This is a genomic window from Pseudomonas sp. SDO52101_S400 (assembly GCF_054071635.1).
This window is the reverse complement of sequence record NZ_JBSVWF010000005.1, coordinates 57,672-173,014: the sequence shown is the minus strand read 5'-3', so window position 1 is coordinate 173,014 and position 115,343 is coordinate 57,672. Positions and strand designations below refer to the sequence as shown.

At 59.6% G+C, this 115,343-nt stretch carries 101 protein-coding genes, 1 tRNA gene and 2 pseudogenes (2 of these 104 cut by a window edge); 47 read left to right on the top strand and 57 right to left on the bottom strand.

From position 1 onward, the window contains the following. Positions 1-746: the 5' portion of a Nif3-like dinuclear metal center hexameric protein gene (locus ACW9HX_RS04050; protein WP_248738300.1), read on the bottom strand. It extends 13 nt beyond the left edge of the window; only the first 746 of its 759 coding nucleotides appear in the window; its start codon is at positions 744-746; the stop codon falls past the left edge of the window. A gap of 103 nt (positions 747-849) precedes the next feature. On the opposite strand from ACW9HX_RS04050, the gene algW reads away from it, so the two are divergent. Continuing rightward, entirely contained in the window at positions 850-2,004 is a 1,155-nt protein-coding gene (algW, locus tag ACW9HX_RS04045; RefSeq protein ID WP_457379580.1) for a Do family serine endopeptidase AlgW, read from the top strand. A gap of 54 nt (positions 2,005-2,058) precedes the next feature. On the opposite strand, the pseudogene ACW9HX_RS04040 reads toward algW, so the two are convergent. Continuing rightward, positions 2,059-2,269: pseudogene (locus ACW9HX_RS04040) on the bottom strand (histidinol-phosphate transaminase); the annotation flags it as partial. A gap of 163 nt (positions 2,270-2,432) precedes the next feature. Here ACW9HX_RS04040 and ACW9HX_RS04035 point away from each other — a divergent pair. Beyond that, positions 2,433-2,846: a hypothetical protein gene (locus ACW9HX_RS04035; RefSeq protein WP_457379579.1), complete on the top strand. Its 414-nt coding sequence runs from the start codon at positions 2,433-2,435 to the stop codon at positions 2,844-2,846. 149 nt (positions 2,847-2,995) lie between these two features. Here ACW9HX_RS04035 and hisC read toward each other — a convergent pair whose 3' ends face one another. The 10 genes from hisC to ACW9HX_RS03985 all read right to left on the bottom strand — a co-directional run bounded on the left by hisC (position 2,996) and on the right by ACW9HX_RS03985 (position 10,945). Further along, on the bottom strand, positions 2,996-4,048 hold the full coding sequence (gene hisC, locus ACW9HX_RS04030) for a histidinol-phosphate transaminase (RefSeq protein ID WP_457379578.1): 1,053 nt from the start codon (positions 4,046-4,048) through the stop codon (positions 2,996-2,998). Between the two features lie 2 nt (positions 4,049-4,050). Further along, positions 4,051-5,376, bottom strand: a complete 1,326-nt coding sequence (gene hisD / locus ACW9HX_RS04025; RefSeq protein WP_457379577.1) for a histidinol dehydrogenase — start codon at positions 5,374-5,376, stop codon at positions 4,051-4,053. Between the two features lie 125 nt (positions 5,377-5,501). Continuing rightward, on the bottom strand, positions 5,502-6,137 hold the full coding sequence (gene hisG / locus ACW9HX_RS04020; RefSeq protein ID WP_457379576.1) for an ATP phosphoribosyltransferase: 636 nt from the start codon (positions 6,135-6,137) through the stop codon (positions 5,502-5,504). Between the two features lie 127 nt (positions 6,138-6,264). Then, a complete protein-coding gene (gene murA, locus ACW9HX_RS04015; RefSeq protein ID WP_457379575.1) occupies positions 6,265-7,530 on the bottom strand; it encodes a UDP-N-acetylglucosamine 1-carboxyvinyltransferase in 1,266 nt (421 codons plus the stop codon). A 22-nt stretch (positions 7,531-7,552) separates the two neighbouring features. Beyond that, positions 7,553-7,792, bottom strand: a complete 240-nt coding sequence (locus ACW9HX_RS04010) for a BolA family protein (RefSeq protein ID WP_096818978.1) — start codon at positions 7,790-7,792, stop codon at positions 7,553-7,555. Between the two features lie 115 nt (positions 7,793-7,907). Continuing rightward, positions 7,908-8,213, bottom strand: a complete 306-nt coding sequence (locus ACW9HX_RS04005) for an STAS domain-containing protein (RefSeq protein WP_457379574.1) — start codon at positions 8,211-8,213, stop codon at positions 7,908-7,910. After that, the gene (locus tag ACW9HX_RS04000) at positions 8,210-8,860 is read right to left on the bottom strand and encodes an MlaC/ttg2D family ABC transporter substrate-binding protein (protein WP_457379573.1); all 651 of its coding nucleotides are present in this window, start codon (positions 8,858-8,860) and stop codon (positions 8,210-8,212) included. The genes ACW9HX_RS04005 and ACW9HX_RS04000 overlap by 4 nt, the downstream gene beginning before the upstream one ends. A gap of 11 nt (positions 8,861-8,871) precedes the next feature. Beyond that, entirely contained in the window at positions 8,872-9,339 is a 468-nt protein-coding gene (gene mlaD, locus ACW9HX_RS03995) for an outer membrane lipid asymmetry maintenance protein MlaD (protein ID WP_096818971.1), read from the bottom strand. Beyond that, positions 9,339-10,136 (bottom strand): lipid asymmetry maintenance ABC transporter permease subunit MlaE, encoded by a 798-nt coding sequence (gene mlaE, locus ACW9HX_RS03990; RefSeq protein WP_197869702.1) that lies wholly within the window; start codon positions 10,134-10,136, stop codon positions 9,339-9,341. Before mlaE ends, mlaD begins: the two co-directional genes overlap by 1 nt. Next, positions 10,136-10,945 (bottom strand): ATP-binding cassette domain-containing protein, encoded by an 810-nt coding sequence (locus tag ACW9HX_RS03985; protein ID WP_457379572.1) that lies wholly within the window; start codon positions 10,943-10,945, stop codon positions 10,136-10,138. The genes mlaE and ACW9HX_RS03985 overlap by 1 nt, the downstream gene beginning before the upstream one ends. 276 nt (positions 10,946-11,221) lie before the next feature. On the opposite strand from ACW9HX_RS03985, the gene ACW9HX_RS03980 reads away from it, so the two are divergent. The 10 genes from ACW9HX_RS03980 (at position 11,222) to ACW9HX_RS03935 (ending at position 18,248) form a co-directional block, all read left to right on the top strand. Next, the gene (locus ACW9HX_RS03980; RefSeq protein WP_085729618.1) at positions 11,222-12,196 is read left to right on the top strand and encodes a KpsF/GutQ family sugar-phosphate isomerase; all 975 of its coding nucleotides are present in this window, start codon (positions 11,222-11,224) and stop codon (positions 12,194-12,196) included. Next, positions 12,197-12,721 (top strand): KdsC family phosphatase, encoded by a 525-nt coding sequence (locus ACW9HX_RS03975; RefSeq protein WP_085729617.1) that lies wholly within the window; start codon positions 12,197-12,199, stop codon positions 12,719-12,721. A gap of 8 nt (positions 12,722-12,729) precedes the next feature. Next, the gene (gene lptC, locus ACW9HX_RS03970; RefSeq protein ID WP_085711782.1) at positions 12,730-13,302 is read left to right on the top strand and encodes an LPS export ABC transporter periplasmic protein LptC; all 573 of its coding nucleotides are present in this window, start codon (positions 12,730-12,732) and stop codon (positions 13,300-13,302) included. Beyond that, positions 13,289-13,834: a lipopolysaccharide transport periplasmic protein LptA gene (gene lptA / locus ACW9HX_RS03965; RefSeq protein WP_197869699.1), complete on the top strand. Its 546-nt coding sequence runs from the start codon at positions 13,289-13,291 to the stop codon at positions 13,832-13,834. Before lptC ends, lptA begins: the two co-directional genes overlap by 14 nt. Further along, entirely contained in the window at positions 13,834-14,559 is a 726-nt protein-coding gene (gene lptB, locus ACW9HX_RS03960) for an LPS export ABC transporter ATP-binding protein (RefSeq protein WP_007953572.1), read from the top strand. Before lptA ends, lptB begins: the two co-directional genes overlap by 1 nt. Positions 14,560-14,745: 186 nt before the next feature. Then, positions 14,746-16,239, top strand: coding sequence for an RNA polymerase factor sigma-54 (locus ACW9HX_RS03955; RefSeq protein WP_457379571.1), 1,494 nt, complete (start codon positions 14,746-14,748; stop codon positions 16,237-16,239). Between the two features lie 73 nt (positions 16,240-16,312). Beyond that, positions 16,313-16,621: a ribosome hibernation-promoting factor, HPF/YfiA family gene (hpf, locus tag ACW9HX_RS03950; protein WP_007953578.1), complete on the top strand. Its 309-nt coding sequence runs from the start codon at positions 16,313-16,315 to the stop codon at positions 16,619-16,621. Positions 16,622-16,632: 11 nt separating this feature from the next. Beyond that, positions 16,633-17,097 (top strand): PTS IIA-like nitrogen regulatory protein PtsN, encoded by a 465-nt coding sequence (gene ptsN, locus ACW9HX_RS03945; protein WP_457379570.1) that lies wholly within the window; start codon positions 16,633-16,635, stop codon positions 17,095-17,097. Positions 17,098-17,099: 2 nt separating this feature from the next. Continuing rightward, a complete protein-coding gene (gene rapZ, locus ACW9HX_RS03940) occupies positions 17,100-17,957 on the top strand; it encodes an RNase adapter RapZ (RefSeq protein WP_457379569.1) in 858 nt (285 codons plus the stop codon). 15 nt (positions 17,958-17,972) lie between these two features. Next, positions 17,973-18,248 (top strand): HPr family phosphocarrier protein, encoded by a 276-nt coding sequence (locus ACW9HX_RS03935; RefSeq protein WP_096818959.1) that lies wholly within the window; start codon positions 17,973-17,975, stop codon positions 18,246-18,248. A gap of 36 nt (positions 18,249-18,284) precedes the next feature. Here the strand turns inward: ACW9HX_RS03935 and ACW9HX_RS03930 are convergent, their stop codons facing one another. From ACW9HX_RS03930 to pmbA, 6 genes are all read right to left on the bottom strand, one after another. Continuing rightward, complete coding sequence (locus ACW9HX_RS03930) at positions 18,285-19,178, bottom strand: ZIP family metal transporter (protein WP_457379568.1); 894 nt, start codon at positions 19,176-19,178, stop codon at positions 18,285-18,287. Between the two features lie 30 nt (positions 19,179-19,208). After that, positions 19,209-19,820, bottom strand: a complete 612-nt coding sequence (locus ACW9HX_RS03925; protein ID WP_457379589.1) for a superoxide dismutase — start codon at positions 19,818-19,820, stop codon at positions 19,209-19,211. Position 19,821: 1 nt separating this feature from the next. Next, complete coding sequence (locus ACW9HX_RS03920) at positions 19,822-20,262, bottom strand: hypothetical protein (RefSeq protein WP_457379567.1); 441 nt, start codon at positions 20,260-20,262, stop codon at positions 19,822-19,824. Positions 20,263-20,289: 27 nt separating this feature from the next. After that, positions 20,290-21,666 carry a class II fumarate hydratase gene (locus tag ACW9HX_RS03915; protein ID WP_457379566.1) on the bottom strand — a complete coding sequence of 459 codons (1,377 nt, stop codon included), beginning with the start codon at positions 21,664-21,666 and terminating at the stop codon, positions 20,290-20,292. Continuing rightward, positions 21,647-22,054 carry a FagA protein gene (locus ACW9HX_RS03910; RefSeq protein WP_457379565.1) on the bottom strand — a complete coding sequence of 136 codons (408 nt, stop codon included), beginning with the start codon at positions 22,052-22,054 and terminating at the stop codon, positions 21,647-21,649. Before ACW9HX_RS03910 ends, ACW9HX_RS03915 begins: the two co-directional genes overlap by 20 nt. Positions 22,055-22,215: 161 nt before the next feature. After that, complete coding sequence (pmbA, locus tag ACW9HX_RS03905) at positions 22,216-23,562, bottom strand: metalloprotease PmbA (RefSeq protein WP_457379564.1); 1,347 nt, start codon at positions 23,560-23,562, stop codon at positions 22,216-22,218. Positions 23,563-23,670: 108 nt separating this feature from the next. Between pmbA and yjgA the strand changes: the two genes are divergently transcribed. Beyond that, entirely contained in the window at positions 23,671-24,195 is a 525-nt protein-coding gene (gene yjgA / locus ACW9HX_RS03900) for a ribosome biogenesis factor YjgA (protein ID WP_096818946.1), read from the top strand. 51 nt (positions 24,196-24,246) lie between these two features. Here the strand turns inward: yjgA and tldD are convergent, their stop codons facing one another. From tldD to mreB, 8 genes are all read right to left on the bottom strand, one after another. After that, complete coding sequence (tldD, locus tag ACW9HX_RS03895) at positions 24,247-25,689, bottom strand: metalloprotease TldD (RefSeq protein ID WP_085711794.1); 1,443 nt, start codon at positions 25,687-25,689, stop codon at positions 24,247-24,249. Positions 25,690-25,694: 5 nt separating this feature from the next. After that, positions 25,695-26,555, bottom strand: a complete 861-nt coding sequence (locus tag ACW9HX_RS03890; protein ID WP_457379563.1) for a carbon-nitrogen hydrolase family protein — start codon at positions 26,553-26,555, stop codon at positions 25,695-25,697. Between the two features lie 58 nt (positions 26,556-26,613). Next, positions 26,614-30,417 carry a YhdP family protein gene (locus tag ACW9HX_RS03885; RefSeq protein WP_457379562.1) on the bottom strand — a complete coding sequence of 1,268 codons (3,804 nt, stop codon included), beginning with the start codon at positions 30,415-30,417 and terminating at the stop codon, positions 26,614-26,616. Positions 30,418-30,492: 75 nt separating this feature from the next. After that, positions 30,493-31,950: a ribonuclease G gene (gene rng / locus ACW9HX_RS03880; protein ID WP_065260839.1), complete on the bottom strand. Its 1,458-nt coding sequence runs from the start codon at positions 31,948-31,950 to the stop codon at positions 30,493-30,495. Positions 31,951-32,008: 58 nt separating this feature from the next. Next, positions 32,009-32,605 (bottom strand): Maf family protein, encoded by a 597-nt coding sequence (locus ACW9HX_RS03875; protein WP_457379561.1) that lies wholly within the window; start codon positions 32,603-32,605, stop codon positions 32,009-32,011. Between the two features lie 63 nt (positions 32,606-32,668). Further along, positions 32,669-33,160, bottom strand: coding sequence for a rod shape-determining protein MreD (mreD, locus tag ACW9HX_RS03870; RefSeq protein WP_457379560.1), 492 nt, complete (start codon positions 33,158-33,160; stop codon positions 32,669-32,671). Continuing rightward, a complete protein-coding gene (mreC, locus tag ACW9HX_RS03865; RefSeq protein ID WP_457379588.1) occupies positions 33,160-34,299 on the bottom strand; it encodes a rod shape-determining protein MreC in 1,140 nt (379 codons plus the stop codon). The genes mreD and mreC overlap by 1 nt, the downstream gene beginning before the upstream one ends. 141 nt (positions 34,300-34,440) lie before the next feature. Beyond that, entirely contained in the window at positions 34,441-35,478 is a 1,038-nt protein-coding gene (gene mreB / locus ACW9HX_RS03860; protein WP_002555108.1) for a rod shape-determining protein MreB, read from the bottom strand. A gap of 211 nt (positions 35,479-35,689) precedes the next feature. Between mreB and gatC the strand changes: the two genes are divergently transcribed. The 6 genes from gatC to ACW9HX_RS03830 all read left to right on the top strand — a co-directional run bounded on the left by gatC (position 35,690) and on the right by ACW9HX_RS03830 (position 40,910). Continuing rightward, on the top strand, positions 35,690-35,977 hold the full coding sequence (gene gatC, locus ACW9HX_RS03855; protein WP_093226736.1) for an Asp-tRNA(Asn)/Glu-tRNA(Gln) amidotransferase subunit GatC: 288 nt from the start codon (positions 35,690-35,692) through the stop codon (positions 35,975-35,977). Positions 35,978-35,993: 16 nt separating this feature from the next. Beyond that, positions 35,994-37,445 (top strand): Asp-tRNA(Asn)/Glu-tRNA(Gln) amidotransferase subunit GatA, encoded by a 1,452-nt coding sequence (gene gatA, locus ACW9HX_RS03850; RefSeq protein WP_457379559.1) that lies wholly within the window; start codon positions 35,994-35,996, stop codon positions 37,443-37,445. A gap of 10 nt (positions 37,446-37,455) precedes the next feature. Continuing rightward, a complete protein-coding gene (gene gatB / locus ACW9HX_RS03845; RefSeq protein WP_457379558.1) occupies positions 37,456-38,901 on the top strand; it encodes an Asp-tRNA(Asn)/Glu-tRNA(Gln) amidotransferase subunit GatB in 1,446 nt (481 codons plus the stop codon). Between the two features lie 149 nt (positions 38,902-39,050). Beyond that, entirely contained in the window at positions 39,051-39,425 is a 375-nt protein-coding gene (locus ACW9HX_RS03840; RefSeq protein ID WP_457379557.1) for a septal ring lytic transglycosylase RlpA family protein, read from the top strand. A gap of 46 nt (positions 39,426-39,471) precedes the next feature. Next, complete coding sequence (locus ACW9HX_RS03835; RefSeq protein ID WP_457379556.1) at positions 39,472-40,533, top strand: calcium/sodium antiporter; 1,062 nt, start codon at positions 39,472-39,474, stop codon at positions 40,531-40,533. Further along, a complete protein-coding gene (locus tag ACW9HX_RS03830; RefSeq protein ID WP_315446843.1) occupies positions 40,530-40,910 on the top strand; it encodes a carboxymuconolactone decarboxylase family protein in 381 nt (126 codons plus the stop codon). Before ACW9HX_RS03835 ends, ACW9HX_RS03830 begins: the two co-directional genes overlap by 4 nt. A 10-nt stretch (positions 40,911-40,920) precedes the next feature. Here the strand turns inward: ACW9HX_RS03830 and ACW9HX_RS03825 are convergent, their stop codons facing one another. The 5 genes from ACW9HX_RS03825 to kdgD all read right to left on the bottom strand — a co-directional run bounded on the left by ACW9HX_RS03825 (position 40,921) and on the right by kdgD (position 47,592). After that, positions 40,921-41,862, bottom strand: coding sequence for an AEC family transporter (locus ACW9HX_RS03825; protein ID WP_457379555.1), 942 nt, complete (start codon positions 41,860-41,862; stop codon positions 40,921-40,923). A gap of 289 nt (positions 41,863-42,151) precedes the next feature. Beyond that, positions 42,152-43,705, bottom strand: a complete 1,554-nt coding sequence (garD, locus tag ACW9HX_RS03820) for a galactarate dehydratase (protein WP_457379554.1) — start codon at positions 43,703-43,705, stop codon at positions 42,152-42,154. A gap of 11 nt (positions 43,706-43,716) precedes the next feature. Then, entirely contained in the window at positions 43,717-45,081 is a 1,365-nt protein-coding gene (locus ACW9HX_RS03815) for an MFS transporter (protein ID WP_192563519.1), read from the bottom strand. Positions 45,082-45,179: 98 nt separating this feature from the next. Next, positions 45,180-46,619: an aldehyde dehydrogenase family protein gene (locus tag ACW9HX_RS03810; RefSeq protein WP_221534374.1), complete on the bottom strand. Its 1,440-nt coding sequence runs from the start codon at positions 46,617-46,619 to the stop codon at positions 45,180-45,182. Positions 46,620-46,680: 61 nt separating this feature from the next. Further along, a complete protein-coding gene (kdgD, locus tag ACW9HX_RS03805; protein WP_007953624.1) occupies positions 46,681-47,592 on the bottom strand; it encodes a 5-dehydro-4-deoxyglucarate dehydratase in 912 nt (303 codons plus the stop codon). A 236-nt stretch (positions 47,593-47,828) separates the two neighbouring features. Here kdgD and ACW9HX_RS03800 point away from each other — a divergent pair, with 236 nt between their 5' ends. The 5 genes from ACW9HX_RS03800 (at position 47,829) to ACW9HX_RS03780 (ending at position 50,770) form a co-directional block, all read left to right on the top strand. Next, positions 47,829-49,127, top strand: coding sequence for a phospholipase (locus ACW9HX_RS03800; RefSeq protein ID WP_457379553.1), 1,299 nt, complete (start codon positions 47,829-47,831; stop codon positions 49,125-49,127). A gap of 11 nt (positions 49,128-49,138) precedes the next feature. Then, complete coding sequence (locus ACW9HX_RS03795; protein WP_457379552.1) at positions 49,139-49,330, top strand: hypothetical protein; 192 nt, start codon at positions 49,139-49,141, stop codon at positions 49,328-49,330. A gap of 102 nt (positions 49,331-49,432) precedes the next feature. Continuing rightward, positions 49,433-49,807 (top strand): hypothetical protein, encoded by a 375-nt coding sequence (locus ACW9HX_RS03790; protein WP_457379551.1) that lies wholly within the window; start codon positions 49,433-49,435, stop codon positions 49,805-49,807. A 195-nt stretch (positions 49,808-50,002) separates the two neighbouring features. After that, a complete protein-coding gene (locus ACW9HX_RS03785) occupies positions 50,003-50,356 on the top strand; it encodes a hypothetical protein (RefSeq protein WP_457379550.1) in 354 nt (117 codons plus the stop codon). A 192-nt stretch (positions 50,357-50,548) separates the two neighbouring features. Continuing rightward, the gene (locus tag ACW9HX_RS03780) at positions 50,549-50,770 is read left to right on the top strand and encodes a hypothetical protein (protein ID WP_457379549.1); all 222 of its coding nucleotides are present in this window, start codon (positions 50,549-50,551) and stop codon (positions 50,768-50,770) included. A 3-nt stretch (positions 50,771-50,773) separates the two neighbouring features. Here ACW9HX_RS03780 and ACW9HX_RS03775 read toward each other — a convergent pair whose 3' ends face one another. The 4 genes from ACW9HX_RS03775 to ACW9HX_RS03760 form a co-directional block, all read right to left on the bottom strand. Further along, positions 50,774-51,523, bottom strand: a complete 750-nt coding sequence (locus tag ACW9HX_RS03775) for a FadR/GntR family transcriptional regulator (protein WP_457379548.1) — start codon at positions 51,521-51,523, stop codon at positions 50,774-50,776. A 105-nt stretch (positions 51,524-51,628) separates the two neighbouring features. After that, positions 51,629-53,356 carry an ABC transporter ATP-binding protein/permease gene (locus ACW9HX_RS03770; protein WP_457379547.1) on the bottom strand — a complete coding sequence of 576 codons (1,728 nt, stop codon included), beginning with the start codon at positions 53,354-53,356 and terminating at the stop codon, positions 51,629-51,631. Between the two features lie 96 nt (positions 53,357-53,452). Further along, entirely contained in the window at positions 53,453-54,013 is a 561-nt protein-coding gene (locus ACW9HX_RS03765) for a response regulator transcription factor (protein ID WP_003221630.1), read from the bottom strand. Next, positions 54,006-55,268 carry an ATP-binding protein gene (locus ACW9HX_RS03760; RefSeq protein ID WP_457379546.1) on the bottom strand — a complete coding sequence of 421 codons (1,263 nt, stop codon included), beginning with the start codon at positions 55,266-55,268 and terminating at the stop codon, positions 54,006-54,008. The genes ACW9HX_RS03765 and ACW9HX_RS03760 overlap by 8 nt, the downstream gene beginning before the upstream one ends. Positions 55,269-55,494: 226 nt before the next feature. Between ACW9HX_RS03760 and ACW9HX_RS03755 the strand changes: the two genes are divergently transcribed. Then, positions 55,495-56,211, top strand: a complete 717-nt coding sequence (locus ACW9HX_RS03755) for an SIMPL domain-containing protein (RefSeq protein WP_096818907.1) — start codon at positions 55,495-55,497, stop codon at positions 56,209-56,211. Between the two features lie 186 nt (positions 56,212-56,397). Here ACW9HX_RS03755 and ACW9HX_RS03750 read toward each other — a convergent pair whose 3' ends face one another. Next, positions 56,398-56,757: a DUF6124 family protein gene (locus ACW9HX_RS03750; protein WP_457379545.1), complete on the bottom strand. Its 360-nt coding sequence runs from the start codon at positions 56,755-56,757 to the stop codon at positions 56,398-56,400. A gap of 910 nt (positions 56,758-57,667) precedes the next feature. On the opposite strand from ACW9HX_RS03750, the gene ACW9HX_RS03745 reads away from it, so the two are divergent. The 10 genes from ACW9HX_RS03745 to ACW9HX_RS03700 all read left to right on the top strand — a co-directional run bounded on the left by ACW9HX_RS03745 (position 57,668) and on the right by ACW9HX_RS03700 (position 71,696). Continuing rightward, the gene (locus ACW9HX_RS03745) at positions 57,668-59,269 is read left to right on the top strand and encodes an ABC transporter substrate-binding protein (protein WP_457379544.1); all 1,602 of its coding nucleotides are present in this window, start codon (positions 57,668-57,670) and stop codon (positions 59,267-59,269) included. A gap of 260 nt (positions 59,270-59,529) precedes the next feature. Further along, the gene (locus tag ACW9HX_RS03740) at positions 59,530-61,152 is read left to right on the top strand and encodes an ABC transporter substrate-binding protein (RefSeq protein ID WP_457379543.1); all 1,623 of its coding nucleotides are present in this window, start codon (positions 59,530-59,532) and stop codon (positions 61,150-61,152) included. A gap of 295 nt (positions 61,153-61,447) precedes the next feature. Beyond that, a complete protein-coding gene (locus tag ACW9HX_RS03735) occupies positions 61,448-63,046 on the top strand; it encodes an ABC transporter substrate-binding protein (RefSeq protein ID WP_457379542.1) in 1,599 nt (532 codons plus the stop codon). A 178-nt stretch (positions 63,047-63,224) separates the two neighbouring features. Further along, positions 63,225-64,637 carry an OprD family porin gene (locus ACW9HX_RS03730; protein WP_457379541.1) on the top strand — a complete coding sequence of 471 codons (1,413 nt, stop codon included), beginning with the start codon at positions 63,225-63,227 and terminating at the stop codon, positions 64,635-64,637. A 78-nt stretch (positions 64,638-64,715) separates the two neighbouring features. Further along, a complete protein-coding gene (locus tag ACW9HX_RS03725; RefSeq protein WP_457379540.1) occupies positions 64,716-66,311 on the top strand; it encodes an ABC transporter substrate-binding protein in 1,596 nt (531 codons plus the stop codon). Positions 66,312-66,384: 73 nt separating this feature from the next. Further along, positions 66,385-67,395, top strand: a complete 1,011-nt coding sequence (locus tag ACW9HX_RS03720) for an ABC transporter permease subunit (protein WP_007953665.1) — start codon at positions 66,385-66,387, stop codon at positions 67,393-67,395. Between the two features lie 11 nt (positions 67,396-67,406). Next, complete coding sequence (locus ACW9HX_RS03715; protein WP_192559770.1) at positions 67,407-68,333, top strand: ABC transporter permease subunit; 927 nt, start codon at positions 67,407-67,409, stop codon at positions 68,331-68,333. 10 nt (positions 68,334-68,343) lie between these two features. Further along, positions 68,344-69,312 carry an ABC transporter ATP-binding protein gene (locus tag ACW9HX_RS03710; RefSeq protein WP_457379539.1) on the top strand — a complete coding sequence of 323 codons (969 nt, stop codon included), beginning with the start codon at positions 68,344-68,346 and terminating at the stop codon, positions 69,310-69,312. Then, a complete protein-coding gene (locus ACW9HX_RS03705; RefSeq protein WP_192559768.1) occupies positions 69,312-70,292 on the top strand; it encodes a peptide ABC transporter ATP-binding protein in 981 nt (326 codons plus the stop codon). The genes ACW9HX_RS03710 and ACW9HX_RS03705 overlap by 1 nt, the downstream gene beginning before the upstream one ends. Positions 70,293-70,589: 297 nt before the next feature. Next, the gene (locus ACW9HX_RS03700) at positions 70,590-71,696 is read left to right on the top strand and encodes an ATP synthase beta subunit C-terminal domain-containing protein (protein WP_457379538.1); all 1,107 of its coding nucleotides are present in this window, start codon (positions 70,590-70,592) and stop codon (positions 71,694-71,696) included. A 97-nt stretch (positions 71,697-71,793) separates the two neighbouring features. Here ACW9HX_RS03700 and ACW9HX_RS03695 read toward each other — a convergent pair whose 3' ends face one another. The 3 genes from ACW9HX_RS03695 to ACW9HX_RS03685 form a co-directional block, all read right to left on the bottom strand. Then, the gene (locus tag ACW9HX_RS03695) at positions 71,794-72,051 is read right to left on the bottom strand and encodes a hypothetical protein (RefSeq protein WP_457379537.1); all 258 of its coding nucleotides are present in this window, start codon (positions 72,049-72,051) and stop codon (positions 71,794-71,796) included. Positions 72,052-72,207: 156 nt separating this feature from the next. Then, entirely contained in the window at positions 72,208-73,443 is a 1,236-nt protein-coding gene (locus ACW9HX_RS03690; RefSeq protein WP_457379536.1) for an MFS transporter, read from the bottom strand. A gap of 134 nt (positions 73,444-73,577) precedes the next feature. Beyond that, complete coding sequence (locus tag ACW9HX_RS03685) at positions 73,578-75,161, bottom strand: peptide chain release factor 3 (RefSeq protein ID WP_096818886.1); 1,584 nt, start codon at positions 75,159-75,161, stop codon at positions 73,578-73,580. A 357-nt stretch (positions 75,162-75,518) separates the two neighbouring features. On the opposite strand from ACW9HX_RS03685, the gene ACW9HX_RS03680 reads away from it, so the two are divergent. From ACW9HX_RS03680 to ACW9HX_RS03660, 5 genes are all read left to right on the top strand, one after another. Next, the gene (locus ACW9HX_RS03680; RefSeq protein ID WP_457379587.1) at positions 75,519-76,208 is read left to right on the top strand and encodes an ABC transporter permease; all 690 of its coding nucleotides are present in this window, start codon (positions 75,519-75,521) and stop codon (positions 76,206-76,208) included. Positions 76,209-76,229: 21 nt separating this feature from the next. Then, positions 76,230-77,123 (top strand): glycine betaine ABC transporter substrate-binding protein, encoded by an 894-nt coding sequence (locus ACW9HX_RS03675; protein WP_457379535.1) that lies wholly within the window; start codon positions 76,230-76,232, stop codon positions 77,121-77,123. A 13-nt stretch (positions 77,124-77,136) separates the two neighbouring features. Further along, the gene (locus tag ACW9HX_RS03670; RefSeq protein ID WP_457379534.1) at positions 77,137-77,790 is read left to right on the top strand and encodes an ABC transporter permease; all 654 of its coding nucleotides are present in this window, start codon (positions 77,137-77,139) and stop codon (positions 77,788-77,790) included. After that, positions 77,787-78,941: an osmoprotectant ABC transporter ATP-binding protein OsmV gene (locus ACW9HX_RS03665; RefSeq protein ID WP_085685646.1), complete on the top strand. Its 1,155-nt coding sequence runs from the start codon at positions 77,787-77,789 to the stop codon at positions 78,939-78,941. Before ACW9HX_RS03670 ends, ACW9HX_RS03665 begins: the two co-directional genes overlap by 4 nt. Before the next feature lie 846 nt (positions 78,942-79,787). Further along, positions 79,788-80,951, top strand: coding sequence for a type III PLP-dependent enzyme (locus ACW9HX_RS03660; protein ID WP_039769212.1), 1,164 nt, complete (start codon positions 79,788-79,790; stop codon positions 80,949-80,951). Positions 80,952-80,999: 48 nt separating this feature from the next. Here ACW9HX_RS03660 and ACW9HX_RS03655 read toward each other — a convergent pair whose 3' ends face one another. Both ACW9HX_RS03655 and ACW9HX_RS03650 read right to left on the bottom strand, forming a co-directional pair. Further along, positions 81,000-81,896, bottom strand: a complete 897-nt coding sequence (locus ACW9HX_RS03655; protein ID WP_457379533.1) for a hypothetical protein — start codon at positions 81,894-81,896, stop codon at positions 81,000-81,002. A 122-nt stretch (positions 81,897-82,018) separates the two neighbouring features. After that, entirely contained in the window at positions 82,019-84,283 is a 2,265-nt protein-coding gene (locus tag ACW9HX_RS03650; RefSeq protein ID WP_457379532.1) for an alpha-xenorhabdolysin family binary toxin subunit A, read from the bottom strand. 389 nt (positions 84,284-84,672) lie between these two features. On the opposite strand from ACW9HX_RS03650, the pseudogene ACW9HX_RS03645 reads away from it, so the two are divergent. After that, positions 84,673-85,030: pseudogene (locus ACW9HX_RS03645) on the top strand (ISL3 family transposase); the annotation flags it as partial. A 10-nt stretch (positions 85,031-85,040) separates the two neighbouring features. Here the strand turns inward: ACW9HX_RS03645 and ACW9HX_RS03640 are convergent. The 4 genes from ACW9HX_RS03640 to ACW9HX_RS03625 all read right to left on the bottom strand — a co-directional run bounded on the left by ACW9HX_RS03640 (position 85,041) and on the right by ACW9HX_RS03625 (position 89,886). Next, positions 85,041-85,943, bottom strand: coding sequence for a hypothetical protein (locus ACW9HX_RS03640; protein WP_457379531.1), 903 nt, complete (start codon positions 85,941-85,943; stop codon positions 85,041-85,043). Positions 85,944-85,965: 22 nt separating this feature from the next. Beyond that, positions 85,966-88,212, bottom strand: a complete 2,247-nt coding sequence (locus ACW9HX_RS03635) for an alpha-xenorhabdolysin family binary toxin subunit A (RefSeq protein ID WP_457379530.1) — start codon at positions 88,210-88,212, stop codon at positions 85,966-85,968. 237 nt (positions 88,213-88,449) lie between these two features. Beyond that, the gene (locus ACW9HX_RS03630) at positions 88,450-89,205 is read right to left on the bottom strand and encodes a tetratricopeptide repeat protein (protein WP_457379529.1); all 756 of its coding nucleotides are present in this window, start codon (positions 89,203-89,205) and stop codon (positions 88,450-88,452) included. Next, on the bottom strand, positions 89,206-89,886 hold the full coding sequence (locus ACW9HX_RS03625) for a Fe2+-dependent dioxygenase (RefSeq protein WP_457379528.1): 681 nt from the start codon (positions 89,884-89,886) through the stop codon (positions 89,206-89,208). 207 nt (positions 89,887-90,093) lie between these two features. Here ACW9HX_RS03625 and ACW9HX_RS03620 point away from each other — a divergent pair, with 207 nt between their 5' ends. Continuing rightward, positions 90,094-92,421 carry a TonB-dependent receptor gene (locus ACW9HX_RS03620; RefSeq protein WP_457379527.1) on the top strand — a complete coding sequence of 776 codons (2,328 nt, stop codon included), beginning with the start codon at positions 90,094-90,096 and terminating at the stop codon, positions 92,419-92,421. Positions 92,422-92,553: 132 nt separating this feature from the next. After that, a complete protein-coding gene (locus ACW9HX_RS03615) occupies positions 92,554-95,082 on the top strand; it encodes a PepSY domain-containing protein (RefSeq protein WP_457379526.1) in 2,529 nt (842 codons plus the stop codon). Positions 95,083-95,136: 54 nt separating this feature from the next. Here the strand turns inward: ACW9HX_RS03615 and ACW9HX_RS03610 are convergent, their stop codons facing one another. From ACW9HX_RS03610 to ptsP, 4 genes are all read right to left on the bottom strand, one after another. Beyond that, entirely contained in the window at positions 95,137-96,678 is a 1,542-nt protein-coding gene (locus tag ACW9HX_RS03610) for an alkaline phosphatase D family protein (protein WP_457379525.1), read from the bottom strand. 170 nt (positions 96,679-96,848) lie between these two features. Beyond that, positions 96,849-98,582 (bottom strand): PTS fructose-like transporter subunit IIB, encoded by a 1,734-nt coding sequence (locus ACW9HX_RS03605; RefSeq protein WP_457379524.1) that lies wholly within the window; start codon positions 98,580-98,582, stop codon positions 96,849-96,851. Positions 98,583-98,593: 11 nt separating this feature from the next. Then, the gene (gene pfkB / locus ACW9HX_RS03600; protein WP_457379523.1) at positions 98,594-99,535 is read right to left on the bottom strand and encodes a 1-phosphofructokinase; all 942 of its coding nucleotides are present in this window, start codon (positions 99,533-99,535) and stop codon (positions 98,594-98,596) included. Then, positions 99,535-102,396 carry a phosphoenolpyruvate--protein phosphotransferase gene (gene ptsP, locus ACW9HX_RS03595; RefSeq protein ID WP_457379522.1) on the bottom strand — a complete coding sequence of 954 codons (2,862 nt, stop codon included), beginning with the start codon at positions 102,394-102,396 and terminating at the stop codon, positions 99,535-99,537. Before ptsP ends, pfkB begins: the two co-directional genes overlap by 1 nt. 305 nt (positions 102,397-102,701) lie before the next feature. Between ptsP and cra the strand changes: the two genes are divergently transcribed. Together cra and ACW9HX_RS03585 are read left to right on the top strand one after the other, a co-directional pair. Beyond that, on the top strand, positions 102,702-103,697 hold the full coding sequence (gene cra / locus ACW9HX_RS03590) for a catabolite repressor/activator (RefSeq protein ID WP_273902630.1): 996 nt from the start codon (positions 102,702-102,704) through the stop codon (positions 103,695-103,697). Between the two features lie 3 nt (positions 103,698-103,700). Continuing rightward, complete coding sequence (locus ACW9HX_RS03585; protein ID WP_457379521.1) at positions 103,701-104,477, top strand: TatD family hydrolase; 777 nt, start codon at positions 103,701-103,703, stop codon at positions 104,475-104,477. On the opposite strand, the gene ACW9HX_RS03580 is transcribed toward ACW9HX_RS03585, so the two are convergent. The 5 genes from ACW9HX_RS03580 to ACW9HX_RS03560 form a co-directional block, all read right to left on the bottom strand. Then, positions 104,478-104,867, bottom strand: coding sequence for a hypothetical protein (locus tag ACW9HX_RS03580; RefSeq protein ID WP_457379520.1), 390 nt, complete (start codon positions 104,865-104,867; stop codon positions 104,478-104,480). Between the two features lie 154 nt (positions 104,868-105,021). Then, a complete protein-coding gene (locus ACW9HX_RS03575; RefSeq protein WP_457379519.1) occupies positions 105,022-107,052 on the bottom strand; it encodes a methyl-accepting chemotaxis protein in 2,031 nt (676 codons plus the stop codon). Between the two features lie 168 nt (positions 107,053-107,220). Continuing rightward, positions 107,221-108,054, bottom strand: a complete 834-nt coding sequence (gene ampE, locus ACW9HX_RS03570) for a regulatory signaling modulator protein AmpE (protein WP_457379518.1) — start codon at positions 108,052-108,054, stop codon at positions 107,221-107,223. After that, entirely contained in the window at positions 108,051-108,611 is a 561-nt protein-coding gene (gene ampD, locus ACW9HX_RS03565) for a 1,6-anhydro-N-acetylmuramyl-L-alanine amidase AmpD (protein ID WP_457379517.1), read from the bottom strand. The genes ampE and ampD overlap by 4 nt, the downstream gene beginning before the upstream one ends. A 64-nt stretch (positions 108,612-108,675) precedes the next feature. Then, positions 108,676-110,865, bottom strand: coding sequence for a DUF1631 domain-containing protein (locus ACW9HX_RS03560; RefSeq protein ID WP_457379516.1), 2,190 nt, complete (start codon positions 110,863-110,865; stop codon positions 108,676-108,678). 255 nt (positions 110,866-111,120) lie between these two features. On the opposite strand from ACW9HX_RS03560, the gene nadC reads away from it, so the two are divergent. Then, positions 111,121-111,969 carry a carboxylating nicotinate-nucleotide diphosphorylase gene (gene nadC / locus ACW9HX_RS03555; protein WP_085711842.1) on the top strand — a complete coding sequence of 283 codons (849 nt, stop codon included), beginning with the start codon at positions 111,121-111,123 and terminating at the stop codon, positions 111,967-111,969. A 51-nt stretch (positions 111,970-112,020) separates the two neighbouring features. Here the strand turns inward: nadC and ACW9HX_RS03550 are convergent, their stop codons facing one another. Continuing rightward, the gene (locus ACW9HX_RS03550; RefSeq protein ID WP_207985005.1) at positions 112,021-112,320 is read right to left on the bottom strand and encodes a DUF6388 family protein; all 300 of its coding nucleotides are present in this window, start codon (positions 112,318-112,320) and stop codon (positions 112,021-112,023) included. A gap of 276 nt (positions 112,321-112,596) precedes the next feature. Here ACW9HX_RS03550 and ACW9HX_RS03545 point away from each other — a divergent pair, with 276 nt between their 5' ends. Further along, positions 112,597-113,100, top strand: a complete 504-nt coding sequence (locus ACW9HX_RS03545) for a hypothetical protein (RefSeq protein WP_457379515.1) — start codon at positions 112,597-112,599, stop codon at positions 113,098-113,100. Between the two features lie 6 nt (positions 113,101-113,106). On the opposite strand, the gene ACW9HX_RS03540 is transcribed toward ACW9HX_RS03545, so the two are convergent. Next, positions 113,107-113,182: transfer RNA gene (locus ACW9HX_RS03540), tRNA-Thr, on the bottom strand. Between the two features lie 129 nt (positions 113,183-113,311). After that, on the bottom strand, positions 113,312-115,343 hold the 3' portion of the coding sequence (pnp, locus tag ACW9HX_RS03535; protein WP_457379514.1) for a polyribonucleotide nucleotidyltransferase. The gene runs 74 nt beyond the window's last position; the window shows 2,032 of its 2,106 coding nt (coding positions 75-2,106); the start codon falls outside the window, past its right edge; its stop codon occupies positions 113,312-113,314.

Sequence of the window (115,343 nt, the reverse complement as noted above, 5' to 3'; positions counted from 1 at the left end):
GGGCAGTCGATGAAGATGTGTTCCAGGGCAAAGCGTTTCGCCAGATAGTCGCCCAGCGCCTGCACGCCGTAGCGTTCAGTGGCGTGGTGGCCGGCGGCGATGAAGCTGATGTCGTTCTCGCGGGCGCTGTGGAAGGTCTGCTCGGAAGCCTCACCACTGATAAACAGATCAACGCCGGCGGCAATGGCGTTGTCGATGTAGCCCTGCCCGCCGCCGGTGCACCAGCCGACGCGACGGATCATTGCACTGCCTTCGATGAGCAGCGGCTCGCGGCCCATGCGTTCCTGCACACGTCGGGCGAAGTCGCGGGCGGTCACCGGCTCGTCCAGCGAACCGACCAGGCCGACGATCTTCAGATTGTCCGGATCCAGCGGCCCTTCGACGGTGATGTCGAGCTGCCGGGCCAACTGCACGTTGTTGCCGACATCCGGGTGCAGATCCAGCGGCAGGTGATACGCCAGCAGACTGATGTCGTGCTTGAGCAAAGTTTTCAGGCGGCGCTGCTTCATGCCGGTGATGCACGGGTTCTCGCCCTTCCAGAAGTAACCGTGATGCACCAGCACCAGATCGGCCTCGGCCTCGACGGCGGCATCAAGCAGCGCCTGGCTGGCCGTGACGCCGCTGACGATGCGCATCACCTGCGGGCGGCCCTCGACCTGCAGGCCGTTGGGGCAATAATCGGCAATTTTCGCACTGCCGAGGTAACGGTCGGCTTCTTCGACCAGGGTACTGAGGGCAACGGCCATAAAAGACTCCTGAAAATCCCGTTCAGAGGCACGCGCGGCCTCGTATAATGCGCGACATTATGGGCGGTCTGACCCCGCCTGCAACTTTTCCAGGACGTGCTTAATGCTCAAGGCGCTGCGTTTTTTCGGCTGGCCGTTGTTGGCCGGTGTGCTTATCGCTCTGTTGATTATTCAGCGTTACCCGCAGTGGGTCGGGCTTCCGAGCCTCGACGTCAACCTGCAACAGGCCCCGCAGACCACCAGCACGCAGCAGGGGCCGGTGTCCTATGCGGACGCAGTGACCATCGCCGCGCCTTCGGTGGTCAACCTCTACACCACCAAGGTCATCAACAAACCAAGCCATCCGCTGTTCGAAGACCCGCAGTTCCGCCGCTTCTTCGGTGACAACTCGCCGAAGCAGAAGCGTATGGAGTCGAGCCTCGGCTCCGGCGTGATCATGAGCCCGGAAGGCTACATCCTGACCAACAACCACGTCACCACCGGTGCCGACCAGATCGTCGTGGCACTCAAGGACGGTCGGGAAACCCTGGCCCGCGTGATCGGCAGCGATCCGGAAACCGACCTCGCCGTCCTGAAGATCGACCTGAAGAACCTGCCGGCAATCACCGTCGGGCGCTCCGACAACATCCGCATCGGCGACGTCGCACTCGCGATCGGCAACCCGTTCGGGGTCGGCCAGACCGTGACCATGGGCATCATCAGCGCGACCGGCCGCAACCAGCTGGGCCTGAACAACTACGAAGACTTCATCCAGACCGACGCGGCGATCAACCCGGGTAACTCCGGCGGCGCACTGGTGGATGCCAACGGCAACCTCACCGGCATCAACACTGCGATCTTCTCCAAGTCCGGCGGCTCCCAGGGCATCGGTTTTGCGATCCCGGTGAAGCTGGCGATGGAAGTGATGAAGTCGATCATCGAGCACGGTCAGGTGATTCGTGGCTGGCTGGGTATCGAAGTGCAGCCACTGACTCAGGAACTGGCGGAGTCGTTTGGCCTGTCCGGGCGTCCGGGGATCGTGGTGGCGGGGATTTTCCGCGACGGCCCGGCACAGAAAGCCGGCCTGCAACTGGGTGACGTGATCCTCAGCATCGACGGTGAACCGGCCGGCGATGGCCGCAAGTCGATGAACCAGGTGGCGCGGATCAAGCCGACCGACAAGGTCACGATTCAGGTAATGCGCAATGGCAAGGAGTTGAAGCTGACCGCCGAGATCGGTCTGCGTCCACCGCCGGCGCCAGTAAAAGAAGAAGAGTAAGTACGAAAAAAGATGGGAGCGAATTCGCTCCCATCTTTTTATCGTCAAGTCAGAGCTCGCTGCTGAAGGCAGCAGCTCAGAACCCTTGGCCTGCAACTGGCCCTCCCCATTCGCGACTCTCGATACCTGGTGCGCAGGTCTGGTCGAAGTATTCGCGATCCTCAAACGCCGCGGCGCCGACATTCGACATGCGATCCAGCAAGTAGGCGTTAAAACTGTTCTTGATCCACTCCAGCACCTCGATCAGGTCCGGATGCCCAAGTGCATCATGAATGAGTGCCGGCTATAACCTTTTAGCAAACAGACTGATAAAGGCTGGAGAAAATAGTATAAAAAACTGTCATTTTTGTCAGTAGTCGAGATGCCAAGCGGGTCATAAACTCATTGCCGTTACTTGACACTTCTAATACTTAATAGGGAGTCGGAACATGACCACTGCTAAAGAAAAGATGGAGCAAGGTTCAAAGAATGCGAACGGTATAGGGGCATTTGAATTAAACCTCGCTGGCATGGAGTTCAAAGCCACGACCGTCATTGTGGGCCAGACTCCCGAAACCTATGTTCTCTATGCTAGAAATGCAGAAAACCGCGTGGAGGTGAATCTTGGCAATGCATTTGGAATCGAAAAGAGTCAATTATTACATGAGGGACATGTACAAGCAGTAATTAATGGAGTCGGATACCAGAGCAAAACCGGAACGCTGATACGCAAACTTGAAAGTTCAGGTAAAGCATTCGGAGCACTCGAATTCACTACACAAGACGACAAAAAGGCTTATGGCGCGTTCGATTTCAATCCAGCCGCTAACCAAGACGTTGCCGCAAGCCAAAAAGGCTCATGACATTGAGCTCATTGACGCTCCGGATGTACGAGCATCATGACCAATACATCAAACGAAGTAAAAACGAGCCTTGCCCGCGAAGAATGATGGCGCGGTATATCCGTTATATCGCGCCATCGTTCTTCGCGGGCAAGACTCGCTTTACAGGTTTAAAGATCGCCTAACCCATCAATCAACGCCTGATTCTGCTCCGGCGTGCCGATCGAGATCCGCAGGAACTGGGCAATCCGCTCCTGCTTGAAGTGGCGCACGATCACGCCCTGCTCACGCAGTTTGGCCGCCAGCCCTGCCGCATCGTGTTGTGGATGCCGGGCGAAGATGAAGTTTGCCGCTGACGGCAGCACTTCAAAGCCTTTGGCCTGCAACTGAGCAACCACCCACTCACGACTCTCGATGACCAGCGCGCAGGTCTTGTCGAAGTATTCGCGATCCTCGAACGCCGCCGCCGCGCCGACATTCGCCATGCGATCGATCGGGTAGGAGTTGAAGCTGTTCTTGATCCGCTCCAGCGCCTCGATCAGATCCGGATGCCCGACCGCCAGACCGACCCGTAGACCCGCCAGCGAACGGGACTTGGACAAGGTCTGGGTCACCAGCAGGTTCGGAAAACGGTCCACCAGGCTGATCGCCGTTTCGCCGCCGAAGTCGATGTAGGCCTCGTCAACTACCACAACGGAATCCGGGCTGGCCTTGAGGATCTGCTCGACGGCTTCCAGTGCCAGCAGGCAACCGGTCGGCGCGTTCGGGTTGGGAAAGATGATCCCGCCGTTCGGTTTGGCGTAGTCGGACGGATTGATCTGGAACTGCGCATCCAGCGGCACCGCGTCGAACGTGATGCCATAAAGGCCGCAGTAAACCGGATAGAAGCTGTAGCTGATGTCCGGGAACAGGATCGGCTGATCGTGTTGCAGCAGGCCGTGGAAAATGTGCGCCAGCACTTCGTCCGAACCGTTGCCGAGGAACACTTGGTTGTTTTGTACACCGTAATATTTGGCGACAGCGTTTTTCAGCAGGTCGCTGTTCGGGTCCGGGTACAGACGCAGATTGTCGTTGAGTTCAGTCTGCATCGCCGCCAGTGCTTTTGGCGACGGGCCATACGGGTTTTCGTTGGTGTTGAGCTTGACCAGACGGGTCAGCTTCGGCTGCTCGCCCGGCACATAAGGCACCAGATCCTTGACGAACGGGCTCCAGAATTTACTCATGCTCAGTTCCCCTTCACTTCGTCTTTGATGCGGTATTCGGCGCTGCGAGCGTGGGCGCTCAACGATTCGCCACGGGCCAGGATCGATGCGGTCTTGCCCAGTTCGGAAGCACCGGCCTCGGAGCAGAAGATGATCGACGAGCGTTTCTGGAAGTCGTACACGCCCAGCGGCGAGGAGAAACGCGCGGTGCCGGACGTCGGCAGCACGTGGTTCGGACCTGCACAATAGTCGCCCAGCGCTTCGGAGGTGTGACGGCCCATGAAGATCGCACCGGCGTGGCGGATCTGCGGCAACCAGGCCTGCGGGTCGGCGACCGACAACTCAAGGTGTTCCGGGGCAATGCGGTTGGCGACTTCGATCGCCTGAGCCATGTCACGCACGTGGATCAGAGCACCGCGACCATTGATCGAGGTTTCGATGATGGTGGCGCGATCCATGGTCGGCAGCAGTTTGTCGATGCTGGCGGCGACCTTGTCGAGGAACTCGGCGTCCGGGCTGACCAGGATCGCCTGGGCGTCTTCGTCGTGCTCAGCCTGGGAGAACAGGTCCATGGCGATCCAGTCCGGATCGGTCTGGCCGTCGCACACCACGAGGATTTCCGACGGGCCAGCGATCATGTCGATGCCGACCTGGCCAAACACATGACGCTTGGCGGTGGCAACGTAGATGTTGCCCGGGCCGACAACCTTGTCCACCTGCGGCACGCTTTCAGTACCGTAGGCCAGCGCCGCAACGGCTTGCGCGCCACCGATGGTGAACACCCGGTCGACACCGGCAATGCACGCCGCCGCCAGCACCAACTCGTTGACCTCGCCACGCGGGGTTGGCACCACCATGACCACCTCGGTCACGCCGGCAACCTTGGCCGGAATCGCGTTCATCAGCACCGACGACGGGTAAGACGCCTTGCCGCCCGGCACATACAGACCGGCGCGATCCAGCGGCGTGACTTTCTGGCCAAGGACCGTGCCGTCGGCTTCGGTGTAGCTCCAGGAATCCTGCTTCTGTTTTTCGTGATAGCTGCGCACGCGGGCGGCGGCTTTTTCCAACGCTTCGCGTTGCGGTGCGGTGATGCGGGTCAGGGCCAGTTCCAGGCGCTCGCGCGGCAGGATCAGATCCGCCATCGACGCGACTTCGAGGCCGTCGAACTTCTGGGTGAACTCGACCAACGCCGCGTCACCGCGCCCGCGCACAGCCTTGATGATGTCCAGCACCCGCTGATTGACCGAGTCGTCAGACACACTTTCCCAGCTCAGCAGATGATCCAGATGATGCGCGAAATCCGGGTCAGCAGCGTTGAGTCGGCGAATTGCAGTCGGTGCGGTCATAGCGAGAGCCTCATAGGAATGGCAAAAACTCAGGCGCCCTAACTTAGCAGTCGTTTCCGCTTGGGCACCTGAGATTCTGGCTATGAGGCGGATAGACGGGCGCGACTCAAGGTCGCGCAGGTACATCAGCCGCGGTGTCGAGACTCCACTGCCTTGCGCAGGGTGTCGATCAACGCCTGGATACGGGCGTGTTGCATTTTCATCGAAGCTTTATTGACCACCAGACGCGAGCTGATCGTGGCGATCAGTTCCTGGGGTTCCAGACCATTGGCACGCAGGGTATTGCCGGTGTCGACCACGTCGATGATCTTGTCGGCCAGACCGATCAGCGGTGCCAGCTCCATCGAGCCGTACAGCTTGATGATGTCGACCTGACGGCCCTGCTCGGCGTAATAGCGCTTGGCAACGTTGACGAATTTGGTCGCGACGCGCAGACGGCCCTTGGGCTCGGCAGCACCGATCTTGCCGGCGGTCATCAGCTTGCACTGAGCGATCTGCAGGTCAAGCGGCTCATACAGGCCTTGGCCGGTGTATTCCATCAACACGTCTTTACCGGCAACGCCGAGGTCGGCCGCGCCATGCTCGACATAAGTCGGCACGTCGGTGGCACGCACGATCAACAGGCGTACGTCTTCCTGAGTCGTGGGGATGATCAGCTTGCGGCTCTTGTCCGGATTCTCGGTCGGCACGATGCCCGCTTCGGCGAGAAGCGGCAGGGTGTCGTCAAGGATGCGGCCCTTGGACAGTGCGATGGTCAACATGGGAAACGTCAGTCCTTATCAAGGTACTCATGTCCGGTCGCAATCGGCGCCGGACACACATCGAGGGCGTTACCACCCCCGATCAAAACGAATTCAACGGACACTTCCCTGTGTCCAGATGCAGCGACTAGCCCGGAACGCGACGGATCTTGGCGCCCAGCATCTGCAGTTTTTCCTCGATGCACTCGTAACCACGGTCGATGTGGTAGATGCGGTCGATCAGGGTATCGCCTTCAGCCATCAGGGCCGAGATCACCAGGCTGGCAGAAGCTCGCAGGTCGGTGGCCATGACTGGCGCGCCCTTGAGGATTTCAGTGCCGGTCACGATGGCCGTGTTGCCTTCAACCTGGATCTTGGCGCCCATGCGGTGCAGTTCGTACACATGCATGAAGCGGTTTTCGAAGATCGTCTCGATCACTGCACCGGTGCCTTCGGCAATGGCGTTGAGCGAGATGAACTGCGCCTGCATGTCCGTCGGGAACGCCGGGTATGGCGCGGTGCGCACGTTGACCGCTTTCGGGCGCTTGCCGTGCATGTTCAGCTCGATCCAGTCTTCACCAGTGGTGACTTCTGCACCGGCTTCACGGAGTTTTTCCAGAACGGCTTCGAGAATGGTCGGATCGGTGTCCTTGACCTTCACGCGGCCACCGGTAACCGCGGCGGCCACCAGGTAGGTACCGGTTTCAATGCGGTCAGGCATGACCTTGTAGAAGGCCGAGCCCAGGCGCTCGACGCCATCAATGGTGATGGTGTCGGTGCCAGCGCCGGAAACCTTGGCGCCCATGGCGTTCAGGAAGTTCGCCAGGTCGACCACTTCAGGCTCGCGGGCGGCGTTCTGCAGCACGCTGCGGCCCTTGGCCAGAGCAGCGGCCATCATGATGTTCTCGGTACCGGTCACACTGACGGTATCGAAGAAGAAGTGCGCGCCGCGCAGGCCGCCTTCAGGGGCCTTGGCCTTGATGTAGCCGCCTTCGACGTCGATGATCGCACCCATGGCTTCCAGGCCACGAATGTGCAGATCGACCGGACGCGAACCGATCGCGCAACCGCCAGGCAGGGCCACTTCGGCCTCACCGAAACGGGCAACCATCGGGCCCAGCACCAGGATCGACGCACGCATGGTTTTCACCAGTTCGTACGGGGCGATCAGAGTCTTGATGGTGCGCGGGTCGATTTCGACGCTGAGCTTCTCGTCGATCACAGGCTCGATCCCCATGCGACCGAACAGCTCGATCATGGTGGTGATGTCGTGCAGGTGTGGCAGGTTGCCGACGGTGACCGGGCCATCGCACAGCAAGGTGGCAGCCAGAATCGGCAGGGCGGAGTTCTTCGCCCCGGAAATGCGGATCTCGCCATCAAGACGAACGCCACCGGTAATAATCAATTTATCCATAACAATCTCGACGCCCTAGGGCTCAGGTGCGCTCGGCCCAGGCCGCGCTGCTGAAAAATTTCATAGTGACCGCGTGGATGCTGCCATCGGCGATCCATGGGTTCAAATGGGCATAGATGCTTTGCTGACGCTTGACCGGGCTCAACGCCGCCAGTTCATCGCTAATCACGTTCAGCTGAAAGTTGCAGCCTTCGCCTTCAACTTCCACCCGGGTTCCGGGCAGATTTGCTTCAAGGAAGCTCTTCACTTCTACGGCCTGCATGCTCAACCTCAATCGGCGCCCTGTGCGCACGGGTCGGACATCATACAAAAAAGCCCCGCGCCTGCGAACCCCGCTGCGCAGGACTCTGACGGGGGGCTTCTTTATAGATGCGGGTTCAGGGTTGCGCCAACAGCTCGGTCAGCTCGCTGACCTGAGCAATTTCACGCATGTCTTCGGGCATCCCGCGGATACTGACGGCCTTGCCGGCGGCTTTCGCATCGCGAATGAAGCACAGCAGCAACGACAGGCCGACGCTGCTGGACTTTTCCACCGCCGAGCAATCGATCACCAACGCCGGGGCATTGCATGACTTGATCAGCGCCCGGCCCTGCTCCCGAAGGCCGGGACCTGTGCGGTAATCCAGCACGCCAGTGAGCTGCAGCTCACTGGCCGCTTCCAGACGAATGGCCGATTCGGTCATTGGGCAGGCTTCTCTTTCTGTTCAGCCGACTGCTTGGCCTTGGCCACTTCCCCGGCCCAACCATTGATGGTCTTGTCCAGGTCGTTGCCGTTACGCTGCATTGCATCGGCGAATTGATCGCGGAACAGCTTGCCGATGTTGATGCCATTGATGATCACGTTGCGCAATTTCCACTCGCCGTTGATCTTCTCCAGCGTGTACTGCACAGGATAAATCGCGCCGTTGTTGCCCTTGACGGTCATGCCGACGCTGGTGCGGTCGCCCGACTCATCCTTCGGCGCGTCAACGGTGATGCCCTGGTTGTTGTACTCGAGCAAGGCATTGCCATAGAACTGGAACAAACCGCGCTTGAAGTTCTCCTGGAAGGTCTGCATCTGCGCCGGCGTGGCCTTGCGCGAATATTTGACCGTCATGATGCTCTTGGAGATACCTTCGGCATCTACCACAGGGCCGACGATGGTGTTCAGCGCCGTGTAGAAATCCTGCGGGTCCTGCTTGTACTTCTCTTTATTGGCCGACAAGTCGGCGAGCATCCGGTTCGTGGTGTCCTGAACCAGATCGTGCGCCGATTGCGCCGCCACGGCGTTAGCCATCAATGGCAATGTCGCGAGCAACACCAACAGGCCACGTCGCAAGGTAGAGATCATTCAAAAGCTCCTCATTTGGCGTCTTTGCTAACGGTATTGAGCAGGAATTTACCGATCAGGTCTTCCAGTACCAGTGACGACTGGGTGTCGTGGATGGTTCCACCATCCTTGAGGCGGGTTTCTTCCCCGCCCACGCTGATACCGATGTACTTCTCGCCCAACAGGCCAGCGGTCAGGATAGACGCTGTGGAGTCGGTCGGCAGGTTGTCGACCTTCTTGTCCACCAGCAACGTTACCCGACCGGTGAAGCTGTCGCGGTCCAGATCGATCGCCGTGACCTTGCCGATGGTCACACCGGCCATGGTCACTTTGGCTCTGACCGTCAAACCGGCGATATTGTCGAAGTACGCGTAAAGTTTATAGCTATCGGTGGTGGACGTCGGAGACAGGCCACTGACCCGCAGGGCCAGCAGCAACAAGGCCAGGATCCCTGCCAGCAGGAACAGGCCGACACCGATTTCCAGGGTGCGGTTTTGCATCAGAAATCTCCAAACATCAAAGCGGTCAGAATAAAGTCCAGGCCGAGCACTGCCAGCGAGGCAAACACAACGGTCTTGGTGGTGGCACGACTGATGCCCTCGGAAGTGGGCTCACAGTCATAGCCTTGGAATACGGCGATCCAGGTCACGACAAAGGCGAAAACGATACTTTTGATCACGCCATTGAGCACATCGCTGGAGAAGTTCACGCTGTTCTGCATGTTCGCCCAGTAGGAGCCTTCATAGACGCCCAGCCAGTCGACCGCGACCCAGGAACCGCCCCAGATGCCGACCACGCTGAAGATCATCGCCAGCACCGGCAGGGAAATGAAGCCGGCCCACAGACGCGGGGCAATGATGTACTTGAGCGGGTCTACACCGATCATTTCCAGGCTGGACAACTGCTCGGTGGACTTCATGTTGCCGATTTCCGCCGTCAGCGCCGAACCGGCACGACCAGCGAACAGCAGAGCAGTCACCACCGGACCCAGCTCCCGCAGCAGAGTCAAGGCAACCATCTGCCCCACAGCCTGCTCCGAACCATAGCTCGACAGAATACTGAAGCCTTGCAGCGCCAGCACCATGCCGATGAAGATCCCGGATACCACGATGATCACCAGCGACATCACGCCAACGGAATGCAACTGCTTGACCAACAGACCGAAACCGCCGCTGATGCCGCCACGCCCCAGCAGGGCATGAAACAGGAACAGGGTCGCCCGGCCGAATACCGCGACAGCGTCGATGGCTGCTTCGCCGAATCGACGCACACGTTCTATTAATGAAATTCTGCGCATCAGCGCTTCCCCAGAAGATCTGCGCGGTAATCCGTCGCTGGAAAGTGATACGGGACCGGGCCATCGGGGTTGCCGGTCATGAACTGACGAATACGCGGCTCATCCGAGTTCATCAACTCGTCCGGCGTACCCTGCCCCAGCACTTGTCCATCACCTACGACATAGATGTAGTCGGCGATGCTCGCGGTTTCCGCCAGATCGTGGGAAACCACGATACTGGTGATCCCCAGTGCATCATTGAGCAGACGGATCAGGCGCACCAGAACGCCCATGGCGATCGGGTCCTGGCCGACGAACGGTTCGTCATACATGAGAATCTGCGGATCAAGCGCAATCGCCCGGGCCAGCGCCACACGACGCTTCATGCCACCGGACAGCTCGTCGGGCATCAATTCGATGGCGCCGCGCAGGCCGACTGCCTGCAGTTTGAGCAGGACGATGTCGCGGATCATCTCGTCCGGCAATTGGGTATGAACGCGCAGCGGAAAAGCGACGTTCTCGAACACGTCGAGATCGGTGAACAGCGCGCCGCTCTGAAACAGCACACCCATGTGCTTGCGAGCATCGAACAGATCGCTGCGCGACAGCTTCGGCAGGTTCTGGCCGTTGACCCAGACCTCGCCCTGTGAAGGCCGCAACTGGGCACCCATCAAGCGCAACAGGGTGGTCTTGCCACACCCGGAAGGCCCCATGATGCCGGTGACCTTGCCGCGCGGGATGCGGATATCGACGTTATTGAAAATGCTGCGCGCACCGCGCTTGAAGGAGACTCCCTTCAGCTCGACCGCGTAGGCGTTATCGGCACTCATCTAAACTCCTTGCGATGCAGCCTCTCACTCGGACGCCTGGCTTCCTTGAAGAAAGCCCCTACATCCCGGACAGGCCGAACTGGCGGCGAACTATATCACTGCAAAGGGCAAGCGCCCAAGGCCTCTCCCCGGCCACGTTCAGCGATATGACAGGCCCGAGGCTTCTATTGGAAGGTTTTAGTAACGAGGAATGACAAAGCACGACGAACTTGCGTGAGGCTTTTCAACATAACCGCTATAATCGCCGCCTTTTCATCGGGCTATACGATTTCTGACATGAGCCAAACCAGCGACCTGATTCAATCGGCACAACGCACCATCCGCCTCGAAGTGGAAGCCGTACAAGGCTTGTTGCCCCATATCGACGCCGATTTCGTACGCGCTTGCGAGATGATTCTGGCCAGCAAGGGCCGTGTGGTCGTGGTCGGCATGGGCAAGTCCGGGCACATCGGCAACAAGATTGCCGCGACACTGGCCAGCACCGGCACCCCGGCTTTTTTCGTGCATCCGGCCGAGGCCAGCCATGGCGACATGGGCATGATCACCCGTGACGACGTGATCCTGGCCCTGTCGAACTCCGGCTCCACCAACGAAATTGTTACCCTGCTGCCGCTGATCAAGCGCCTGGGCATCCAGTTGATCAGCGTGACCGGCAACCCGCAATCGCCTCTGGCCAAGGCAGCGGAGGTCAATCTCAACGTTCACGTCGAACACGAAGCCTGCCCGCTGAACCTGGCACCGACCTCCTCGACCACCGCCGCGCTGGTCATGGGCGACGCCCTGGCCGTGGCGCTGCTGGAAGCCCGCGGCTTCACCGCCGAAGATTTCGCCTTTTCCCACCCGGGTGGCGCGCTGGGCCGACGCCTGCTGCTGAAGGTGGAAAACGTCATGCACGCCGGCCAGGAGCTGCCGCAGGTACAACGCGGCACCCTGCTCAAGGACGCACTGATGGAAATGACCCGCAAGGGTCTGGGCATGACCGTGATTCTTGAAGCCGACGGCAAACTTGCCGGGATCTTCACCGACGGCGATCTTCGCCGCACGCTGGATCGCAGCATTGATATCCGCAGCGCCACCATCGACCAGGTGATGACCGTGCACGGCAAGACCGCCCGCGCCGAAATGCTCGCCGCCGAGGCCCTGAAAATCATGGAAGACCATCGAATCAACGCACTTGTCGTCGTGGATGAGGACGATCGCCCGATCGGCGCCTTCAACCTCTCCGACCTGCTGCGCGCAGGAGTGATGTAAATGAGCACCGATCTGCTGCAACGCGGCAAAGCCATCAAACTGGCGGTTTTCGATGTCGACGGCGTCCTCACGGACGGGCGCCTGTACTTTCTTGAAGACGGCAGCGAGTTCAAGACTTTCAACACGCTCGACGGCCAAGGCATCAAGATGCTGATGAACGCCGGCGTACAAACGGCCATCATCAGCGGTCGCAAGACCCCGGTGGTCGAACGCAGGGCGAAAAACCTCGGCATTCCGCACCTGTTTCAGGGCCGCGAAGACAAACTCGTCGTCCTCGACGGCCTTCTCGAGCAACTGGGCCTAAGCTATGAACAAGTCGCCTATCTCGGCGACGACCTGCCCGACCTGCCGGTGATTCGCCGGGTGGGGCTGGGGATGGCGGTGGCCAACGCTGCCTCCTTCGTGCGCGAGCATGCCCATGGCGTTACCCAGGCCCGTGGTGGCGAAGGTGCCGCCCGTGAATTCTGCGAACTGATCCTGCGCGCCCAGGGCAGCCTCGATGCCGCCAACAACGCGTACCTGTGAGTCAAACCATGTTTAGCAAAAAGTTTCGCAACATACTGCTGTTCGGTTGCATCGCGGCGATTTTCGGCGCGGTCGGCTACTGGAACATCAGCCCGGAACGCTTCCTCGACAAGCCTCCTGTTTCGGCAGAAGAGAGCCCGATCGACTGGTACGCGACCAACACCCACACCTTGCAATACCTGGAAGACGGCAAGGTGCAGTACGAAATGACCTCCGACAAGGCCGAGCACGTCAAGGCGACCGACATTACACTGGTCACCAAGCCTGACCTGAACATGTATCGCGGCACCGACTTCCCGTGGCACGTGACCAGCGAGCGCGGCGAAGTGAATTCCGGCGGCACCGAGGTCGAGCTGATCGACTCGGTTCGCGTCAAGCGCACCGACGAAAAGAACCGCGACACCCTGATCACCAGCACCCGAATGACGGTGTTCCCTCAGCAGCAATATGCGCAGACCCAGCAACCCGTTAGAATCGACGGCGCTGGCGGTGTATCGACCGGCGTGGGAATGAAAGCGTATTTGAAGGAAAGCAGGATACACCTGCTATCGAACGTAAGAGGACAGTATGAGGCTCGTTAAAACCCTCCCTATTTTGCTCAGTCTGGGCGCAGCACTGGGAAGCGTGAGCGCCTGGGCTCTGCCGAACGATCAAGAGCAGCCAATCCGCATTCAGGCCGACGATGCCCAGCTGGACGACAAGAATGGCGTTGCCACCTATAAAGGTGACGTGATCATCACTCAGGGTTCGATGATCGTCAAAGGCAACACCGTGACCATCACCCGCACCCCGACCGGCGATATCGACGTCGTGACCTCGGTGGGCAACCTTGCCTACTTCGAGCAGTTGCAGACGGCTGGCGACACCAAGCCCGTACAGGGCTGGGGCGTAACCATCCAGTACCACGCCGCGCAAAACCGCGTTGTGCTGATCGACAAGGCGAAAGTCGTCGACAAGGACAACAACACCACTCAGGGCGAGAAAATCGTCTATGACACGGTGAAGAAACTGGCCAGCGCCGGTCGCGCAACCGGCAACAAGGTCACCGAAGCGCGTCCGCGCATCGACATGGTGATCCAGCCGAAGAAGAAAACCGACGAGAAAACCCAGTAATGGCAACTCTGAAAGCTCAGCACCTGGCCAAGGCCTATAAAAGCCGCCAGGTCGTGCGCGATGTCAGCCTGTCGATCGACAGCGGTCAGATCGTAGGCCTGCTCGGTCCCAACGGCGCCGGCAAGACCACCTGCTTCTACATGATCGTCGGCCTGGTGCAGGCCGATCAGGGTCGCGTGCTGATCGACGACCTGGATGTCAGCCACCAACCGATGCACGGCCGCGCCAAGGCCGGTATCGGCTATCTGCCGCAGGAAGCCTCGATCTTCCGCAAGCTGTCGGTGGCCGACAACATCATGGCCATCCTCGAGACCCGCCAGGAGCTCGACAAGGCCGGACGTCGCAAGGAGCTGGAAAGCCTGCTGCAGGAATTCCACATCAGCCATATCCGCGACAACCTCGGCATGAGCCTGTCCGGTGGCGAGCGTCGCCGGGTGGAAATCGCCCGCGCACTGGCCACCGCGCCGAAATTCATCCTGCTCGACGAACCGTTCGCCGGTGTCGACCCGATCTCCGTGGGCGACATCAAGCAGATCATCCACCACCTCAAGGCCAAGGGCATCGGTGTACTGATCACCGACCACAACGTCCGCGAGACGCTGGATATCTGCGAAACGGCCTACATCGTCAATGACGGCCAACTGATCGCCGAAGGCGATTCCGCGACCATCCTCGCCAACGATCTGGTGAAGGAAGTGTATCTGGGTCACGAGTTCCGCCTCTAAGCGCGACAGCATTCGACCAGCCGTCCGGGTGCTGTAACGTTGAAGCGCATTTTTATACGCTTTTATTGTTACAGCGCTCTAGGCAAACACGACAGTTTCAGGCATATAATTTGCTTAAGTTTGGCGCTCCGGCGCCCTGTAGTGGATGGCGCATAGCGCCGGCGAATAAGGTGTTAAGCCCCTGCCATGAAACCATCGCTAGTCTTGAGAATGGGCCAGCAGCTGACGATGACACCGCAGCTGCAACAGGCCATCCGCCTGCTCCAATTGTCGACCCTGGATCTGCAACAGGAAATCCAGGAGGCTCTGGAATCCAATCCGATGCTCGAACGCCAGGAAGACGGCGACGACTTCGACAACTCCGATCCCATGGCCGACAACGCCGAACAGAAGCCCAACACCGAGATTCCGGAACCGTCCTATCAGGAGACCGCGCCGACGGTCGACAATCTTGAAGAAGGCGAGTGGAACGAGCGAATCCCCAACGAACTGCCCGTGGATACGGCTTGGGAAGACGTCTACCAGACCAGTGCCAGCAGCCTGCCAAGCAGCGATGACGACGAGTGGGATTTCACCACCCGAACTTCCGCTGGCGAGAGCCTGCAAAGCCACCTGCTGTGGCAACTGAACCTGGCGCCGATGTCCGACACCGATCGCCTGATCGCCGTCACCCTGATCGACTGCATCAACAATCAGGGCTACCTCGACGAAACCCTCGAAGAAATCCTCGACGCCTTCGATCCGGAACTCGACATCGAGCTGGACGAGATCGAAGCCGTCCTGCATCGCATCCAGCAATTCGAACCCGCCGGCATAGGCGCACGCAATCTGGGCGAATGCCTGCTGCTGCAATTGCGCCAGCTGTCGGCCAAGACTCCTTGGCTGGCCGAAGCCAAGCGTCTGGTTACCGATTACATCGACCTGCTCGGCAGCCGCGACTACAGCCAGCTGATGCGACGCATGAAGCTCAAGGAAGATGAACTGCGCCAGGTCATCGAACTGGTACAGAGCCTCAACCCGCGCCCCGGCTCGCAGATCGAATCCACCGAAGCCGAATACGTGGTGCCTGACGTGATCGTGCGCAAGGACAACGAGCGCTGGCTGGTCGAGCTGAACCAGGAATCGGTGCCGCGCCTGCGGGTCAACGCCCAGTACGCCGGCTTCGTGCGCCGCGCCGACACCAGCGCCGACAACACCTTCATGCGCAATCAGTTGCAGGAAGCACGCTGGTTCATCAAGAGCCTGCAGAGCCGCAACGAAACCCTGATGAAAGTGGCCACCCAGATCGTCGAGCATCAGCGCGGCTTTCTGGAGTACGGCGACGAAGCCATGAAACCGTTGGTACTGCACGACATCGCCGAAGCGGTGGGCATGCACGAGTCGACGATTTCCCGGGTAACCACACAGAAATTCATGCATACCCCCCGGGGCATCTATGAACTGAAATACTTTTTCTCCAGCCACGTCAGCACCTCCGAAGGCGGCGAATGCTCGTCCACGGCGATCCGCGCGATCATCAAGAAACTGGTTGCCGCGGAAAATCAGAAAAAGCCGTTGAGTGACAGCAAGATCGCTGGTTTACTGGAGGCACAAGGCATTCAGGTGGCTCGCCGCACCGTCGCCAAGTACCGCGAATCCCTCGGGATCGCGCCTTCGAGCGAACGCAAGCGGTTGATGTAAGCCACGTTACAGCGTTCCAGTGGCAGGCTCTTCGGCCTGCCGCTTTATGCACTGGCAACGAAGGAGAAGCTGTATGCAAGTCAACATCAGTGGACACCAACTGGAAGTTACCCAACCTCTCCGTGAATACGTTGAGCAAAAGCTCAAGAGGCTTGAGGGACATTTCGACAAGATCACCAACGTGCAAGTCACGATGTGCGTCGAAAAGCTGAAGCAGAAAATCGAAGCCACGCTGCATATTCCCGGCAACGAGGTCGTCGCAAACGCGGAACATACCGATATGTACGCAGCGATCGACGCGCTGACCGACAAGCTTGATAAACAACTCAAAAAGCATAAGGAAAAGACCCAGAGCCTGCTTCAGGGCGCTACCGGTCGATAACCCCCACCCCCATGATCCGACTTGAAAGCATCCTGACCCCCGGCCGTTCCCTCGTGAACGTGCCGGGCGGCAGCAAAAAGAAAGCCCTCGAACAAATTGCCAACCTGATCGCCCGGGAAGTACCGGATCTGGAGATGCAAGATGTCTTCGAGGCGCTGATTGCCCGTGAAAAACTCGGCTCGACCGGTTTTGGCAACGGCATCGCCATCCCCCACTGCCGCCTGAAGGGCTGCGAAGCGCCCATCAGTGCCTTGATGCATCTGGAAGCCCCAATCGATTTCGACGCCATCGATGGCGCACCGGTCGACCTGCTGTTCGTGTTGCTGGTCCCGGAAGCTGCCACCGATGCACACCTGGAACTGCTGCGCCAGATCGCCAGCATGCTCGATCGCAAGGACGTACGCGAAAAGCTGCGTCGCGCCACCACCAACGAAGCCTTGTATCAGGTTGTCCTGGACGAGCAAAACGGGCACTAAACATGCGCTTGATCATCGTCAGTGGCCGCTCCGGCTCGGGCAAAAGTACTGCCCTGGATGTCCTCGAGGACAACGGCTACTACTGCATCGACAATCTGCCGGCCGGTCTGCTGCCGGAACTGGCGGAACGCGCACTGGTTCATACGGAACTGTCTCAGCCACTGGTCGCGGTATCGATCGATGCGCGCAATCTGCCCAGTCATCTCTCGCGCTTTCCGGAGTTGCTTGAAGAGGTCCGCAGCCGGCACATCCAGTGCGATGTCCTGTATCTGGATGCCGATGAAGAAACCTTGCTCAAGCGTTTTTCGGAAACCCGTCGCCGCCACCCTCTGAGCAGCGCCAATCGTTCGCTGGCCGAAGCCATCAACGATGAAACGGCCTTGCTGGGCCCGATCGCCGACCTGGCCGACCTCAAGGTCAACACCACCCATCTGAACCTGTACCAGTTGCGCGACACCATCAAGCTTCGGCTGCTGAACCAGCCGGAGCCGGGCACCGCATTTCTGGTGGAGTCGTTCGGTTTCAAACGCGGCATGCCGGTGGATGCGGATCTGGTGTTCGATGTACGCTGCCTGCCCAATCCGTACTGGAAACCGGAACTACGCGCGCAATCGGGGCTCGATGAGCCGGTAGCCGAGTATCTGGCGGCACAACCGGAAGTCGAAGAGATGTTCCAGGACATCTATGCGTATCTGTTCAAATGGCTGCCGCGCTTCGCTGCAAGCAATCGCGCCTACGTCACCATTGCCATTGGCTGCACCGGCGGACATCACCGTTCCGTCTACCTGACCGAACGCCTGGGTCAGGCCCTGCAGAAAACCCTGAAGAATGTCCAGGTTCGCCACCGCGACCTCAGCTAAAGGATTCACACCGCGATGCCTGCTCTGGAAATCGAAATCATCAACAAGCTGGGCCTTCATGCCCGGGCATCGGCAAAATTCGTTGGCGTGGCGGGCCAGTATCCCGACTGCACGATCAGAGTGGGTCGCACCCCGGAAACCACGGTTGATGGCAAAAGCATCATGGCGATGATGATGCTTGCCGCCGGCAAGGGCACCAAAATCTTTCTGAGTACCGAAGGGCATCAGGAACAGGAAGCCCTGGATGCCCTGGTGGCACTGATCAACAACTATTTCGATGAAGGCGGTTGAAAGCCTTTATTGGCGGGGGAGCCATCCTCCCCCACCTCATCCCAACGCCGTATCCATCACCATCATCAGGCAGAACCCGATCAACAACCCCAGGCTCGCCAGTTTGTCGTGACCATTGCGTCGTGACTCCGGGATCACTTCGTGGGTCACCACCAGCAACATTGCCCCGGCCGCCAGTGCCAATCCCAAGGGCAACAACAACTCCGCCAGGCTGACCAGCCACGCACACAGCAGGGCAAACACCGGCTCGACCAGTCCCGATGCCGCCCCGATCAGAAATGCCTTGATCCGCGACATCCCCGCCCCGGCCAGTACCAGCGCAATCACCAGTCCTTCCGGCACATCCTGCAAGGCAATACCCATCGCCAGGCTGTCAGCGTCCGGCATGCCGCCGCCAGCGGAGACACCGACGGCCATGCCTTCCGGGATGTTATGGGCAATGATGGCAAACACGAACAGCCAGATCCGCGGGGGAATCACTGGATGCTCGACGGTGCCGATGAGCATTTCCGGTGAAGCGCCGGACAACTTGCGGTCCACCAGATACAGACCGAAAGCACCGAGCATAATGCCGAAACAGATCAGGCCACTGGCGCCCCAAGGGCTCAGGCCAAGGCTTTCGGCGGCGGCGATCCCTGGCACGATCAGCGAAAACGCAGTCGCCGCCAGCATCACGCCGGCGCCAAATCCCAAGAGCGTGTCGCCCAGCGCCTGAGGCATATTGCGAATCACCAGCACCGGAACGGCGCCCAGCGCTGTGCCGAGCGCGCAAATCGCACCACCCTGCAATGCCCGGGACAGTTTCGGCTCCAGATTCAACCACTCCAGTCCGTGAGCCACCAGCAAGGTAATGCCCGCCAACAGCAGCAGCGACCCGATCGCGTAACGAAACATACGCCCACTTCCGATCGCCAGCGTTTCAGTGCCCATAGTCAGCCCTGGATTGTTTTTATAGGAGACTTAAACCAGCGCCGCCTGATAACGCGCAGCGACTTCAGGCCAATTGATCACGTTGTAGAACGCGCTGATGTATTCCGGACGACGGTTCTGATAACGCAGGTAATAGGCGTGTTCCCACACGTCGAGTCCAAGAATCGGCGTATTGCCGCCCATCAGCGGACTGTCCTGATTGCCACTGCTTTCCACTACCAGTTTCTTGTCCGGGGTCACGCTGAGCCAGGCCCAGCCGCTGCCGAAGCGCGTTAGCGCAGCCTTGGTGAAAGCGTCCTTGAAGCTGTCGAGACCGCCCAGTTGCTCATCGATTGCCTTGGCCAGCGCGCCGTCCGGCTTGCCGCCACCTCCGGGCACCATCACTTCCCAGAACAACGAATGGTTGGCATGCCCGCCGCCCTGATTGATCACCGCCGCACGCAGCTTTTCCGGCAGTTGCTGAACGCTGGCCACGAGTTTTTCCACCGGCCACCCGGCGTACTCCGTGCCCTCGACCGCTGCGTTCAGGTTGTTGATGTAGGTCTGGTGATGCTTGGTGTAGTGGATCTCCATGGTCTGCGCATCGATGTGCGGTTCCAGTGCGTCGTAGGCGTAAGGCAAGGCTGGCAGGGTAAAAGCCATTTCAGTGGACTCCATGGTGATGTTGGGCAGGCACGCGGCGCGCATTGCCGGTATCCGGGTGCAGCAGACGCTGGGTTCGCGGGTACTCGCCGTGTTCGCCGATGAAATTGAGCAGCTCGACATAGGTCTTGCTGCTCTGGCGCAATGCCGCTTCACGCAGGGCCGGGCGCAGACGCTCGTCCTGCATGGTCTGCAGGAGGCGCTGGTGGATCGCGCAGAGGTATTCGGCGCTCTCCTCCGGCTGGTTCAGGCGCAGATGCAGGTCGGCCAGGTTGTGATGGGAAATGACGCAGGCCGCCACCGCCTCGTCGGCATCGGCCCAGCGCTCGAACAACACTTGAGCCAGGGCCAGCGCCTGCAGATAAGCCTCGCGGGCATCGATCAGCTCGCCCAGCATGAAGCAGCGATTGGCCCGTTCGATCGTACGTTTCCAGTGCTCCATGATGAGCCTCCAAAGCGGTTGCGGTGTTTACACGCCGCCGGCGGTGAGTTTCTCGGGATTGAGCAACTCTTCCAGTTGGCTGCGCGACAGGTCGGTGTGTTCCAGCGCGACATCAATCACCGGACGGCCCTGTTTGTAGGCTTGCTTGGCGATTTCGGCGGCCTTCTGGTAACCGATGATCGGGTTGAGTGCTGTGACCAGAATCGGGTTACGCGAGAGCGCTTCCTTGAGGCGCGACTCGTTGACCTTGAAGCTGGCGATGGCCTTGTCACCCAGCAGACGGCTGGAGTTGGCCAGCAACTCGATGCTGCTCAGCAGGTTCTGGGCGATGATCGGCAGCATCACATTCAGTTCGAAATTGCCCGACTGACCGGCGATGGTGATCACCGAGTCATTGCCGATCACTTGCGCGGCAACCATGGCGGTAGCTTCCGGAATCACCGGATTGACCTTGCCCGGCATGATCGACGACCCCGGCTGCAAGCCTTCCAGCTCGATTTCGCCGAGGCCGGCGAGCGGGCCGGAGTTCATCCATCGCAGGTCATTGGCGATTTTCATCAGCGACACGGCGGTGGCTTTGAGCTGACCCGACACGGCCACGGCGGTGTCCTGCGAGCCGATCAGCGCGAACAGATCCTTGCCCTGGGTGAATTGCACGTTGGTCAATTGGCTCAACTGACGGCTGAATCGCGCGGCGAATTCAGGATGCGCATTGATCCCGGTGCCGACCGCCGTGCCACCCTGAGCCAGGGATTGCAGGCTTGGCAGCAAGTCCTGCAGATGACCGATATTGGCCTTGAGCTGCTGCGCCCAACCGTTGAGCACCTGGCTCATTCGCACCGGCATGGCGTCCATCAGGTGAGTGCGACCGGTTTTGACGTGGTGATGCACCTGCTCGGCCTTGCGCTCGATGACTTGCACCAGGTGCAGCAGCGCCGGCAGCAACTGTTCATGCAGGGCCAGCGCCGTGCTGACGTGGATGGTGGTCGGGATGATGTCGTTGCTGCTTTGTCCGCAGTTGACGTGATCGTTGGCATTCACCGGCTTGTCGAGCAGGCGGCTGGCCAGGGTGGCGATCACCTCGTTGGCGTTCATGTTGGAACTGGTACCGGAACCGGTCTGGAAGATATCCACCGGAAAATGCTGCATGAAGTCGCCTTCAAGCAGACCCTGGGCCGCGTCGCTGATGGCTTTGCCTTGTGCTGCGCTGATCTGGTTGAGTTCGACGTTGGCCCGGGCCGCGGCGGCCTTGGCCAGAATCAGGGCGCGGATGAACTGGGTCGGCATCGGCTTGCCGCTGATCGGGAAGTTATCCACCGCACGCTGGGTCTGCGCGCCGTAGAGAGCGTCCACCGGCACCTGCAGTTCGCCCATGCTGTCGCGCTCAATACGTGTCTTGGTCATCTGAAAATCCTTGCACCAGTTCAATAAGAGGAATCGAGGGTTGCAACTCGCAGGTGGCGAGCTGCCAGGTGTAGCTTTGCCAGCGTTTTAGCCGGCATTTGCACAACGACAGGCGCTCCATTTCACGCAATGGGCGCCAGGCTTGATCGAGACAGAGGCTGCGCCAGTGCCACGGCAACGCGATGTCGGTGGCCGTGTCGAGCAGCAGACGGAAAGAAGTTTCAGCGACCGTCCAGGGCGAGGCCGCCGTGCAGCAGGACAGATACCGGCCTTCGGCCAGGTAGTGTTCGATCAGACGCGGTTCGTCGGGATCCATGGCGCAACGGATCTGACGACTCATCCAGCGCCAGCTTTCGAGGTACGGCTGCTCGTGCAAGGCAGAACTCATGATCCCGGGCCCATCCGATAATGAGATTTATTATTAATTGATAATGAGAACCAAAACAAGAGCGACTTTTTAGCTGCCCTGTCCAACACGGAAGATTTGCAGTCATAAAAAAAGGCGCGTCACCCAATCGGGTGACGCGCCTTTTTTGAACCTGTCTGGGCTTAGCTGCCCGCGACAGTCATCTTCTCGATCAACACCGAACCGGTGCGGATGTTGCTACGCAGCTCCAGATCGTTACCGACCGCGACGATCTGTTTGAACATGTCGCGCATGTTGCCGGCGATGGTCACTTCCTGCACCGCGAACTGGATTTCACCGTTCTCGACCCAGAAACCCGCCGCACCACGCGAGTAATCGCCGGTGACCATGTTCAGGCCATGGCCCATCAGCTCGGTGACCAGCAACCCACGGCCCATACGTCGCAACAGTGCTGCCTGGTCTTCATCGCCATGGGTGACGAACAGGTTATGCACGCCACCGGCGTTGGCGGTGCTCGGCATGCCGAGTTTACGACCGGAATAGGTGCCAAGGATGTACGACACCAACTCGCCTTTTTCGACGAACGGTTTGGCATAGGTCGCCAGACCGTCACCGTCGTACGATGCACTGCCCATGGCGCGCATCAGGTGCGGACGCTCGTCGATGGTCAGCCATTCCGGAAACAGCTTCTGCCCCAGCGTCCCTTCAAGGAACGACGATTTGCGATACAGACTGCCACCGGAAATCGCAGACAGGAAACTACCGAACAACCCGCCCGCCAGCTCGGCAGAAAACAGCACCGGCACCTCGCAGGTCGGCACCGGGCGCGCACCCAGTCGGCTCGCCGCGCGCTGTGCCGCGCGCTGACCGATGCTCACCGGATCGGCCAGCAGGCTGCCCTGGCGATTCACGTCGTACCAGTAATCGCGCTGCATCTGGCCATCGGCCTCGGCGATCATCACGCAGCTCAGGCTGTGCCGGGTCGAGGCATAACCGCCGATGAAACCGTGGCTGTTGCCATACACGCGGCAACCCTGATGAGTGCTGAGGGTGGTGCCATCGGCATTCTTGATCCGCGCATCGGTGTCGAACGCCGCGGCTTCACAGAGCAGCGCCTTCTCGATGGCCTGTTCCGGGGTGATATCCCATTCGTGGAACAGGTCGAAATCCTGAATATCCCTGGCCATCAGCGCGGCATCGGCCAGCCCCGAGGCTTCGTCTTCGGAAGTGTGCTTGGCAATCGCCAGTGCGGCAGCGACGGTCTCGCGAATCGCATCCGGCCCCGTGGCGGACGTGCTGGCCGAACCCTTGCGCTGGCCGACATACAACGTGATGCCAAAACCCTGATCGCGGTTGAACTCGACCGTTTCGACTTCACGTTGACGCACCGAGGTCGACAGGCCCTGCTCCAGCGACACCGCCACTTCGCAGGCACTGGCACCCTGACGCTTGGCTTCGGCGATGATCTGCTCGACCTGTTCCTGCAGTGCCGGCAATGCCTGTGGGCCGACGCTTTCAACTGCACTCATGCTCATCTCCACTCAAATTCTGCTTTCGGCTGGGGCCTTCGAGCGACCGGGCCGGACAAGCGGCCCCCGACTGGTTATCATGGCGGCGTTTCTTTGCGGACTGCCACCATGGTTGATTCTTACGACGACTCCCTCGATACGGGAGAAAAAAGCAAATCCCAGGTCAAACGCGAGCTGCATGCTCTGGTTGACCTTGGCGAGCGCCTTACAACGCTCAAGCCCGACTTGCAGGCGAAACTGCCATTGACCGACGCTTTGCGCCGGGCCCTGGCCGATGCGCCCAAGCACACCGCGAACATCGCGCGTAAACGGCACTTGCAGTTCATCGGCAAACTGATGCGCGATCAGGACACTGACGCGATTCTCACCTTGCTCGATCAACTCGATGCCTCTACCCGTCAGTACAACGAGCGTTTCCACAACCTCGAACGCTGGCGTGACCGCCTGATCGGCGGTGACGATGCCGTGCTGGAGAAATTCGTCGTCGAGTACCCGGACGCCGACCGCCAGCAACTGCGTTCCCTGATCCGTCAGGCCCAGCACGAGGTTGCGCAAAACAAACCTCCTGCCTCGAGCCGCAAGATCTTCAAATACATCCGTGAGCTGGACGAGACTCAACGCGGTCTGCGTTGATATTCGCCACCGGGTGGCCGCACTGCGCGCCACCCGAAGCTCCATCCCTTCTTACGCGCCCGTGCCACCCACGGTGATCGCATCGATTTTCAGCGTCGGCTGACCCACGCCCACCGGTACCGACTGCCCGTCCTTGCCACAAGTGCCCACACCGCTGTCCAGCGCCAGATCGTTACCGACCATCGACACCCGGCTCATCGCTTCCGGACCGTTGCCGATCAACGTCGCGCCTTTGACCGGTGCGGTGATCTTGCCGTCTTCGATCAGGTACGCCTCGCTGGTGGAGAACACGAACTTGCCGCTGGTAATGTCGACCTGACCGCCGCCGAGGTTGGCGCAGTAGATGCCCTTCTTCACCGACGCGATGATTTCCGCCGGATCGCTCTGGCCACCGAGCATGTAGGTGTTGGTCATCCGCGGCATCGGCAGGTGCGCGTAGGATTCACGACGTCCGTTGCCGGTGCGCGCCACGCCCATCAGACGCGCATTGAGCTTGTCCTGCATGTAGCCCTTGAGCACACCGTTTTCGATCAGCGTGGTGCACTCGGTCGGCGTGCCTTCGTCGTCGACGCTCAGGGAACCGCGACGACCGGCCAATGTGCCGTCATCGACGATGGTGCAGAGCTTGGACGCAACCATCTCACCCATGCGACCGCTGTAGGCCGAACTGCCCTTGCGGTTGAAATCGCCTTCCAGACCGTGGCCAACCGCTTCGTGCAGCAGCACGCCGGACCAGCCAGAGCCCAGAACAACCGGCAAGGTGCCGGCCGGGGCCGGAATCGCTTCCAGATTCACCAGCGCCTGACGCAACGCTTCACGGGCATAACCCATGGCACGGTCTTCGGCGAGGAAATAACGGTAGTCGGTACGCCCACCGCCACCATGGCCGCCACGTTCGCGACGGCCGTTCTGCTCGACGATCACACTGACGTTGAATCGCACCAAAGGACGCACGTCGGCAGCCAGGCCACCGTCGGTCGAGGCCACCAGAATTCGTTCCCAGACTCCGGCCATGCTCACGCTGACCTGCTGGATACGTGGGTCGAGGGCGCGGGTGGCAACATCGATGCGCTTGAGCAATTCGACTTTTTCAGCGCGGCTCAGCACTTCCAGCGGGTTGTCCGGCGCGTACAACTGGGCGACGTCCTGGGTGCTGAACGCCTGCACGGTGCCGTTCTGTCCGGCGCGGGAAATCGAACGGGCCGCACGGGCCGCCGCACCGAGAGCTTCGAGGGTGATCGCGTTGCTGTAGGCGAAACCGGTTTTTTCGCCGGACTGCGCACGCACGCCAACACCTTGGTCGAGGTTGAAACTGCCTTCCTTGACGATGCCGTCTTCCAGCGACCAGGACTCGGAAATCTGCCCTTGGAAATACAGGTCGGCCGCATCGATGCCTGGACCCGCCAGATCACCGAGTACGCCTTGCAGGCTCTCGATCGTCACGCCGCCGGGCGCCAACAGGTGATCACTGACTGAGGACAACAACTCGCTCATAGGTTTTACGCCTTAAATTCGTGTTCTGAAGCAGGTCGCTGTGCGCCCTGCGAAAAAAACCGCCGATGACCCGTCACCGGCATGCGCGCCCGGATGGACGCCTGTTCGTTGCTGTCGCGCTCGGCCAGCAGCACGGCTTCGCCTTGTTCCTGCTGCGCCAGCACGCGGCCCCACGGATCGACAATCGCCCCGTGGCCAAAGGTTTCCCGCGGCCCCGGATGCGTCCCGCCCTGGGCTGCCGCCAACACATAGCACTGGGTTTCAATCGCCCGTGCACGGATCAACACGTCCCAATGCGCCGCACCGGTCACCGCGGTGAAGGCCGACGGTGCAGTAATCAGTTCAGCCCCGGCCGCACGCAATTCGCTGTACAGCTCCGGGAAGCGCAGGTCGTAACACACCGTCAGGCCCAGTCGCCCGACCGGCGTGTCCGCAACCACCACGCCACTGCCATAAGCATAGTCATCGGATTCGCGGTAACGGCCGCGATTGTCCGCAACATCCACATCAAACAGATGCAACTTGTCATAGCGCGCAACGATTTCGCCCTGATCGTCCACCAACAACGAGCAGGCATGGGACTTCGCCTCAGGCTGCCCCACAGGCGGCAACGGCAATGTGCCGGCCACAATCCATAACCTGAGGTCGCGGGCGGTCTGTTTCAACCATGGCAGGATCGGGCCTTCGCCAAGTGCTTCGGCACGGCCGATATCGGCGATGTCGCGACGCCCCATCGCGGCGAAGTTTTCCGGCAGCACCGCCAGCTTCGCGCCAGCGTTGGCCGCTTGTTCGAGCAAACGTCGGGCATCGCGCAGATTGGCCAGCACGTCGCTCTGGCTGACCATTTGAATCACCGCTAAAGACATGGCGAACTCCGCAAGAGGTAGGCAGCCATGCTACTCCATCGGTTTGCGGCCTGGCTGATCAAAAAGGCTTGTCGAAGGTGATTTTCGGCTCTTTCCACGGGCCTTTGACGGTGTATTTGACGCTGGCGAACCGCGCCACGCGATCACCGATCAGTTTGTCGATCAGAAACAGCGCGCCGCCGACCGCTGGTGCGCCGACGATCAACGCGGCAATCGGCAGGTTGGTGGTCACCGGCAAGGTCACCAGCAACCGGGCGTCGACCTGATCGCCGACCAGATCCAGTGTGCCGTTCAGTTCAAGGTTGCTCGACGGCCCGGTGAGCTTGATCGGCTCCTGCGTCACGTAAACACCGTTGTTCGCCGCCAGTACCCCCTTCACCCGGTCATAACTCAAGCCTTTGCCAAACAGGTCGGAGAAGTCGAGGCGCAGGCGCCGGCCGATGGAATTGAAGTTGAGCAGACCGAACACCCGCAGCGCCTGGGCACCGCCCTCGACCTCGACGAACTGGCCCTTGTTCAGTGACGCATCGAGTGTGCCGGAGAAGCGTTTGGTCGCCAGCCACGCTGGCGAACCCGGCCAGCGGCCATCGACATCCATATGGAATTCTTCGCTGGTCACGCTCGGCGCAAAGCCCCAGCCCTGGAGTACGTCGGCGAGATTCTTGCCGCCAATCCGGCCCTTGTACCAGCTGCTGGTGGCACCGGGCGTCCCCTCCCAGCCGCCGCTGCCTTGCAACAGGATGCCCTTGAGGCCCATGTCCAGATTGTTCAGGGCGATGCCCTTGGCGGTCGGCCGGACTTTCAGCGACCAGCCACCGACCAGATCCTGGCCCTGAAACAGCTGATTGATGGTGATATCCAGCGCCGGGATCTTGGTCGGATCGACCGAGGCCAGCGGATCAGGCGCGTTCTCGTCGGCCTGCACCGTCGGGTCCGGTGCCGGCAAGCGTACGTATTGCAGGTTCACCGCAATTGGAGCGTTCCTCGCGTCGGGAATGCCGACCGTACCTTTGGCCTGTTGACTGTCGAGTGCCAGGGCCCAAGCGCCGGGTTTGCGATCCACCTGCACCGCCGCCTGATCCAGCGTGGTGCCGAAGGCTGTGAGTTTGCCGATCTTGAAATCCGCGCTGCTGAGCAGTTGCTTGGCGCTGCCGCCCGGATCCTGACCGGCGTACTTGTCCACCAGATCCTGCCAGGGTTTGACGTCCAGCTCGGACAACACGCCGCGTATCCGCAAGCCTTTGTTGCCCGGCAACACGGCCTCGCCAGCGCCGAGGAACAACTCGCCACGACCATCGGCGAAATTGTTCGGTGGCGCGGCGAAGGTGAAGTTGGCCAGTTGATCGTAATTGACCCAGTAACGCCGCTCCTGCCCTTGCAGGGTCATGCGGAACACCGTGTCACGCCCGACATCGGCTGTCATGCCGAACGGTGCGGGCAGATCCACCGCAACGCCCTTCATACTGGAACTGACCATCAATTGGCTATCGGCACCGTCCAGATTCACTTGCAGTTGATAAGGAATCGTCCCGGACACCGGCAATGGCTGAGTCACGCCAAGCCAGTCGGTGAGCTTCTTGACCTCGACCTGCCCCGACGCCGCCACCCGGGTCTTGAGCTTGCCGGGGCCGCCATCGGCGAAGATCTGCGCGGTGACCGGTTTGTCGAAGGCCCGCGCACTGATGTTCTGCCCGCTCAGCCCTTTGGCGCTGTCGAAGCGGAAATCGCCCTTGAGCTGGCTCAACTCCAGCTTCGGCTCTGCCAGCTTCAATCGTGCATTGGCGGTTTTGAAGTCCACCAGGATCTTCGGCTGATCGCCCTTGGCCAATGGCACGTCGAGTTTGAGCTTGCCTTGCAGATCGCCCTCGCCTTCCCAACCAGCGAAGGTGTCGGCGGTGCCGATCGGCGCCTCCTGGAGAATCTTCAAGCCGTCGCCCAGGCCTCCGGCAAACCCGCCATCGAGGTACATATGGCTGTGCTCGCCACTCGGCACATGGGGGATATTGACGAAGACGTCGCTGACCTGAGTGTCGAGCAACTGGCCTTTGCTGGCGACGATCCGCACGCCGCTGTCCTCGATGAACACATCACCGCTTACTTTGCTCACGTGTGGCCAGCCAGGCTGGAATGCCAGTTCGGCGTCATGCACCTTGAAAAACAGACTGATGCTGCGATCCGCATCTGCGGCGCCTTTGTTCAGGGAACCCTGATACTGGAAGAACCCTTGATCCACCGCTCCTTTGAGAATCGCCGTGCGCAGCCATTCGTCGAGAGCCGGGCTCAGGACTTCCGGCAGGTACTTGGCGGTGTAGCGACCGTCGCCGTCCACCAGACCGACCCGCAGGTCCATGTAGTCTTCCTGGGTATGGTCGAAATGCAGACGGATCAGGAAGTCGCCTGCGATCTTGCCTTCCTCGCCCAGCACCTTCAGGTACGGTGCGATCAACGTGAAACCTTCGCTATCGAGCTTCCAGGTCAGTCGGGCATTGGCCTGGATGTATTGCCATGGCTTGGCAAAAATCGGATCGAGGTGCAGGACAAAGTCCTTGCTGTCCATGCGCAACTCACCGCCACCGAGGTTGCCGGTCAGACTGCCGCTGACATTCCGCGCCGCCGGGGCACCGTGATAGGCGTCGAAACCGATCTGATCGAGGTTGGCTGCGAAGCTGAACTTGCTGTCGTCAGTGGCGTTGGGCCGGAAATCCAGCAGCACATTGCGCAAGCCACCGGTCACTTTCAAATGTTCGACCACAGTGGCAAAGCCCTGTGGCAGCGGGCCCAATGCATTGAGCAACGGCGTGATCGGCGTGAGATCGAGGCGATCGGCCTGCAGGTGCCAGAGCTCATCGACCTTGTCGGTTGCGGCGGTCTGCTTGACCTGGACACGGGACTCCCAACGGGTCTCGCCAATATTCATCGCCAGCGAATCGAGAGTGACGACAGCCCCCTCGGCGCTGCGCTGGAAGTAGCCGTTAAGGGCCAGATTGTTGATCTGGATCGGCTTGCGCTCAGCGTAGGCACCGGTGAATTGCGGAGCATTGAGGCGAATGGCGGCGCTTTGCAGAGCGCCCTCGTCCCAGTTGACCCACAGCTCGCCGCCAGCCTTGATCTCGGAGAAATTCCACTGCTGGGTCAGGCGCTCGGGCAGCCATTTGGCCCAGTCGCTTTGCGGCAGGCTGACGTAGCCTTCGACCGCGCTGTCCTGCATCTGGCTGGCACGAATCCGCGTACGCAGGCTCAGTGCGACGGGTTGCCCGTCGGGCAAGGTCAGCCGCGCGTCGAGGCGTTGACGATTGAGACCGGTCTTGAGATTGAGGCCGACGTAAGTGAACGTCAGCGGCGCCTGCTCCAGCGGCTGCAAAGTCACCTGGCTGTCGAGCACCGACAATTGCTGGACCATTTGCATGCGGTTGAACAGTTGCTCGGGATCCATTGGCTGATCCTTCTGCACCGGCAATCCTTCGAGCGCCCATTGGCCGTCTTCACCCTCTTTGAGGCTGATCTTCAGACCATTGAGTTCAAGATGCGCGATACGCACTTCGCGTGCCAGCAGGCTGGCCCACAGATCCGGCACCGCGCGCACCCGATCCAGACGCAAGGCATTGGCACCATCGCCGACCATCACGTCGTGTGCCAGCAGGATCGGCGCAAATCCGCTCCAGTTACCTTCCAGTTCACCGATCTGCAACGGCATGCCCAAGGCCGCGCTGGCCTTGTCTTCGATGTCGGTGCGATATTCGGCCACCAGTGGCGTGAGTTCCCGGCCGAGGCTGACGTACAACGCCATCAACACCAGAACCAACGCGCACAGGCCCAGACCCCAACGGGTCAGTGCGGCCAAAATGCGTGTCAGACGTTCCATGTCAGTTGGCTCCCATGGCAAAAATACTGCAAAAAGCTGAGGCCAGCCGTTTCAGGAAAAGGGTGATGCAGGGGATCAGAGCAGCACCACGTCATATTGTTCCTGGGAATACATGGTTTCCACCTGGAAGCGTATGGTGCGCCCGATAAACCCTTCAAGCTCGGCGACGTTACCGGACTCTTCATCGAGCAGACGATCGACGACTTTCTGGTTCGCCAGCACACGATAACCCTCAGCCTGGTAGGCCCGGGCCTCACGCAGGATCTCGCGGAAAATCTCGTAGCAAATGGTTTCCGGCGTCTTCAGCTTGCCCCGGCCCTGACAACTGCTGCATGGCTCGCACAGCACCTGCTCCAGACTTTCGCGGGTTCGCTTGCGGGTCATCTGCACCAGACCCAGCTCGGTGATGCCGATGATGTTGGTCTTGGCATGATCGCGCTCCAGCTGTTTTTCCAGGGTCCGCAAGACCTGGCGCTGGTGCTCTTCATCTTCCATGTCGATGAAGTCGATGATGATGATCCCGCCCAGATTGCGCAGACGCATCTGCCGCGCAATCGCGGTGGCGGCTTCGAGGTTGGTCTTGAAGATGGTTTCTTCGAGATTGCGATGCCCGACGAACGCGCCGGTGTTGACGTCGATGGTGGTCATGGCTTCCGCCGGGTCCACCACCAGGTAACCGCCGGACTTCAACGGCACCTTGCGCTCGAGGGCTTTCTGGATTTCGTCTTCGACGCCGTACAGGTCGAAGATCGGCCGTTCGCCCGGATAGTGTTCCAGACGATCAGCGATTTCCGGCATGAGTTCGGCGACGAACTGTGTGGTTTTCTGGAAGGTTTCCCGGGAATCGATGCGAATCTTCTCGATCTTCGGGCTGACCAGGTCGCGCAGGGTACGCAAGGCCAGGCCGAGGTCTTCGTAGATCACACTCGGTGCGCCGATAGTCTTGATCTGCTCGTTGATCTGATCCCACAGGCGTCGCAGATAGCGGATGTCCATCAGGATTTCATCGGCTCCGGCACCTTCGGCGGCGGTACGCAGGATGAAGCCGCCGGCCTCCTTGATGCCTTCTTTGGCCACACAATCGCTGACCACCTGTTTCAGGCGTTCACGCTCGGCTTCGTCTTCGATCTTCAGGGAAATGCCGACGTGGGCGGTGCGTGGCATGTACACCAGATAGCGCGACGGGATCGACAATTGCGTGGTCAACCGCGCGCCCTTGGAGCCGATCGGGTCCTTGGTCACTTGCACCACCAGGCTCTGGCCCTCATGGACAAGTGCGCTGATGCTTTCCACCGCCGGGCCTTCGCGCAGGGAGATTTCCGAGGCGTGAATGAACGCCGCACGGTCCAGGCCGATGTCGACGAATGCCGCCTGCATGCCCGGCAGTACCCGCACGACCTTGCCTTTATAGATGTTGCCGACGATCCCGCGTTTTTGCGTGCGCTCGACGTGCACTTCTTGCAGCACACCGTTTTCGACCACCGCCACGCGCGATTCCATCGGCGTGATGTTGATCAGAATCTCTTCACTCATGGCAGGGTCTCGTTCAGGCATGTTCACGATAATGGCCGCATCTTGTTCCGTTCGACGCTTACTGCGCACTCAGGTTTTGCCAACAGGGTATGCCGAAATGGCCGAGCAGTTCTGCGCTTTCGCACACCGGCAAACCGACCACGGCCGAATAGCTGCCGTTGAGACCGGCGACAAACACCGCGCCAAGTCCCTGAATGCCGTAACCGCCGGCCTTGTCCCGAGGTTCGCCACTGGCCCAGTAGGCGGCAGCTTCTTCGCGACTGATCGCGCGGAACCGTACCAGACTGCGTACTACTTGCGACTCGCAGCGTTCACCGTCAAGCACGGCGATGGCAGTCAGCACTTCGTGCTCCTTGCCGGACAACATCATCAGCATGGCGCATGCATCGGCTTCGTCCACCGGTTTACCGAGAATTTTGCCGTCCAGCACCACAGCGGTATCGGCGCCCAACACGCAAAACGGTTTGTCGGTGACGATAGAGCGCCGCCCGGCCTCGGCCTTGCCACGCGCCAGGCGCTCGACATAGGCCGATGGGGATTCATTGGTGAAAGGGGTTTCATCGATTTCCGCACTGATGGCGGTGAACGGAACGCCGATCTGCGTGAGCAATTCACGCCGACGCGGCGATCCGGAGGCGAGGTAAAGCGGCTTCATCCAAACATCTCCCTGTTGAGTGCCCTGCCTCATGGCACCGGTGGGGGCCCATGCCTGACCGAATCAGTTGATTTTGTAGCGCCGGCGCAATCCACGCAAAGCGAAGCTGACCCACGGCCAGAGCAAGGCGCTGACCAGAGCCGGCAAGACCAGCGCCAAGGTCGGCTGGCGGTTGCCGGTCAGGGCGCTGAGCCACAATTGCACAAGCTGCGCGAGACCGAAGATCACCAGGATCACCAGGCACTGCTGCCACATCGGGAACATCCGCAGGCGTTGCTGCAACGACAGCACCAGGAACGTGATCAGCGTCAGGATCAACGCGTTCTGTCCAAGCAACGTGCCGTACAGCACGTCTTCAGCAAGCCCGAGGCAAAATGCGGTGACCATGCCGACCTTCTGCGGCAGGGCCAAGGCCCAGAATGCCAGGAACAAGGCCAGCCACAGCGGGCGCAGGATTTCCATGAATTGCGGCAGTGGCGACACGCTGAGCAGCATGCCGATCAGAAACGTCAGCCAGACGATCCAGCCGTTTCGGGAGGCTTTGACACCGACCATTATTCTCGTCCCCCAGTGTTGGCCGGCGCAGTGACAGGCGGTTTGGCGGCCGGCCGTGCGTTGGCAGGCTGAGCGGCTGGCGGCTTGCTGGCTGCCGGCGTCGCTGCGGGTGGTTTCGCTGGCGGTTTGCTCGCGGCGGGTTTGGCCGGCGTAGCAGCAGCGGGAGCAGCGGCAGGTGTGCTTGCCGCAGCAGGGGCCTGAGCCTGAGCCGGTGTATTCACCGTTTTCGGCACCGTGGCTGGAATGATCGGGCCACCACCAAACGCATCAAGATTTTCCTGAGCCTGTGCCGCATCGTTGGCACGCTCCTCGGCGGTGCGATTGTCGCTGAACACCAGCAACAGGTAGCGGCTGCGATTCAGCGCGGCAGTCGGTACGGCGCGGACAATGGCGAATGGCTGGCCGGAATCGTGAATCACTTCCTTGACCGTCGCCACCGGATAGCCGGCCGGGAAGCGCTGGCCGAGACCGGAGCTGACCAGCAGATCACCTTCCTTGACATCGGCGGTGTCCGCCACGTGGCGCAGTTCCAGGCGTTCAGGGTTGCCGGTGCCGCTGGCAATCGCCCGCAGGCCGTTACGGTTCACCTGCACTGGAATGCTGTGGGTCGAGTCGGTCAGCAGCAATACACGGGAGGTGTACGGCATCAGTTCGACCACCTGCCCCATCAGACCGCGCGCATCGAGCACCGGCTGACCGAGCACCACGCCGTCGCGCTCACCTTTATTGATGATGATGCGATGGGTGAAAGGATTCGGGTCCATGCCGATCAGCTCGGCCACTTCGACCTTCTCGTTGACCAGCGCGGAGGAATTGAGCAACTCGCGCAGACGGACGTTCTGCTCGGTGAGGGCGGCAAGCTTCTGCATGCGGCCCTGCAGCAGCAGGTTCTCGGTCTTGAGTTTTTCGTTTTCGGCGACCAGCTCAGTGCGGCTGCCGAACTGACTGGCGACACCTTCCCACAGCCTGCCAGGCAGGTCGGTGATCCAGTAAGCGTCCATCAGCACCAGCGACATCTGGCTGCGGGCAGGCTTGAGCAGGCTGAAACGGGCATCGACCACCATCAGCGCGACCGACAGCACGGCCAGCACCAACAAGCGCACGCCCAGTGAGGGGCCCTTGGCGAAAAGCGGTTTAATAGGCCGCTCCTCCCAGGCAAATGTTCTGTTTATTCATACGGCATCAAACCGGCCTGGATGAAGACTGACAGAAGATAAACGCCAACAGGCAGCACTGCAAAGTGCTGCCTGCGCGCTCACCCACGTATTGCACCCGGCGACTTATTCGCTGGAGAGCAGGTCCATGGTGTGCTTGTCCATCATTTCCAGTGCACGGCCACCGCCGCGAGCAACGCAGGTCAGCGGATCTTCGGCAACGATCACCGGCAGACCGGTTTCCTGGGCCAGCAACTTGTCGAGGTCACGCAGCAGCGCACCACCACCGGTCAGCACCAGGCCACGCTCGGCGATATCGGAAGCCAGTTCCGGCGGCGATTGCTCCAGGGCACTTTTCACGGCCTGAACGATGGTTGCCAGGGACTCTTGCAGAGCTTCCAGCACTTCATTGGAGTTCAGGGTGAATGCGCGTGGAACGCCTTCGGCCAGGTTGCGACCGCGAACGTCGACTTCGCGAACTTCACCGCCCGGGTAGGCTGTGCCGATTTCCTGCTTGATGCGCTCGGCGGTGGATTCACCGATCAGGCTGCCGTAGTTGCGGCGCACGTAGGTGATGATCGCTTCGTCGAAACGGTCGCCGCCAACACGTACGGATTCGGCATAGACCACACCGTTCAGGGAGATCAGTGCGATTTCGGTAGTACCACCACCGATATCCACGACCATCGAACCGCGTGCTTCTTCAACCGGCAGGCCGGCGCCGATCGCAGCGGCCATTGGCTCTTCGATCAGGAACACTTCACGGGCACCGGCACCAAGGGCCGATTCACGGATGGCACGACGCTCAACCTGGGTGGACTTGCATGGAACGCAGATCAGCACACGAGGGCTGGGCTGCAGGAAGCTGTTTTCGTGAACCTTGTTGATAAAGTATTGCAGCATCTTTTCGCAGACGCTGAAGTCGGCGATCACGCCGTCCTTCATCGGACGAATGGCAGCAATGTTGCCCGGCGTACGGCCAAGCATGCGCTTCGCTTCGGTGCCGACAGCAACGACACTTTTCTGGTTACCGTGTGTCCGAATGGCCACAACCGATGGCTCATTCAGGACGATACCGCGCTCGCGCACGTAAATAAGGGTGTTGGCAGTGCCCAGGTCAATGGAAAGATCGCTGGAAAACATGCCACGCAGTTTCTTGAACATGGGAAAGGGACCCTAGGCAACGCGTGGGTAAAAAAGTGCGGCAAACTCTAACAACGACAGGGATTTTGGGCAAGGCGCCAATATGTTAAATTGGCCGCTTTTCTGTGCACCAAGCCCCACAATCGCGGCCTTATGACCGTAGAAGTGCGGTAGTGTTCCGACAATCTAACACACGGACGCCGTCCGTCCTGTTTTCCACTGGAGAAACCCGATGGCGCTAGAACGCTCCGACGTGGAAAAAATCGCTCATCTGGCCAGCCTTGGCCTTAATGATGCCGATCTTCCACATATCACTTCGGCCCTCAACAGCATTCTCGGGCTGGTCGACGAAATGCAGGCGGTCAATACCGATGGTATCGAGCCGCTGGCCCACCCGCTGGAAGCCAGTCAGCGCCTGCGCGCCGACGTCGTGACCGAGACGAATAATCGCGAGGCCTATCAGTCCATCGCACCAGCGGTCGAAAACGGCCTGTATCTGGTTCCGAAAGTCATCGACTAAAGGGAAAGAGCCTGCAATGCATCAAATGACTCTGGCCGAGATCGCCCGCGGTCTCGCCGATAAAAAGTTTTCCTCCGAAGAGCTGACCAAAGTCCTGCTGGCGCGCATTACCCAGCTCGACCCGCAGCTCAACAGCTTCATCAGCCTCACCGAAGAACTGGCCCTCGAGCAGGCGAAAGCCGCCGACGTGCGCCGGGCCAATGGTGAGAGCGGTGCGCTGCTTGGCGCGCCGATCGCCCACAAAGATCTGTTCTGCACCCAGGGCATCCGCACCAGCTGCGGCTCGAAGATGCTCGACAACTTCAAGGCCCCGTACGACGCCACCGTGGTCGCCAAACTGGCCGCCGCCGGCACCGTGACCCTGGGCAAGACCAACATGGACGAATTCGCCATGGGCTCGGCCAACGAGTCGAGCTGGTACGGCGCGGTGAAAAACCCGTGGAACCTGGAACACGTGCCGGGCGGCTCGTCCGGTGGTTCGGCGGCGGCGGTTGCCGCTCGTCTGTTGCCGGCGGCTACCGCAACCGACACTGGCGGCTCGATCCGTCAGCCAGCCGCGTTCACCAACCTCACCGGCCTGAAACCGACATACGGTCGTGTTTCGCGCTGGGGCATGATCGCTTACGCCTCCAGCCTCGATCAGGGCGGCCCGCTGGCTCGCACGGCCGAAGACTGCGCAATTCTGTTGCAAGGTATGGCCGGCTTCGATCCGAACGACTCCACCAGCATCGATGAGCCGGTGCCGGACTACGCCGCTGGTCTGAATGGTTCGTTGCAAGGCCTGCGCATCGGCGTGCCGAAGGAATACTTCGGCGCCGGTCTCGACCCGCGCATCGCCGACCTGATCCAGAACAGCATCAAGGAGCTGCAGAAGCTCGGTGCCGTGATCAAGGAAATCAGCCTGCCGAACATGCAGCACGCCATTCCAGCGTACTACGTGATCGCACCGGCAGAAGCCTCCTCCAACCTGTCGCGTTTCGACGGCGTGCGCTTCGGCCATCGCTGCGAAGACCCGAAGAACCTGGAAGACCTGTACAAGCGCTCCCGTGGCGAAGGTTTCGGCCCTGAAGTACAGCGCCGGATCATGGTCGGTGCCTACGCGCTGTCCGCCGGTTACTACGACGCCTATTACCTGAAAGCGCAGAAGATCCGTCGCCTGGTGAAGAACGACTTCATGGCCGCCTTTAATGAAGTCGACATCATCCTCGGCCCGACCACGCCAAACCCGGCCTGGAAACTCGGCGCCAAGAACAGCGACCCGGTCGCTGCCTACCTGGAAGACGTCTACACCATCACCGCCAACCTCGCGGGCCTGCCAGGCCTGTCGATGCCGGCCGGTTTCGTCGACGGTCTGCCGGTCGGCGTGCAACTGCTCGCTCCGTATTTCCAGGAAGGTCGCCTGTTGAACGTTGCCCACCAGTATCAGTTACACACTGACTGGCACACCCGCACCCCAACCGGCTTCTGAGGAGACATACATGCAATGGGAAGTCGTGATCGGGCTGGAGATTCATACCCAGCTCACCACCCGGTCGAAAATCTTTTCCGGTAGTTCCACCACCTTCGGCTCCGAGCCGAACACCCAGGCCAGCCTGATCGACCTGGGCATGCCCGGCGTGCTGCCGGTGCTCAACCAGGAAGCCGTGCGCATGGCGGTGATGTTCGGTCTGGCGATTGACGCCGAGATCGGTCAGCACAACGTGTTCGCCCGTAAAAACTATTTCTACCCTGACCTGCCGAAGGGCTACCAGATCAGCCAGATGGAATTGCCGATCGTCGGCAAGGGCCACCTGGACATCGCTCTGGAAGACGGCACGGTCAAACGTGTCGGCATCACCCGCGCGCACCTGGAAGAAGACGCCGGCAAGAGCCTGCACGAAGAATTCAGCGGCGCCACCGGCATCGACCTGAACCGTGCCGGCACACCGCTGCTGGAAATCGTGTCCGAACCTGACATGCGCAGCGCCAAGGAAGCCGTGGCTTACGTCAAGGCGATTCACGCGCTGGTGCGTTACCTGGGCATCTGCGACGGCAACATGGCCGAAGGCTCGCTGCGTTGCGACTGCAACGTGTCGATCCGTCCGAAAGGCCAGGCTGAATTCGGCACCCGCTGCGAGATCAAGAACGTCAACTCGTTCCGCTTCATCGAGAAGGCGATCAACTCCGAGATCCAGCGTCAGATCGACCTGATCGAAGACGGCGGCAAAGTGATCCAGCAGACCCGTCTGTACGATCCGAACAAGGACGAGACCCGTCCGATGCGCAGCAAAGAGGAAGCCAACGACTACCGTTACTTCCCCGATCCGGACTTGCTGCCGGTGGTCATCGAGGATTCGTTCCTCAATGACGTGCGCGCCACCCTGCCAGAACTGCCACCGCAGAAGCGCGAGCGCTTCCAGAGTGCGTTCGGTCTGTCGGCCTATGACGCCAACGTGCTGGCCACCAGCCGTGAACAAGCGGACTACTTCGAGAAAGTCGCGAGCATCGGCGGCGACGCCAAACTGGCGGCGAACTGGGTGATGGTCGAGTTGGGCAGCCTGCTCAACAAGCAGAACCTGGACATCGAGGATTCGCCGGTTTCGGCCGAGCAACTGGGCGGCATGCTGCAGCGCATCAAGGACAACACCATCTCCGGCAAGATCGCCAAGGTGGTGTTCGAAGCGATGGCCAACGGCGAAGGCAGCGCAGACGAGATCATCGAAAAGCGCGGCCTGAAGCAGGTTACCGACACCGGCGCGATCTCGGCGGTGCTGGACGAAATGCTCGCGGCAAACGCCGAGCAGGTCGAGCAATACCGTGCGGCAGACGAAGCCAAGCGCGGCAAGATGTTCGGCTTCTTCGTCGGTCAGGCCATGAAAGCCTCCAAGGGCAAGGCCAACCCGCAGCAAGTGAACGAACTGCTGAAAAGCAAGCTCGAAGGCTGACCACAATGGAGCCAGATCCAAAGCCTGGCTCCGATCCCTGGGGGAGCGGGCTGGCTCGTGAAAGCGGCGTAACAGTCAGCAGATATGTTGAATGTGAGTCCCCCTTCGCGAGCAAGCCCGCTCCCACATTGTTATTTGGGAGCTTTCGAATGAAACGTCTGCTCGGCGCCTGCGCCCTGCTCTCTTTGCTGGCCGGTTGCGCCAGCACAGACATCATCGACCCGCACGGTTACGACCAGACCGGTGTCGCCTCCTATTACGGAGCCAAACACCACGGTAAACGCACCGCCAGCGGCGAAGCGTTCAACCAGAATTCCCTGACCGCCGCCCACCGCCAGTTGCCATTCGGCACGCGGGTGAAGGTCACCAACTTGAAAAACGACAAGTCCTGCGTGGTGCGTATCAATGACCGCGGGCCGCACACCCGTGGGCGCATCATCGATGTTTCCCGCGAAGCCGCCGAGCGCCTAGGTATGCTGGGCAGCGGCACGGCCCGGGTTCGCGTGCAGGCCCTCGACGACTGATGGAGCGTCCACCATTTTCGGACTGACCGATTTACCGCTGATCAACGTGATCGAACTGCTCTGCGGATTGTTCCTGCTGATCGCCGGTGCCGAACTGATGGTCCGCGCCGCCGTGCGCCTGGCCGCGCGCCTGCATGTGCGGCCGCTGATCATCGGCCTGACCATCGTCGCGCTCGGCAGCAGCGCCCCGCAGATGGCGGTCAGCCTGCAAGCGACCCTGACGCACAACCCCGACATCGCGGTCGGCAGCGTAATCGGCAGCAGCATTTTCAACATCCTCGTGACCCTAGGCCTGTCGGCGCTGATCATTCCGCTGCGGGTCTCGCGGCAATTGGTGCGTCTGGATATCCCGCTGATGATCGGCGCCAGCCTGCTGGTGTTCGTGCTGGCCTGGAACGAAGAAATCGGCCGCTTTGACGGCGTCCTGCTGCTGGCGGCTCTGGGGCTTTATCTCGGTTTGCTGCTGCGTCAGTCGCGGCACTCGGCCCGGCCGCATTCCGATCATCCTCTGACTCAGCCGGCTCCATGGTTCACCAGCCTGTTGATGATCGTCGGCGGGCTGGCCATGCTGGTGTTCGCCGGGCATCTGCTGCTCGGAGCCGCCGTGGCGGTGGCCACCGATCTCGGATTCTCCGAGCGAGTCATCGGCCTGACCGTGGTCGCGGTCGGCACCTCCCTGCCGGAACTCGCCACCTCGTTGATCGCCGCATTGCGCGGCCAGCGGGACATTGCCGTGGGCAACGTGATCGGCGCCAACCTGTTCAACCTGCTCGGGGTCCTCGGCATCACGGCGCTGATTGCACCGACGCCACTGTCGGTGTCGCCGAACGCGCTGGACTTCGACCTGCCGGTGATGCTCGGCGTCGCCACGCTGTGTCTGCCGGTTTTCTATTCCGGTTACCGCGTGACCCGGGCCGAAGGCTTGTTGCTGCTCGGCTTGTACCTGGCGTACGGGCTGCACGTGGTGTCGTTCACCACCGGCATGCCGCTGGCCGGCAAGCTCGAACGACTGATGCTGTTTTATGTCCTGCCGACGCTGCTGACGTTTCTGTTTTTCACGTCCGTGCGCGCCTGGCGCCGCCAACACCACAAGAGGGATGTGCCATGACCGAATCGAAGAAATCCGGGGTCGAAATCCGCCGCCAGGTAATGGGCGATGCATTCGTTGATCGCGCCTTGGGCAATGCCACCGAATTCACGCAACCGTTGCAGGACTTCGTCAACGAACACGCCTGGGGCGGCGTATGGAATCGCGAAGGTCTGCCGCTGAAAACCCGCAGCCTGATCACCCTCGCGGCACTCACCGCACTGAAATGCCCGCAGGAGTTGAAGGGGCACGTGCGCGGTGCGCTGAACAATGGCTGCACAGTGGAAGAGATCCGCGAGGCGCTGCTGCATTGCGCGGTGTATGCCGGCGTGCCGGCGGCGATCGATGCGTTTCGCGCGGCGCAGGAAGTGATCGACAGTTACCAGAAGCCCGAGTAACAGCCGCCCCTCAGATCCACCCGCCCCACTGCAAAAAGAAGATCCCGACGTTGGTGGTGATCGCTGCCATCAACGTGGTCAACACAATGATCGCCGCCGCCAGTTCATGGTTGCCCTGCGCTGCGCGGGCCATGACAAAACTCGCGGCCGCCGTCGGGCTGCCGAAGTACAGAAACAGAATCCCCAGTTCCGCCCCGCGAAAGCCCCACAGCCACGCACCCAGCGTGGCGAACACCGGCAGACCGATCATCTTCACCAGACTCGAGCTGAGTGCCAGGCTGCCGCTCTTGCGTAGAGCCGCCAGCGACAGCGTGCCGCCAATGCAGATCAACGCCAGTGGCAACGTGGTCTGCGCCAGGTACTGGCCGGACGTTTCCAGCCACCCCGGCAGACCGATCTTGAACCAGGCAAACGGCGCCGCCGCGATCACGCTGATGATCAGCGGATTGCTGATGACGCTTTTGCAGATGCTCCACGGATCGGACTTGATCACCGGGCTGTAGACCGCCAGCACGATGGTCGACAGGGTGTTGTAGAAGAGGATCACCAGTGCCGCGAGGATCGCCCCGAGGGAAATCCCGTAGTCGCCATACATGCTCGCCGCCAACGCCAGGCCGATCACCCCGTTGTTGCCACGAAACGCGCCCTGGGTGTAGATCCCGCGATCTTCACGCGGACAACGGAAAATCGCCCAGCCCCAGGCCAGGGCAAAACTGGCCAGGGTGGCGAGGGCGAAGTAGATCAGGAGCGCCGGTTGCAACGCGGCGTGCAGGTCGGCGTGCAGGATGCCGAGAAACAGCAGCGCCGGCATGGTGACGTTGAACACCAGCGACGAAGCCGTGTGGATGAAGTTGTCGTTGATCCAGTCGATGCGCTTGAGCAGCACACCCAGAAACAGCATGGCAAACACCGGCGCGGTGATGTTCAGGGTTTCGAGGAAGATTGCCAGCATGCCGGGGAGCCTTGGAGGTGAGCGTCGTTAGGGGGCTAATGATAAGCCAAAAGCTTCAAAAGCCCCTCACCCTAACCCTCCCGAAACGTCGGACCGCCCGGAGGGAGAGGGAACTGACCGAGCTGTCTTGCGTCCTCCATCGACCTGCAAGACCGAGTCGATTATGGATTCGGTAAATCCCTTTCAGGTCGGTGTATTTCTGAAATATTCCCGGATCGGCCCCCTCTCCCACCGGGAGAGGGCTGGGGTGAGGGCATGGCCGGTGCAGGCACCACACCCCTCAAGCAGATCAAGTAATCGGCGCCGGGTTGAACAACGTAATGTCGTTATACAGTTTGTGCTTCTCCGCCCACGTCTGCTGCTTGCCGCTCGCCACATCCAGGTAGTAGTGGAACAACTCCCAGCCCAACTCCTCGATGGACGCGCGCCCGGTAGCAATCCGCCCGGCATCGATGTCGATCAGATCCGGCCAGCGCTGCGCCAGTTCGGTACGGGTCGACACTTTCACAACCGGCGCCATGGCCAACCCATAAGGCGTGCCCCGTCCAGTAGTGAACACGTGCAGATTCATCCCCGCCGCCAGTTGCAAGGTGCCGCAAACAAAATCACTCGCCGGCGTCGCACAGAAAATCAAACCCTTCTGCTTGAAGCGCTCCCCAGGACCGAGCACGCCGTTGATCGCGCTGCTGCCGGATTTGACGATCGAGCCCAACGACTTCTCGACAATGTTCGACAACCCGCCCTTCTTGTTGCCCGGCGTGGTGTTGGCGCTGCGATCCGCCTCGCCCTTGGCCAGGTAACGGTCGTACCAGTCCATCTCGCGCACCAGCTCCTCGGCAACGGTTTTGCTCTGGGCCCGCGAGGTCAGCAGGTAAATCGCGTCGCGCACTTCGGTGACTTCGGAAAACATCACCGTCGCCCCCGCCCGCAACAATAAGTCCGAGGCATAACCCAGCGCCGGATTGGCAGTAATGCCGGAAAACGCATCGCTGCCGCCGCACTGCATGCCGAGGATCAGCTCGGACGCCGGTACGGTTTCCCGGCGGCGCTGGTCGAGCTTCTTCAGGCGGACTTCGGCCAGTTCCATGATCTGCTCGATCATCTCGGTAAAACCGTGACTGGAATCCTGCAAGCGATACAGCCAAGGCTCGCTCAGGTCTACCGACGCATCGTCCTCGTGCATCACCTGCCCGGCCTGCAATTTCTCGCAGCCCAGGCTGATCACCAGCGCCTCGCCACCGAGGTTCGGGTTGCGCGCCAGATTGCGCACGGTACGGATCGGGATGTAGGCGTCGGTGGCTGTGATGGCCACGCCGCAACCGTAACTGTGGGTCAGCGCCACCACGTCATCGACGTGTGGATACTTCGGCAACAGTTCGTCCTTGATCCGCTTCACCGCGTGATCCAGCACCCCGGTGACGCATTGCACAGTGGTGGTGATCCCAAGGATGTTGCGCGTGCCGACGGTGCCGTCGGCGTTGCGATACCCCTCGAAGGTGTATCCCTCCAGCGGTGCCTGCGCGGCCGGCACTTCGGTGGACAGCGGCAGGCTGTCCAGCGGTGGCGCGGTCGGCATGCGCAGTTGATCCTCCTTGACCCAACTGCCACGGGGAATCGGCTGCAATGCATAGCCAATGATCTGGCCGTAACGAATCACCGTGCCGCCCTCGGGAATGTCCACGAGAGTGACCTTGTGACTCTGCGGCACAAAATCCACCGTCACCAGGCCATCGGCGAATTCAGTTCCGGCCGGAACGCCCTGGTCGTTCACCACTACCACTACGTTGTCCCGCTCGTGCAGGCGGATGTAGCGCGGCGAGTCGGAATGTTCAATCAACTGCATGGCGCCGCTCCTCAGGAATGCGCTTGAGACAATTTACCGGTGGCTTCGGAACCGCCATTGGTTGGCGGCTCTTTGAGGACCACACGTTTGATCGGGCCGACGATCACCAGGTAGCTGAACACCGCCACCAGCGCGTTGGCACCGACGAACACCAGCGCCCACTTGAACGAACCGGTGGAGCTGATGATGTAGCCGATGACGATCGGTGTAGTGATCGAGGCAATGTTGCCGAAGGTGTTGAACAGGCCACCGCTCAGACCGGCGATCTGTTTCGGCGAGGTGTCGGAGACCACCGCCCAGCCCAGCGCGCCCACGCCTTTGCCGAAGAAGGCCAGGGCCATGAAGCCGACCACCATCCATTCAACGTCGACATAGTTGCATGCGACGATGCTGCTCGAAACCAACAGACCGGCAATGATCGGCGCCTTGCGAGCGAAGGTCAGCGAGTGGCCCTTGCGCAGCAGGTAATCGGAAATCACCCCGCCGAGGACACCGCCGATAAAACCGCAGATCGCCGGCAACGAGGCAATGAATCCGGCCTTGAGAATGGTCATGCCGCGCTCCTGCACCAGGTACACCGGGAACCAGGTCAGGAAGAAATAGGTGATGCCGTTGATGCAGTACTGGCCCAGGTATACGCCGAGCATCATGCGATTGGTCAGCAACTGACGGATGTAATCCCACTTCGGGCCGTCAGCCTTTTTGCCTTGTTTCTGGTCCATGTCGACCATGCCGCCGTTGTCGGCGATGAACTTCACTTCCGCTTCGTTGGCCATCGGGTGCTGGCGCGGGCTGTGGATAACCTTCAGCCAGACCAACGAGAACACGATGCCCAGAATCCCCATGACGATGAACACATGTTCCCAACCAAAGGTGAACACGATCCATCCCATCAGCGGAGCGAACAGCACGGTGGCGAAGTATTGCGCCGAGTTGAAAATCGCCGAGGCCGTACCGCGCTCAGCCGTCGGGAACCAGGCCGCCACGATGCGTGCGTTGCCGGGGAACGACGGCGCTTCGGCCAGCCCCACCAGGAAGCGCAACATGAACAGCGCGACGATAGCCGTGGACATGCCGAACTCACCGACAAAGCCTTGCAGAACGGTGAACAGCGACCAGGTGAAGATGCTCAGGGCATAGACTTTTTTCGAGCCGAAACGATCGAGCAGCCAACCGCCGGGGATTTGCCCGGCCACGTAGGCCCAACCGAATGCAGAGAAGATGTAGCCGAGGGTGACCGCGTCGATGCCGAGGTCTTTTTGCAAACTGGAACCGGCGATCGCGATGGTGGCGCGGTCGGCGTAGTTGATCGTGGTCACCAGGAACAGCATGAGCAGGATCAAATAGCGGACGTGAGTCGGCTTGGACGATTGCATGTAGATGTACTCCCACTGATTATTTTTATGCGGGTAAAACATTCTTTGGTCTTGTGCCGCGCAGGGCCTTGGCAATAACCCTGCGCGGGTGCAGCGAGTTACGAACCGATGTAGCTGGTCTTCACGACCGTGTAGAACTCTTGCGCATAGCGGCCTTGCTCACGTGAGCCATAGGATGAACCCTTACGGCCCCCGAACGGAACGTGGTAGTCGACACCGGCGGTCGGCAGGTTGACCATCACCATCCCGGCCTGGGAATGACGCTTGAAGTGGTTGGCGTACTTCAGCGACGTGGTGGCGATGCCCGCCGACAGACCGAATTCGGTGTCGTTGGCCATGGCCAGCGCGGCGTCGTAATCGGCGACGCGAACGATGTTGGCCACCGGGCCGAAGATCTCTTCGCGGCTGATGCGCATCGACGCTTCGCTGTCGGCAAACAGCGTCGGTGCGAGGAAGTAACCCTCGGTATCGCAGGTCACCAGACCACCGCCGCTGACCACGCGCGCACCTTCGGACTGGCCGATGTCGATGTATTTCAGGTCCTGCTCAAGCTGTGCTTGCGAGACCACCGGGCCGATATCGGTGCCGGCCTTCAGCGCGTGACCGACCTTGATCGACTTCATGCGCTCGGCCATGGCTTCGACGAACTTGTCGTGAATCCCGGCGGTGACGATCAAGCGGCTCGACGCGGTGCAACGCTGGCCGGTGGAGTAGAACGCGCTCTGCACCGACAGCTCGACCGCTTGCTTGAGGTCGGCGTCGTCGAGAATGATCTGCGGGTTCTTGCCGCCCATTTCCAGTTGCACCTTGGCCTGGCGCGACACGCAGTTGACCGCGATCTGCCGCCCCACACCGACGGAGCCGGTGAAGCTGATGCCGTCGACTTTCGGGCTGTTGACCAGCGCTTCACCGACCACGCGGCCACTGCCCATCACCAGGTTGAACACGCCGGCCGGGAAGCCTGCGCGGGAGATGATTTCGGCCAGCGCCCAGGCGCAACCCGGCACCAGATCCGCCGGCTTCAACACCACGCAGTTGCCGTAGGCCAGGGCCGGGGCGATTTTCCACGACGGGATGGCAATCGGGAAGTTCCATGGGGTGATCAGGCCGACCACACCGAGGGCTTCGCGGGTGACTTCGACGTTGACGCCCGGACGCACCGACGGCACGTAATCGCCCGACAGACGCAGGCATTCACCGGCGAAGAACTTGAAGATGTTGCCGGCGCGGGTCACTTCGCCGATGGCTTCCGGCAGGGTCTTGCCCTCTTCCCGGGCCAGCAGGGTGCCGAGCTCTTCGCGGCGGGCGAGGATTTCAGTGCCGACTTTGTCCAGCGAGTCGTGGCGAGCCTGAATGCCCGAAGTCGACCAAGCCGGGAACGCGGCGCGAGCAGCGTCGATGGCGGCGTTGACCTGAGCCAGGTCAGCCTTGGCGTAGTCGCCGATGGTGTCGCTCAGTTCGGACGGGTTGATGTTGACCGAGTAATCGTTGCCGGCGACCCATTCACCGTTGATGTAGTTGTCATAGCGCTTGGTCACGAATCATTCTCCTGACGCAAAAGGCCGCTGAATGCTCAGCGGCCTTGTTTATAGAGTTGGGTTACTGCGCACCTTGCTTGTCGATCAGCGCGGCGAGCATTTCGTACTCTTCGCGGGTCAGGTCGGTCAGCGGCGCCCGCACCGGGCCTGCGTCATAGCCGGCGATCTTGGCGCCTGCCTTGACGATGCTCACGGCGTAACCGGCCTTGCGGTTGCGGATGTCCAGGTACGGCAGGAAGAAGTCGTCGATGATCTTGCCCACGGTGGCGTGATCTTCGCGAGCAATGGCGTGGTAGAAGTCCATCGCGGTTTTCGGGATGAAGTTGAACACCGCCGAGGAGTAGACCGGCACGCCCAGCGCCTTGTAGGCAGCGGCGTAGACTTCTGCGGTCGGCAGACCGCCGAGGTAGCTGAAGCGATCGCCGAGACGACGACGGATCGACACCATCAACTCGATATCACCCAGACCGTCCTTGTAGCCGATCAGGTTCGGGCAGCGCTCGGCCAGACGTTCCAGCAGCGGCGCGGTCAGGCGGCAGACGTTGCGGTTGTACACCACCACGCCGATGTTGACCGATTTGCACACCGCTTCAACGTGGGCGGCTACGCCGTCCTGGCTGGCTTCGGTCAGGTAGTGCGGCAGCAGCAACAGGCCTTTGGCGCCCAGACGTTCGGCTTCTTGAGCGTATTCGATGGCCTGGCGGGTCGAACCACCGACACCGGCAAGGATCGGCACGCTGCTGGCGCAGGTGTCGACGGCGGTCTTGATGATTTCCGAGTATTCGCTGGCAGCCAGGGAGAAGAACTCACCGGTGCCACCGGCGGCGAACAGGGCCGAAGCACCGTACGGGGCCAGCCATTCCAGGCGTTTGATGTAGCCAGCGCGGTTGAAATCGCCCTGGGCATTGAAATCGGTGACCGGGAACGACAGCAGGCCGGCGGAGAGGATGGACTTCAGTTCTTGTGGATTCATTATTCGAACACCCTGGTAGCAACGTTTTTTTGTGAGTGGACCGTTCAGCCTTCGCCGAAGTTGTAGGTCATCGTACAACTTAAAAGATAACCGTCAACTGCATTTCATCGCCGGGGGGTATTTTTTGTCGGACAAGATTTCTTTTTGACGTAGGAGATTTCTCGACTAGGCTCGATTTAACTGTATATACATACAGTTAAATAAAAATCTGCCGACGACATATCAAGGAGAAAGAAATGTCCGGTCTACAACCCAAATGCCTTGAAAAACCCACAACGGTCATCGCCCGTTTCGATGATCTTTTTACCCCCGGCGGCATCGCCTTCAGTGCTGAAAATCCGCATCTGTTGCTGCACATTGCCGACTCGCACAGCGATGTCGAACCCGCCCCCGCCCTGCCCGGCAAAGCCATGAAAGGCAAACCTTCGCTGCGCTTCGAAGGTGCGGAACACACGGCTATTGGCGATAACACCCGGCTGCGCTTCGTTGAAAACGCCGAACCGGTGCTTGCGCAAAATGTGCCGCTGCATCTGCCGAACGGGTTGGCGCTGACCTATGGCCAGGTGCTGGCGCTGGGCGGTGATTTCTACGGAGTTGTTGATCGACCGATCAACGAAGGCGCCACCCCGGCGGATCGCCTGCAACGCTTTTCAGCGGCGTTTGACACCCTCGCAACGCTGCCCGCCTCCCGGGCCGAAGCGCCACAGATTCTCGCGATCATGCAAAAAGAGATCGACGCCGTTAAACAGGCGATCAAGGACGGCAAACCACCCCACGAAGCCTACGACGCACTGGGAGATACGTTGTCGGAAGAGTGGAACAAGATCACCGGCGGCGGCAGTTTCGTCTCGGCGCTGTTCCCCCTCGGTCGCTACCTGAAACTGGCGGCAAACAATGCCGACCATTTCGGCGAATGGGCACGGCAGGCCTACATCGCCGGGCACACCGCCGCCCTGCAAACCGCCGCTGCTGCCCACGCCAGTCAGGACGAACTGCAACTGGGACGGGCCTACGCGATGAACGCCTTTGCCGATCACTACCTCACCGATCTGTTCTCTTCCGGGCATTTACGAGTGCCACGCAAAGCCATGGCTGCCGCAGTGACGCCGAGCGATCTGGGCTCGCTGATTACCCGCTTCATGCACGACGAAGACAGCAAATTCGGCCTCAAGGTGCGCAATGCCCGCGGCGAGCAATGGCGTGCATTCGGCGACAAACGCTTCTTCGAAGCCGCCGACACCGACAATCGCAATCAGGTGAATCAGGCGGTGCAGGATTCGGCGGACGAGGTGTATGCCGCCTATTCCAGTGGCAACGTGCCGACCACCTTCAACGCCCTGCAACGGTTGCCGGACCTGACTTTGGTGATGAGTCTGACGAACAACTTTTCACCGCTATTCCGCGTCCAGGGCAACAAGGTCCTGCGGCGCAAGGACGTGAACAACCTCAACGACACCGCCACCGTCAACGACTGGTGGGGCTGGAGCACTTACCTGCTGCTCAAGGACTATCACCCGACCGGCAACACGAATTAAGGAGCGATTCGATGAGCATCAAATTGAAACTGGAACTGGCCTCGGGCCAATCGTTGAAAGGTGCGCCGCTGCAATTGCTGCGCGACGGCGTGGCCATAGCCCGGGCGTCGGTGGACGCTCAGGGCCAGGCGACGTTCGACGTCAGGCCCGGCCCGGGCAACCTCGCGGTCAGGGTGGATCGTTCGATTCTGCCCCAGAGCTGAAATGCCCGGACAAGATTGCCCCGGCGCGTATCACGAATTCGCCGGGTAAAGTGCGACGACTGCCGCGAAGGATCGCGGCAGATCTTTCAAGGAGAGCGATACATGACGTTTGCCGCTGCACACCTCCCGCAATTCCCCGACCACGCCAGCGACTCGATCATCCTGCGACTGTCTGCCCTGGATGACGACCTGATCATCCGCGTCCCCGATGGACAGGACACACCGCCGAACTGGGATGTGTACCCGATCCTCGGTGATGATCCGCAAGAGCCTGAATGGCAGGGTTTGTCGGAACCGACCGGCGTCTGGGATGACGCACTCGATGACATGGTCGGCCTGACCGGGATCGAGCTGAGCATCCCCAGATTCGAGCTGGAAAAGTACCTGAACAGCACCGTTGAACTGCGCTACAAATTCGCCGACGAGTCCAGTCTGGAGCCTTCCTCCGAACCATTGACGCTGCATATAGAGGCCTGAGCCAGCCATTTGCCTGTGGACCAGGCAGGTCTTTCCTAAGGCATCGACCGTTCGTCGAAACTGTTATTTCTAACAGGTGCCGTCCACATCAATTCCCGGCTTCAATCGCTGAGGAGTTAACGAACCGACTCCGTCAGCGCAACAACATGGCTTGCGTTCTACAACGGTTCAAATGGATGTGAAAAGGAGTTGATCATGACTGCAGAAGTCAAAGCCTTGGTGGCACCGGATCTAAAGGAAGCCAAGAATGGTGTACTTAAGGTTAGCGAACTGAAAGAAGTCGCTCATGGTGTCGTGCCGCCTTACCCCCGGGCCAGTCAGGGCGACATGATTATCATGCAAGTAAAGACCTCGACCGGTAACGAATGGGAAGCGAGACATGCACTGACCGAAGCCGAAGTGGAAAAGCCAGTTATCTTGGACATCCCCAGAGATGTTTTTGAGATAAGAATCGTTCCGGGGGCCACCGCTGAATTGCGCTACACAGTCATCAGAATGAGCGCCGCTCCCGAGACTTCTCCACCGCTGACACTGAAACTCGAACTCTAAGCATCGCGCCCTCTGCGCCCGCGCCCCCTCATGGGCCTGGCGCAGTCGCTCGCGGCTGCAGGTCAATAGCAGACGCATGATTTCTCGCACGCGCTCGAAGAACATCAATCGTTCGTCGTAACGGGATGTTTTACAGTGCCGGAGCACACAACCGGGACATTCAAACCATTGAACCAATGAGGGAGTCATCCCATGAACATTGTTCACCGATTTCACTTTCCCGCCGAAACCATGAAGAGTCCGGTAGAGGTAAAGAATGCGACGAAGTTCGATCTTCATGTAAATACGGGAGATTTGATTGAATACAAAGTACTCCCGGGGAAACGCTTCAGAGTCGAGGAGAAAATCTTTCTGCTCAACTTCGATGAGTCCATCGAACACGTGGATTACTTCACGTCCGAAGAGCAACCGTAACTATCAGCCTTCCTGCGCCTGCGCCTCCTCATGGGCCTGGCGCAGCCGTTCGCGGCTGTTGGTCAGGTGCAGGCGCATGGCCGCGCGGGCGGCATCGGAATCCTGGCGGGCGATGGCCTCGTAGATTTCCTCGTGCTCGCGGCTCAGGCGATTCATGTAGTGCTGCTGATCGTCATGGGCCAGGCGCGCCGAGTTCAGCCGCGTACGCGGAATGATGCTGGTGCCCAGGTGGGTCATGATGTCGGTGAAGTAGCGGTTGCCGGTGGACAGCGCGATTTGCAGGTGGAACTGGAAATCCGACGCCACCGCATCGCTGGCGTGGGCCACGCTTTCGTTCAGCGCATCCAGGGCGGCGCGCATCGCGGCCAGTTGTTCGGTGCTGCGACGTTGTGCGGCGAGGCCGGCGGACTCGACTTCCAGGCTGATACGGAATTCGAGAATCGCCAGCACATCGCGCAGGGTGACCACCGTCGCCGGGTCGATCCGGAAACCGCTCGGGCTCGGCGTATCGAGAACGAACGTGCCGATACCGTGACGGGTTTCCACCTGGCCAGCAGCCTGCAGCCGGGAAATCGCCTCGCGCACCACGGTGCGGCTGACGCCATGGGCTTCCATGATCGCCGACTCGGTGGGTAACTTGTCGCCACGCTTGAGCAGACCGTCGCGGATCTGCTCGGTCAGCACCGTCACCAGTTCCTGTGCCAGGCTGCGGCGCTTGCGAGGGAGGCGCGGGGTGTCGATCGGGTTTTCCATGGTCTGCGTTTATCTCGAAAATTCGGCTAGAGGGGCATCATAGCCCAAGGGAGTTGTACGATCACCGTCCTCTGTGGGAGCAGGCTCCCACAGATTCAGTACACATCAGGCCGTGACGGTCTGCTCGACCAGATGCCCGCTGTCGATCCGTACATGCCGTGGATGGAAGCGCTTGAGACTGCTGCGATGGCCGACGCTGACGATGCTCAGGCCCGGCAACTGGTCGATCAGCGCCTGATACAGCGTGGCCTCGTCTTCTTCGTCCATCGCCGACGTCGCTTCGTCCATGTACAGCCAGTGCGGTGCATAGAGCAGCGCGCGGGCGAAGGCCAGCCGTTGCTGTTCACCCGGCGAGAGCATGCGCTGCCAGTGATTGGCTTCGTCCAGTCGCGCCACCAGATGCGGCAGTCGGCAGGTTTCCAGCACTTGTGCATAACGCTCTGGCGAGTAGGTGTCACCCGGTTGTGGATAACTCAAGGCTTCGCGCAGGGTGCCAATCGGCAGATACGGTTTTTGCGGCAGGAACAGATAACGCGAGGCTGGCAGGCGGATGCTGCCGTGGCCCGCCGGCCACAGATGTCCCATCGCTCTCAGCAATGTCGACTTGCCGCTGCCGGAACGGCCGCTGAGCATTACCCGGTCGCCTGCCTCCACGGTCATGTCGGCGCTGGTCAGCAGGTGACGACCGTCAGCCAGGTCCAGCCCGAGGTTGTGTACCTTCAGCTCATCACCGTGATTCTGCACATCGATGGCCGGTGCCCGGTCTTCGTTGTCGCTCATGGCCTGACGGAAGCTCAGCAGACGATCGGAGGTGGCCTTCCAGGCTGCCAGCGACGCATAGGCGTCGATGAACCAGCTGAAGTTCTCCTGCACGTTGCCGAATGCCGAGTTGATTTGCATCAGTTCGCCCAATTCGATCTTGCCGGAAAGATAACGCGGCGCCGCCACGATGAACGGGAAGATGATTGCAATCTGGGCGTAACCGGAAGTGAAGAACGTCAGACGCTTGGACACACGCATGATGTCCCAGAAGTTTTGCCAGACCAGCCCGAAACGATTGCTCAGGCGACGGTTTTCATTCGGTTCACCGTTGTACAGCGCAATGCTCTCGGCGTTTTCACGGACCCGCACCATGGAGAAACGCAGGTCGGCTTCGAAGCGTTGTTGTTGGTTGTTCAAACCGATCAGGCGACGGCCGATCAGGTGCGTCAACCAACTGCCAACCCCTGCATACAGCAGCGCACACCAGAACATGTAGCCGGGAATCTCGATGCCGAACACTTCGATACTGCCGGAAACGCCCCACAGAATGATCGAGAACGACACCAGACTGACCACAGTACGGATCAATCCCAGCCCCAGGCCAAGCGTGGTGGTGGTAAAGGTGTTGAGGTCTTCGGAAATACGTTGGTCAGGGTTGTCGGTGTAGCCGCCCTGCTCCAGCTGGTAATAATTCTTGTGCCCAAGCCAGCGCTTGAAATGGTTTTCGGTGAGCCACGCCCGCCAGCGGATGGTCAGCATCTGCGTCAGGTACTGGCGATACACCGAGCCGAGAATCGCCACGGCCGCAATGCCGCAGAAATACAGGATCAACTGCCAGAACGCCGCCTCGTCCTTCTTTTGCAGGGCGTTGTAGAAATCCTTGTACCAACTGTTGAGCCATACCGAAATGCCCACGCTGAACAGCGACAGGGCGATCACGGCGATCAGCAACGTCCAGGCCTTGCCCTTCTCTTCGCTGCGCCAATAAGGCGTGGTCATGGCCCACACCTTGCGAAAAAACTGCCCGCGCACAGCATCGTTGACCGCGGAATATTCAGCGTTCTGATTCATGGATAAGGCTCGATAAAGAAAAGAACAGACACGCACCGATCATAGTTGATCGGTGCGCTTTATCGCGAGGGCTGGCGATGGCCGTTCAGCGCAGGTTCAGCGACGAACCGGACGCTTCTGCAGTTTGCGCTGCAGGGTGCGGCGGTGCATGCCCAGGGCGCGGGCAGTGGCGGAGATGTTGCCTTCGTGCTCGGTCAGCACGCGCTGGATGTGCTCCCATTGCAGGCGATCCACCGACATCGGGTTTTCCGGCACCAGGCTGTCGAGGTCGGCGTGCTCGGACAGCAGCGCTGCCAGCACGTCGTCGGCGTCGGCCGGTTTGCACAGGTAATTGCAGGCGCCGCGCTTGATCGCTTCGACCGCCGTGGCAATGCTCGAGTAACCGGTGAGGATCACCACGCGCATTTCCGGGTCCAGTTCCAGCAGCTTCGGGAGCAGGACCAGACCGGAGTCACCGTCCATTTTCAGGTCCAGCGCGGCATAATCCGGCAGATCGGCCTGGGCGATGGTCAGGCCTTCTTCGGCGGAACCGGCGGTGCTGACGCGGAAGCCACGGCGGGCCATGGCGCGGGCCATCACCCGGGTAAAGGTCGCGTCGTCATCGACCAGCAGCAAATGCGGCAGCTCTTCGCCTTCGACTTGGATTTCGTCACTCATGTTGCTCTCCTCGGACGCCGTGGGGCAGGCGCAGCTCGGTGAGCGTGCCGCCTTCCTCATGACTATAGAGTTTCACTGAGCCGCCGGCGCGTGTCACGCTGGCCTTGCTCAAAAACAGGCCCAGGCCGAAACCTTTGCCCTTGGTGGTAAAAAACGGTTTGCCGATCTGCTCGGCGATGGCCAGCGGCACACCGGCGCCATGATCGCGGATGCTGATGGTCAGGTCTTCGGCGGTCCAGTCCAGGGTCACCTGAAGGTTTTCCGGGCAGGCGTCGGCGGCATTGTTCAACAGATTCAACAAGGCCTGGGTCAGATCCGGCGGCGGTGCTACGCGCGGCAGCGGGCCCTGGCCCAGACGCTGAAAGCGGTAACTGGCCTCGGGACGCATCAGGTGCCAGCGATTGAGCGCCTCGTCGAGCCATTCGGTGACATCCTGCATCTCCACCGCCATCCGGCGATTGGCTTCGGCGGCGCGCACCAGTTGTTGCAGGGTTTCCTTGCAGAGTTTTACCTGATCCTTCAGCACCTTCAGGTCTTCCTGAAGCATCGGGTCGTGGTGATCTTGCTGCATCTCATTGAGCAATACGCTCATGGTCGCCAGCGGTGTGCCCAATTCATGAGCTGCACCGGCCGCCTGAGTCGCCACGGCCAGCAATTGCTGATCGCGCAGGCCTTCTTCACGGCGTATCGCGCGCAATTCTTCCTGCCGACGCAGCTCTTCGGCCATGCGTGCGGCGAAGAAGGTAATCACCGCCGCCGCCAGCGCGAAGCTCAGCCACATGCCGTAGATCTGCAGGTTCTCCCGGGCCACCGGCAGGGTTTCCAGCGGATAGAAATGCGTCAGCATCAGGGTGTACAAGGCCAGCGCAATCCCTGATAACACCACCGAATAACGCCATGGCAGCGTCACCGCGGCGATGGTCAGCGGCACCAGATAATACGAAACGAACGGGTTGGTCGAACCGCCGGAGAAATACAGCAGGGCGCTGTGGATAAACAGATCGCAGGCCAGTTGCAGCGCGTATTCGAGCTCGGTAACCGGCCACGAAGTGCGCAGGCGCACGGCGGTGAACACACACAGCAGAATCGAACAGCCGAGGGTCATCACCAGTTGCACCCACGGCAACGGCAACAGATCCAGCCAGTAGGCCAGGCCCACGGAACCGGCCTGCGCGGCGAGCACCAGCGTGCGGATGAAAGTCAGCCGCCAGAGGTTCTGGCGAGTGGCGGAAGTCAGTTGTACGGGGGCGAGCATGAGCTCTCCTGATGAGCGCTCCAGGCGGATCGCACGGAGTATAACCAAGGCGCGGGCTTGAGAGGCGAAAGTGCGGCAAACGACCACATGGCAAAAAGCGTCACGGCGGCTATAAGGCCCATCTGTATAGAAGTTGTAACTGGGCGAACCGGATCACAGAAGCTAGAGTCTGATGGTTTCACGCAGGCCCCCGAACCATCACCTGCGCCCTCATCAAGGAGCTTTCATGCACACATTTCGCCGCAGCGCCGCCCTTCTCGCCCTGACCGTCGGCAGCGTCGCCAGCCTTCCGGCCCTGGCCGCCGATGAGCTGCACTACAACCAGATTTCCCTGCGCGCCGAAGTCAGCCAGGAAGTGGCCCGCGACCTGATGATCGTGACCCTCTACACCGAAGAACAAAACACTGACCCGGCCAAACTTGCCGCCGACGTCAGCACCACCATGAACAAGGCCCTCGCCCAGGCCAAGCAAGTCAAAGACATCACCCTGCGCCAGGGCAGCCGCAACAGCTACCCGATCTACGACACCAAGGGCCAGAAAATCACCGGCTGGCGCGAACGCGCCGAACTGCGCCTGGAAAGCGCCGACTTCGCCGCCCTGTCCAAACTCACCGGCGAGCTGCTGACCGACCTGAAAATGGGCGGCATGGACTTCGCCATCGCCGACCCGACCCGCAAGGCCAGCGAAGACAAACTGCTGAAAGAAGCCGTCACCGCCTTCAAGGCCCGCGCCCAACTGGCCACCGACGCCCTGGGCGGCAAGGGTTACAAAATCGTCAACCTGAACCTCAACAGCAACGGTTTCCCACAACCGTACATGCGCGCCCCGATGATGATGAAAGCGGCTGGTATGGATGCAGCACCGGTCACACCTGAAGTCGAAGCGGGCACCAGCCAGGTCAGCCTGACGGCCGATGGTTCGATTGAAGTGCTGATGCAGTGATTGAGTGACGGCTGAATGAAAAACCGGCGATCAGTGATGATCGCCGGTTTTTTTGTGCCCGGGATTTGTGTTGTCTGCTCCGCCGTCATCGCTGGCAAGCCAGCTCCCACCGGTTCTACGGATTTATTGAAATCGCGCACGACCCTGTGGGAGCGGGCTTGCCCGCGATGAACGATGACTCGGTCGTCAGACTCGCGGATCGACCCGATCCAGCGCACGGTTCACCGCCAGCTCGGCCAGCATGATGATCTGCTGGATACCGAGCGCGGTACTGCGCTGCGGGCCGCTGAGTTCATTGGCGAAATTGCTGGCGATCGTACTGGCCGACGCCAGGGACTCGCAGGCATTGGCCAGCAGACTTTCGGTATCGACGTTGGGCGTGACCATATACATCGTGCTCGGGCGCGGTTTGGAGGGGTTGGGGCACAGGTAATAATCGAGGGCGCGTTTGATGGCTTCGCGGTTGCGGGCGAGGTCTTCGGCGCGCATGGCTTCTTCGAGGGGTGTGGGTGTTTCGAGGGGTGGATCGGGTACTGGCTTGTTCATGGAGCATTTCCTTATGAATTTGCGCCACTCATTTCCGATCTCACTCGTGAAATGAGGTGGCAACTATGTACGGAGTGAGATTACCGGTAAGGAAACCAACCCGGCCGGACCGAAGCCCGCCCGTACATAGCCGCCATAAAGAACTGCCGACAGCATGAACTGGCGGCGATTATGGGGCGGCTTGCTCTGGTTTCCAAATTCAGTAACCGGGAATCTCACCTCCCGATCGCAGAGTCTTCTGCGACAACCAAAGACTAGAGAGCGTGCTTCCGACGGACAACCTGAAAACTTTGTGGGAAGGATCCTGTGTTGTTGTTGAGATTTAAACAGCTTCAAAAACGGCCCTCACCCTAGCCCTCTCCCGGAGGGAGAGGGGACTGACCGCGTTGTTTATATGGAATACGCCGACGTGAGATATCGAAGGTGAATTCAAAATTTGAAAAGCACGCGAACCCGCTCCGGATGTTGCCCCACCACCACTCAACAGGATGAGCGTTAGCTCGGCTGCAGCTCTTGATCTTTTGGCGACGTCGGAAGGCAGAGTGGAGGGATTTATCCGGGGGTGGGAGCGCAGCGACCGTTTGGCGAAGCCAAACACATCGAGAGGAGGTGCAGCGAAGCAAACCGTAGGCGATGCCCCCCGGATGAATCCCGGAGCGAAGGAACCCCGAGCCTCAGCGAGCGGGCCGAACGTAGGAGCAAGCGTTTTTGGTTACTTTTTAGGCGTTTGTAAAAAGTGACCCGCCGTAAGGGCGGAACCATAATCCGCAGCCCCCGAAAAAACGGATATGCCCAAAAACCGCCGGATATACCGAGATAGACACCTCACCTAGAAAAACGATATTTCCGCGCCCCCCACCACCCCAGCTAACCTCCCCGTCCACAACCACCTCCAACCTCCGGGGCAGATATGCAAAGATTCACCCTAAAACCGCTATTAGTAACCCTCGCCCTGACCGCCATCACCCCAATCGCAAACGCAGCAACAACCCTGGTGTACTGCTCCGAAGCCAGCCCCGCCGGCTTCGACCCCAGCCAATACACCAGCGGCACCGACTTCGACGCCTCCGCCGAAACCGTCTTCAACCGCCTCACCCAATTCAAACGCGGCGGCACCGAAATCGAACCCGGCCTGGCGACGAACTGGGACGTAACCCCGGACGGCCTCCAATACACCTTCCACCTGCGCCAAAACGTAAAATTCCACACCACCGACGACTTCACCCCGACCCGCACCTTCAACGCCGACGACGTGCTGTTCACCTTCCAGCGCCTGCTAGACCCGGACAACGCCTTTCGCAAGGCCTACCCCGCCGAGTCCCCGTACTTCACCGACATGGACCTGAACACCACGATCAAATCCGTGGAAAAGCTCGACGAAAACACCGTGCGCTTCAACCTGAACAACGTCGACGCCGCATTCGTGCAAAACCTCGCCATGAGCTTCGCCTCGGTGCAATCGGCCGAATATGCCGCGCAGTTGTTGAAGGAAGGCAAAGCAGCAGACATCAACCAGAAGCCGGTCGGCACCGGTCCGTTTGTATTCAAGCGTTACCAGAAGGACTCGCAGATCCGCTACGCGGCGAACAAGGACTACTGGAAACCCGAAGATGTGAAAATCGACAACCTGGTGTTCTCGATCACTCCGGATGCCGCCGTCCGCCTGCAGAAGCTCAAGACCGGAGAATGCCAGGTCAGCGGCTACCCGCGCCCGGCCGACATCGAAGTGATGGAAAAAGACCCGAATCTGCGCGTCTTGAAGCAGGCCGGTTTTAACCTCGGCTTCCTCGCCTACAACACCACGCACCCGCCGCTGGACCAATTAAAAGTGCGCCAGGCACTGGACATGGCCATCGACAAACCGGCGATCATCAAGGCGGTTTACCAGAGTGCCGGGCAACTGGCGCAGAACGCCTTGCCGCCCGCGCAATGGTCCTATGACCCGAATATCAAGGACGCGCCGTACGACCCCGTGAAAGCAAAAGCGCTACTCAAGGAAGCCGGGGTTGCACCGGGTACAACCATCAACCTCTGGGCGATGACCGTGCAGCGTGCGTCCAACCCGAATGCGCGGATGTCGGCGCAGATGATCCAGCAGGATTGGGAGAAGATCGGGATCAAGGCCAACATCGTCAGCTATGAATGGGGCGAGTACATCAAGCGCGCCAAGAATGGCGAACACGACGCGATGATCTACGGCTGGACCGGTGACAACGGCGACCCGGACAACTGGCTCGGCGTGCTCTACAGCTGCGCCGCGGTAAAGGGCAGCAACTACGCCAAATGGTGCGATCCGGCCTACGACAAACTGGTGCAGCAGGCCAAGGTGTCCACGGATAAATCGCAGCGGGTAAAACTGTATCAACAGGCGCAACTGATCCTTAAACAGCAAGTGCCGATCACGCCGATCGCCAACTCCACGGTGTTCCAGCCACTGCGCAAGGAAGTCACTGACTTCAAGATCAGCCCGTTCGGTCTAACCCCCTTCTATGGCGTGGGTATAAATAAGTAACACCAGGCCCCAAGGCGGCGCGCAAATCGTGACCGATGCACCGTTTTGGGGCTTCATTTGCACCGTAAAAACCGACCGCAAACGGTCAAATGCGTCAGAAGTTATACAGATGCGACATTAAGGTACGTTCGTGCCACCGTTTGATGCCGCCGGGCGCTCTGGATCTTGCATTGGGTATGGGCCCTGCATAAGTATCCGCAGGCACGACTCACGAGGTCGTACCTCAATATTAAAAAATGACAACAAATCATGAGGCCAACATGCTTAAACACGCGGTCATTCCGTTTTTAGTCGGCGCAGGCTTGTTAGCCTCCGCACCTTTCGCTTCCGCTGCGACTAACCTGGTGTTCTGCTCCGAAGGCAGCCCGGCCGGTTTCGACCCAGGCCAATACACCACCGGAACCGACTTCGACGCCTCAGCCGAAACCATGTTCAACCGTCTGACCCAGTTCGAGCGTGGCGGCACCGCCGTGATTCCTGGTCTGGCGACCAAGTGGGACATCTCCGATGACGGCCTGACCTATACCTTCCACCTGCGTGAAGGCGTCAAGTTCCACACTACCCCGTATTTCAAGCCGACTCGTGAGTTCAACGCCGACGACGTGCTGTTCACCTTCAATCGCATGATTAACAAGGATGACCCGTTCCGTAAGGCGTACCCGACCGAATTCCCGTACTTCACCGACATGGGGATGGACACCAACATCACCAAGATCGATAAAGTCGACGACCACACCGTCAAGTTCACTCTGAAAGAAGTCGACGCTGCGTTCATCCAGAACATGGCCATGAGCTTCGCGTCGGTTCAGTCCGCCGAGTACGCAGCCCAGCTGCTGAAAGAAGGCAAGGCTGCCGACATCAACCAGAAGCCGATCGGCACTGGTCCGTTCGTGTTCAAGAGCTACCAGAAAGACTCCAACATCCGCTACACCGGCAACAAGGACTACTGGAAGCCTGATGACGTGAAGATCGACAACCTGATCTTCGCCATCACCACCGACCCGTCGGTACGTATCCAGAAACTGAAGAAGAACGAGTGCCAGGTCACCCTGTTCCCGCGTCCGGCCGACCTCGCCGCACTGAAAGCCGACCCGGCGCTGAAGATGCCTGACCAGGCTGGCTTCAACCTGGGCTACATCGCCTACAACGTGATGGACAAGGTCAAGGGCAGCAACGAGCCGAACCCGCTGGCCGACCTGCGCGTTCGCCAGGCGCTGGACATGGCCGTCAACAAGCCACAGATCATCGATTCGGTTTACCAGGGCGCCGGCCAGCTGGCCGTCAACGCCATGCCGCCGACCCAATGGTCCTACGACACCACCATCAAGGACGCCAAGTACGATCCTGAGAAAGCCAAGCAGCTGCTCAAGGAAGCCGGCGTCAAGGAAGGTACCGAGATCGTCCTGTGGGCGATGCCGGTTCAGCGTCCGTACAACCCGAACGCCAAACTGATGGCCGAAATGCTCCAGTCCGACTGGAAGAAGATTGGTCTGAACGTGAAGATCACCAGCTACGAGTGGGGCGAGTACATCAAACGCTCCAAAGGTGGCGAGAACCAGGCCATGATCATTGGCTGGAGCGGTGACAATGGTGATCCGGACAACTGGCTCAACGTGTTGTTTGGTTGCGACTCGCTGAGCGGCAACAACTTCTCCAAATGGTGCGACAAGAAATTCGACGGCCTCGTGAAAGAAGCCAAGCGCACCACTGACCAGGCCAAGCGCACCGAACTCTACAAAGAGGCGCAACACGTCCTCAAAGACGCAGTCCCTATGACACCTATCGCTCACTCGACGGTGTATCAACCCATGCGCGCCAACGTGCAGGACTTCAAGATCAGCCCATTCGGCTTGAACTCCTTCTACGGCGTCAGCGTCAAGTAAAAAAGCCAGCGGCGACGTTTTCAGCGTCGCCGCTGTTTTTTTCTACCGATTAGTTAGGAATCTGCCTACATCCATTTCCACCTGGCCCTACCAGGTTGGTTTAGGACGTGTCGCCTTTTCCTACGAGTCTTTAGGACTCAGCGCATTTACTGCCAGACCTGCGGCCCCTACCGTCAGGTTCTGACCAGTGACTGCGTGGGCTATCGGTTTGCTGTGGGTTTGAGCTCAATGCAGCCACAACTTCCCTGGAAGGGATCGCGGCGCATTGAAAAACACTGAGAAAAGAGGGAGCGTCATGCGCCACACCTTGGTTTTTTCCGCATTGCTGGGCGCCGGCCTGTTGGCCGCCACGTCCGCGAGTTTTGCCGCCAGCGACAGTCTGGTGTTCTGCTCCGAAGGCAGCCCGGCCGGTTTCGACACCGCGCAGTACACGACGGCGACCGATAACGACGCCGCCGAGCCGCTGTACAACCGCCTGGCCGAGTTCGAAAAGGGCGCGACCAATGTCGTACCGGGCCTGGCAACGAGCTGGGATATTTCCGAGGATGGCCTCAAGTACACCTTTCACCTGCGTGAAGGGGTGAAATTTCATACAACGGCGTATTTCAAACCTACCCGCGATTTCAACGCCGACGACGTGCTGTTCACGTTTAACCGCATGCTCGATCCGCAACAGCCATTCCGTAAGGCTTATCCGACCGAGTTCCCGTATTTCAACGGGATGAGCCTGAACAAGAACATCGCCAAGGTCGAGAAGACCGGGCCGCTGACCGTGCAGTTCACGCTCAACAGCGTCGACGCCGCGTTCATCCAGAACATCGCCATGAGCTTCGCCGCCATTCTGTCTGCCGAATATGCCGACAAACTGTTGGCCGAAGGCAAGCCGAGCGACATCAACCAGAAGCCGATCGGCACTGGCCCGTTCGTGTTCAAGAGCTATCAGAAAGACTCGAACATCCGCTACACCGGCAACCCGCATTACTGGGATCAGAGCCGGGTGAAGCTGAAGAACCTTATTTTCGCGATCAACACCGACGCATCGGTACGTGTGCAGAAGCTCAAGGCTGGCGAATGCCAGATCACGCTGCACCCGCGCCCGGCCGATGTGCCGGCACTCAAGAACGACCCGAAACTGCAACTGATCGAGAAGCCGGGCTTCAACCTCGGTTACATCGCCTACAACGTGCGCCACAAACCGTTCGACCAGCTCGAAGTGCGTCAGGCGCTGGACATGGCGGTGAATAAACAAGGAATTCTCAACGCTGTTTACCAGGGTGCAGGTCAACTGGCGGTCAACGCCATGCCGCCGACCCAATGGTCCTACGACACCACCATCAAGGACGCCGCCTACAACCCGGAAAAAGCCAAGGAGTTGCTCAAGGCTGCCGGCGTCAAGGAAGGCACCGAGATCACCCTGTGGGCCATGCCGGTGCAGCGTCCGTACAACCCGAACGCCAAACTGATGGCCGAAATGCTCCAGGCCGACTGGGCCAGGATCGGTCTGAAAGTGAAGATCGTCAGCTACGAATGGGGCGAGTACATCAAGCGCACCAAGAATGGCGAACACGACATCAGCCTGATCGGCTGGACCGGTGACAACGGGGACCCGGACAACTGGCTCGGCACCCTGTACAGCTGCGACGCCATTGGCGGCAACAACTACTCCATGTGGTGCGATCCGGCTTACGACAAGCTGATCAAAGAGGCCAAGGTCGTCACCGACCGCGACCAGCGCACCGCGCTCTACAAACAGGCCCAGCAGTTGCTCAAGCAGCAAGTGCCGATCACGCCTGTCGCCCACTCGACGGTCAACCAGCCGTTAAGCGCCAGGATCGAAGGATTCAAGGTCAGCCCCTTCGGTCGCAACGTGTTTTCGGGTGTGAGCATCGATTAAACAAAAAACCGACTAGCCGCAACGCTGAGGAGGCCGTCTACCTCCTCACGCAAGCGCTTTGCCGAAATTCGCCAATCAGGCCTTTTGCAAACGTTTGCGATGTGTGAATGAGTTCTAAAACCAAAAACCGGCCCTACAAAAAAAGCCGGCATAAAAAGAAAGTAAAGGAGCTTCACCCATGAAACTGAGCAGCACCGCGATACTGGCCCTGGCCATCAGCAGCATCACCGCCACGGCTTATGCCGAGGAACAGAGCCAGGCGTTCACCCCGGTTACCGTCAACGAGCAGAGCGCCCAGGCTGAAGCCACCGGTTTCCTCGAAGGCTCCAAGATCAGCGGCACGACCCGTAACTGGTACGCCAACGAGCAACTGAAACGTGGCGGCAAGTTCACCTACCGCAAAGACGGCGTTGCAACCCCGACCGATCGTCGTATCAACTGGGTGCAGGGCACCATCGTCAACTACACCTCCGGCTTCACTCAGGGCACCGTCGGTGTCAGCACTGAAGTGGCCGCGTACAACGCCGTTGCCCTGGAGCGCGATCGCAAGGATCTGGCCTCCAACAATGGTGGCGCACCGGGCTCGCGTCCAGGCGCAGGCAACAACCGTACGCTGACCAAAGAAGGCGGTGACGCTGAAGGTCAGTGGAGCAAACTGGGCCTGGCCAACGTCAAGTTCCGCGTTTCCAACACCACCCTGACCGCCGGTCGCCAGAACTTCAGCACGCCAATCGTCGACACCATCGGCAACCGTGCGCTGCCTTCGAGCTTTGAAGGTGTCAGCCTGCACAGCGAAGAGCTGAACAACCTGTCGTTCGATGCCGGCAGCTTCGACCGCGTATCGCCGCGTACCGAAGAGAGCCTGTCGAAATTCCGCTCCGAGTACACCAACAACAAAGCCGAGACCGATCGCGTGAGCATCGTCGGCCTGAACTACCAGCCGCTGAAAAGCCTGAAGACCAGCCTGTACGCTTCCAAGGTTGAAGACTTCTGGAACCAGTACTACTTCGGCGCCACCCACGAACTGGGTGACAGCAACGTCGTGAGCCTGACCACCGGCCTGAACTACTACAAGACGGTCGATACCGGCAAAAAAGAGATGGGCAACATCGACAACGACACCTACTCCCTGTCGTTCGGCCTGACCCACCAGGCACACAGCCTGACCTTCTCGTACCAGGAAATTAACGGTAACGAGTACTTCGACTACCTGCACGAAACCAACGGCATCTACTTGGCCAACTCCCTGCTGTCCGACTTCAACGGCCCGAACGAGAAATCCTTCCAGGTCGCCTACGGTCTGAACATGGCCGAGTACGGCGTACCAGGCCTGAAGTTCAACATCTACCAGGCTCGCGGCTGGGGCATCGACGGTACTCACTACACCGGCACAGCGTATGACGTGAAAAACATGGACGGCGAGCACCACTACGAATACGGCATCGGTGCAACCTACGCCGTACAGAGCGGCCCACTCAAGGCCACCACCATCCGTGGTACCTACACCGCTCACCGCGCCAGCGAAAACCAGGCTGACGGCAGCATCAACGAGTTCCGTCTCGTGACCACCGTACCGTTCAACATCCTGTAAAAACGCACGCCGACGGCTGACTCAGTGACGAGTCAGCCGTTCGGCTTTTTGTCTTCAACCGATTGCAGAGGGTTCTTGATGAAAATGCTTCCCCTACGTGCGGCCATCGCTGCCGCGTTGCTGAGTGTCGCTGTCGGCGTCTCGGCCAAACCCTTGGTGGTCTGCACCGAAGCCAGCCCGGAAGGCTTCGATATGGTCCAGTACACGACTGCAGTCACTGCCGACGCGGTGGCCGAAACCATCTTCAACCGTCTGGCCGACTTCAAGCCTGGCACCACTGAAGTGATCCCGGCGCTCGCCGAGTCCTGGGACATCAGCGACGACGGCTTGACCTATACGTTCCACCTGCGCAAAGGCGTCAAGTTCCACACCACCGAATACTTCAAGCCGACCCGCGACATGAACGCCGACGACGTGGTCTGGAGCTTCCAGCGTCAGCTGGACCCGAATCACCCGTGGCACAAGCTGTCGAGCGTGGGCTTCCCGTACTTTGAAAGCATGGGCTTCAAGGAACTGCTCAAGAGCGTCGAGAAAGTCGACGACAACACAGTCAAGTTCACCCTGACCCGCCGCGAAGCGCCGTTCCTGGCCGACATTGCCATGGCGTTCTCCTCGATCTATCCAGCCGAATACGCCGACCAGTTGCTCAAGGCCAACAAGACCGGCGACCTGAACAACAAGCCGGTCGGCACGGGCCCGTTCGTCTTCCAGCGCTACAACAAGGACGCCCAGGTTCGCTTCAAGGCCAACCCGGACTATTTCCGTGGCAAGCCGCCGGCTGATGCCCTGATCCTGGCCATCGCCACCGACAACAACGTTCGCCTGCAGAAACTCAAGGCCAACGAGTGCCAGGTCGCGCTGTACCCGAAACCGGATGACATCCCGAGCATCAAGAAAGACGACAAGCTGAAAGTCGATGAAATGGACGCGATGACCGTCTCCTACATCGCCATGAACACCCAGCACAAATACATCAGCGACGTGCGGGTGCGTAAAGCGATCGATATCGCCTTCGACAAGGAAGCCTATGTCAACGCGCTGTTTGGCAAAGGCAACGCCAGCGTGGCGGTCAACCCGTACCCGCCGACCCTGCTGGGCTACAACCACGAGCTGAAGAACCCGCCACGTGACCTCGACAAGGCCCGCGCCCTGCTCAAGGAAGCCGGCGTACCGGAAGGCACCACCTTCACCCTGTTCACCCGCAACGGCGGCGGCCCGACCAACCCGAACCCGATGCTCGGCGCGCAAATGATGCAGGCTGACCTGGCGAAAGTCGGGATCAAGATCGACATCCGCGTGATGGAATGGGGCGAAATGCTCAAACGCGCCAAAGCGGGCGAGCACGATATGGTCTCGGCCGGATGGGCGGGCGACAACGGCGACCCGGATAACTTCCTGACGCCTATGCTCAGTTGCGAAGCCGCCAAGAACGGCGAAAACTACGCTCGCTGGTGCAACGAGAAATTCCAGACACTGTTGGACGAAGCACGGGCTAAAGTAGATCCGGCCGAACGCGCCAAGCTCTACGAACAGGCCCAGGTACTGTTCAATCAGGACCAACCGTGGATCAGCATGGCCCACACCCGGATGTTCACTGCAATGCGCAACAACGTAGAGGGTTATCACATCAGCCCTCTCACAACCAATAACTTCGCCACCACCCAGGTGAAGTAGATAAGAAACTCCCGGCCTCCCTGACCCCAGGGTCGCCGGGCACGCCTAACCGGCTGATGAGGTACCACACAAGATGTTTAGTTTTATTGCCCGCCGACTGGGGTTGTTGATCCCCACGTTTTTCGGCATCACCTTGCTGACTTTCGCGTTGATTCGCATGATTCCCGGCGACCCCGTGGAAGTGATGATGGGCGAACGTCGGGTCGACCCCGAAATGCACGCTCAGGCAATGGAACGCCTCGGTCTGAACAAGCCGCTGTATGCCCAGTACCTGGACTACATCGGCAAACTGGCCCACGGCGACCTCGGCGAATCCCTGCGCACCCGTGAGAGCGTATGGACCGAGTTCACCTCCCTCTTCCCGGCGACCCTGGAACTGTCCATGGCCGCCCTGTTGTTCGCCGGTATCCTGGGCCTCCTGGCCGGGGTGATCGCGGCCCTCAAGCGAGGATCCCTGTTCGACCACGGGGTGATGGGCATCTCCCTGGCGGGGTATTCGATGCCGATCTTCTGGTGGGGTCTGATCCTCATCATGTTCTTCTCGGTGAGCCTGGGCTGGACCCCGGTATCCGGGCGGATCGACCTGCTCTACGACATCGAGCCGCGCACCGGTTTCATGTTGATCGACACCCTGCTGGCCGATGACATGGGCGCGTTCCTCGATGCGCTGCATCACCTGATCCTGCCGGCCATCGTGCTGGGCACCATTCCGCTGGCGGTGATCGCGCGGATGACCCGTTCGTCGATGCTCGAAGTACTGCGTGAGGACTACATCCGCACCGCCAAGGCCAAAGGCCTGTCGCCGTCGCGCGTGGTCTTCGTTCACGGCCTGCGTAACGCGCTGATTCCGGTGCTGACCGTGGTCGGCCTGCAAGTCGGCACCCTGCTGGCCGGTGCGGTCCTGACTGAAACCATCTTCTCGTGGCCCGGCATCGGCAAGTGGCTGATCGAGGCCATCGGTGCCCGGGATTACCCGGTCGTGCAGAACGGCATTCTGCTGATCGCCTGCCTGGTGATCCTGGTCAACTTCGTGGTGGACATCCTCTACGGCTTTGCCAACCCACGCATCCGTCATCAGCGCTGAGGTCAATACCCATGAGCACTCCAACTTCCTCAGTAGCCACCGCCGCCACCGCTGCGGATCAAAGCCTGCTGTACCCATCGCCGTACAAAGAGTTCTGGCAAGCGTTCTCCAAAAACAAGGGCGCCGTTGCCGGCCTGCTGTTCATGTTGCTGGTGATTTTCTGCGCGATCTTCGCGCCGTGGGTTGCCCCGCATAACCCGAGCGAGCAATACCGTGACTTCCTGCTGACGCCTCCGGCCTGGCTGGAAGGTGGCCAGATGCAGTTCCTGCTCGGCACCGATGAACTGGGTCGCGACCTGCTGTCGCGTCTGATCCAGGGTTCGCGCCTGTCGCTGCTGATCGGTCTGTCGTCGGTGGTGATGTCGCTGATCCCGGGGATTCTGCTGGGTCTGTTCGCAGGCTTTTTCCCGAAAATGATTGGCCCGACCATCATGCGTCTGATGGACATCATGCTGGCCCTGCCGTCGCTGCTGCTGGCTGTGGCGATCGTCGCCATCCTCGGCCCTGGCCTGATCAACACCGTGATCGCCATTGCCGTGGTCTCGCTGCCGTCCTACGTCCGTCTGACCCGCGCTGCGGTGATGGGCGAACTGAACCGCGACTACGTGACCGCCGCGCGCCTGGCCGGTGCCGGCCTGCCACGTCTGATGTTCATCACCGTGCTGCCGAACTGCATGGCGCCGCTGATCGTTCAGGCAACCCTGAGCTTCTCCTCGGCGATCCTCGACGCCGCCGCCCTGGGCTTCCTCGGCCTCGGCGTACAGCCGCCAACCCCTGAGTGGGGCACCATGCTGGCCTCGGCCCGCGACTACATCGAACGCGCCTGGTGGGTAGTGAGTCTGCCTGGCTTGACCATTTTGCTCAGCGTGCTGGCAATCAACTTGATGGGCGACGGTCTGCGCGATGCGCTGGACCCGAAACTCAAGAACGCCGCCTGAGGAGATTCCCATGTCACTGTTAGAAATCAAGAATCTCAACGTACGCTTCGGCGACAAGAACGCCACACCGGTGGTCGACGGCCTCGACCTCAAAGTGGACAAGGGCGAAGTCCTGGCCATCGTGGGCGAGTCGGGTTCCGGCAAGTCCGTGACCATGATGGCGCTGATGGGCCTGATCGAGCATCCAGGCATCGTCACCGCTGACTCGCTCAGTTTCGACGGCAAAGACATGCTCAAGCTGAGCAATCGCCAGCGTCGGCAGATCGTCGGCAAAGACCTGTCCATGGTGTTCCAGGACCCGATGACCGCGCTCAACCCGAGCTACACCGTCGGTTTCCAGATCGAGGAAGTGCTACGCCTGCACCTGAAAATGTCCGGCAAGCAAGCACGCAAACGCGCCATTGAACTGCTGGAAAAAGTGGAAATCCCGGGTGCCGCGAACCGTATGGACGCCTACCCGCATCAACTGTCCGGCGGCATGAGCCAGCGTGTGGCAATTGCCATGGCGATTGCCGGCGAGCCGAAACTGCTGATCGCGGACGAGCCGACCACCGCACTCGACGTAACGATCCAGGCGCAGATCATGGACCTGCTGCTGGCATTGCAGAAAGAGCAGAACATGGGCTTGGTGCTGATCACCCACGACCTCGCCGTGGTGGCTGAAACCGCCCAGCGCGTGTGCGTGATGTACGCCGGTCAAGCCGTTGAAGTCGGCCAGGTGCCGCAACTGTTCGACATCCCGGCCCACCCGTACAGCGAAGCACTGCTCAAGGCGATTCCGGAACACAGCCAGGGTGCCGCGCGCCTGGCGACCCTGCCGGGTATCGTTCCCGGCCGCTATGACCGTCCGCAAGGCTGCCTGCTGTCGCCACGCTGCCCGTACGTGCAGGACAGCTGCCGCACACAGCGTCCGACCCTTGACCCGAAAAGCAACAGCCTCGCCCGCTGCTTCTACCCGTTGAACCAGGAGGTGGCGTAATGGCCGTCGTACTTACCGCCCGCGACCTGACCCGTCACTACGAAGTCTCCCGTGGCCTGTTCAAGGGCCATGCGACCGTGCGCGCCCTCAACGGTGTGTCGTTCGAACTGGAAGCCGGCAAGACCCTCGCCGTTGTAGGTGAGTCGGGTTGTGGAAAATCCACCCTGGCCCGCGCCCTGACGCTGATCGAGGAACCGTCGTCCGGTTCCCTGAAAATCGCCGGGCAAGAAGTGGCCGGCGCCGACAAGGCCCAGCGCAAGCAATTGCGCAAAGACGTGCAGATGGTGTTCCAGAGCCCGTACGCCTCGTTGAACCCACGGCAGAAAGTCGGTGACCAGCTCGGCGAACCGCTGCTGATCAACACCAACCTCTCGGCTGCCGAACGTCGCGAGAAAGTCCAGGCGATGATGAAGCAGGTCGGCTTGCGTCCCGAGCACTACCAGCGTTATCCGCACATGTTCTCCGGCGGTCAGCGTCAGCGTATTGCGCTGGCCCGGGCCATGATGCTGCAACCGAAAGTGCTGGTGGCGGACGAACCGACCTCGGCGCTCGACGTGTCGATCCAGGCCCAGGTACTGAACCTGTTCATGGATCTGCAGCAGGAGTTCAACACCGCCTACGTGTTCATTTCGCACAACCTCGCGGTGGTGCAACACGTGGCCGATGACGTGATGGTGATGTACCTCGGCCGCCCGGTGGAAATGGGTCCGAAGAACGACATCTACGAGCGCCCGCTGCACCCGTACACCCAGGCGTTGCTGTCGGCGACCCCGACCATCCACCCGGACCCGAACAAGCCGAAAATCAAGATCGTCGGCGAGTTGCCGAACCCGCTGAACCCGCCACCGGGCTGTGCTTTCCACAAGCGCTGCCCGTACGCGACCGAGCGTTGCAGTACTGAAGAACCAGCGTTGCGCCACCTCGACAATCGGCAGGTGGCTTGCCACTACGCCGAACAGTTCCTCGACGGCGCGGCCTGAAAAAACCCGCCCTGTTGCCGGGGCGGGTTGATGAGTTGACCAAACCTCTTCTCCTTCGATTGCGCATCAGTCGGGGAAGAAGGGGTTTTCTTTTGCCCGGCGTTTGCATCCGGCCGACGCGGCGCCATTGGATATTCAGCGCGATCACCTAAAAATCCCGGGCTATCGCACAACGGTCTAAACAACTGTCAGTTATGACAGGTGCTCGATAGAGAGAGGCAGGCTTATGGTTTCACGTACTCAGGACACGTGACGCGGCTTTCAATCTCTCTATTGTTGGATCTGGAGTATCAGGCGATGAACGATGAACAAAAATCGGCACTCGGTAATAGGGTTCTCGGCAGGGTGATTGACTCAACAGGCAAACCGGTGGACGGCAAGGGACCGCTCGTCGCGACTTTCGGCGAGAACTCGAGAAACAGTCAAATGTTGGAAACCGGCATCAAGGTCATCGATATGCTTTGCCCTTTCTCCAAGGGCGGTAAAGTCGGTTTAATCGGGGGGGCCGGGGTTGGCAAGACCGTATTGATAATGGAACTGATCAATAACGTTGCAAAATCTGGTGCGGTAGCAGTGTACGTGCCGGAAACCCCCTCTAACGGTTCAGATATGGCTTCGAAAAATGTGGCTGTGGTCCTGCCGGAAAAGAGCGACTCACCGAAAGCCTATTTAAATGCAGTAGAAACCGCAGTTATTGTGGCCGAGCACTTATGTGACAAAGGTCACGACGTTCTGCTGGCAATCGATCCCCCTTTCCCTTCCAGATTCATCCAGGCCGGTAACGAAGTCGCCGCACTGCTTGGCCGAATACCTTCGGCAGTGGGTTACCAGCCGACCCTTTCGACAGAAATGGGAGCCCTGCGAGAGCCGAAGGGATCGATTACTTCTGTACAAGCCATCTACATACCTGCGGACGACTTGAGCGACCCGGCGCCGTCGACCACCTTCGCCCATCTGGACGTCACCGTCGCTCTGTCTAGAGAGCACTTCTTAGAGGGTATCTTCCCGGCGATAGACCCACTGGGCTCGACTTCGTGTCATCTGGCCCCGGGCGTGGTCGGCGAAGACCACTACAAAACAGCTAGTAACGTTCGAGCCTTGCTGGCGCAATACAAGTCACTGCAGGAGATCATTGCAATACTGGGTATGGACGAACTGTCGGAAGAAGACAAACTGACGGTTAGCCGTGCTCGTAAGATCCAGCGCTTCTTGTCGCAGCCGCTCCACGTGGCTGAAACCTTAATCGGTACCCCGGGTACATACGTTCCCCTGAAAAACACTATTGCTGTCTGCAAAAGCATCCTCAACGGTCAATACGACCAATGGACAGATGAGGCCTTCCTAGTCGGCTTGTTCGAGGACACCCAATTGATTGCTGGCCACCCTGAAATCCAGCCACGCTGAGCACCCAGAGAAACTAAAAAGGCGAAGCTCCACGCTTCGCCTTTTCTCACCGGCCACCTAAAACCCGAATGCGTCAGAAATGTGCACCGCCTGCACACTACGTCTGGCTATCGCCATCATCCGGATCATCGGTGTCCGGCTCGTCGGTGGTCGAGTCGTCATCGTCCTTGCTGCCGCCCTGATCCTGATCGCCCGGTTCGGACTCGGACTTGGCGAGCATGATCACTGCCGCGTGCCCATGGACGGCGTTGAAACCCTGCGGTGGGCCGTCAGTACTCGCCCATGCCGCCGTGGTGCCAAGCGTCAGCATCACCAAAACCTTAAGCAACAACACTATGCGTTGAAAAATGCTCATGAGCGTTTCCATCCTTTCGTGATTGAAGCCAGAGTGCCGATCCGGCGCTGAATAAAATCTAGTTCCGATCAGCCGGGTTCACCAGATAGGACGCTAACCAATGCCCATAATTGCTGCGGGTGGACAGACCGCTTTCGAATAAACCCCATAACCGGATCAGCTAAGCGAAGCGGCCTTGCGGGTTTGCAAGGGCTGCTTGCTCGCGGCCCGCAGACGGGTCGCCAGATACACCAGCGGCACGGACATCAGCGCCAGCGCCGCACTGGCCAGCCAGACGCTGTGACCACCGAACTGCCCGTAAAGCTGCCCGCTCAGCACTGGCGACAGCAGCGCGCTCGCGCTCCAGGCCATGAAAAAAAGACCGAAGTACTGGCCGCTTTTGCCGGTTTGCGCATGCTGCATGACCAGCACATTCAGCGGCGGCATGAACAGCGCCTCACCGAGGGTCCAGACCACTGTCGACAGGCAGGCATAAAACAGGCCGGACCCCAACGGCAACATGCCCAGTCCGACCGCCAGCAACACGCAACCGGCAATCAATGGCCAGCGCGAGCCCCAGCGTTCGCCCCAATGCGAGATTGGAATCTGCAACGCCACGACAAGAACTGCGTTGATCGCGAACTGCCAGCCGATGGCCTCGGTACTCAAGCGATAGTAATCGCGCAGATAGTTGCCGAGCGTGCTGTAGATGGTGTCGAACGCCATGCCGAGCAGGAGGGTGGTCGCCAGCAGCCAGAGGAATGGTTTGTCGCGATACGGCAGGCCGGAGCCGGTCTGCGCCTCAGGCGTTTCTTCCGGGACAAGAATCGGTCGCCGCCAGGTCGTGCGGACAAACCAGAGCAACGCCACCAGCGTCAGCGCCGCGCTGATGAAGAACACCCAGCGAAAATCCGTTTGCGCCAGCACACCGCCCGCTATGCCGGCGGCGGCCATCCCGAGGTTTCGCGCGATACGGCTCAAGGCCTGCGCCCGTGGGCGCTGCGCAACCTCGCAATATTCCATGATCAGTCGTTGATGCAGCGTGCGGATCGCACCGTCGATCGTACCGCTGAGCAACAGCAGCCCGGCCAGCAACGGCACCTGCGTGACCAACCCGAGCCCGAGCAGCACCCAGGCTGAAACGAAGAACAGCGCCGCCGTCAGCCGCGCGGTGCGGACATGGTCACTGAGCAAGCCGCCCAGCATCGAACCGATCAACAGCCCGCCGCCGTACGCCGCCAACAGCCAGCCAACGGTCTCGATGGCGAAGCCCAGTTCCTGACGCAGATACAGCGCCATGAACAGCTTGACCATGCTGCTCAGGCGATTGATGAACAACAGCGCAGCCAGCACCCAAGACATGGTGCTGAAGTAACCGTCGAGTCGCAGCAGATGAATCAACCGACCGGTCATTACCTTGATCCCTCCTTGATCATGCTTCGCCGCAGGTTCGCACCCGGATCAAATGGACCCGCTCATACTCAATCAACAGGCAAAAAAAAGCCCACTGTTTTATCAGTGGGCTTTCGGGTGTCGCCAATCAGCGCTTAGTGGTGCTCACGGGTCGCACGGAATTTCACGTCCGGCCAGCGCTCTTCCATCAGGGCCAGGTTGACGCGGGTCGGTGCGAGGTAGGTCAGGTGACCGCCGCCGTCCAGTGCCAGGTTTTCCACAGCCTTGTTGGAGAATTCCTCCAGCTTCTTCTTGTCGCCGCATTCGATCCAGCGCGCGGAGTACACGGTGATCGGCTCGTAGGAGCACTCGACCTTGTATTCCTCTTTCAGGCGGCTGGCGACCACATCGAACTGCAGCACACCGACGGCGCCGAGGATGATGTCGTTGCTTCGTTCCGGGAAGAACACCTGGGTCGCGCCTTCTTCGGCCAACTGTTGCAGGCCCTGACGCAGTTGCTTGGATTTCAGCGGATCGCGCAGACGTACGCGGCGGAACAGTTCCGGGGCGAAGTGTGGAATACCGGTGAAGCCCAGGCTTTCGCCTTCGCTGAAGGTGTCGCCGATCTGGATGGTGCCGTGGTTGTGCAGACCGATGATGTCGCCGGCGTAGGCTTCTTCCAGTTGCTCACGCTCGGAGGAGAAGAACGTCAGGGCGTCGCCGATGCGCACGTCCTTGCCGGTACGCACGTGGCGCATCTTCATGCCTTTCTCGTACTTGCCGGAGCAGATACGCATGAAGGCGATGCGGTCGCGGTGTTTCGGGTCCATGTTCGCCTGGATCTTGAAGATGAAGCCCGAGAACTTCTCTTCCACCGGCTCCACGGTGCGCTCGTTGGCCACGCGAGCCAGCGGGCGCGGCGCCCAGTCGACCACAGCGTCGAGTACGTGATCGACACCGAAGTTGCCCAGTGCAGTACCGAAGAACACCGGGGTCAGCTGACCGTCGAGGAACTCTTGCTGGTTGAACTCGTGGCAGGCGCCCTGCACCAGTTCCAGCTGTTCGAGGAAACGATCGTACTCGTCGCCCAGGTGTGCGCGGGCTTCGTCGGAATCAAGCTTCTCGATGATCTTGGTTTCGGTGCGTTCGTGACCGTGACCGGCGGTATAGACAATGATGTAGTCGTCGGCCAGGTGGTACACGCCCTTGAAGTCGCGGTAGCAACCGATCGGCCAGGTGATCGGCGCTGCCTTGATTTTCAGGACGGCTTCGATCTCGTCGAGCAGTTCGATCGGGTCGCGGATGTCACGGTCGAGTTTGTTGATGAAGCTGACGATCGGCGTGTCACGCAGACGGCAGACGTCCATCAGCGCGATGGTACGTGGCTCTACACCTTTACCGCCGTCGAGGACCATCAAGGCCGAGTCCACCGCCGTCAGAGTGCGGTAAGTATCTTCGGAGAAGTCTTCGTGGCCCGGGGTGTCGAGCAGGTTGATCATGTGTTCGCGATACGGGAACTGCATGACCGACGTGGTGATCGAGATCCCCCGCTGCTTTTCCATCTCCATCCAGTCGGATGTCGCGTGGCGGTCGGATTTACGGGATTTCACCGTACCGGCCACAGCAATCGCCTTGCCCATCAGCAAGAGCTTTTCGGTGATGGTGGTTTTACCGGCATCGGGGTGGGAAATAATGGCGAAAGTGCGGCGTTTCGCGACTTCGGCGGCCTGGTTGGTCATGGGAAATCGCCTGGCGGTGATTCAAAAAAGGGCCGCGATTATAGCCCAAGTCAACGCAATAACCGAACCGTTGAGCACATTAAGGGTGGCCAAATGCTGCCCCGGATGGGAACCTTTTAAAGCACGGAGACGTCCATCCCCTGTTACGACTTTTCGTCAGGGGCTGAAAAATCAGCAAGTTAGCCTGACGAGGCTGCGCTCATGGCTCGCTTTCAGACCGCTTTTGGCCGGTGCTGGGGGAGCTGCTTCTCGCGAACGTTTATTCCCGGCAGCCAGGCATGGCATGCCACACGGGACGGCGTTCGCCGACTATAAAAAAGGAGTCCGCCTGTGGCTATCCGCTATGGCAAAGGGCTGATGGGAGGTGCGGTGGTGATCGCGCTCCTGGCCCTGCTGGTCCACTGGATCGGCATCAACACGATCGAACACTACCGCGACGATTTGTTGTTTTACCTGCAAGCTCATCTGATTCTCGTCCTCGCTTCAATGCTGGCCGCCCTTGTCGTGGGCATCCCCGCCGGTATCTTCCTCAGTCGCCCGACCATGGTCGGCCGCGCCGAACGCTTCATGCAGATCTTCAATATCGGCAACACCGTGCCACCATTGGCCGTGCTCGCGATTGCCTTGGGGATTCTCGGCATCGGCAGCGGCCCGGCGATCTTCGCCCTGTTCCTCGCCTCACTTTTGCCGATTGTGCGCAACACCTATGAAGGCCTGAAAAACGTCCAGGGCTCGCTGAAAGAGGCCGCCACCGGCATCGGCATGACCCCGCGTCAGGTGCTGTGGCAAGTCGAGCTGCCCAACGCCGTGCCGATCATCATCGGCGGTGTGCGCGTGGCATTGGCGATCAACGTCGGTACGGCGCCGCTGGCGTTCCTGATCGGCGCCAACAGCCTCGGCAGCCTGATTTTCCCTGGCATCGCCCTGAACAATCAGCCGCAACTGCTGCTCGGCGCCGCATGCACCGCGCTGCTGGCCCTGCTGCTCGATGGCGTGGTCACCCTCGCCAGCCGTCTCTGGCTGGAACGCGGTTTGCGCCCGTCTTAAGGCTTCGGCAAAGGAATATTCATGAAACGACTTAGCTTGATCTTAGGCTGCGCTCTGCTGTTCGCAGGATTTGCCCAGGCGGCAGAAAAGCCGCTCATTCGTCTCGGTGCCCGAGTGTTCACCGAACAAACCCTGCTCGCGGAAATCACCGCCCAATACCTGCGCAGCAAAGGCTACGACGCGCAGATCACCGGAGGTCTGGGCAGCAACCTGGCCCGCAGCGCCCACGAAAGCGGGCAACTGGACATGCTCTGGGAATACACCGGCGTGTCGCTGGTGGCTTACAACCATGTCACCGAAAAACTCGACAGCGAACAGTCCTACGCCCGGGTGAAAGAACTCGACGCGAAAAAAGGTCTGGTCTGGCTGACGCCGTCGAAATTCAGCAACACCTACGCCCTCGCTCTCCCTAAAAAAGTGGCCGAGGAATATCCGCAGATCAGCAACATCAGCCAGTTGAACGACGTGCTGCGCAGCGAAGCCAAGAGCAATCACCTGGTGGCGCTGGACACCGAGTTCGCCAACCGCTCCGACGGTCTGGACGGCATGGTCAAGCTCTACGACATGAACCTGACCCGCCAGAACATCCGGCAGATGGACGCGGGGCTGGTCTACACCGCACTGCGCAACGGACAGGTGTTTGCCGGTCTGGTCTACACCACCGATGGGCGCCTGAATGCTTTCGGGCTGAAGCTGCTGGAAGACGACAAGCATTACTTCCCAGACTACACCGCCGCACCCGTGGTGCGTCAGGCGTATCTCGATGCCCACCCAAAATTGGCTGAGCAACTCAAGCCGCTGGCCGAATTGTTCGACGACGAAACCATGCGTCAGCTTAATGCGCGGGTCGATGTCGATCACGAGAGTCCGTCAAAAGTCGCTGCCGATTTTCTGCGCCAGCATCCACTGAACTAAAGGAGGAAAAGTCATGGAATTTTTGAACGCCTTTTCCCACCTCGACTGGCAGCAGGTGATGCACCTGACCTGGCAGCACATCACCCTGGTCGGCGTCGCCGTCAGCCTGGCGATCCTCATCGGCGTGCCGCTGGGCATTTTGATGACTCGTTTCCCGAGCCTCGCAGGCCCGTTGCAGGCCAGCGCCACGGTGTTGCTGACCGTGCCGTCGATTGCGCTGTTCGGCCTTCTGCTGCCGTTCTACTCGAAATTCGGCCAGGGCCTCGGCCCGATGCCGGCGATCACCGCCGTGTTCCTTTATTCACTGCTGCCGATCATGCGCAACACCTACCTCGCCCTCACCGGTGTCGAGCCGGGCATTCGCGAAGCCGCACGCGGCATCGGCATGACCTTCGGCCAGCGCCTGCGCATGGTCGAGCTGCCGATTGCGGTGCCGGTGATCCTCGCCGGCGTGCGCACCGCCGTGGTGATGAACATCGGCGTGATGACCATCGCCGCGACCATCGGCGCCGGCGGCCTCGGTGTGCTGATCCTCGCCTCCATCAGCCGCAGTGACATGTCGATGCTGATCGTCGGCGCGCTGTTGGTCAGTCTCCTGGCGATCTTCGCCGACCTGTTTTTGCAGTGGCTGCAACGCTCTTTGACTCCAAAAGGATTACTCAAATGATCGAACTTCAAAACCTCAGCAAGACCTTCCAAAGCAACGGCAAAGATGTGAAAGCCGTGGACTCGGTGAGCCTGACCGTCAATGAAGGTGAAATCTGCGTATTCCTCGGGCCATCCGGCTGCGGCAAAAGCACCACGCTGAAAATGATCAACCGCCTGATCAAGCCAACCTCGGGCAAGATCCTGATCAACGGCGAAGACACCACCGACCTCGACGAAGTGACCCTGCGCCGCAACATCGGCTACGTGATCCAGCAGATTGGCCTGTTCCCGAACATGACCATCGAAGAGAACATCGTGGTGGTGCCGAAACTGCTCGGCTGGGACAAGCAGAAATGCCACGACCGCGCCCGCGAACTGATGAGCATGATCAAGCTTGAGCCCAAGCAGTATCTGCATCGTTATCCGCGTGAACTGTCCGGCGGCCAGCAACAACGGATCGGCGTGATCCGTGCGCTGGCGGCGGATGCACCGCTGTTGTTGATGGACGAACCGTTCGGCGCAGTCGATCCGATCAACCGCGAAATGATCCAGAACGAGTTCTTCGAAATGCAGCGGGCGCTGAACAAGACCGTGATCATGGTCAGCCACGACATCGACGAAGCAATCAAGCTGGGCGACAAGATCGCCATCTTCCGCGCCGGCAAGCTGCTGCAGATCGACCACCCGGACACCCTGCTCGCCCATCCGGCGGATGACTTTGTCAGCAACTTCGTCGGCCAGGACAGCACCCTCAAACGCCTGCTGCTGGTAAAGGCGGAAGACGCAGCGGACAACGCTCCATCCGTGAGCCCGGAAACTCCGGTGGCCGATGCGTTGGAGTTGATGGACGAACATGACCGTCGCTATGTGGTAGTCACCTGCGCCGAGAACAAGGCGCTGGGTTATGTACGACGTCGCGACCTGCATCGTCAGACCGGCACCTGTGCGCAGTTCCTGCGTGAGTTCAACGCCACCGCTGCCTATGACGAACATCTGCGCATCCTGCTGTCGCGGATGTACGAGTTCAATCGAGCGTGGCTGCCGGTGATGGATGCCGAGCGGGTGTTCCTCGGCGAGGTGACTCAGGAGTCGATTGCGGCTTACCTGAGTTCGGGTCGTTCGCGGGGGATGAAGACCAATATCGTGTCACCGGCTGAGGCGGTGGCCTGATCAAAAGCAAAAGGGCTGTTCGACAGCCCTTTTTTTCGACCGCCGGATCCTCAAGGCCGGGATTTTTTCGCCGACGATGAGCCGGCAAGAAATATCAACACATTAGAGCGCCGAACCCGGCCGACTCTGTCAGCCTTGACCGGCAATTTCCCTCTCATCTGCCCTTCTCGCCGCCAACGTCGCCGATGTTGAAGTGATCGTACTTATCCATGACTTGGCACACATCAGCATCGAACGTGCAGGTATTTTTAACACCTGAAAATTATTGCGGAACATCTGACCGTCATCTCGGTCGGCTAAAAAGAGTGATATCCGCGACGCACGTCAGAAGCGTGCAAAAACGCGACATTTTTAGTTGATCTCAGGCCCCTCACGCCCTAAAGTTCGCGCCGAACGTCCATGCTGGAAACGATCCATCCGGCTCAAGTACTGACGACGAGACAGCAAGGCCAAGGGCAACGACCCATGGCCTTTTTGCTTTCGGCGACATGCCTTGGGAAGTAGGCGAACCAAAGTGGGGATACGGAGGACGTTCAGGAGGGTGTGTCATCAATGAATTCACGAGTGCGCCGGGTCTGCTTTTGCGCAGGGCAAGGCGCGAGGCCCGCAGTTAGGTTGTTCCAAATAAGGGATGAGCAACGCAGCCCTGCACAAAAGCAGGCCCGGCCCTTCGGGTTGTGCCTGAGCGCGCGCCATGCTTCGTTGCAGGCCTTGCGAAGGGAGCGACCATTAGCGGCGGCCTGCGCCTTGCCTGGCACGCGCTCAGGCGCAACGCACTCGCGAATTCATTGATGACACACCCTCGCACCCATTGATTAACGACGTTTGCCACTAGGAGTCCCAAGTATGTCGATCCAGGTCGAAGACTATTTCGCGCGCGAAACCTTTCAGAAAATGAAGGCGTTCGCCGACAAACAGGAAACCCCGTTCGTGGTGATCGACACCGCGATGATCGCCCAGGCCTACGATGACCTGCGCGCCGGTTTCGAATTCGCCAAGGTCTACTACGCGGTCAAGGCCAACCCGGCCGTCGAGATCATCGACCTGCTCAAAGAGAAAGGCTCGAGCTTCGACATCGCCTCGATCTATGAGCTGGACAAAGTGCTGAGCCGTGGCGTCAGCCCGGACCAGATCAGCTACGGCAACACCATCAAGAAGTCCAAGGACATTCGCTACTTCTATGAGAAGGGCGTGCGTCTGTTCGCCACCGACTCGGAAGCCGACCTGCGCAACATCGCCAAGGCTGCACCGGGCGCCAAAGTCTATGTGCGCATCCTGACCGAAGGTTCGACCACGGCCGACTGGCCATTGTCGCGCAAATTCGGCTGCCAGACCGACATGGCCATGGACCTGCTGATCCTCGCCCGCGACCTGGGCCTGGTGCCTTATGGCATCTCGTTCCACGTCGGTTCGCAACAGCGCGACATCAGCGTCTGGGACGCCGCGATCGCCAAGGTCAAAGTGATCTTCGAACGCCTGAAAGAAGAAGACGGCATCCACCTCAAGCTGATCAACATGGGCGGCGGCTTCCCGGCCAACTACATCACCCGCACCAACAGCCTGGAAACCTACGCTGAAGAAATCATCCGCTTCCTGAAGGAAGACTTCGGTGATGACCTGCCGGAAATCATTCTGGAGCCGGGCCGTTCGCTGATCGCCAACGCCGGTATCCTGGTCAGCGAAGTGGTACTGGTTGCACGTAAGTCCCGCACTGCGGTCGAGCGTTGGGTGTATACCGATGTGGGCAAGTTCTCCGGCCTGATCGAAACCATGGACGAAGCGATCAAGTTCCCGATCTGGACCGAGAAGAAAGGCGAGATGGAAGAAGTCGTGATCGCCGGCCCGACCTGCGACAGCGCCGACATCATGTACGAAAACTACAAGTACGGCCTGCCGCTGAACCTGGCGATCGGTGATCGCCTGTACTGGCTGTCGACCGGTGCGTACACCACCAGCTACAGCGCAGTCGAGTTCAATGGCTTTCCCCCGTTGAAGTCGTTTTACGTGTAAGCACCTTACCCGTAACGCGAAAAGCCCATGACATGTCATGGGCTTTTTTTATTTTCTTCGTTTGGACAGTTCAATCAGTTGTTCAGACATCGACTGCACTTCCGAGATCGACTCTCTCACCAGATTCCAGGAATACCGGGCAGTCTCGAGCTTCTGCGCAGGAAAGCTTCGCCCAAGTTCGCGACCCGCTTCATTCAGCATGTAGGCCATGCGATAACAGAAGTCACTGAGATTATTTACCGCACTGCCCGTCGTGCGGCGAAGGCCGTTCAGACGATCCAGGTGATCCCTTGCAATCTGCCGCCGTTGTTCCTCGGAATACTGATCTTCAGGGTTGTACTGCATGTTAGGAAGGCCGAGCCTGCCCAGGGCGTAATAGACTTCAATCTTGATGCCGACATCATGGCATGCGCAGATCGGCAGGCCGAGACACTCGATGAACCGTACAAAAATGCTGTGAACCGTCTCACCGACATCGCGCGCCGTCTCCTTGAACTGCATCACAGATTGCTTGCAGCGCTCCAGCCGAGCATCCATTTCGCGCATCACATCCATCATGTCGCGTGGCGGCGCTGCCCAACCAGGTGACCTGACGATGCTGAACTGCTGTGGATCAATCTGCGACAGTGGTCGTTTGCGATTGACGGGGTCTGCGGACATTTGGCGGAACTCTCGACTGAACGTTTCGAGATCCTGAACCGTCTGAGCAGTCAATGCGCCGAGTTGCGGCAACATCATCAGAATCACTTGCCAGCTGCATGCATTAGCAACTGCAACCTGTCGCAACGCCTCTGCATCCGGTGAACGCAACATCTGATGCCCCGAGCGCTCGAAGCTGGCTGAAAATTTCTCAACCTGGGCGAGCACATCGGGCAAGGCATTCATCAGGTCTATGTAATGTTTGAGTGAAACAAAGTTTTTTTCTGCCAGTAGATAATCAAGCATGGTGTTCTCCATGGATCATCACGAACCATCACCCTCTGGCGATTTCACAACACTTCGCCGACCGGTCAATTGAGAGATGTCTCGTCTCAATTGACCGGAAGTGATGGAACGCTCAGTCCGAATCAGTTATTAGGAACCGATAGCGGTGTCAGAAAATCGAGGAATTGTTTCGCATGTGTTTTGAATGCACTGTTGCGAACTTCGTCATCGGCAAAAGCGCGCTTGTCCGTCTCACTCAAATATTGCGTATAGGCGTCTGACGCAGGACGGTAACCCTCTACGTAGGTTTGACGCTGCTGTTCGATCGCGTGAATAGCCTGCAGATATTTGATACAACCGGCCGACGTGCTGACCTTCGTTTCCTGCAGATCAATCTGTTGATCCAGCGCCGTCAGTTTGACTTTCAGCTTGTCGCTCTCACGCACCATGTCCATAAAACGAATGCCGTCGCCGATGCTGCCGATGCTTTTCTTCAGTTGCTCGATAGCGAACATCACTAGGGCGACCTGAGGTGGAGTCAGACCCAACGCCACGACTTTATCGACCGTCAACGCCACACCCTTTCCAAGCTCCTCGATCCCGCTTTTTTCCAGCGTCTCGATGGCAGCGATCACCGGGGCACGCTCGGCCTGAACGGCAACCCGCTGACTCTTGAGTTCATTCACTTCTGCGGCAGCTTCCTGTACATCGCGCTCGAAGTCCACGATATAACCGGCGGTCAGACGCAGATCGAAATTCGCACTGATTTCCTTCAGCGCCCCACTGACACCTGAACCTTGCGTACCGACTTCTTTCCAGGTCTCGTCCAGCAATGCGCGACATTCTGTCTTGATTTCTTCGATGACTTGTTCATCGGTTTCATTAGTCAGTTCTTCTTCAAATTTGCCCAGGCGTCGCAGAGACTCTGACAGTGTGTTACTGCTGCTCAGCGCGGCGTTTTGCAAATCGCTTGCAGACTGACTAACACCGAGCACCACGCGATTAAAGCGATCAAACAGATCAGGCATGTAATTGAGCTTGGTTTTCCAGACCGCTGCTTGCGTACGGTCATCACTCATTTGCAGTCGGCACTGGCGCAAGACAGACAGATCGACTGGTGGATAGGCATTTTCAGGACGAACCACGAAGCGACTGCTACGGACCGCTTTTCCGTAGTTACGGTCGTATTCCTCATCGGCTGCCTTGAATACTTCGATCAGCTTGTCCGAGTCCTGCTTGATTTGCTCCCACGGTTCAACCACCTCTGCAAACTCTCTCATGAAAATCCTCAATGTGAGAGCGTCAGTGATACGCCCTACAGCTTGTGCAGAGTTATTTACACAAAGTTGCATGACACTCCAGACATGCATGAGATTCTGTGTAGCGACATCGGCATCGATAGCGACAATGATCAGACTTTGCAGGTCATGCTTAACGCGCGCCAGAGAGCCCAGCGTCTGATTCTTGTTGGTGAGAGTTTTAATGTCGGCTTCTTGCAGTTCATATAGCTCATTGCGTCTGTCGCGAATGTTTTCCGCCTCTACACCCATGTAAATGGCCATTGCCAGCCCGACGATATTCATCCCGGCTGCCGCCTTCAGCGCTTCTTGAACAGCCGCCTTGTACTCAGTGTTCTTGATATCGATTTCTTTCGCACGCTCGTCAATCTGCATTTTCAGCTGCTTGATTTCTTCGGACAGCGAGCTGCTTTCGATAAGCCCGACCTTTATCTTGATACCGGGCAGTACATGTTCACGCAAATCGTATCCAAACAAGTCCAGATCTTTCTTGATGCCACTTACTTCTTTAAGGTTTTCGCCAACCTTCTCGAAAATTCGTTTCAAGTAATAATCGAGAGTACTGAGCGTATCTTCTTCAAGTTCAATGCCAGGGAATTTGTCACCCAGTTCCAGCTCCAGCGCCTTCAACTGCTCAAGGGTCCGGATATTACGTTCCTCCAACAAACCAGAGGCTTTTACTTCGTCGTAAACCTCTTTCATTCCTTCGCCATAATTGAGCATGCTGCCGGCAAAGTCCTTGAGCCCTCGCCCTGTCAGCATGATCCGCTCGCGCAGTGGAGACCAGCGCCTGGCATGCGTCCGGGTATTTAGGAATGTGTCTAGAAAGTCCTCAGGCTTAAGACCGGCACCGCCATCCTGACCCGTGCCAAAGCGCAAGTAATCAGTGACATCTTTCAATGTATTTGGCAACGCCAGACCGGCGGCTTCATATTTGCGCAAATCAATGATTTGTTTCTTGGTCAACAGCAACCCGGTGTCTCTGGACGCCCCGCCAAGAGAACCAATCGAGCCTTCGGAAAGCAATTTCGGCGCTTCAACCGCAAGCTGCACAACTTCTTCTGGCGAGGCATTTTTCAATGCGTCGCCCCACAAAAGATTACCCGACATAATTACTCCATTAATTAGTTAAGAAGAGGCGCCAACCAAAAACAGCTAACAACCTTGACTCAAGACTAACCAATCGAACAAAAACATCAAACATTCACTTGCTTCAAAATATATATTTCAATCACTTTTAACCCACCATCAACATCACAACACTCCACACAACTCGACCAATAACTTATGAATCAGCGCTCCAAACACAACATCATTTCAGAGTTTATCGGAAAGACAGAAACAAGAACGCCGACTTAATTGATGTTGTTCGCGCCAGCAAACACATCTAACAAACCGGCGTTCTTATGCGCGATATTTATACTTCCCTTCCTTTCTGGGAGGTTTTTTTTCTGTTGTCACCATAAAGCCTGACGCGACGCCTGGTAATGGAAGAATCTGAACAAGAGGTTCGCTTGCAGGATCTGTTGGCGGCCAACCAATCACTGATGACCGTCCATTTTGACGAAGGCTGAACTCAAAACACTCTGGACACAAAGTACCGCCTGGACCTGGGGGTCGGCCTGGAAGCGATGGCTACGCCGTGCTCATGAAAGCGGAATCCCGGTTCTGCTCCAGTTTGCCAAACGGCTAAAGGGCTACTGGCGGGGCATTGCATGCCGCGTTCGCTGGCCCATGCATACCGGCCAGTTGGAAGGAATAAACAATCGAATAAAGGTCATCAAACGGATGGCACATGGTTACCGGGACAGCGAGTTCATCATGAAGATCAAGCGTGTCTTTCCCGGTAATCCGTGAAGAACCCTTTTTATTTGCGCAGCCAGGCTTCGAGATGGTTGATCATTTTCATCAGTGCTTCACCCTCCAGCACTGCCAACTCCAGCTTTGAATTCATTTGCCCCATCGTTGACATGTTTCGGGTTTGGACAAGCTCGTCTATTGCGCCATCGACGTGCAACAGAATCTCTTCCAGGAACACTGCCATCTGAGATCGCAGCGCCGTAAACCCGTCAAATAAAGCAGTGATATCAGCCTTGTATTCCTGCGCTCTTATCGAAGGGTCTGTCGAGGAATACGCGATATCCCAGTCAGGCGTCGTCGCCACCGCTGCGAACAACTCCTGCACGACAACAGGTTGTGAGTGGCAATCACAGGATCGGTAGTCCAGCGCCCCTATGAAAGCAGACTTCAGTGCGAACGAATCCTCATACAGGCTTTTGTTGATAGATTTCACGACGTCCAGGTATCCCTGTGCGTCAAAAAGCTCGCTGCCCAGCCCTTGAATCAGTCCGCGTAAGCTCACTGGCCGGCTTGCCCCCCAAACTGGAGAGCGCGAATAACTGAACAGCGCCACGTCTACCTGATCGATGGGCATGGACGGGGACATACGGTCGCTGATCTGCGAAGCCTCATGAGCAAAAACAATCAGATCCTCGTAGATCGTGGCGTATCGCGTCCTGATGCTGTTAAAGCGCTCCCAATAAATACTCAAAAAGTTCCGATTGAATGAAACCTTGTTCAAACGCGAATCGTAGGGGAGCGTTGCCCGCCGGTGACCACTATTGCCACGGCGTTCAAAGACAATGGGTATCTTGTCGTAGGTCGGAAAGAGGACGGCGAGAAGACGCTCGTAACGATCCTGAGCAAGCCGTTGCTCAGGGGAAAACTCATAATCGACTGTAATCATGCTCATATCGAAGAGGGCAGCCACAGCGGCCACCCTCCTCCCCTCCTCAGCGTTGAACCAGATTCAGGTAGTCGACGATTTCCACGATTCGGGAAATCGCGAAATCCAGACGCCCCTCTACAGGCTGCGTCTGGTCCTGTTTGAGCTCACGATTGAACGCTTCAGTATCGGCGAGCAACTTGGAAAATTCGTTAACGAACGCCACACGTCCATCGTCCAGCTCTTCCAATGTGCCAATCAGATCAATCTTGCCCTTTGCGGTCTCGATATCTTTGGCATACGCGTCAGCCTGTCGCTGGTACTCGACTGCCCGAACCTCAAGCGTGTGATAAGCCGCCAGCATATTGAGGTAAGAAATGGCGTGACCAATACCTTCAATCAACTTTTTGATTGTTTCCAGAGCAAGCAGGGCAATTTGAATCTGCGGCGGAGCCAAACCCAGCGCTTTCAACTTTTCAAGAGTGAGTTGCGCTTCTTCCCCAATCTTTTCAATCCCCGCCTCTTCGATAGCCTTGATGGCTTCGCGTATGGACTTCATCTGCTCTTTAAGCACCGAAACCCGTTCATCGGCACTCTGTTTTTGTTCCTCGGAAAACGCAAGATTATCTTGCTGAGTCATCAGCCATTGCTTCGCTAGCGTTCTGTCAAACCGTTCATTAAAACCGCTTCTCAAGTCACTGGTTTGTTTGTTCAAAGAAAACAAGTTCTTTGACACTATCCCCAGCTCCTTTTCGATATCAATACAGATATCCTCATACTCATCTTTATAAATCGGATTATTTAAATCCTCCTTAAACTCTTTCAGTCTTCGATGCGACGAACCCAGGCCGATACTACTTGCCTGAGCATTCTCGCGAACGGGATAGAAACCATTACCGATTGCAACCGCCAAAGTATTCATTGAAGCGACCGGCCCTGGCAGATAGTTGTACATCTGAAACAGCATTTGTGCATGAGTATTAGCGCTTTGTACCACTGCACCATGATCCCGCAATTTAGAAATGTCGAAATCCGACTCAAAACCTTTTTCTTGCATTTCCATTTCCATTTTCATTTTGATTCCATTCAAAAAAACCAATCGACTACCGCTATATTCCCTTTCCGCCTCCATGAATACCTTGATCAATTCATCAGAGCTGACTTGAATTTTTTCCCACGGAGAAATAACGCTTTTCAAGTTGCCAATGAAACGCCTTAAGGTTGTCGCCTCAACCACATCACTGATGAACAAGGAGGATTCATCGACATATTCCTTCAACGCACTCCATACCAGTCTTAAGTTTTCAGTGGCCAGATCGGCCTCAACCGCGACGTAACTCAAATTCTGAAAATCATCACGCACCCTGTTCAGCGCGCTCAATGTCCGGCTTTTACTGGCCATCTTCTGATTGGCGGCAGCTTGCTCAACCCTTAAATCATTCCGCTGTTTGCGTATATTCTCAGCATTGACGCCGTAATAGATGCCAAGAATGAGTCCGCCAAGGTTCAGCGTCGCGCCTGCGATAACCGCTTCTTTTACCAGCTTGCCGTATTCTGCATTGAGCTCGTCAATCCTCCCCGCGCGATCATCAATTTCGGCTTGCAGCAACTTGATATCTTGCTGAAAGGTATTTTTTTCGATGAAACTCAAGCGCAAATTTATTTCCGGCACCACTTTCCCATGCATGGTATCGCCAAAAACCTTAAGTTCGGCTTTAACCTGCTCGGCATCGTCGTGAGATTTTTTTACCCTGCCAAGCAGCTGATCAAGGTAATACTTGATATCGGGAATATCATCGGGCGGCAGCTCAATATCCGGAGTGTCGGGAAACTGCGCCTTGAGCCTCAGAAACTCTTCAACAGTTTTAATATTGTGCGTCTCCAGAAACGCCGCTGCCGGATGGCTATCGTAAACAGATAGAATGTTACGACCAATACCTTGAATCGTACCCGCAAAAACTTTCAGCTGTTCCCCTGTCAGTTTGATTTTATCCCTCAACGGCGACCACGTGCTTGCATGCTCGTACGTCATTACAAACGTTTGAAGAAAGTCTTCTGCCTTTAACCCCACGCCCCCGTCTTCACCTGCACCATAATTAAGATAGGCAATCACATCATGAAGTTGAACGGGGAGCGAAAGCCCCAGCGCCTCATACTTCATGATACTGATGATCTGTTCCTTGGTCAGTTGTATCCCGGTTTCCCGCGCCGCCTCCTCCCCTTGGAACACACCCCGACCAAGGGATGCATCCACAAACATCATCGGAGCCTTTGAAGCAACTTCAAGCGACTTGCTGTAGTTATAGAATTCCATGAGAGACTCCTTGTCTTTCCGAAACTGGATGAAATTTAAGTTTTATGCAAAATGCCTGAGTCAATTCCCATCTAACCCAAAGCACCTTGCAAACACACTAGATCACCACAACAACAGGCCACAAGCAGACAATCATTAAAATTCAATTCAACCAATAGCAACTTACACAGAAGATAAAACCATGTAATCTTCGAAAAAATTAGTTGCGAAAACAGAACCAACAGCAATATTGATCCGTTAAACCACCAACTTGTGCAAACGCTGCCGATAAGCGTCTGCCATCTTGCGTATCTCTGGATGATCCGAGCCCGACAACGACTCACTGCTGATCCGCAAGAAGTTTGTATTTCCCTCGGCCAGCGCCTTGCGCAACCAACCGAGCGCCTCATCGACATGACCTTCGTCGGCCAGAACTGCCGCATAGCTGAACTGCCCGCGAAAATCACCGCCCTCAGCCGAACGTCGATACCAGTCAAGGGCCGCTGCCGGATTTGCCGGGCACACTTGCCCCTCCTCCAGATAACGTCCAAGCAGGTTCATCGACTTGGCATGACCGGCTTCGGCCGCGCGTTGATACAACGCCATGGCCTGAAGATGATCGACATCGACACCGCGCCCGGTCGCAAGCAGATTGGCGAGGTTGTACATCGCCCAGTCCAGCCCGGCATCCGCTGCAACGCGATAATGCTTGGCGGCAACCGCTGCGTCGACCACACAACCCCATCCGTGTTCATGACAGCGGCCGAGCATGTTGCGCGCCATCAAATGACCTTGCCCGGCGGCAATTTCAAACCAGCGCAAAGCCAGCGGCTGATCCTGAGCAATCCCGCGACCATCGAGCAGAATCTGCCCGAGCAGCGCCTGAGCCTCCAGCACGCCCTCACCTGCCGCCATCAGAATCGCCTGAGCCGCACGGGCCGGGCTTTCTTCGAGCATGGCGATGAGCCGTTCGCCGTCGAGGACTTCCTCACGGCGCAAACGAAAGTCCGCCACTTACACCTCGACCCAGCGGCGCAGCAGATTGTGATAAGTGCCGGTCAGGCGGATCAGCGAAGGGTGATCGGGCATGTCCTGAGTAAGCTGCTGAATTGCACCGTCCATCTCGAAGAGCAAGGCGCGCTGGCTGTCTTCGCGAACCAGACTTTGTGTCCAGAAGAACGACGCATAACGTGCGCCGCGCGTGACAGCGTTGACCTTGTGCAGACTGGTGCCGGGGTACAGGACCATGTCGCCGGCGGGCAGTTTCACCCGTTGAGTGCCGAAGGTGTCCTGGATTTCCAGCTCGCCGCCGTCGTAGTCCTCCGGCTCGCTGAAGAACAGCGTGGCCGACAAATCCGTACGTACGCGCTCGATGCTGCCCTTGGGCTGGCGCACCGCGTTGTCGATGTGGAAATCGAAACTGCCGCCCGCTGTGTAGCAGTTGAGTAACGGCGGGAATACCTTGTGCGGCAATGCGGCGGACATGAACAGCGGATTTTTCCACAGCCGTTCAAGCATCGCCGCGCCGATTTCCTTGGCCAGCGGATGACCTTCAGGGAGCTGAAGATTGTGCTTGGCCCTGGCCGACTGGTAGCCAGCGGTGATTTTGCCATCGGCCCAATCGGCCTGCTCCAGAGCCTCGCGAATGCGCTGCACTTCGTCTTTTTCGAACAGACCGGGGATGTGCAGCAGCATGGCAATGTCACCTGATGGCAAAGAGGCGGCAATGGTATTGATTCTTATTGACTGTGTAAAACCCGCTAGACGAATGAACTGGCAAAAACCGTAAGGTTAAATTGTAAAGAATGTAAATTCAGTGCGAATAACAATGTTTCGCAATTGATACGAATACCTGTTTACCCTATATTCCGCCGCCTCAAATCCTTGGGGAGGGGAATAAAAATGGCACGTCAACACGCACAATTACCGGTCAGCTCACCACGTCTGCTCGCTTCCGCCATCGGCGTGGCAATCACCGCCGGCTCCGCTGGCCACATGGTGTTCGCCGCTGAAAAGACCGACAGCAAAGCCTCCGGCAATGCCATTGCCCTGGACGCCACCGCCATCACCGGTGAAGCCCAGGACTCGACGTCCTACCAGGTCGAGAAAGCCTCCTCGCCCAAGTACACCGCGCCGCTGGTCGACACGCCGCGCTCGGTCACCGTTATTCCTCAACAAGTCCTCAAAGACACCGGCGCCCTGAACATGCAGGACGCGCTGCGCACCGTACCTGGCATCACCTTCGGTGCCGGTGAAGGTGGCAACCCACAGGGCGACCGTCCGTTCATCCGTGGTTTCGACGCCCAAGGCGACACCTACCTCGACGGCGTGCGCGACACCGGCTCGCAGAGCCGCGAGATCTTCGCCGTGGAAAACATCGAAGTCAGCAAGGGCCCGAACTCCGCCATCGGCGGTCGCGGCGCGGCTGGCGGCAGCATCAACCTGGTGAGCAAGAAAGCGCACCTGGGCAACTCGTTCGACGGCGGCTTCACCTGGGGCTCCGACCAGACCCAGCGCTACACGATGGATGGCAACTACCAGTTCAGCGATACCGCTGCCGGCCGTCTGAACCTGATGAGCCACGAGAGCAACGTCGCCGGCCGCGACAAGGTCGACTACGACCGTTGGGGCATCGCGCCGTCCCTGGCCTTCGGTCTGGGCACCGACACCCGCGTCAACCTCGACTACTACCATCTCGAAAGCAACGACACCCCGGACTCGGGCATTCCGTACACCATTCCGAAGGCCGGTTCGGCTGCCCGTACCAAGTCCAACCCGGACAAACCGTACGCCGGCGGCGATCACAGCAACTTTTACGGTCTGGACCGCGACTTCCGCAAGGGCCGCACCGACACTGCAACATTCGCCATCGAGCACGACCTGAATGACTCGCTGACGATCAAGAACACCCTGCGTCACGGCACCAGCATGCAGGATTACATCCTGACCCAGCCGGACGACAGCAAGGGCAACGTCAACAACGGCAGCGTCTGGCGTCGTGCGAACACTCGCGTGAGCAACACCGAGACCACCACCAACCAGACCGACCTGTTCGGCAATTTCTACGTTGCCGGCTTCAAGAACAGCTTCTCCACCGGTGTCGAGTACACACGTGAGGAAAGCCAGAAGTCCTCGTACAACGTCAACACCGACACCACGCCGCGCACCACCAACGTGCCGTCCAGCACCAACTGCACGCCGTCGATGATCGGCGCATCGAGTGGCTACAACTGCACCTCGCTGTCGAACCCGAACCCGAACGATCCGTGGAACGGCGCCATTTCGCGCAACTACGCCGGCACTGACACCCAGTCCGATACTTACGCGCTGTATGTGTTCGACACCCTGGAGCTGTCCCAGCAATGGCTGGTGAACATGGGCCTGCGTTACGACCACTTCGAAACCGGCTACCACACCTACAACAACGCTGGCACCACCACCTCCAAAGGCGCGGACACCAGCGAGTTTGTCACCGGTCAGTTCGGCATCGTCTACAAACCGGCAGAGAACGGCAGCATCTACGCGTCCTACGCCACCTCCGCCACGCCACCGGGCAGCACCCTGGGCGAAGGCATGGACGGCAACCCGCTGGGCGGCACGCCGGATCGCAATGGCAACCTGCTCAAAAGCGACATGGAGCCGGAAACCACCAAGAACTACGAAATCGGCACCAAGTGGGATCTGCTGAACGATCGCCTGTCGCTGACCGCCGACATCTTCCGTACCGAGAAAGAAAACGCTCGTGTCCAGGTTGATACCACCTCGTACGAAAACGCCGGCAAGACTCGTGTACAAGGTATCGAGTTGTCCGCCAGCGGCAAGATCACCGACAAGTGGCAAGTGTTCGCCGGTTACGCCTATATGGACAGCGAACAGGTTGACGGTGGTGACCTGCCGGCCAACAAAGCCAACAACGGTAACGAACTGCCAAACACCCCGAAAAACAGCGCCAGCCTGTGGACCACTTACCAGGTCACGCCGAAGCTGACCATCGGTGGCGGTGCGTTTTACGTGGATGACGTGTTCGGCAGCGTGGCCAACACCACCATGGTCGATTCCTACGTTCGCTACGACGCAATGGCAGCCTACAAGCTGACCAAGAACGTCGACCTGCAACTGAACGTGCAAAACCTGACCAACGAAACCTACTACGACAAAGCCTTCTCGACTCACTTCGCCAACCAGGCGGCGGGCCGTACGGCATTGCTGAGCACCAACTTCCACTTCTGACGGAAGCCGGAAGCCTCGGGCCCCGTTCATTCATTTGAGCGGGGCTTTTGTGCGTAATAAAGAACGTTTCTCGATAGGCCACGGCATAATGCACGCCGTGAACACAACCTCCGAACGGACAAGGCAAGCAACGTGTTGAAGAAAACCCTGTTCCAGTTGCACTGGTTTTTTGGCATCACTGCCGGGCTGGTGCTGGCCCTGATGGGCATCACCGGCGCTGCCTATTCGTTTCAGGACGAAATCCTCAAAGCCCTCAATCCATCCGTGTTGCAGGTCGAGAAGCAAGTCGCCGGCGTCCTGCCGCCTGCCGATCTGGTGGCGCAGATCGAAGCCGCCTCGGGCAAGAAAGTCTCGATGCTCTCCGTCGAGACCGAGAGTGGCACCGCCGGACGCGTCTGGTTCACCCCGCCCAAAGGTGAACGCCGTGGCGAGATGCGCTACTTCGATCCCTACACCGCCGAGTTCAAGGGCGAGGCCACGGGCCAGGACTTCTTCGGCCTGATGCTGCAGTTGCACCGGTTCCTCGCCATGGGCGATACCGGCCGCAACATCACCGGCGCCTGCACCCTGATGCTGCTGTTCTTCTGCCTGTCCGGCCTTTATCTGCGCTGGCCGCGTCAGTGGAACAGCTGGCGTGTTTGGCTGACCCTGGACTGGAAGAAAAAGGGCCGCAGCTTCAACTGGGACCTGCACTCGGTGTTCGGCACCTGGTGCATGTTGGTGTACCTGCTGCTGGCGCTGACCGGTCTGTCCTGGTCCTACGAGTGGTACAACAAAGGCCTGACCAGACTGCTTTCCGACGCACCGCAAAACGAGCGCGTGCGCGGCGGTCGTGGCCCGGCCCCTGAAGGTCCGGCGCCGACTGCCGATTACGCGGCGATGTGGGTCAGCATCTACAGCGCCGCAGGTCCAGGCCTCGCCTCCTACAACATCCGCATGCCGCCTGTGGCCGGCCAACCGGCGACCGTGTTCTATCTGCTCGACAGCTCGCCCCACGAGCGCGCGCTGAACCAGATCACCCTCGACCCGGCCACCGGTGTCGTCAAACGCGTCGACCGCTACGCCGACAAAAGCTTCAAGGCGCAATTGCTGACCAGCATTTACGCGCTGCACGTCGGCAGTTATTTCGGTCTGGTCGGGCGGATCATCGTGACCGTCGCGGCGCTGTTGATGCCGCTGTTCTTCATCACAGGCTGGCTGCTGTACCTGGATCGCCGACGCAAGAAAAAGCAGATCAAGGATGCCCGCCAAGGTCTCGTTCAACCGGCCGGCGACACCCAGGCATGGCTGATCGGCTTCGCCAGCCAGAGCGGTTTTGCCGAGCAACTGGCGTGGCAGACCGCCGGTCAATTGCAGGCAGCCGGATTGCCGGTGAAGGTGCAGCCGCTGGCGAATCTCAGCGAACAGGATCTGCGCGAATCGAACAACGCGCTGTTCGTGGTCAGCACCTTCGGCGACGGCGAAGCGCCGGACAGCGCTCGCGGTTTCGAACGCAAGGTATTGAACAACGCCTCGACCCTCGACAGCCTCAACTACGCCGTACTCGGCCTCGGTGACCGTCAGTATCAACACTTCTGCGGTTTCGCCCGACGCCTGCATCAATGGCTGGGCGAGCACGGCGGCAAGACCCTGTTCGCCCCGGTGGAAGTCGATAGCGGCGATCCCTACGCGCTGCGTCACTGGCAGACCCAGCTCGGCCTGATTACCGGGCAAGCACCGGTCGACACCTGGCAGGCACCGAGCTACAGCAACTGGACGCTGGAGCGCCGCGAGCTGATGAACCCTGACAGCAGCGGTTCACCGGTTTTCCTGCTGGGTCTCTCGGCGCCTGACACCAGCAGCTGGCTGGCTGGCGATCTGGTGGAAGTGTTGCCACGCAACTGCCCGTGGGCCATCGAACATTTCCTCGACGGCCTCGGCATTCGTGGCGAAACCCGCGTGAAGGTCAACGGCCTGGAAGAATCGCTGGAAGTGGCCCTCGCCACCCGCCAGTTGCCCGAACACCGCGCCCATCTGGTGGGCCTGCATGCCCAGGCGCTGGTCGATGCGATGGTGCCGCTGGCGATGCGCGAATACTCGATCGCCTCGATTGCCGCCGACGGCGTGCTGGAACTGATCGTGCGTCAGGAACAGCATGCCGACGGCACCCTTGGCATCGGCTCCGGCTGGCTGACCGAACATGCGCAGGTAGGCGGCAGCATCAGCCTGCGGGTGCGGCGCAACAGTGGTTTCCATCTGCCCAACCAGCCTGTGCCGATGATTTTGCTGGGCAACGGCACCGGCCTTGCCGGTTTGCGCAGCTTGCTCAAGGCGCGGGTTGCCGACGGTCAACAGCGCCACTGGTTGCTGTTCGGCGAACGCAATCGCGAGCACGATTTCCTCTGTCGTGCAGAGCTGGAAGAGTGGTTGATCAACGGTGATCTGGCGCGGCTGGACCTGGCGTTTTCCCGGGATCAGGCCGAGAAGATTTACGTGCAGGATCGCCTGCGCGAATCGGCCGCCGATCTCAAGAAATGGCTGGCGGAGGGTGCCGTGATCTACATCTGCGGCAGCCTGCAAGGAATGGCTTCGGGTGTGGATCAAGTGCTCAATGAAGTGCTGGGCGCCGCCGAAGTCGAACGCCTGATCGAACAGGGTCGCTATCGCCGCGACGTTTACTGATTCACCTTGGGTAACTGTGGGAGCAACCGTGCTCCCACAGGTTCAGCATTGGATTCAGACTGGCTGCAACTTCTGCTCAAACACCGCCACCCCGTCCAGATCCCGCAACACCACACTCAACTCCCCGCTCTGCCCTTCGATATTCACCTCGCCAAAAAACTGGAACCCGGCAAACGGTGAAGCGTTTTGCGTCGGCGGCGCTTTCTGGAACACCACTTCCGGGCCGAAGGTTTTGTCCAGCGGATTGGGCCCGAAACTCCCGGCGTTCAGAGGCCCTGCGACAAACTCCCAGAATGGCTCGAAATCCTGAAACGCCGCGCGGTCCGGGTGATAGTGATGTGCCGCGCAGTAATGCACGTCCGCCGTCAGAAACACGAAATTGCGCACCTGCTGTGCCCGCAGGAACCCCAGCAATTCGGCGATCTCCAATTCACGGCCCTGAGCCGGGCCTGGATCGCCGTTGGCCACGGCCTCCCAACGCGGCACTCCGGGGCTGACTTCACCGTCGGGCACGCCAAGGCCGATCGGCATGTCGGCGGCAATCACCTTCCACTGAGCTTTCGATGCCTTCAAACCGCGCTTGAGCCAGTTCAGTTGTTCACGCCCCAGGAACGGTTTTTCCGCCCCGAGATTGTCGTCGTTGGCGCCGCGATAGCTGCGCATGTCGAGCACGAACACATCGAGCATCGGCCCGTAACTCAACTTGCGATAAATCCGCCCGCCACCGTCCGCTGCCTGACGACGCATCGGCGAATATTCGAGCCAGGCCTGACGCGCACGACCGACCAGGGTGTGGATATCTTTTTCCTGATAGCGCTCGTCGAGCTGCTTGCCCGGCGACCAGTTGTTGACCACTTCGTGGTCATCCCACTGCCAGATCTGCGGCACTTCGGCGTTGAAGCGGCGGATGTTTTCATCCATCAGGTTGTAGCGGTAATTGCCGCGATAATCGTCGAGGGTCTGGGCGACCTTGCTCTTGGCTTCCGTGGTGAGGTTGCGCCAGATCCGGCCACCCTCGGTGGTCAGTTGCGCCGGCACCGGGCCGTCGGCGTAGATCGTGTCGCCGCTGTGGATAAAGAAGTCCGGCAGCCGCATGCGCATGGATTCGTAGATGCGCATGCCGCCGATGTCGGGGTTGATGCCAAAGCCCTGGCCGACGGTGTCGCCGCTCCACACGAAGCGGATATTGCGCCGCGCCGTCGGTGCGCTGCGCAAGTGACCGAGCCACGGTTCGCTGGCGACGCCGGTCTGGGCGTCCTTGAAATACACGCGGTAGAAAATCGCCTGGTCGGCGGGCAATCCGGTAAGTTCGACGCGGGCGGTGAAATCGCTGCGGGCATCGGCCAGCGCCGAGACGACACGGCGCGGATGGCGGAACTGACTGCGGGTGTCCCATTCCACCACCATCCGCGCCGGGCGGTCGCTGCGGCTCCAGATCATCGCCCGGTCGCCCTGCAGGTCGCCGGACTGCACGCCGTCGGTGAGTTGCGGTCGATCCTTGACCGATGCGATCACCGCCGGCGCCAGCCCTGGCATCAGCAAACCGGCGCCGACCACTTGCATCACGCGCCGGCGCCCGAGGTTGAAATCGCTCATGCTGTTCTCCCTGAAAAAGGAAAACTTAAGCACGGGATCATGAAATAGACATGACACCAATAACCCAAGTGGGAGCGAGCCTGCTCGCGAAAGCAGTGTGCCAGTCAACATCCATCTGACTGACAGACCGCATTCGCGAGCAGGCTCGCTCCCACAGTTTCAGTACGGTGTCAGGCCTGGGCGGGTTCCATTGCCAGCTCGACCGCTTCCGGCCGCTTGACCAGCGCATACACCACCGCCGTCAGCAAACTGCCCGCGACGATGGCCAGCAGGTACAGCAGCGCATGGTTGATCGCGTTCGGGATCGCCAGCACAAACAGGCCACCGTGGGGCGCCATCAACTTGCAGCCGAAGTACATCGACAGTGCGCCGGTCAACGCGCCGCCGGCAATGCTTGCCGGGATCACCCGCAACGGGTCTTTCGCGGCAAACGGAATTGCCCCTTCAGAGATGAAGCACAAGCCGAGCACCAGCGCCGCTTTGCCCGCCTCGCGTTCGGTCTGGGCGAACTTGCGCCGGGCGATGAAGGTGGCAATGCCCAGACCAATCGGCGGCACCATGCCGGCGGCCATGGTCGCGGCCATCGGTGCATAACTCTGCGAGGCCAGCAGCCCCACCGAGAACGCATAGGCTGCCTTGTTGATCGGGCCGCCGAGGTCGACGCACATCATGCCGCCCAGCAGCACACCGAGCAGGATCGCGTTGGTGGTGCCCATGCTGTCGAGGAAATGCGTCAGTGCCGCCAGCATCCCGGCCACCGGTTTGCCGACCACGTAAATCATCACCAGCCCGGTGATCAGACTGGCGAACAGCGGGATGATCAGAATCGGTTTCAGCGCTTCCAGACTTTGCGGCAACGCCACATAACGACTGATCAGCTTTGCCGCATAACCGGCAATGAAACCGGCGACGATCCCGCCGATGAATCCGGCGCCCAGTGTGCTCGCCAGCAAACCGCCGATCATCCCCGGCGCCAGGCCCGGACGGTCGGCAATCGAGTAGGCGATGTAACCGGCCAGCAACGGCACCATCAATTTGAACGCGGTCTCGCCACCGATCTGCATCAGCGCCGCCGCCAGCGTGCCCTCTTCCTTGAACGCAGTGATGCCGAACACGAACGACAAGGCAATCATCAAACCGCCCGCCACCACCATCGGCAGCATGAATGACACACCGGTCAGCAAGTGTTTGTAGACACCGGTTTTCTCTTGTTTGGCCGGGGTCTTGCCGTCGCTCGCCGCGCTTTCCTGCTGGCCCTCAGCGAGCGCTTTTTTCAGCGTGGCTTCGGATTGCTTCAACGCGATCCCGGTGCCGCAGCGGTAGATTTTCTTGCCGGCGAAACGCTCGGTTGCGACTTCGATGTCGGCTGCCAGCAGCACCACGTCGGCCTCGGCAATCGCCGTTGCGCTCAGCGGATTTTTTGCTCCCACAGAACCCTGGGTTTCGAGGTGCAGTTCATAGCCCAGACGCTTGGCGGTTTGCTGCAAGGCCTCGGCGGCCATGAAGGTGTGGGCGACACCGGTCGGGCACGCGGTGACGGCGACGATGCGCGGCGCACGTTGCGCAGCGGCCGCCGGTGCAACTTCGCTGGCGACATAAACCTCGGCTTCTTCCGCACCGCGTCGCAGCACTGCTTCGACATCCTGCAGCGCTTGCGCCGGAGCAATCTGAAAGACCCGTTTACCCACGAATCGGGTCATGTCGACCGACCCTGTGGTCACCAGCAACACCCACTCTGCCGCCTCGATCGTGGCCGCCGATAACTCGCGTTCCGGGTGCGCCGCATCCATCACTTCGACGCTGGTGCTCCAGCCCTGACGCTGGGCCGCGGCATCCAGCAGCCGGGCACACAGCACACTGGTGACCATGCCGTTCGGGCAGGCCGTGACAATGGCTAACTTCATGACAATCCCTCTTATTGTTCTGTCAGGGGGCGCACGCGCACGCCCTGTTCGAGCCGCGTCAGTTGCGCAGCATCGTGAATGCCGAAACCGATCTGGGTCACCGCCTGCGCCGCAATCGCCGTGGCCGTGCGCAGGGTTTGTTCCGGCGTATCGGCGCTGAGCAGACCGTGAAGCATGCCGGCCAGCAACGAATCCCCGGCACCGACCGTACTGGCAACGCTGACCTTCGGCGGCGTTGCGTGCAACGCCGAGCCGACGCTGAACCAGTTCACCCCTTCGGCACCGTGGGAAATCACCACATGCTCGATGCCTTGAGCGTGCAGACGATTGGCCGCCTCAGCCTGAGCGGCGTGGGACAGCACTTCACAGCCGAGTGCGTCGGCCAGCTCTTCGGTGTTCGGCTTGATCAGCCACGGGCCGGCCTTGAGTGCCGTACGCAGCGCTTCGCCGCTGGTGTCCAACGCGACTTTCAGGCCCAGGCCTTTCAGGCGCTCGATCAACTCACGCAACCACTTCGCACTGACCCCGCGCGGCAGACTGCCGGCGACCACCACCGCGTCATGCCCCGGTGCAATCTGCACCAGACGATCCAGCAACGCCTGTTGCGCCACTACGCCGACAACCGGGCCCGGGCCGTTGATGTCGGTGATTCGCCCGTCCTGCTCCGCGACCTTGATATTGCTGCGGGTCTCGCCCGGCACACGGATGAAGGCATCCGTGAAGCCACGCTTGGCGAACAGGGTTTCGAACGCCTGCAGATTGTCTTCGCCGAGAAATCCGCTGACCGTCAATTGATGACCGAGGTCGGCCAGCACTTGCGCGACGTTGACACCCTTGCCGGCGGCGTGGGTGTGCATCTCGTCGCTGCGGTTGACCTGACCGGTCTCAAGGTGTGGCAACTGCACCGTGAGGTCCAGCGCCGGGTTGAGGGTCAGGGTAAGAATCTTGGCCATTACAGGGCCTCCACTAATGCGCGCACTTCGTTGGCGCTGCCCACGGCCAGGGCTTGTTGAGCAAGGGTTTGAGTCTGGGTCAGGCTGAGTTCGCGGATGCGTGCCTTGACCTCGGCGATGCTGCGCCCCGACACACTCAATTCATCCACACCCAGACCGACCAACACCGGCACCGCCAGCGGATCCGCTGCCAGTTCGCCGCACACACCGACCCATTTGCCATGGGCATGGGCAGCGCGCACGGTGATGTCGATCAGTTGCAGCACCGCCGGGTGCAGGCCGTCCGCCTGGGCGGACAGGGTCGGATGACCACGGTCGATGGCCAGGGTGTACTGGGTCAGGTCGTTGGTGCCGACGCTGAAGAAATCGACCTCTTTGGCCAGCACCGGCGCCAGCAACGCGGCGGACGGCACTTCGATCATGATCCCCAGTTGCAGGTCGGCGACCGGGATTTCCAGGCGCAGGCGCTCGGTCATGTCGCGAGCCTGACGCCATTCTTCGACGCTGCCGACCATCGGGAACATGATCCGCAACGGACGGTTGTCCGCCGAACGCAGCAAGGCGCGCAACTGCGCTTCCATGATCTGCGGACGCTGCAAGGTCAGGCGAATGCCGCGTACGCCCAGAAACGGATTTTCTTCCTTGGCGATCGGCCAATACGGCAGCGGTTTGTCACCGCCGACATCGAGAGTACGCACCACCAGCGGCCGACCGGCGAGGCCGTCGAGGACGCGACGGTATTCGGCTTCCTGAGTCGCCTCGTCCGGCGCCTGTGGGTGGGCCATGAAAATCAGTTCGGTGCGCAGCAGGCCGATGCCTTCGGCGCCCTGCTCCACCGCACTGGTGACGCCGGCGCTTTCACCGATGTTGGCGAACACTTCCACGGCGTGGCCGTCGGTGGTGTGCGCCGGTTGATGACGTTGTTCGGCAGCGGCTTTCAGGCGTTGTTCGCGGGTGTCGCGTTCTTCGGCGGCGCGTTGCAAGGTCGCGGCATCGGCATCGACATGCAGGCGACCGCGCTGGCCATCAAGCAGCAACGGCGTGCCCGCTTTCAGAAGCAGTACCGCCGCGCCGGCACCGACCAGCGCCGGAATGCCCAGCGCGCGGGCCACGATGGCGCTGTGAGCGGTGGCGCCACCGCGGGCGGTGAGAATCCCCGCCACCCGCGCCGGATCAAGCCGCGCCACATCGGACGGACCGACCTCGTCCATCACCAGAATGTACGGTTGCTCAGGCTCGGCAGGCGTCTGCACGCCGCACAGTTGCGCCAGCACCCGGCGACCGATGTCGCGCAGATCGGCGGCGCGTTCGGCGAGCAAGGCGTCCTGCAAGGATTCCTGTTGTTTCGCGGCAGCCTCGATCACGGCCATCCACGCCGCTTCGGCGCTTTCGCCTTGTTTGAGGCGGGTGTCGACTTCATCGGTGAGTTCCGGGTCGTCGAGCATTTCCTGGTGGGTGATGAAAATCTCGCGAATCGCTTTAGCCTTGCTGCGTTCGATCAGGCCCTGAATGTCCTGACGCACGTCGGCCAGCGCTTGCTTGAGACGCTCACGCTCGATGGCCGCAGACTCTCCACGCAACGGGTAATCGATGGCTTGCTGAACTTGAATGTGCGCCGGGCCGATGGCGATGCCGGGGGCAGCGGGAATCGCTTGCAGCAGACTGCCGGAGGCCGGGGCGCTCAGGACTTCGGCAATGTCGGTAATGACTTCGCGCTGCTGACTGACTGCCGGCAATGGTTCGACTTCTTCGCCGAGGCCTTCTTCGATGGCCGCCAGCAAGGCCGGCAAGGCGTCGGCGGCGATGCTCGGCTCGGCGATGAGTTCCAGCACCTGACCGCGACGGGCGCCGAGGCTCAGCAGTTTGCTCAGGCTCTTCACCGACACGGCGCTGTCCTGGCCGTCGACGATGCGGATGCGGATTTCGCCGTCAAAACTCTTCGCCAGTTGCGCGAGGATCTTCGCCGGCCGCGCGTGGAGACCATGGGCGTTGGCCAATGCAATCCGCGCACTCGGCCAGTCGGCCGGCAACTCACCGCCGAGCACTTCGAGGACTTTGCGGCTGCTGGTGGCACGGCCCAATTCGTGGCCGCGACCTTCGATCAGCAACGCACACAAACGCTCAAGCAGCGCCTGATGCGCTTCGCCGAGGCTGGCCAGACAGAACAGGCCGCTGAGCGGCTGGCCGAGGTAACGTATCGGTTTGTCCGGGGTGACGAAGGCCAGGCCCGGACGCTTCACGGTCTGCTCGCTGTGCAGCCACCACAGGCCATCGCCCAGCGGCAGCGCTTCGACTTGCTGCAGCACGCCGGCGAAACCGTTGCTCACGCAATCGGCCTGACGCAACAGACGCGCACCGCGCCAGACCAGCTCTTCGAAATCGTCGGCGGATACGCCGAGGCCGATCATCTGCGCATCCAGCGCCAGTTCCTGTGGCGCGCCTTGCAGCAGTTTCAGCAGCGCTTCTGGCGAACTGGCGCGGCGCAGGGCCTGGCCCAGATCGGTCTCGCCGAGGGCGCGGGTCAGCAATTGCAGCAGGCGCAAGTGTTCGTCGGATTTGGCCGCAATGCCGATGGCCAGATAGACGATCTGGCCATCGCCCCAATCCACGCCGTCGGGAAACTGCATCAGCCGCACGCCGGTGGCGAACACCTGATCGCGGGTTTCGGGCGTGCCATGGGGGATCGCAATCCCCTGACCGAGAAAGGTCGAGCCCTGGGCTTCCCGCGCCTGCAAACCGGCAAGGTAACCGTCAGCGACCAGACCATCAGCCACCAGGTGATCGGCCAGCAATTGCAGGGCAGCGGCTTTATCCACAGCCGATTGGCCCATGGATATCTGCTCTATAGTGAGCTCGAGCATGCGTTCTCCTTTTTGGCGTCAGGGGGCGCCAGGTATTGTTTTGAATGGTTGCAGCTTAGGCGCTGACGGCGATCCTTTTCAGGGGCAGTTTTGGCGGTTTCACGGCAGAACCGGCCAAAGGCGTCTAAAACGTAGAAAATACGCTTGCTGAAACGTTTAATCTAGATTGATCGGCACGTTACTCGATAATGTCTCATCCTTGAAGTCCAACTTGTCGGATGCGCTGCGACAATGGTCGCCTGCCTGAATCGGGTAGGATTGGCGAAAATGTGGCGGCAAGCTCGAAAAAACAAGGAAATCCCGGGTTGAAACTCAGTGATATCGCGCGGTTGGCCGGAGTGTCCGTGACCACCGCCAGCTACGTCATCAACGGCAAGGCCGAACAGCAACGCATCAGCACCGCGACCGTCGAGCGGGTGCGGGCGGTGGTCGATCAGCACGGCTTTACGCCCAATCCACAGGCGGCCGGGCTGCGCAGTCGGCACACCCGGACCCTGGGCTTTATCCTTCCGGATCTGGAAAACCCCAGTTACGCGCGGATCGCCAAGCTGCTGGAGCAAGGTGCCCGGGCTCGCGGCTATCAGTTACTGATCGCCAGCTCCGACGATGCGCCGGACAGCGAACGGCAATTGCTGCAACTGTTCCGCGCCCGGCGCTGCGATGCGTTGATCGTCGCCAGTTGCCTGCCGGCCGGTGACGACAGCTACCGTCAGTTGCAGGCCAAGGGTTTGCCGGTCATCGCCATCGACCGGGTGATGGATCCCGAGCATTTCTGCTCGGTTGTCAGCGACGACCGCGAGGCCAGCCTGCACCTGACCGAAAGCCTGCTCGACCCGCAACCGAAACAGATCGTGCTGCTGGGTGCCCGCCCGGAACTGAGCATCAGCCAGGAACGTGCCGCCGGCTTCAAACAGGCCCTCGCCGGATTCAAGGGCGAAGTGCTGATCGAGCACGCCGAGTCCTTCAGCCGCGAGTGCGGCAAGCAATTGATGGAAGAACTCCTGCAACGCCTCGGGCATTTGCCGGATGCGCTGGTGACCACGTCCTACGTGCTGTTGCAGGGCGTGTTCGATGCGCTGCATGACTTCCCGCTGAAAAACCGCCCGCTGCGTCTCGGCACGTTTGGCGACACCCAGTTGCTGGACTTTCTGCCGCTGCCGGTCAACGCCATGGCCCAACAGCACCAGCTGATCGCCGACAAGGCGCTGGAACTGGCGCTGGCGGCGGTCGAGCAATCGGATTACCAGCCTGGCGTACAGGCCATCGCCCGTACCTTCAAGCAGCGTATTCATCGGGACTGAGCCGTGGAGCTGATCGACAGCCACACCCACCTGGACTTTCCCGACTTCGACGCCGACCGCGCGGCGTTGCTGGCCGAAAGCCGCGCTCTCGGAGTGCGGCGGATGGTGGTGCTGGGAGTCTACGAGGGCAACTGGCAGCGAGTCTGGGATCTGGTGCAAAGCGATTCCGACCTGTACGCGGCTTTCGGTTTGCACCCGGTCTATCTCGATCAGCATCGACCTGAAGACTTGCGCGTGCTGGGCGACTGGCTGACACGGCTAAAGGGTCACCGGCAACTGTGCGCCGTCGGCGAAATCGGACTGGATTACTTCATCGAAACCCTCGACCGCGAGCGCCAGCAAGCGCTGTTCGATGCGCAACTGCAACTGGCAGCGGATTTCGAGTTACCGGCGTTGATTCATGTGCGGCGCAGTCATGCGGCGGTGATTGCCACGCTCAAGCGCTTCAGGCTCAAGCGCGGGGGCATCATCCATGCCTTCGCCGGCAGCCGTGAAGAGGCGCGGGAATACATCAAGCTTGGCTTCAGACTCGGCCTCGGCGGCGCACCGACCTGGCCCCAGGCGTTGCGCATGCATCGGGTGCTGGCCGACTTGCCACTGAGTTCGGTGGTGCTGGAAACCGACTCACCGGACATGGCGCCCGCCATGTACCCCGGCGTGCGCAACACGCCTGCGCATTTGCCGGAGATCTGCAACGTGCTTGCGGGATTGATGAGTATCAGTGCAGAACAACTCGCCCAGGCCAGCACCGCCAACTGCTGCGAAGTATTCGGCTGGTAGTCACTCGCCATGGGCCTTCACCGCGTCGAGCGTCAGGGTCATGTGTTGACGGTGGTGAACGAAGCGCATCAACGCGAAGTACACGAAAACCACGATCAATGAAGCATTCAACTGCTCGGTCACATTGAGCAACCCGATCCATTCCATCACCAGCGCCACCAGCAACGCGGTGCACACCGTCAGCGAGGCACTGAAGCGCAACCAGCCCAGCGAATCGAGGGACCTGAAACGTCTGATCTGTTTCGGGCAGCGCAGCTCCAGGGCTTTCTGGCAGTGAGCGCAGGTAAACGGTTCATTGATCGCGATGGCATTGAGTTGCCAGGGTTTGAGCAGCAGCGTGGTCTGGCAATGGGCACAGCGGCCCTGGACTCCCAGGGTTGCAACAGACATGTGTGGCCTCCTCCAAACGGTCAGTTGATGTGATCTTGATCCATTGAAGACGAAAAATCAGAGCACGGAGGAAATCAGGAAATTGCTTACAAAAGTAAGCCAAGAAGTACTACAAATTATTCCGAAAAACCTGCCTCCGGAGAGGCAGAATCCTTCAGACCCGGAAGGCACTGATCAGCTGCTTCAGCTCAACCACCTGCGCCGACAGTGCGCGACTGGCATTTTCAGTCTGATGGGCACCTTCGGCCGTGCGCTCACCGGCACGGTTGATTTCGACAATGTTCTGGTCGATGTCATGGGCTACCGCCGTCTGCTGCTCGACGGCAGCGGCGATCTGCTGGTTCTGATCGACGATCATTCCTACCGCACCGAGGATGTTTTCCAGCGCCTGCTGGACCTTTTCCGACTGGCCGACCGTGCCGTTGGCCATCGAATGACTGACGCCCATGGCCTTCACCGCTGCGCCGACCCCGCCGTGGAGCCTGGCGATCATCTGCTCGATTTCTTCGGTCGATTGCTGGGTGCGTTTGGCCAGGGTACGTACTTCGTCCGCCACCACCGCAAATCCTCGCCCCTGCTCACCGGCCCGCGCCGCTTCGATCGCCGCGTTGAGAGCCAGCAGATTGGTCTGTTCGGCGATGCTCTTGATCACCTCCAGTACCCGGCTGATCGACTGGCTGTCGCTGGCCAACTGGTTGATCACCAGCACCGACTGATCGATCTCGCTGGCCAGTGCCGCGATGCTGTTTTGCTGGGATTCCACCAGCCCACGGCCGCTGATGGTTTCGCCATTCACGCTGTGGGCGCTGCTCACCGCTGCCGCCGCGCTGCGCGCCACCTCCAGTGAAGTGGCCGACATCTGGTTCATGGCGGTGGCAACCTGCTCGATCTGGGTACGCTGCCCGGCCACGGCCTGATTGCTTTGCGCCGAGACATTTTCCACTTGCCCGGCCTGACGCTCGACTTCGCCGACGGTATGGCCGACCCGCTCGATCAGGTCGTGGATCTTGCGCACCGTGCCATTGAACACCTCACCCAATTCGCCCAGTTCATCGCGGCTATGGGCCACGAAGTTGACCGTCATGTCCCCGGCGGCGACCTTGTCCATCATTGCGCCAAGGCGTTTGAGCGTGTTGCGGGTCGAGGCGTAGAAGCCGCCGTAGAGATAGAAAATCAGCACAAACACCACCGACAGCGCCACCGCCTGCAACACCATGTGCGTGCGGTTCTGTGCCAGACGTTGCTGCAATTGAGTATCGAGGAATTTCAGGGTGGCTTCGTTGAGCTGGTAGGTCCGGTCCATCAGCCCGGTGACCTGATCATAAAAGGCCTGCCACGGCGCATCGAGTGTCTCGGCGACCACCACTTGCTCTTCAAACACTTCGCTGGCCTGCTTCAACGATGCCTTGCTGGCGTCGGCCGCAATACTCAGCGAATCCCGCGCGGCCTTGCTCGAACCCAGCGCGTCCTGCAGTTTCAGCCCGTATTCGCCCTGAAGCTTTTCGATCTGTGCCAGCAACTCATCGAACCGAGTGCTGGAGGAACTGTTGAGAAAACCCTGCCCCAATGAGAACGAGCCCATGGCCCGGCCTTCGCCGAGGGTCTGGGTGATGGCCGGTGTGATCGAGGTGACCAGTTCGCTGAGCTGGCGGATGTCGCTCTGGGTGTCGCGGCTCAGGCCTGCCTGGCTGGCAATGATCTGGCTGAAAATCTGCGCATTGCCGAGCAGCTTGCCGATCAGCGCACTTTTGCTTTGCAGGGAGTTTTCCGCTTGCTGGGCCTTGAACGCGGTAATCATCTCATCGCGCTTGGCATCGAAGACCTTGATCTGCTCCGGATCCTCGGTCATGGCCGTCAGCCCTTGCAAGTGCGCCAGAACGTTTTGCTCAAGGCCGGTGATTTGCGTATCGACATTGCCCGCCTTGCCCGACTGGCCGAGGGTGACGTTGATCTGCACCAGGTTGTTGAGAGTTTCCAGATCCCGACGCAGGGTCAGGCTGCTGCCCAGCAGGTCGAGGCTTTGCAACTCCACCCGGGTGCCCTGGAATTCGCGATAGGAATCGCGCACCAGATAGAAGTTGGTCACCAGCATCGGTACCAGGAACAGCACGCTGATCAGGCTGAACTTCATGCCGAAGCTCAAGCGGTTCATCAGCGAGACGGCGGGATAGAGCAAGCTCTTCACTGGAAGTCTCCCTTGGTTTTTTCTTGTTTTTATTGGCAGGCGCGGGGCGACAGCAGATAGCCACTATCGGGCGCTATCTCTGTATAGCTCAAATCGAAGGGAGGTTTTGTAACTTAAGGTTAACGAGGGGGATTGCCCCCCTCACTACACGGATGGACGACAGAAGTGCTAGTGCAGCACCGTCCACAACGCAAATCCGGCATACCACAACACCGCGGCACGCAGCAGCAATTCCCACAGGCAATCGAGGGTGTTGATGCCTTCCGGACCGACGACGGCGGGCGGGATTTCCCCGGCAGCCAGACCGACCTTGTTGATCAACTGCGCGGCGCTGATGTTCCAGTTCAACAGTTCATGCAGCATGACCCGGCTGACCGCAACGAAGTTGCCGACCAGGGCGAAACTTGCCGCCAGCAGGCGCACCGGCACCCAGTCGAACGCATGTCGCAATTGCCCTGCCCGCTCGGCCAGGGCCGGGTTTTGTGCGTTTTCTTCAGCCAGGGCCAGCAGGCGATAGCTCAGCGCTGCGACCGGACCGAGCAGGAAGTACCAGAAAATCACCGCGAAAAAGCTCTGGTAGGCCTGCCACAACAGATGGCGCTGCACTTGCTCCAGCAATTGCTCGCCACTTTCGGCACAGATGTCCAGATCGCGCTTGGCCACATGGGCGGCGGCTTGCAAGTCTTCCCGACGCCAGGCATCACGGAACGGGCCGAGACCGCCAAGCAGGTCGCCGCGACCCAGACTGTAGATCACCACCAGCAAATGCACCGGCAGGGCCAGCAGGCCGTAGGCGACCGGGTCCAGCACCACCAACAGCAACCCCAGCAACGCCACCGGCATCAGCACCAGAATGGCCAGCACCAGCCATGGACGTTTTGCCAGACTGCCACTTTCAAGCTTGTGCAGTTCGCGGATCCATCCGCCATCGCGTTGAACCCGATGGCGCAGGGCCGAGAACTTCTCGATCCATACCGCCAGCAGTAACACCAGAAAACTCATTGTCCTTCCTCTTGTGCCAGGGCGGTGCGGTAGCGTGCCCAGTCGAATGCGGGTCCAGGGTCGGTCTTGCGCCCGGGCGCGATGTCGCTGTGCCCGCAGATGCGCTCGACAGTGATCGCCGGAAACGCTTTTTGCAAATGGCGGGTCAGCACGATCAACGCCTGATACTGCGCATCGGTGAACGGCAGATCATCGGTGCCTTCGAGTTCGATACCCACGGAAAAATCGTTACAGGTTTCCCGCCCTTCGAACACCGAAACGCCGGCATGCCAGGCGCGCTCATGACAGGAGACAAACTGGGTGACCTTGCCGTCACGTTCGATCAGAAAATGCGCGGAGACGCGCAGGTCGGCAATCCCTGCAAAATAGGGATGCTCCGTGACATCCAGTCGATTCTGGAAAAATTCCTGCACCTTGCCGGTGGCGAACTGCGCCGGAGGCAGGCTGATGTTGTGGATGACCAACAGCGAAACTTCGCCCGCCGGACGTTCATTGAAGTTGGGCGAGGGGCAGACCTGCACCTCGTTAAACCACCCGCTTGCGGGATCCAACTGCATACCGATTCCTTCAACGCCGACTGTGTTGGCGCCCAGTATGCCGTGATCGGCCCCTGGCGCGCGATCACTTGCCGCGATTGAGCCGTCGCAGATTGCCGAGCACCGACTCCAGCGCCCGGTCGAACAGCAAGGTGTCATCCAGCACCCGCACCGTCCCGCGACGGAACTCCATGGCCAGGGCGATACGATTGCGCTCCTGCACTTTCATTCCGGTACGGTCGACAAACACATACTTGCCGGTCGCCTCGACGATCGCCGCCAGTTTGCAGCGCAAGGTGTGTTCTTCATCTTCTTCGAACGCCACCCAACTGCCCAGACGCAATTGATCGACCTGGCGCAGGCTCGCCTCATCGGCCGGCAAAGGCTCCGCGCCCAATGTCAGATTGCCTTTGTCGGCGGTCTGCAGAACGATAGCCTGTGACACCTGGATCATTGGCGGCGACTCGGCCTGATCCGGTTCGACAGCGGGTTGCAGCAAACGAACGTGCAACGCTTCCAGCGCACTGAAAAACTCGCTGGTGGCAAACGGATCGAACGCCGAACTGCTCAGCCCGTCACGCAAAGACTTGAGCAGTCCCGGCACCAGCGACAGCAAGCGCAGGCCTGACTCGGCATCGTCGTGACGCTGCACACTCCAGATCAACTGCTCCATGGTCTGCACGTCGGCTTGCCATTCGGCAGACTGATCGCCATGTTTGAGGCACGTCAGCAACAGCACCTTGCTCCAGGCGGTCTGGACGAAGGTCACCACCGACGGCGGCAGGACTTTGCCCAGCATCGCCTGGTTCAACGCCTGTTCGACGCGCAGGCGGGCCAGTTCGGTTTTCGCACGGCCCTCTTCGGCATCACGCAGGCGCTGCTCAAGCAGCTCACTGCGCCGGCGCTCATCGCTGGTGAAGGTAAGAAAGTCTGCCAGCAGCTCGGAGAAAATCGCTGGGTCATCGACGAAATCCGTCAGCAGACGCTGTACCACTTGTTCGATGCGCAGATAGAGACTGTCGCGTGCATCGCCGTCACATTCGCCCCACCCCATCGCTGCTTCGGCGATTTCATTGAGCAGGCGTCGCGCCGGATGGCTGCTGCGGCTGAAAAAGCTCTTGTCGATCACCGCGACCTTCAACATCGGGATCTGCAAACGGGCGATCAGTGCCTTGAGCGAGTCCGGCAGGTTACGGTCATCCAGAATGCAGTCGAAAACCATGGCAACCAGATTGATCACATCCTCGTCGGCGCCACCGACGATCCGTGACTTACCGCTTTTCACGCTGACCCGGGTCAACAATTGCTCAAGCTGATTGCGCAGATCGAAGTCTTCCTGCCCCGCCAGCGCCGGCACGTACTGCTGTAAATGCGAGAGCAGGCGCAGCAGGTCGCGGGTGGAAATCGGCTGAGTCGCCGCGCTCGGCTCAAGGGTCGGCGCGACGCTACCGCGCACATGCAACAGCAACTCCTGGAATGCGGCAAAGACCTCCTGCACACCCGCGTCCGCTGGCGATTGATCGAGATCGTCGAACTCACTGTGTGCACTGGCCGAAGCATGATCCCTGGCGCGACGGGTCGGTGCAGGTTTCAGCTCGGGCAACACGCCGGTGGCGACCAACAGTTGGTTGGCCTCCGCGAAGAGTTGATCGGTATCGGCCAGCACATAGCGCTCGAACAGTTTGAGCAGGATCAGTTTGACCTTGATCTCCACGCCCAGATTGCGCCCCGCCTGCAGGAAATACTCACACAGCATCGCCGGCCCCAGCGGGTTGTGCTGGTCATCAAGGGATTTGCCCAACAGTGCGCTGAACCGCGCGGTCAATTGATCGAGGGCGAAACCGTCTCGATTCAGCACACGGCCGACCATGGTCTCGATCGCTACGCTGCGCTCCATGTCGTCGGTGCGCGCCGTGGTGTCTTCGTACTGCAATGCATGAGACACGACGTTCTGGGCGGGATCATATTGAGTGAGACCGACAAAAGCCTCGAAGAATTGCTCGAGAAAGCCGCGCTCGATGTTCTTGCGCTTGAGGCGCAAGTCGCGCATGGCTTCGAAAAAGATGTTTTGTTCGACGTCGTTACGCGCCCGGTCGGCCATTTCGAACAGGGTGTCGTCGGCGTTATCGAACAGCTCCTGCAAACCGTTGCGCAAGCGCTGGGCAGCCTTGTCGCGAACCTGAAGCAGAATCACAGGCAGGCGGGCGAGCGGCGAGTGGGTCGCCTGATCGGTAGCACCCTTGTGCAAAGGCACTACATTCCCGTCGTTGTGCATCCAAGCCTCCTGAAACGGTGATTTGCCGACGTCAAAGCTATGGCGTCAAATGCAAGGCGGATTATCTTGCAAAAGTTGTCTCCGGCGCCAGAGGCGTCAGGGTTTCCCCTAGACGCCAACACCTTCAAATGACCACCCGGGAATGGGGTTTGCTCAAAGAAATTCGACCGGATGCAAGCCAACGGGGAAGTTCTCGCCTTGGGTTGGCCCACGCCATGCCCCTATAATCGGGCCACTTAGTTTGTGGAGCCCGTTATGCCGAATCTACGTCTCGCCGATTTGACCGCCGAAATCGAAGCCAACGTGCGCCGTGCGTTGCTCGAAGACATCGGCAGCGGCGACATCACCGCGCAACTGATCCCGGCCGAACGCCTGGCCAAAGCCACCATCATCACCCGTGACGCTGCCGTGATCTGCGGCACAGCCTGGGTCGACACGGTGTTCCGTCAGCTCGATCCTCGGGTGGCGGTGCACTGGCAGGTACGCGATGGCGAACGGGTTTCTCCGAACCAGCCGTTGTTTCACCTGGAAGGCCCGGCCCGCTCGCTGCTGACCGGCGAACGCAGCGCCCTGAACTTCCTGCAATTGCTGTCCGGCGTGGCCACCCGCGCGCAATACCTCGCGGACTTCGTCGCCGAAACCGACGTGAAGCTGCTCGACACCCGCAAGACCCTGCCGGGGCTGCGTCTGGCGCAGAAATACGCAGTCACCTGCGGCGGCTGCCACAACCATCGCATCGGTCTGTACGACGCGTTTCTGATCAAGGAAAACCACATCGCCGCCAGTGGCGGCATCCCACAGGCCATTGCCGCTGCGCACAAGATCGCGCCGGGCAAACCGGTGGAAATCGAAGTGGAAAGCCTGGATGAACTGAAGGAAGCGCTGGCGGCCGGCGCCGACATCATCATGCTCGACGAACTGAGCCTGGACGACATGCGCGAAGCCGTGCGCCTGAACGGCGGCAAGGCGAAGCTGGAAGCCAGTGGCGGCATCAACGAAAGCACGCTGTTGCCAATCGCACAGACCGGGGTGGATTACATCTCGATCGGCGCGATGACCAAGGACGTGAAGGCCGTGGACCTGTCGATGCGACTGAGTCTCTGATTCGAACACGCAATAAAAAACGCCAGCCCTTTCGAGGCTGGCGTTTTTGTTTCAAACCACCAGATTATTCATCTCGCAGTACTCTTCCCAATCGACACCCAGCACTTCAGCCGCCTCCTTGTGCAGCTCAAGGCGCTTGGCCTCGAACTCTTCAGGGGTGCTGGTGTATTTGAGCGTCAGTTCCCACGGCTGCAATCCCTGGGCTTCGGCTTCGTCTTCGAACGCCCATTGGATCTGGTCTTTCTGCTCATCGGGACTCAGATCCTTGATCTCGTCCATCAGCTCCGACGCATCAAGTTTGTACTTTTCCAGCGCTTGTTCGTGGCGTTGCTCTTGGGTCAATTCAGTCATGGCGTTCTCGCTGATCATGGGAATGGAAGATGGATCTGGATCATCAAGGATCTCTCTGACGCGGATTGTCCGGCCTTCGGAACCATTCGGGATCATCTGAAAACTGCTGGGCGATGCTCATGCAGACAGCGAATATAGGACGTTTGGCGAGCGAATTACACGGGTCTTTACATCTCTCCCACAAAAAGTTGACCTGCGGAACATAAATCGGATTCCCGAGTCATAGCGATGTGCCATATCGGCACTTACCTTCGCTGTTCACAAGGAACCCCAGTGATGCGCAGCTTTTTGAAGATTTCTTCTGTTGTGTCCGCCACCGCTTTGACCACCCTGCTGGGCACGCTGGCCCTGCCGGCCAGCGCAATGGCCGTTGAACTGAGTAGCAGCAGCCCTTCCTACGGCGACCAGATCTCGGCCATTCACAACGATTTCGGCAAAGACGTGGTGATAAAGAGCGGTATCGGTGTCGATGAACTGAAAAAGATGCGCGACACCGTTAACGACCAGTCGCGTCAGATTGAAGAGTTCAAACGCAGCAGCGGTTCGAGCTCAAGCTCCAGCGGCAGAGAGATTGATGATCTGAAGAGCAAGGTCAAGGAACAGGACCGTCAGATCGATACGCTGAGCCGTCAGGTCGAAGACCTCAAGCGCAACAGCGGCTCAAGTTCCAGTTCGAACAACAGCGAAATCTCCAGCCTGAAGCAGAAGCTCAACGATCAGGATCGCGCGATGGATCAGCTCAAACGGACCGTCGAGGAGTTGAGCCGCAAGGTGAAATAAGGGAAGTGGTGCCCGAGACAGGAATCGAACCTGCGACCTTCGCGTTACGAGTGCGCTGCTCTACCGGCTGAGCTACACGGGCGGTGGGCTAAACCTAGCACTGGTCTTGAAGGTCGGCAACTTCGCAGAATGTCTCGATATTTCGCAGACAAAAAAATGCCCCGCCGTTTTCACGGCGGGGCATTTTTATTGGGCTAACGCTGCAGGGTGATTAAACGCCCGAAGCCTTGGCCGCTGCCACGTCTTTGATGGACAGCTTGATACGGCCGCGGTTGTCCACGTCCAGTACCAGCACTTCCACTTCCTGGCCTTCTTTCAGGATGTCGGTCACTTTCTCTACACGAGCGTCGCTCAGCATCGAGATGTGAACCAGACCGTCCTTGCCCGGCAGGATGTTGACGAACGCGCCGAAGTCGACGATGCGCTCAACCTTGCCGACGTAGATCTTGCCGATCTCGGCTTCTGCGGTGATACCCAGTACGCGCTGACGTGCAGCTTCAGCCGCTTCCTTGGTTTCGCCGAAGATCTTGATCGAGCCGTCGTCTTCGATGTCGATCGAAGCCTTGGTTTCTTCGCAGATCGCACGAATGGTCGCGCCACCTTTACCGATAACGTCACGGATCTTGTCGGTGTCGATCTTCATCGCGATCATGGTCGGAGCGTTGGCCGACAGTTCGGTACGCGACTGACCGATGATCTGGTTCATCTGGCCGAGGATGTTCAGGCGCGCTTCCAGGGCCTGGCCCAGAGCGATTTCCATGATCTCTTCGGTGATGCCCTTGATCTTGATGTCCATCTGCAGCGCGGTAACACCTTTGGCGGTACCGGCTACTTTGAAGTCCATGTCGCCCAGGTGGTCTTCGTCACCGAGGATGTCAGTCAGAACAGCGAATTTCTCGCCTTCCTTAACCAGACCCATGGCGATACCGGCAACAGGTGCCTTCATCGGAACACCAGCGTCCATCAGGGCCAGGGAAGCGCCGCAAACGGAAGCCATCGAGCTCGAACCGTTGGATTCGGTGATTTCCGAAACCACACGGATGGTGTACGGGAACACGTCAGCGGCAGGCAGCATCGCCGAAACCGAACGACGGGCCAGACGGCCGTGACCGATTTCGCGACGACCGGCGCCACCCATGCGACCACACTCGCCCACCGAGAACGGAGGGAAGTTGTAGTGCAGCATGAACGGGTCTTTTTTCTCGCCTTCCAGGGTGTCCAGCAGCTGTGCGTCACGGGCGGTGCCCAGAGTCGCGACTACCAGAGCCTGGGTTTCGCCACGGGTGAACAGCGCCGAACCGTGGGTCTTCGGCAGAACGCCGACTTCGATGTTCAGCGGACGCACGGTGCGGGTGTCGCGGCCGTCGATACGTGGCTTGCCGTTAACGATGTTTTCGCGAACGGTGCGGTATTCGATTTCGCCGAAAGCCGCTTTGACCTCGGAAGCCGAAGGCTGGCCTTCTTCGCCGGACAGCTTGGCAACAACCTGGTCACGCAGCTCGCCCAGACGCGCGTAACGGTCGGCCTTGATGGTGATGGTGTAAGCCTGGGAGATCGCTTCGCCGAACTCGGCACGGATAGCGCCCAGCAGTTCGGTGGCTTCTGGAGCAGGCGCCCAGGTCCAGGTTGGCTTGGCGGCTTCGGCAGCCAGTTCTTTAACAGCGTTGATCACAACCTGGAACTCGTCGTGAGCAAACAGTACTGCGCCCAGCATCTGGTCTTCGGTCAGCTCTTTGGCTTCCGATTCAACCATCAGTACGGCGTCCGAAGTACCAGCAACGACCATGTCCAGGCTCGAAGCAGCTTGCTGCTCGTAAGTCGGGTTCAGCAGGTAGCCGGTGCTTTCGTGGAAAGCAACGCGAGCGGCGCCGATCGGGCCGTCGAACGGAATACCCGAAATAGCCAGGGCAGCCGAAGTACCGATCATCGCAGCGATGTCCGGATCGGTCTTCTTGCTGGTGGAAACGACGGTGCAGACAACCTGCACTTCGTTCATGAAACCTTCAGGGAACAGTGGACGGATCGGACGGTCGATCAGTCGGGAAGTCAGGGTTTCTTTCTCGGAAGGACGGCCTTCACGCTTGAAGAAACCGCCAGGGATCTTACCGGCAGCGTAAGTCTTTTCCTGGTAGTGAACGGACAGAGGGAAAAAGCCCTTGCCCGGATCGGCTTGCTTGGCACCGACTACAGTCACCAATACGCTGACGTCGTCGTCAACGGTGACCAATACTGCGCCGGAGGCC

Coding starts and splice junctions, on each gene's coding strand:
- ACW9HX_RS03740 (WP_457379543.1), top strand. CDS start 59,530: ATGCTTAAACACGCGGTCATTCCGTTTTTAGTCGGCGCAGGCTTGTTA.
- ACW9HX_RS03775 (WP_457379548.1), bottom strand. CDS start 51,523: ATGGAAAACCCGATCGACACCCCGCGCCTCCCTCGCAAGCGCCGCAGC.
- hisC (WP_457379578.1), bottom strand. CDS start 4,048: ATGAGTAAATTCTGGAGCCCGTTCGTCAAGGATCTGGTGCCTTATGTG.
- ACW9HX_RS03980 (WP_085729618.1), top strand. CDS start 11,222: ATGAGCCAAACCAGCGACCTGATTCAATCGGCACAACGCACCATCCGC.
- ptsP (WP_457379522.1), bottom strand. CDS start 102,396: ATGCTCGAGCTCACTATAGAGCAGATATCCATGGGCCAATCGGCTGTG.
- ACW9HX_RS03755 (WP_096818907.1), top strand. CDS start 55,495: ATGCACACATTTCGCCGCAGCGCCGCCCTTCTCGCCCTGACCGTCGGC.
- algW (WP_457379580.1), top strand. CDS start 850: ATGCTCAAGGCGCTGCGTTTTTTCGGCTGGCCGTTGTTGGCCGGTGTG.
- rng (WP_065260839.1), bottom strand. CDS start 31,950: ATGAGTGAAGAGATTCTGATCAACATCACGCCGATGGAATCGCGCGTG.
- lptA (WP_197869699.1), top strand. CDS start 13,289: ATGAGGCTCGTTAAAACCCTCCCTATTTTGCTCAGTCTGGGCGCAGCA.
- ACW9HX_RS03760 (WP_457379546.1), bottom strand. CDS start 55,268: ATGCTCGCCCCCGTACAACTGACTTCCGCCACTCGCCAGAACCTCTGG.
- ACW9HX_RS03650 (WP_457379532.1), bottom strand. CDS start 84,283: ATGTCGGGTAATCTTTTGTGGGGCGACGCATTGAAAAATGCCTCGCCA.
- ACW9HX_RS03545 (WP_457379515.1), top strand. CDS start 112,597: ATGCGCAGCTTTTTGAAGATTTCTTCTGTTGTGTCCGCCACCGCTTTG.
- ACW9HX_RS03670 (WP_457379534.1), top strand. CDS start 77,137: ATGGAATTTTTGAACGCCTTTTCCCACCTCGACTGGCAGCAGGTGATG.
- lptC (WP_085711782.1), top strand. CDS start 12,730: ATGTTTAGCAAAAAGTTTCGCAACATACTGCTGTTCGGTTGCATCGCG.
- ACW9HX_RS03715 (WP_192559770.1), top strand. CDS start 67,407: ATGAGCACTCCAACTTCCTCAGTAGCCACCGCCGCCACCGCTGCGGAT.
- ACW9HX_RS03765 (WP_003221630.1), bottom strand. CDS start 54,013: ATGAGTGACGAAATCCAAGTCGAAGGCGAAGAGCTGCCGCATTTGCTG.
- ampE (WP_457379518.1), bottom strand. CDS start 108,054: ATGAGTTTTCTGGTGTTACTGCTGGCGGTATGGATCGAGAAGTTCTCG.
- ptsN (WP_457379570.1), top strand. CDS start 16,633: ATGATCCGACTTGAAAGCATCCTGACCCCCGGCCGTTCCCTCGTGAAC.
- gatA (WP_457379559.1), top strand. CDS start 35,994: ATGCATCAAATGACTCTGGCCGAGATCGCCCGCGGTCTCGCCGATAAA.
- rapZ (WP_457379569.1), top strand. CDS start 17,100: ATGCGCTTGATCATCGTCAGTGGCCGCTCCGGCTCGGGCAAAAGTACT.
- ACW9HX_RS03635 (WP_457379530.1), bottom strand. CDS start 88,212: ATGGAATTCTATAACTACAGCAAGTCGCTTGAAGTTGCTTCAAAGGCT.
- ACW9HX_RS03655 (WP_457379533.1), bottom strand. CDS start 81,896: ATGCTTGATTATCTACTGGCAGAAAAAAACTTTGTTTCACTCAAACAT.
- ACW9HX_RS03885 (WP_457379562.1), bottom strand. CDS start 30,417: ATGGAACGTCTGACACGCATTTTGGCCGCACTGACCCGTTGGGGTCTG.
- ACW9HX_RS03780 (WP_457379549.1), top strand. CDS start 50,549: ATGAACATTGTTCACCGATTTCACTTTCCCGCCGAAACCATGAAGAGT.
- ACW9HX_RS03975 (WP_085729617.1), top strand. CDS start 12,197: ATGAGCACCGATCTGCTGCAACGCGGCAAAGCCATCAAACTGGCGGTT.
- ACW9HX_RS03795 (WP_457379552.1), top strand. CDS start 49,139: ATGAGCATCAAATTGAAACTGGAACTGGCCTCGGGCCAATCGTTGAAA.
- ACW9HX_RS03750 (WP_457379545.1), bottom strand. CDS start 56,757: ATGAACAAGCCAGTACCCGATCCACCCCTCGAAACACCCACACCCCTC.
- mlaE (WP_197869702.1), bottom strand. CDS start 10,136: ATGCGCAGAATTTCATTAATAGAACGTGTGCGTCGATTCGGCGAAGCA.
- ACW9HX_RS03920 (WP_457379567.1), bottom strand. CDS start 20,262: ATGGAGCACTGGAAACGTACGATCGAACGGGCCAATCGCTGCTTCATG.
- pmbA (WP_457379564.1), bottom strand. CDS start 23,562: ATGAGTGCAGTTGAAAGCGTCGGCCCACAGGCATTGCCGGCACTGCAG.
- ACW9HX_RS03910 (WP_457379565.1), bottom strand. CDS start 22,054: ATGAGTTCTGCCTTGCACGAGCAGCCGTACCTCGAAAGCTGGCGCTGG.
- ACW9HX_RS03605 (WP_457379524.1), bottom strand. CDS start 98,582: ATGAAGTTAGCCATTGTCACGGCCTGCCCGAACGGCATGGTCACCAGT.
- yjgA (WP_096818946.1), top strand. CDS start 23,671: ATGGTTGATTCTTACGACGACTCCCTCGATACGGGAGAAAAAAGCAAA.
- ACW9HX_RS03915 (WP_457379566.1), bottom strand. CDS start 21,666: ATGACCAAGACACGTATTGAGCGCGACAGCATGGGCGAACTGCAGGTG.
- ACW9HX_RS03660 (WP_039769212.1), top strand. CDS start 79,788: ATGTCGATCCAGGTCGAAGACTATTTCGCGCGCGAAACCTTTCAGAAA.
- ACW9HX_RS04035 (WP_457379579.1), top strand. CDS start 2,433: ATGACCACTGCTAAAGAAAAGATGGAGCAAGGTTCAAAGAATGCGAAC.
- ACW9HX_RS03710 (WP_457379539.1), top strand. CDS start 68,344: ATGTCACTGTTAGAAATCAAGAATCTCAACGTACGCTTCGGCGACAAG.
- ACW9HX_RS03620 (WP_457379527.1), top strand. CDS start 90,094: ATGGCACGTCAACACGCACAATTACCGGTCAGCTCACCACGTCTGCTC.
- ACW9HX_RS03730 (WP_457379541.1), top strand. CDS start 63,225: ATGAAACTGAGCAGCACCGCGATACTGGCCCTGGCCATCAGCAGCATC.
- ACW9HX_RS03830 (WP_315446843.1), top strand. CDS start 40,530: ATGACCGAATCGAAGAAATCCGGGGTCGAAATCCGCCGCCAGGTAATG.
- ACW9HX_RS03930 (WP_457379568.1), bottom strand. CDS start 19,178: ATGGGCACTGAAACGCTGGCGATCGGAAGTGGGCGTATGTTTCGTTAC.
- ACW9HX_RS03685 (WP_096818886.1), bottom strand. CDS start 75,161: ATGACCAACCAGGCCGCCGAAGTCGCGAAACGCCGCACTTTCGCCATT.
- hisD (WP_457379577.1), bottom strand. CDS start 5,376: ATGACCGCACCGACTGCAATTCGCCGACTCAACGCTGCTGACCCGGAT.
- pfkB (WP_457379523.1), bottom strand. CDS start 99,535: ATGGCCAAGATTCTTACCCTGACCCTCAACCCGGCGCTGGACCTCACG.
- ACW9HX_RS03745 (WP_457379544.1), top strand. CDS start 57,668: ATGCAAAGATTCACCCTAAAACCGCTATTAGTAACCCTCGCCCTGACC.
- ACW9HX_RS03665 (WP_085685646.1), top strand. CDS start 77,787: ATGATCGAACTTCAAAACCTCAGCAAGACCTTCCAAAGCAACGGCAAA.
- ACW9HX_RS03890 (WP_457379563.1), bottom strand. CDS start 26,555: ATGTCTTTAGCGGTGATTCAAATGGTCAGCCAGAGCGACGTGCTGGCC.
- garD (WP_457379554.1), bottom strand. CDS start 43,705: ATGCAGTTGATTGAACATTCCGACTCGCCGCGCTACATCCGCCTGCAC.
- ACW9HX_RS03955 (WP_457379571.1), top strand. CDS start 14,746: ATGAAACCATCGCTAGTCTTGAGAATGGGCCAGCAGCTGACGATGACA.
- mlaD (WP_096818971.1), bottom strand. CDS start 9,339: ATGCAAAACCGCACCCTGGAAATCGGTGTCGGCCTGTTCCTGCTGGCA.
- ACW9HX_RS03825 (WP_457379555.1), bottom strand. CDS start 41,862: ATGCTGGCAATCTTCCTCGAAACCCTGAACATCACCGCGCCGGTGTTT.
- ACW9HX_RS03560 (WP_457379516.1), bottom strand. CDS start 110,865: ATGCACAACGACGGGAATGTAGTGCCTTTGCACAAGGGTGCTACCGAT.
- nadC (WP_085711842.1), top strand. CDS start 111,121: ATGCCGAATCTACGTCTCGCCGATTTGACCGCCGAAATCGAAGCCAAC.
- gatB (WP_457379558.1), top strand. CDS start 37,456: ATGCAATGGGAAGTCGTGATCGGGCTGGAGATTCATACCCAGCTCACC.
- ACW9HX_RS03790 (WP_457379551.1), top strand. CDS start 49,433: ATGACGTTTGCCGCTGCACACCTCCCGCAATTCCCCGACCACGCCAGC.
- ACW9HX_RS03680 (WP_457379587.1), top strand. CDS start 75,519: ATGGGAGGTGCGGTGGTGATCGCGCTCCTGGCCCTGCTGGTCCACTGG.
- gatC (WP_093226736.1), top strand. CDS start 35,690: ATGGCGCTAGAACGCTCCGACGTGGAAAAAATCGCTCATCTGGCCAGC.
- ACW9HX_RS03625 (WP_457379528.1), bottom strand. CDS start 89,886: ATGCTGCTGCACATCCCCGGTCTGTTCGAAAAAGACGAAGTGCAGCGC.
- ACW9HX_RS03840 (WP_457379557.1), top strand. CDS start 39,051: ATGAAACGTCTGCTCGGCGCCTGCGCCCTGCTCTCTTTGCTGGCCGGT.
- ACW9HX_RS03935 (WP_096818959.1), top strand. CDS start 17,973: ATGCCTGCTCTGGAAATCGAAATCATCAACAAGCTGGGCCTTCATGCC.
- ACW9HX_RS03675 (WP_457379535.1), top strand. CDS start 76,230: ATGAAACGACTTAGCTTGATCTTAGGCTGCGCTCTGCTGTTCGCAGGA.
- ACW9HX_RS03925 (WP_457379589.1), bottom strand. CDS start 19,820: ATGGCTTTTACCCTGCCAGCCTTGCCTTACGCCTACGACGCACTGGAA.
- ACW9HX_RS03785 (WP_457379550.1), top strand. CDS start 50,003: ATGACTGCAGAAGTCAAAGCCTTGGTGGCACCGGATCTAAAGGAAGCC.
- ACW9HX_RS03770 (WP_457379547.1), bottom strand. CDS start 53,356: ATGAATCAGAACGCTGAATATTCCGCGGTCAACGATGCTGTGCGCGGG.
- ACW9HX_RS03720 (WP_007953665.1), top strand. CDS start 66,385: ATGTTTAGTTTTATTGCCCGCCGACTGGGGTTGTTGATCCCCACGTTT.
- ACW9HX_RS04010 (WP_096818978.1), bottom strand. CDS start 7,792: ATGCAGGCCGTAGAAGTGAAGAGCTTCCTTGAAGCAAATCTGCCCGGA.
- ACW9HX_RS03610 (WP_457379525.1), bottom strand. CDS start 96,678: ATGAGCGATTTCAACCTCGGGCGCCGGCGCGTGATGCAAGTGGTCGGC.
- ACW9HX_RS04000 (WP_457379573.1), bottom strand. CDS start 8,860: ATGATCTCTACCTTGCGACGTGGCCTGTTGGTGTTGCTCGCGACATTG.
- tldD (WP_085711794.1), bottom strand. CDS start 25,689: ATGAGCGAGTTGTTGTCCTCAGTCAGTGATCACCTGTTGGCGCCCGGC.
- ACW9HX_RS03705 (WP_192559768.1), top strand. CDS start 69,312: ATGGCCGTCGTACTTACCGCCCGCGACCTGACCCGTCACTACGAAGTC.
- lptB (WP_007953572.1), top strand. CDS start 13,834: ATGGCAACTCTGAAAGCTCAGCACCTGGCCAAGGCCTATAAAAGCCGC.
- ACW9HX_RS03875 (WP_457379561.1), bottom strand. CDS start 32,605: ATGAAGCCGCTTTACCTCGCCTCCGGATCGCCGCGTCGGCGTGAATTG.
- ACW9HX_RS03695 (WP_457379537.1), bottom strand. CDS start 72,051: ATGAGCATTTTTCAACGCATAGTGTTGTTGCTTAAGGTTTTGGTGATG.
- kdgD (WP_007953624.1), bottom strand. CDS start 47,592: ATGAATCCACAAGAACTGAAGTCCATCCTCTCCGCCGGCCTGCTGTCG.
- hisG (WP_457379576.1), bottom strand. CDS start 6,137: ATGTTGACCATCGCACTGTCCAAGGGCCGCATCCTTGACGACACCCTG.
- ACW9HX_RS03580 (WP_457379520.1), bottom strand. CDS start 104,867: ATGTCTGTTGCAACCCTGGGAGTCCAGGGCCGCTGTGCCCATTGCCAG.
- ACW9HX_RS03735 (WP_457379542.1), top strand. CDS start 61,448: ATGCGCCACACCTTGGTTTTTTCCGCATTGCTGGGCGCCGGCCTGTTG.
- ACW9HX_RS03985 (WP_457379572.1), bottom strand. CDS start 10,945: ATGAGTGCCGATAACGCCTACGCGGTCGAGCTGAAGGGAGTCTCCTTC.
- mreD (WP_457379560.1), bottom strand. CDS start 33,160: ATGGTCGGTGTCAAAGCCTCCCGAAACGGCTGGATCGTCTGGCTGACG.
- ACW9HX_RS03700 (WP_457379538.1), top strand. CDS start 70,590: ATGAACGATGAACAAAAATCGGCACTCGGTAATAGGGTTCTCGGCAGG.
- hpf (WP_007953578.1), top strand. CDS start 16,313: ATGCAAGTCAACATCAGTGGACACCAACTGGAAGTTACCCAACCTCTC.
- ACW9HX_RS03815 (WP_192563519.1), bottom strand. CDS start 45,081: ATGCAATCGTCCAAGCCGACTCACGTCCGCTATTTGATCCTGCTCATG.
- ACW9HX_RS03800 (WP_457379553.1), top strand. CDS start 47,829: ATGTCCGGTCTACAACCCAAATGCCTTGAAAAACCCACAACGGTCATC.
- ACW9HX_RS04005 (WP_457379574.1), bottom strand. CDS start 8,213: ATGACCGAATCGGCCATTCGTCTGGAAGCGGCCAGTGAGCTGCAGCTC.
- ACW9HX_RS03690 (WP_457379536.1), bottom strand. CDS start 73,443: ATGACCGGTCGGTTGATTCATCTGCTGCGACTCGACGGTTACTTCAGC.
- ACW9HX_RS03725 (WP_457379540.1), top strand. CDS start 64,716: ATGAAAATGCTTCCCCTACGTGCGGCCATCGCTGCCGCGTTGCTGAGT.
- murA (WP_457379575.1), bottom strand. CDS start 7,530: ATGGATAAATTGATTATTACCGGTGGCGTTCGTCTTGATGGCGAGATC.
- ACW9HX_RS03550 (WP_207985005.1), bottom strand. CDS start 112,320: ATGACTGAATTGACCCAAGAGCAACGCCACGAACAAGCGCTGGAAAAG.
- mreB (WP_002555108.1), bottom strand. CDS start 35,478: ATGTTCAAGAAACTGCGTGGCATGTTTTCCAGCGATCTTTCCATTGAC.
- ampD (WP_457379517.1), bottom strand. CDS start 108,611: ATGCAGTTGGATCCCGCAAGCGGGTGGTTTAACGAGGTGCAGGTCTGC.